This window comes from Blastomonas sp. SL216 (genome assembly GCA_026625625.1).
In the GTDB taxonomy this organism is placed as follows: Bacteria; Pseudomonadota; Alphaproteobacteria; order Sphingomonadales; family Sphingomonadaceae; genus Blastomonas.
Genome location: CP113055.1, coordinates 3,750,992 through 3,863,332 on the forward strand (window position 1 = coordinate 3,750,992; position 112,341 = coordinate 3,863,332).

The window sequence follows — 112,341 nt, forward strand, 5'->3', positions numbered from 1 at the left end:
TTTGAAATCTACAAGGACAAGGCCGGCGAGTTTCGCGTGCGGTTCAAGTACAATTCGGAAGTGATGTTCTCGACCGAAGGCTATTCGAGCAAGGCATCGGCCAAGAACGCGATCGAATCGATCAAGAAGAATGGCCCCGAAGCGCCGATCGTGGACACCACGACCGAGGGCTGAGAGCTGATGCCAGGTCCGCCCTCCCCATAAGGGGAGGGTGCGACCCTTGAGCGCTCGCCTGGCGCCCCATCACTTCGGGGGCATCGACCCGCTGGCCGGCGGGTTTGGATCCGGCCTGATTTCGCCTTTCACGGTGAAGACCACCGATGGTTCGGTCCCCGCATTGCTGGCGATCGTCATCGTCTTGCGGAACACACCGGGCCGCTTCGTATCATATTTGAACCTGATCTCGCCTGTAGCCCCTGGGGCGAGCGGGGCCTTGGGGATTTCTGCCGTCAGGCACCCGCAACTGGACTGGATCGAGGTGATGACGAGCGGACGTTTGCCGGTATTCCTGAACTTCACCATGCGCGAACCAGAGGCTCCGAAATCGAGCACGCCGTAGTTGAACTCGCTCGCCTCCATCATGATTTGCGCCGCACCGGGGTCCTGCATCTGTGCCTGGGCAACGGATGGCCCGATGGACAGAATAGCGGCGAACAGGGCGGCTGAGGCGCGAAGGGTCATGGAAGCAAACTCCTAACCGATAGGGTGCCAAGGCTGGTGGTCCTGATGATCCCAACATTGGCTCCAGCGCCGGCCGAAATGGGGATGCAAATGTCACAATCCAACCACTAAGGGGGTAAGAGGCTGGAACGAACTGGCCAGATGTACAGTTCTGCGTGCCTCGCACCGCAGCATCGTTTACCGAGCCTGAAACTTTTCGAGGCTAAGCGGAGGGCGAAATGGCGGCTGAAACTGGCAAGGGTCGCGATCAGGCAAGGGGGCTCGGCAAGATGGGCAAGGTTGCTGCAGGATTTCGCGTGGCGGCGGTGCTGGCCCTGGTCGTATCGGCCAGCGGAGCCCTGGCGCAGAGCGTGCCGTTATCACCTCAGGCAGCGAATACGATCGGCGATGACCCGATCTGCACCGACCGCCCGACCAAGGCGAACAATGCGTGCAGCGTGCCCAAAGGCGTGGTGCAGATCGAGGCGGAGGCGCTGAACTGGTCGCGGCTGAATGCGGGCGGCGCGCGCAGCGATGTGTTCGCCTATGCCAGCCCGACGATCAAGCTGGGCCTCAGCGACAGCAGCGACGTGCAGCTCACGCTCACTCCGCTGGTCGAACTGCGCAACCGCGTTGCCGGACGCACCGCCAGCCATACCGGCTTCGGCGACATGTTCCTGCGCTACAAGCAGCGCATCACGGCGAAGGACGCGCGGTTCGAGCTCGCCCTCATCCCCTATATCAAGGCACCGACCGCGAAGACCGGCATCGGCAATGGCGAATGGGAAGGCGGGATCAGCGTGCCGGTCCAATATGCGCTGACCGATCGCTGGTCGCTGACCGTGAACCCGCAGCTCAGCCTGCTCGCGGGCGCGGCCGATCCCGACGAGCGCCATCTGGAGCTGCAGACCGTGCTCAACCTGGGCTATCAGCTGACGACACGCACCAGTTTCGCCGCGGAAGTGTGGACCTCGCAGAACTGGGACCCCTCCGGCACCGTCCGCCAATATTCCGCAGACCTCGCCATCGCGCACCTGCTCGGCGACGAGTTGCAACTCGACGGCGGCGTGAATTTCGGGCTTAATCAGGCGACGGCTGATGTGCAGGTGTACGCGGGGGTGTCGGCGCGGTTTTGAGGGGGGCAAATTTAGCTTCATGTTCTCGGAACTCGATGACCTACGCCGCCTCGGCAGCGGCCCCGCGACTCGCTGAGTGCAGCGAACCGGGAGAAGGCCGAGGCCGAGTTCGACGAGCGCAAGATGCTGGAACGATACGCCGCGCTGTATGGGCGAGCGATGGGGCGGCCGGAGTTTGGGCGGTAAGACTCTATCCCAATAAAATTCTGATACAGGCATGTTAGTCTAAGGATTTAACCGCCGACGAAATTGATAGCCAATGCTGGAAATTGGGATTTTGCATTATATCAAATTACGTTCGTAGTCAGGGTGTTCGGCACACATTCATCATTGACTGCTGTTAGGGATATCAGCATCGTTCATAAGGAAAGCTATGGGGGGCGTGCATGCCGCAGACTAACTTAACAAAAGGAAATAGGGCCCTTGAGAGTCTTGCGGGTGAAGCCGTGGCTTTGCCAAATGATCTTCCTTTTGATCTTTTGCTCCGCCCCGGGAATAAGACAACACGTTTGGTCGCCAATTCAGGGGTTGGAGATCCAATAAAAAGTCAAAGCCGATGGTACGACTTTGAATTCTCTAGTTTTGTATTTTTGAACAGATTAGAAATCTCGGTAAAAGAATTTCCAAATTCAAGTGAATTTGAAATTAAATTCATCACGGTTGATGGTAAAGAAATTTTTATTAAATCTACTGTTTTAGATGGTTTAGTAGTCAGGTCAATTAATTTTGCAATTAAATCAGTTTCCTTCAAGCCGCCTTCGAGCTGGTTGGTCGATAGGTGGCTGAATTCAATTAGATTGATCGGCTTCACTAATTCAGACGTTGATAATTTTATTGGTGCAGTAGAAAGAATTGACTCGTATCGCGATGTTGCATTGTCGACTGCGCAAGCAGCTTTGGAAAATGCTCAAGCGGAAAATGATCGCTACATCGGCCTTCAGTCGTTGATCGAGAATTCAAATCATGAAATTGCTAAAATTAAATCAGATATATCTACAAAAAAATCCGAGAGTACGAGGATTTCCGAAAAAATAAACAGTCTGAAGCTAGAAAAATCGAACATTGAAAATTCAATTAAATCCTCTAGAAATAATCTTTCAACAATTGAGTCTGAAATCGAAACGGCTACTTCTACGCGAAATACTATAAATAGTGAAATTGCAGAAAGGGAAGCAAAGCTTAAATCGCTAAAAGAAGATGTCAACATGTTCCCATCGGAAATCTCGGAATTTTTTGGTCAGGGTACGAGAACGATGTGGCTTTACGCGGGATTGTCATTTGTTCCATTGTCTATAATTATAACAATGTTTGCCTTGCTCGTTGCCGGTGCGGCAGACTTGACAACAGTATTGAAAGAAATGCCTAAGGCATCGATTTATTCAATATTTTTGACAAGAATACCATATGTCGTAATTTCTGGTACAATAATTGCAGCGAGCTACAAACTATGTCGTCTTTTGCTTAGCGAAGTTATTAAAATAAACCAGCAGAAACTGAATTTAACAAAAATCAGCATAATTGCTAAAGATGTTTCGTTCTCTGCTGAGCACGATCTGGACATTGAGGACGAAGAAATTTATCAACTTCGCACAAAACTAAAGATGGAGCTGCTTAGGGAGCACTTGAAAGAGTATCTTTCGAAAGATTTTAATCTGTCTTTGACGAAATTTAATCGTAACGATAATGCTGACCTTGATAAATCTGAGGCATCAGCCAAGTATCAGGGTAACATAGACGGAGACGAGAATTTCGGGGGCGCGATAGGTAATTCCTAGCCCCCATCCCCCCAAACCCCACCAATCCTTCCCCGCAAAACCCCGCGCACCCGCTCCACGCACGCCTCCGGCACCGCCCCCTCCTTGCGCACCAGCAGGCCCAGCGTGCGTACATGCGCGAAATCCTCCATCGGCACGCGCGCCACGCCCGGCGCGGTGAAGCAATCCGGCATCACCGTCACGCCCACGCCTGCCGCGACCAGCGCCAGGATGCGGTCGTCGCTTCTTGAGCGGGCGGCGAAGAAGGGGCGGACGCCGCGTGCGGTGAAGTGCTGGCTGGTTGCGGCGAGCAATTCGCAATGGCGACGGACCAGCATCACATTGTCGGCGAGCTCCTGCGCGGCGATGCTCTGGCGCTGGGCGAGGGGGTGCGCGGCGGGCAGGGCGAGCGCATAGCCTTCGCTCGCCACCGGCTCGAACTGCGCGCGGTGGCGGCCCTGCGGCTCCATCGTCACAGCGAGGTCGATCCGCGCCGCGTCCAGGCGGTCGATCAGCTCGCTCGCGCGGCCCTCGACGAACTCGGTGCGCAGGCCATCGATCTCGGCCAGCGCCTCGGCCATCGCCGCGACGATCGCCGTGGGCAGCGTCGAGAGCACGCCCAGCCGCACGATCGCATCGGGCCGGTGCTGCTTCATCGCCTCTTCGGCCAGGTTGAACTGCGCCTCGATCCGCCGCGCATGTTCGGCGAACTGTGCGCCCGTCGGTGTCAGGTCGACCCGCCGGTTGGAGCGGTGGAATAGCCGTTGCCCCACGCTCTCCTCCAGCCGCGCGATGCCCACCGACAGCGTCGGCTGGGTGACGTTGCAGCTTTCCGCCGCACGGGTGAAATTGCCATGTTCGACCACGGCGAGGAAGTAGCGCAGCAGATAGCGTTCGATCATAGACGACGTCTAGGATAAACCCCTTTCAATATCAATTTTCCTTTGTTGACTTGGAGGCCTAGAACCGGCGGATTAAGAGCTCCAGGAGAGGATGCCTTCATGTCCATGATGCCCGATTTCGACTTCGCCCTGGGCGAAGCCGCCGAGATGATCCGCGACACCACGCGGCGCTTTGCCACCGACAAGATCGCGCCGATCGCCGCCAGAATCGATGCCGAGGACTGGTTCCCGATCGATCTGTGGCCGCAGATGGGCGAGCTCGGGCTGCACGGCATCACGGTGAGCGAAGAAGATGGCGGGCTGGGCCTCGGCTATCTGGAACATGTCATAGCGATGGAAGAGGTGAGCCGCGCGAGCGCCTCGCTGGGCCTCAGCTATGGCGCGCACTCCAACCTGTGCGTCAACCAGCTGCGCCGCTGGGGCAATGCCGAGCAGAAGGCGAAATACCTGCCCGGCCTGATCTCGGGCGAGCATGTCGGGTCGCTGGCGATGTCCGAAGTCGGCGCGGGGTCGGACGTGGTCTCGATGAAGCTCAAGGCCGACGCGGTCTCGGGTGGATACCGGCTCAACGGCACCAAGTTCTGGATCACCAACTCGGCTTATGCTGAGACGCTGATCGTCTATGCCAAGACGGGTGAGGGGTCGGGCGGGATCACCGCGTTCATCATCGAAAAGGACATGCCGTGTTTCAGCATCGGCCAGAAGATCCAGAAGATGGGGATGCGCGGCAGCCCCACGGCGGAGCTGGTGTTCAACGATTGCTTCGTGCCTGACGAAAATGTCATGGGGCCGCTGAACGGCGGCGTCGGGGTGCTGATGAGCGGGCTGGATTACGAGCGCGCGGTGCTGGCCGCAGGGCCGCTGGGCATCATGCAGGCCTGCCTCGACGTGGTGCTCCCCTATGTGCGCGAGCGCAAGCAGTTCGGCCAGCCGATCGGGGCGTTCCAGATGGTGCAGGCCAAGGTGGCGGACATGTATGTCGCGCTCAACAGCGCGCGCGCCTATGTCTATGCGGTGGCGCGGGCGTGCGATGCGGGCAAGACGACGCGCTTTGATGCTGCGGGTGCTATCCTGCTGGCGAGCGAGAATGCGGTGAAATGCTCGCTCGAGGCTATCCAGGCGCTGGGCGGGGCGGGCTACACCACCGACTGGCCGGTCGAACGCTTCCTGCGCGATGCCAAGCTGTACGATATCGGCGCAGGCACCAACGAGATCCGCCGCTTCCTGATCGCGCGCGAACTGATCGGAACGCGGTGATGACCGCGCCCACGCTCGACACCAAGATCGACACCGGCTCGGACAGCTTCCGCGCCACGCATGCCCATAATGTCGCGCTGCGCGATGAGCTTTGGGCCAAGGTCGCCGAGGCGGCGCTGGGCGGCAATGCCAAGTCGCGTGAGCGGCATACGTCGCGGGGCAAGCTGCTGCCGCGCGATCGTGTCGAACGGCTGCTCGATCCGGGATCGCCGTTCCTCGAGATCGGCCAGCTTGCGGCCAACGACCTGTACGATGGCGAAATCCCCGGCGCGGGGATGATCGCGGGCATCGGCCGAGTCTCGGGCCGCCAGTGCATGATCGTGTGCAACGACGCCACGGTAAAGGGCGGCACCTATTATCCGATGACGGTGAAGAAGCACTTGCGCGCGCAGGAGATTGCCGAGGCCAACCGGCTGCCGTGCATCTACCTTGTCGACAGCGGCGGCGCGAACCTGCCGCACCAGGCCGAGGTCTTTCCCGATCGCGAGCATTTCGGCCGCATCTTCTTCAACCAGGCGAACATGAGCGCCAAGGGCATTCCGCAGATCGCCTGTGTGATGGGCAGTTGCACCGCGGGTGGCGCCTATGTCCCCGCCATGTCGGACGAGACGGTGATCGTGCGCAACCAGGGCACGATCTTCCTCGCAGGCCCGCCGCTGGTGAAAGCGGCAACCGGCGAGGAGATCAGCGCCGAGGATCTGGGCGGCGGCGATCTGCATGGGCGGAAATCCGGCGTGGTCGATCATGTCGCGGAGAATGACGAGCACGCGCTGACCATCGTGCGCGATATCGTCTCGCACCTCGGGCCGATCCCCAAGCCGAACATCGACCTGCGCGATCCGCGCCCGCCGAAATTCGACGCGGAAGAGCTGTACGGCATCATCCCGTCGGATGTCCGCGCGCCCTATGACGTGCACGAGGTGATCGCGCGGCTGGTCGATGGCAGCGAGTTTCACGAGTTCAAGGCGCTGTACGGCAGCTCATTGGTGTGCGGTTTCGCGCGTATCTGGGGGATGCCGGTTGCGATCCTGGCGAACAATGGCGTGCTGTTCAGCGAGAGCGCGGTCAAGGGCGCGCATTTCATCGAGCTCGCCTGCCAGCGGCGCATCCCGCTGCTTTTCCTGCAGAATATCAGCGGCTTCATGGTCGGCGGCAAGTATGAGGCGGAGGGCATCGCCAAGCATGGCGCCAAGCTGGTGACGGCGGTGGCGACGGCGAGCGTGCCCAAGGTCACCGTGCTGATCGGCGGCAGCTTCGGTGCGGGCAATTACGGCATGTGTGGGCGGGCCTATGCGCCCCGCTTCCTGTTCAGCTGGCCGAACAGCCGTATCAGCGTGATGGGCGGCGAGCAGGCGGCATCGGTGCTGGCGACGGTCCACCGCGACGCCGACAAATGGGACGAGCGCGAGGCCGAAGCCTTCAAGGCCCCGATCCGCCAGAAATACGAGGACGAGGGCAACCCCTATTACGCGACGTCGCGGCTGTGGGACGATGGCATCATCGACCCCGCGCAGACGCGCGACGTGCTGGGCCTGGCCTTCGCGGCATGTCTCAATGCGCCGGTGGAGGAGGCACCCCGGTTCGGGGTGTTCCGGATGTGAGGGGGGGCAACACCCAACCCCGTCACCCTGAACTTGTTTCAGGGCCCATTGCGCCTGCCGCGCGCTGGGACGGGATCGAAGCCAAGCGGAACCGCCAGGTCCACCCAATGCGGGTTGTTGCTCTCGATCAGGTTGATCTTCCATTGCCGGTGCCAGCGCTTGAGCTGCTTTTCCCGCTCGATCGCGCCTTCCATGGTGTCGAACGGCTCGTAACGCATCAGACGATAGACCTGATATTGCGACGTGAAGCCTTTGATAGTTCCGCTGCGATGCTCGCCAAGGCGCGCAATCAGGTCGGAAGTGACGCCGATGTACAGCGTACCATAAGCGGCGCTGGCAAGGATATAGACGCACGGCTGGCGGTCGATCATCGTTCGAAAAATGCCGCGAAATGGGCCCTGAAACAAGTTCAGGGTGACGAAGAAAGAGACGCCGCATGATCAGCTCCCTCCTCATCGCCAACCGGGGCGAAATTGCCTGCCGGATCATCCGCACCGCGCGGGCCATGGGTATCCGCACGGTTGCGGTCTACTCCGACGCCGACGCCAAGGCGCTGCATGTGCGCTCTGCCGATGAGGCGGTGCATATCGGGCCGTCGCCGTCGCGCGAGAGCTATCTGGTGGGCGAAAAGATCATCGCCGCGGCCAAGGCGACCGGCGCGGAGGCGATCCATCCGGGCTATGGGTTCCTGTCCGAAAACGCCGAATTCGCTGAGGCCGTGATTGATGCCGGGCTGATCTGGGTGGGCCCCAAGCCGGATTCGATCCGCGCCATGGGCCTCAAGGACGCGGCGAAGAAGCTGATGGACGCGGCGGGCGTGCCCACCACGCCGGGCTATCTGGGGGACAATCAGGACCCCGATTTCCTCGCCGAGCAGGCTGCCACTATCGGCTATCCGGTGCTGATCAAGGCGGTCGCGGGCGGCGGCGGCAAGGGGATGCGCAAGGTCGATGCGGCGGCGGATTTTGCCGATGCGCTCATCAGCTGCAAGCGCGAGGCGGCGGCGAGCTTTGGCAATGATGTCGTGCTGCTCGAAAAGTGGATCGAAAGCCCGCGCCATATCGAGGTGCAGGTGTTCGGCGATGCCCTTGGCAATGTCGTGCACCTGTTCGAGCGCGATTGCTCGCTGCAACGCCGCCACCAGAAGGTGATCGAGGAAGCGCCCGCGCCCGGCATGGACGAAGCGACGCGCGAGGCGGTGTGCGGGGCTGCGGTGCGCGCGGCCAAGGCGGTGGATTATCAGGGCGCAGGCACCATCGAGTTCATCGCTGACGGCTCGGAAGGCCTGCGCGCGGACCGCATCTGGTTCATGGAAATGAACACGCGGTTGCAGGTCGAGCATCCGGTGACCGAGGAGATTACCGGGGTCGATCTGGTCGAATGGCAGCTGCGCGTGGCGAGCGGCGAGCCGATCCCGCTCAAGCAGGAGGAGCTCAGCATCAACGGTTGGGCGATGGAAGCGCGGTTGTATGCGGAGGATCCGGCGAAGGGGTTCTTGCCGAGCCCTGGTTTGGTTGAGCACCTTTTGTTTGATTACGATGCCCGAATAGACAGTGCAGTGGTTGAGGGCGATCGGGTCAGCACCTTCTATGACCCGATGATTGCTAAGCTCATTGCCAGGGGCGACACCCGCGAAGAAGCCCGTCAGTCATTGATGGATACACTGAATAGCGGATATGTTGGAAGGCTGCGAACCAACAAAGGCTTTCTGTTCCGATGTTTGGCTCTCGATGCTTTTGCATCAGGAGAGATTGACACAGGTTTGATCGGGCGATGTGGCGAAGAACTGGCGGCACGCCCTGTACCAAACGATCTGGTGCTTCAGACAGCCGGAAGGCGTTTTCGCCAGGAGCAGCTTGAGTGGTACAACTTCGTCGATTCAACCCATAATGAGGAAAACTTTGGTTTCCGGCTGAACGCTCCAGCCCAAAACACGCTCTCCTTTTATGAAGATGGTGTCCGATACGATTGCCTCGCGAAGAACGCGGATACGAGCACAGGTTTATCATCTAATCTTAAAGGTGATCTGGTGATCGTCACCGATCAAGGAGAAAGCTATTTCTTCTCGCAGCGCTCTACAGTTGGGGCAGGGGCAGGCGCCGCCTCTTCCGGCTCCATCCTCTCCCCCATGCCGGGCAAGGTGATCGCGGTGGATGTGGCGGCAGGTCAGGCGGTGACCAAGGGGCAGAAATTGCTGACGCTCGAGGCGATGAAGATGGAGCATTCGCTCGTCGCGCCGTTCGATGGCGTGGTGGCGGAGCTGAACGCCAGCGAGGGCGCGCAGGTGCAGGTCGAGGCGCTGCTGGTGCGGATCGAGGCGGCGGAATGATGCAGAAATGCCTTCTCCCTTGATGGGAGAAGGATACGAAGCCTTGCTGACGCAGTCAGCTAGCCGCAGTTGGATGAGGGTGATGGGGCGGGGCGCACGAACGTCAACGTTGCTGCCCCCTCTCCCAGCTTCGACTAATTCGCTTCGCTCATAAGTCTTCGCAACCCTCTCCCTCGGAGGGGAGAGGGGTAAGGTGGCGCAGCCCTTTCCCATCGAGGGAGAGGGGTATTTAGGGACAACACGATGGCAGGACGATATTTCGACGAGTGGAACATCGGCGACCGGATCGAGCATGAGATTCGCCGCACGGTGACCGAGACCGACAATCTGCTGTTCAGCACGATGACGCACAATCCGCAGCCGCTGCACCTTGATGTCGAGGCGGCGAAGGCGAGCGAGTTCGGGCAGATCCTCGTCAACGGCACCTTCACCTTCAGCCTGATGGTCGGGCTGTCGGTGGGCGACACGACGCTTGGCACGCTGGTGGCGAACCTGGGCTATGACAAGCTGGTCATGCCCAAGCCGGTGTTCATCGGCGACACGATGCGCGCGACCAGCGAGGTGACCGAGCTGAAAGAATCGAAATCGCGGCCCAATGCGGGGATCGTCACCTTCACGCACGAACTGATCAACCAGCGCGATGAGGTCGTCTGCCGGTGTTTGCGATCGGCCCTTTTGAAGAAGCGGGATGCCTGACCGTTCTCCGGCGAAAGCCGGAGCCCAGGAGTCAGATCGTGCTGCATCGCTCTGGACTCCGGCTTTCGCCGGAGAACGGCAATGGCCATGAATTTCAATCGCCTGCCGCATTTCGTATACTGACAACTTGACCTGCCGGACCGCCCAAAGTCTAATGCCGTGCATTCCAGTCCGGCTGTCCAAGGGGGCCAATTCATGCGCGCAACCGTTTTCCTCGCATCGTTGCTGTTCGGCGCGGCAAGCGTCCCCGCCATGGCGCAGGATGCCGCACCCGTCGCCCCCGCCGCCAAGCCCTCCGCAGGCCCAATGGATGCCAGGCTGCGCGCGCTCTATGATGCCGAATGGGACTGGCGGCAGAAGGAATATGCGCAGGTCAAGGAGGGCGGCCGCTGGGTGCAGGGCGATCGTTTCTCGGACGAGACAGCAGAGGCACAGGCGCGGCGGCTGGCCTATTGGAAGGACGTGCTGAAACAGCTGGATGCCATCCCGATGGACCAGCTCTCGCCCGAGGAGCAGGTCAACGCCGCCGTGTTCCGCCAGTCGGTCTGGGAAAATGCCAACAGCCTCGAATACAAGACCTATGAAGCGCCGTTCAACAGCGACACCTTTTTCTGGGGTGGGCTGAACCCGCGCCAGGGCTTTGGCAATGTCACCGGCTACAAGCGCTATCTGGGGCGGATGCGGGATATTCCGCGCTTCTTCGACGAGAATATCGTCAACATGCGCGCCGGGCTGGCACGCGGCTATACCGTGCCGCGCGTCGGCATCGAGGGGCGCGACAAGACGATCGAGGCCTATACGGTCGCGGGCGAGGCCAATCCGTTCTACGACGCGTTCCGCGTAATGCCGCAGAGCATATCGCCCGCCGAACAGGCCGCGCTGCGCGCCGAGGCGCTCAAGGCGATCGAGACTTCGGTGGTGCCGGCTTATGCCAGGCTGCTCAGCTTCATGCGGGCTGAATACATGCCCAAGGCGCGCACGCGGATCGACGCCTATGCGCTGCCCGATGGCAAACGCTTCTATCAGGACCAGATCAGGATCTACGCCACGCTCGACCTGACGCCGGAGGAGATCCACGAGATCGGCCTGAAGGAAGTCGCGCGGATCGATGCCGATATGCAGAAGACGATGCGCGAGACCGGGTTCAAGGGCACGTTCCCCGAATTCCTGACGTTCCTGCGCACCGATCCGCAATTCTATGCCAAGACCCCGCGCGAGCTGCTGGGGGCGGCGGCCTATACGGTCAAGAAGATGGACGGGAAGCTGAAAGACACGTTCAATTTCCTGCCGCGCTATCGCTTCACCGTGCTGCCGGTGCCCGATGTCATCGCGCCGATCTACACCTCGGGGCGCGGCGGGCTCGATGCGTGCCTGTTCAACACCTATGACCTGCCGCAGAGGCCGCTGTACAATATCCCCGCGCTGGCGCTGCACGAGTGCAATCCGGGGCACAGCTTTCAGGCGGCGGTCGCGCTGGAAGCGCCCGACCGGCCCGAATTCCGCCGCCAGACCTATTTCTCCGGCTATGGCGAGGGCTGGGGGCTGTACACCGAATGGCTGGGCTCCAAGATCGGCATCTACGAAACCCCCTATGAGGAATTCGGCCGCCAGACCTTCGAAATGTGGCGCGCGGTGCGGCTGGTGATCGATACCGGCATCCATACCAAGGGCTGGACCCGGCAACAGGCGATCGATTATCTCGCCAGCCATACCGCACTGGCCCCGCGCGATATCGAGACCGAGGTGGACCGCTATATCTCCTGGCCCGCCCAAGCGCTGGCGTACAAGCTGGGTGAACTGAGCTTGCGCAAGATGCGCGCCAAGGCCGAAGCCGAGCTGGGATCGGCCTTCGACCAGCGGCCGTTCCACGACACCTTCCTGATGCTGGGTTCGGTGCCGCTGCCCGTGATGGAGCAGAAGATGGAAGAGTTCATCGCTGCGGAAAAGGCAAAGCTCGCCAAGGCGGGCAAGTGAGTTTCCGCGCTCTCCCCAATTCCGTCACCCCCGCGAAGGCGGGGGTCCCGCTTCCGGTTCTAAGTTTCGCGCACAAGCGGGATTCCCGCGTTCGCGGGAATGACGGGGGAGGGCGATTTTCGTTATTCGCGGCATTTGCGCTCTGCTTGGCCGCCGCGCCCGTGCATGCCGAGACGCCGGCACCCGAAGCGGAAATCCGCGCCGTCATCGCCGATATGGAGGCGGCCTGGAATCGCGGGGATTTTGAAGGCTATATGCGCGGCTTCCTCAATCCCGGCGTGGTGTTTGTCTCGCGCGGGCGGTTCCAGCAGGGGTGGCAGGGCACGCTCGACCATTATGTCCGCGATTATGGCGGCGCACCGGAAAAGCGCGGCACCCTGCATTTCTACGATATCAAGGTGGAAATGCTGGCCGACGATGCTGCGCAGCTGATCAGCCGCTATCATCTCGACCGGGCAGAAAGCCCGCAATATGGCATCAACACCCGGTTGATGCGCAAAGTGGAAGGGCGCTGGGTGATCGCGCTCAACCATGTGTCATCGGTGGAAACCCCCGATCCGAACGATCCGGAGCTCCGGGCCAAATAAAAACCCTCCCTGCGCATGCACAGGGAGGGTTTTTATTGTTCAGCATAAGCTTACGCCTTGCGGGTGCCGCTCATCGCCATGGTGCCGAAGGCGCCTGCCTTGATCTGGCCGGTGATGGTGTCGCCATCGACGGTGGCGGTGCCTTCCAGCTTCATCGGCATCGGCACCTTCATGTCCATCGTCCAGGTCAGCGTGTTGCCGTCGACCTTGCCGTCGGTGATGTCGAGCGAGCCCATCTGGCCGGCGTTCGATCCGGTCCAGCTGTCGCCATCGACCGTGACGGTCAGCACCGACTTCTGGTCGCCCATCGGCGACTTGGTCACGCAATCATATTGTCCAGCAACTGACATATTATTCGTCCTCTCTTTGGTGGTGGGTTGAACGTTAACGGACTTATTTGTCTCCGGCGGCAGGTGCCGCACGGCGAACCTCGATGGGCATGCCCAAAGGCTTGAGCTGCTCTTCAACCTTGGCGGCATCGCCGACGATGACCCAGGTCAGCGTCTTGGGGTTGAGCGCGCTGCGCATCGCCCCGTTGAGCTTCTCGGCATCCATGCTGCGATATTGCGCGGCCAGGCTTTCGGCATAGTTGGTCGGGCGGCCATAAAGCGCGTCCGACTGCATCTGCGACAGCACCGCGGCAGAGCGCTCATAGGTGCCCGCCAGCTCCAGGCTGTTGCCCTTGACAGTGCGGTCCAGCTCTTCCGGCGTCACGCCCTTGGTGCCGATGAAATCGTCCATCTGCTGGATGATCGCGGCGACCGAGGGGCCGGTCTGGTTGGTCTGCACCGGTGCAAAGGCCAGGAACGGCACGTCGTTCTTGGGCCGCTGGATCAGCGTGCGGGTGCCGTAGGACCAGCCCTTGGTCTCGCGCAGGTCCATGTTGATGCGCGAGAGGAAATCGCCGCCAAGGATGTCGTTGGCGGTTTCCAGCGCCAGCAGATTGTCGGTGCCCTTGGCCTTCAGCACCTGACCCGCCAGGATCAGCGACTGCGGCGAGTTGGGTCGGTCGATCAGGATGATGCGACCCTGGCCCTGGGGAATCGCCGCGCTGAAATCCTTTTCCATCAGCGCCATGCGGTTCGACGGCCATTTGCCGAAACGCTCCTCCAGCATCGGCATGATGTCCTTCAGGCTGGTGTCGCCGACGACGAAGATCGAGGCGCGCTCGGGCCGCATCCACTGGCTGTGATAGGCAGCGATCTGGTCGCGGCTGAGCTTGGCGACCACGGCCGGATCACCGGTGCCGGTCAGCGGCACGCCATAGGGGTGCGCCGGTCCGTAGAGCAGCGGCGGCAGGTTGCGCAGCGCGATGCCCTGGGGCTGGGTGAACTCGGCCTGGATGCGGGTAAGCTGCTGCACGCGCACGCGCTCCAGCTCCTTGGCATCAAAGGCGGGGGCGCGGATGACATCGGCCAGCAGGTCGAGCGATGCGCCGAGGTTCGGCTTCATCGCGCTCATCGAGACGATGGTGCGGTCGAGATCGGACGACGCGCTGACACTGGTGCCCAGACGCTCCTGCGCTTCGGCGAGCTGCACCGAATTGAGCTTCTGCGTGCCTTCCTGCAGCAGCGCGATCATCAGGCTGTTGGTGCCGAGCGCGTCCTTGGGATCGCTGGCATAGCCGGCATCAAAGCTGACCGCGACGCGCACCACCGGAACCGCGGTCCGCTTGGCAAAGCGCACCTTGATGCCGTTCGACAGCGTCGCTTCCTCGACATCGGGGAAGTCGAGATCGGGCACTGCGCCGGCTTCGGGGAAGGTCGAACGATCGACGGCGGCAAGCGGCTGCTTGCTGGCAGCACCTGCGGCCATCGCATCTTCGGCCATGCTCGAATAGAATGCCGGTGCAGCGAGCACGCCGGTACGCATGGCCGGACCGCTGCCGGTCACCTGACCGGTGCCGCCTGCGACTTCCTGATAGGCATCGCGCTCACCGGGCAGCACGTGCAGCTTGGCGACGGGACGCGTCAGCCATTTCTGCATCGCAGCGGTCACCTTGGCAGGCGTCATCGCGGCCAGCATGTCGAGCTGCTTCTTGTAGAAGGCCGGATCGTCGGAATAGAGCGCACCTTCCGCCAGCGTCACCGCCTTGCCGGAAAAGCCGCCAACCTGTTCCAGGCCGTTGATGCGCTGCGCAGCTTCGCGCGTGGCGACGCGCTGCACCTCGTCGGCGGTCGGACCCTTGGCGATGAAATCGGCCAGGATCTCGTCGAGCCGCTTGGACACGGCGGCAACATCTGCGCCGGGCTTCACATCGACATAGGCTTCGAACACGCTGCCATGCACGAAAGGCTGGGCCGATGCGGTGACCGCGACGGCGGTCTGTTCGTCACGGACCAGGATGTTGTCGAGCCGCGAACTGGCAAGCCCGCCCAGCACCGTGGCTGCGACGTCGAGCGCGGCATAATCGGGATCGTTGAGGCCCGGCACGCTCCAGAAGCGATAGAGGCGCGCGGTCGGCACCTTGTCCTTCATCTCCGCGACCTTCTCCTTGTCCAGGGTCGGCAGCGGCGGGTTCAGCTTGGCGACTTCAGGCCCCTTGGCGATATCGCCGAAATATTTCTCCACCAGCGGCTTGGCTTCGGCGACATTGATGTCACCGGCGAGCACCAGGATCGCGTTGTTCGGGCCGTAATGGTCGGTGAACCACTTCTTCATGTCGGCAAGCGAGGCGGCCTGCAAGTCCTCCATCGATCCGATGGTCGAATGGCCATAGGGATGCTCGGGCGGGGTCAGCATCTCGATCTGCTTGTATTCGACCAGGCCATAAGGCTGGTTGTCGCCCTGGCGCTTTTCATTCTGCACCACGCCGATCTGGTTGGTCAGCTTTTCCTGCGTGATGCCGTTGAGCAGATGGCCCATGCGGTCGCTTTCCAGGAACAGCGCGCCTTCCAGGCCTGCCTTGGGCACGGTCTGGAAATAGTTGGTGCGGTCAAACCAGGTGGTGCCGTTATAGTCGGTCGCGCCCAGCTTCTTCAGATATTCGAAATAGTCGCCAGTCGCGTTTTCCGAACCGTTGAACATGATGTGTTCGAACAGGTGCGCATAGCCGGTCTTGCCCTTGGGCTCGTGCTTGGAACCGACATCATACCAGATCGAAACCGCGACGATCGGGGCCTTGCGGTCCTCGTGCACGATCACGGTCAGGCCATTGGCCAGCGTGAACTGCTGATAGGGGATGTTCACCGTCTTGACGAGATCGGCGACCGGTGCGGCCTGCTGTGCCTGGGCGGGGGAAAGCGCCACGGCCAGCGCCAGCGAGGATACGGCGATAAGCGAACGGAAGGGCTTGATCATGGATATTGAGCCTCTCTTGGGAGCGTGTCTGTCTGTTCTGTCGGGTGTCACCGGCCTGTCGCAAAAGCGCCGGTGCCGCCTCGGGTTGCTGATTGAAACCATAAGCCTTGCCGATCCGGTTTCAAGCGCAATCAGGGGCGATAGCGGCGCTTGGCATGCAGCATCAGCTGTTCGCGGGTGAAATAGACGGGCTTCGTCTTGTGTTCGACGAACAGCTTGGCCTGATCGGTATAATGCGGGCTTTCTGGCCGCGTCGTCGCCGCGCCGAAGGGCTGGATCGAGCGGGAGGTCAGCTTGCCATCCGCATCCCATTCGACGAACTGGATGAAGCTGTCGCCATGGCGCACGGCAAAGCGGCCATCCTTCTCGTCGACATCCCACAGCGTCGCTGCGCGCAGCGTGTCCGATCCGCCGTCCATCGGCAGATCGACCTTGCCCTGGCGCAGCCGCAGCACGGTGCCCAGCTTGGGGTCGAGCGTCTTGAAATGCTTTTCGAGATGGTCGATCGCGGCCACCAGTTCCTCGCGCGCATCGGGCAGGGCCAGGCGGCGATAGCTCTGCCGCATCGCCGGACGCATCAGCATCAGCGCGAGAGCATCGCCCTTGCCCTTGCCGTCCATCTGCCAGTCCCAGGCGCGCAGCAGCGCCTGCGCCTCGGATATGCGCTTGTCGCCATCGGGCTTGACCGCCAGCAGCGCATTGATCCAGCCGGTGGCGTAATCGGACTTGTCATAGGCGACATCATATTTGATCCGGTCCAGCGTCGCGGCATCGATCTGCCCCGCTGCCTCGAACAGCTTGATCGCCTGCCGCGCGCGGTTGGTCATGTCGTCCTCGATGCCCATCAGCGGGGAGAAGCTGGCGCGATCCAGCTCGTCCCCAGGGCCTGCGGCGACATAGGGCGTGTTGTTGGCGTTCATGATATAGCCCGAAGCCGGATTGACCAGCAGCGGCACGCGATCCCAGGGCAGGTGCTCCTGCCAGATCAGGTCGCTGCGGTTGCCCGGCAGCACGCCGCGCCAGTTCGCGCCCGGCTTGCGCGCCGGGAACAGCGCATTGTACGCCATCGCGATATTGCCCTTGGCATCGGCATAGATGAAGTTGGTTGCCGGCACGCCCTGGATCGCCATCGCCTTTTGCCACTCGGCAAAATCGCGCGCCTTGTTGATCCGGAAATATTGTTCCAGCATCTTCAGCTCGTCTATCCCGGCATAGCGGATCGCGAACGCGCCCTTGGCGTTCATGATCACCGGGCCATGGACCGATCGATAGACGGTCTGGGGATAGGGCAGGGTGAACGGCCCCATCTTGACCTTCAGCCACACCCGCTTCGCTTCCAGATCGCGCCACTTTCCGTCGAGCCTGTACTGCGTCTTGTCGTCGTTGAGTTCGAGCGCATAGACGTCGATGAGGTCGGGCCGGTTGACCGTGTTGGTCCAGCCCAGCGTCTTGTTATGACCCAGGAACGGATAGGGCGATCCCGGGAAGGTCGCGCCCGCGAAATCCCAGCCTTCTTCCGAATGGACCACCAGTTCATACCAGGCGACACCGCCGCGCCAGGGCTGGTGCGAGTTCGAGATCAGCCGGGTGACATTGTCGGTCGAGCGCGCCGGGGCGACGGCAAAGGCATTCGATCCGTTCATGTCCGGCTCGGGGCCGATCGGGGTGACGCGCGCTTCCTGCTTGCCGGTGATCTTCGGTCCGCCCTCGATCGGCAGGTCCTTGCCCTCGACCAGCGCGCCGAGCACCGAATCGAGCCCGAAGAAGAAGGGCGAGCGCAGCACGAAACCGGCGGCGATATCGCGTCCGTCGAGCGGGAACAGGCCCGACAGGCGCACCTCTTCAGGGTGCTTGCCGGCATAATGGTTGAGACCCGCCGCATAGGCATCGAGCAGCGCGCGGATATCGGCGGGAAGGCTATCGTACTTGCGATCGACCGTGCCGCGAATGTCGAGCAGATGCGCGGCGAAATCGACCTTCGCACCATCCGCGCCCGTAAGCGCTCCGGTGCGTGCGCGCGTCATCGCGGCGACCTCCTGAATGGTCGAGAAATCGTCCTCGCTATGCGCATAGGCGACGCCATAGGCGACATCGGCATCGGTCTTGCCGAAGATGTGCGGCACGCCGAAATCGTCGCGCACGATCTCGACATCATATTTCCGCGCTGGCGGTGCCTTGCCCGATTCGGCAACCAGCGGCTCCCAGAAGGCGAGCGCGATGGCCGTAACGGCAACGAGGACGAGGAGGCTGAGCGCCAGACGTTTCAAGACACGCATGGCGCGCACCTTATCAAGCAATCGCCGCGCGTCTACTGACAATGCTGTAGGTAGCGCAGCGCTTTACCGCATCATCGTGCCAAGTCTGTGGCGCCCACGCTCGGCACGATCGGCAACCGACCGCCCAACGGTGCAAAGCGTTCCGGCACCACGCGCGCGACTTTCTCGAACTCGCTTGCCAGTTCCGGGCTCTTGGCCAGCAGGCGATAGGGCTCCTGATCGGTGACGGATGTGGGCTTGTCGCGCATATAGGCTGGCTGCAAGATCCCGATCATCGTCTTGCGCGAGCTTTCCTTGGCCAGGGCTTCGCGGGCCCAGGCGATCGCCAGATCGTCCCGGCCGGCACACATCGCATAACCGATCACCGCACTGGGCGCATCGGCCCGCAGCCCTTCCAGCACCGCAATCTGTTCCGGCACCTGATCGGCATGGCCAAGCTTGTTGTGCGAGCAGGCGCGCTGCCCGGCAACCAGGGCGCGCGCATAGGCCGATCCGTGCTCGTCAGCTACCTGTTGCGCGCGATCAAGCGCCTTGAGCGCGGCGGCATGCTGATTGTCCTCGCCCAGCGCAATCGCATGATTGATCACATAGTTGACCACCCAGCTATGAGCATCGGGGTCGACGGATGCCAGGCCCTCCAGCGCGGCGATGCCTTCCTTCTGACGCCCGGCGGCCCGCAGCGCGATGGCCATGTAATTGACGATCCAGGTCCCGTCTTCGGTGAGCTGGCTGTAATCGAAGTCCTTTTCGCGATAGCGGGCGGTCAGGTCGATCAGCTCGCTGATCTTGCCTGCCTGAAGCAGCGCATAGCCAAGGTTCGACAGGCGTCTGCCGTCATCCGGGCTGGCTTCATAGCGCTCGGTATTCAGCTTCACATCGGCGTCGATCAGCCTGGCCAGCCCATCGCCTGCGCGCTCCTCCATAAGGGGCCAGATGGCTGCATAACGCCGGTCTGCCAGCATGCCTGCATAGGCGCTGCTGTTGGTCAGCAGGTCGAGCAGCGCTGCGTCCGCAGGGGTAAGACTGGCCATCTCGGCCTTGACGCCGAGCAGATTGATCGCCGTCCCGCCGCGGACGTCAGGGTCCAGTTCCGGAAACACCGGCGAGGCCTTGATAGCCGACCACATGGCTTCGCGCAGATCGGCACGCTTGGCGCGCACAAGGCTGGAGTTCAACTGAAACAGCATGACCGGATCGGTCTCGGCCAGTGCCGCGCCTTGATCCTTTTGCGCGATCGCCCCGACCCGTGCCACCGCGAGGTCGAGCTCCTGAAGATGGGCGTGCAGCGCCAGCGCGAGTCTGTCAAAAAAGCTTTGCTGACCGAATTTGGCTTCGGTGCGGACGATCAGGCTTGATGCGTCCTCATAGCGCTCTTCCTCGATCGCGCACAGCACGTTGGTGTTGGCCGACATCAGCATCAGCCCTGCTGGCGGTGATTTCGATCGCTTGACGGCCTCGGCCCAGAGCGGTGCCAGTTCGGCGCAATAGCGCCGCTGCGGCCGGTTCGCTGCTTCTTCGATCGCCTTGGCGAGTTTCGGGTCGTCAATTCCGGGAAAATCGCCCGGCTCCGCGGTCGCTGGCGAAGCCAGGCCAAGGGCTGCCGTGATAACAAGCAACTTCGCGGTGCGCTTCATGAACATGACCTATAGTAATGCAAGAACTGCATTACTCATGCAGGTTGCGCCATCGCCAGGTCAAATGATCATGAGTATTAGCGCCAATATGGCGTAGAAAGTCTCTGCCTCGTTCACTCCGCCTCCGCCGCGATCGCCTGTTCGATCAGGCGGCGCGAGCGGACGCCGCCGGCGTCGATGTTGAGCAGCAGCAGGCGGCGGTCGGGATAGAGGTCCAGGTTCTTCTGCTGGCGCTCCAGCATCTCCATGTCCTCGGCAAAGATCTTGCCCTGGCCGTCGCGGATGGTGGTGGTAAGCTCGGTATCGTCCACCGCAAAGCGGCGTGCCATGCCCCAGAAATACCAGTGCGATCCTTCGGTCTCGGGGGTCATGAAATCGACCACCACCGAATAGGCCTTGCGCTCGATCGGTGCTTCATAGCCGCCTTCGCCGATCGGCGCGACGCCGACCTCGATCTCGACGCTGCTGGGCAGGTGGAAGTGGCACAGCTGCCAGCGATCAACCGGGCCGCTATCGGGCAGGCCCGCGCCGCGCAGCGCCATCGCCCAGAAGGGCGGCGGGTCGATCGCGTCCATGAACCGGCTGGTCACCACCTCGTCGCCGACAAGCCGCGTCTTGACCGGGGCTTCGTCAATCTCCTTCTGGCCGATGCTGGTCGAATGGACATAGGTCTCGTGCGTCAGGTCCATCAGATTGTCGATCATCAGCCGGTAGTCGCAGGCAATGTGGTACAGCCCGCCGCCATAGGCCCAGCCTTCATCCTCCGCCCATTCCAGATGGCGCAGCTTGGCAGGATCGGCCTGATCGGCATCGCCCGGCCAGACCCAGATGAAGCCATAGCGTTCGATCACCGGAAAGGTGCGGATCGGCGGAAAGCCGCCGACGCGCTGGCCGGGCATGCCAACGGTTTTGCCCTGACAGCCCATCGCCAGGCCGTGATAGCCGCAGACCAGATTGCCGTCGCGGACAAAGCCGAGCGACAGCGGCGCGCCGCGATGCGGGCAGAAATCCTCGAGCGCGGCCACCTTGCCTTCGGTGCCGCGAAAGAACACCATCGGCTCACCGCAAATCTTGCGGCCCAGCGGCTTGCCCTCGATCTCGTCGGGCGTGCAGGCGACATACCAGCTGTTGCGCGGCCAGGGCGCGGTGGCGCGGGCAGCGCTGCGCTCTTCCAGATCGGGGGCGGTGGCCATCGGTATCTCTCCCTGCATATTCGTTATTGGATCCAATAATGCAGTTTACGATGCCGCGCAAGCCGGATGAGGGGGCTTGCCGGGCGCGGTGCAAAAGCTATGACCATCACCGATGGACCAAGCGATGAAGCCCGGCCAGCGCGTGCTGTTTGCCCTGCGCAAGATGATCGTTTCCGGCGAGATCCCCGATGGGACCCGCATAGCGGAGATCGGCACGGCCGAGCGCTTCGGCGTCTCGCGCATGCCGGTGCGCACCGCGCTGCGCACGCTGGAGCAGGAAGGATTGGTGGCGAAGCTCGGGCGGCGCGGTTATGCGGCGCGTGGGCCGACGCCCAGCCAGATCGACGATGCCATCGAGGTGCGCGGTGTGCTCGAAGGGCTGGCGGTGCGGCTGATCGCGTCGCGGCCGATTGCGCCGAGTTTCGTGCGCAAGCTGAGAGCGGTGCTGGCCGAAGGCGACGCGCTATTCGCGGGCGATGGCTTTGCGCCCGAGGATGTCGACCGGTTCTACAGTTACAATCTGGCCTTTCACGACCTGTTGCTCGACGCCAGCGGCAACCGCGCGATCGGCGTGGCGCTGTCGCGCAACAACCATCTGCCGCTCGCCTCGGCCGCAGCGCTGGCGCTGGACTGGGACGATCTTGCCAATGTGCACAAGAACCTGAAGGCGGCGCACGAGGAGCATCTGGCGGTGGCCGACGCGATCCTTTCAGGCCGCGCCGACGAGGCCGAACAGCGCATGCGCCGCCACGCCCGCGCGGCGCTCAACCCCGGCCTGATTCCGCTGGTGGGGCCGGTTTGACGCGGTGTCATCATCTTGGCGACGCTGACCCCATCCGCTTGTTTCTGAAACAGGGTCAGGTCGGGCTCTGACCCGCAGACGGTATCGCGGGGCCTTCGGTAAGCCTTGACTGAGGCAAGGACGGCTTTCCGGCGGCACTGAAGAAAACTTGCCGTTCCGCAAGCGACCCCAAAGCGGACGATCGCCGAAACTCTTGTTCAGCACACTGAGCGATGGCTGTCGCCGCACAAGCCATGGTTGCCTAGTGTCTCGATTACTCGGCAGTCGGCAGCGAGACCACCTCGGCAGCGGCCTATCATTCGTACCAGCTCGTTGCGGAGTGTTACAAGCTGGGCGATTTTTTCGGTAACTTGCTCAAGGTGGCGCGATGCGATCTGGTCTGCGGCCCTGCAATCGCGCTCGGGGTGATCCGAGAGGTCGAGCAGTGAACGAACTTCCTCAATCTTAAATCCGAGTTCGCGCGAATGGCGGATGAAAGCGAGACGCTGAACCTCTGCCGGTCCATAGGACCGATAATTGCTGGTTGTGCGCGGCGGTGGCGGGAGGAGACCAATCCGTTCATAATAGCGGATAGTTTCGACCTTGGTGCCGACCGCCTTCGACAGCTCGCCAATCTTCATTGCTTGACCCTGTAGTTGCTACAGGGTCCATATACGGTGCCGACTCGCATTTATGGCAAGGAGTTTCGGCGATGGACGTTATCCGCACAGCTTACCTAGAAGAACTCGCGGCATTTCGCATGGCGCGTGCGGAGGGGAAGTACGCCTCTGCGTGGCGTGCCCTTGAACGGGGGCACATCCTCTCTCAGCGTCGGCTTTCACTTCACCTTCACTCACATGGGGTGATGCTGCGATACGCGCTGGCGCGGCGCGAGTGGGGCGAAGCGGTTGGTCAGGTAATCAGACTGGTGCTTGCCCCGTTCGGGACTATCACGGGGCGCATTCCACGCGGAAATACCGGCCGCTCAAATGTCAGTGCCTTCGAGCCGATGGCAGTGCCTCACGATATTGCGATTATCCTCGATGCTTAGGGGAACTGAGACCGCTGCCTGCTCTTAGGGAGTTGTAAGGCAGCTGACCACCCAAAGTCCGCCCTTCCCGCAGCCAGATCACTGGACTGAAAGCCGCCATTGCGCCAAAGAGTCAGCGATCCAGGTTAATTCAGGTCCGCTCGCGCCATCCACTCCAGCAGCGCCGCGCTGACGGCTTCCGGCGTCTCCATCGGTGCCATATGGCCTGCGGTTTCGAAGACGACCATCGTTGCGCCTGCAATGGCATCGGCAATGGGGACGTGCTGGTCGGGCGGGCTCCACAGGTCGAATTCGCCGACACCGACCAGCGTGGGGCAGGCGATCTGGCCGAGCAGCGGGGCGGCGTCGGGGCGGTTCACCAGCGCGGTGATCTGTTGCCGGTGGATGGCGGGCGTCATGCGCTCGACCATCGCATAAAGCGTCGCGCGCAGCGCCGGGTCGGTATCGAGCAGGCCGGGCCGCACCATCGGCGGCAGCCACGCATCGGCCAGCACGGTCATGCCTTGCCCCGCACTGATGTCGAGCATCGCCTGGCGCTTGGGCAGTTCCTCCGGCGGCGCGGCGTGGACCCCGGTATCGAGCAGCCCGATCCGCGCCACGCGCTGGGGCGCAAGGCGGAACACCTCCAGCGTGACACGCCCGCCCATCGAATGGCCGACGATCGAGAACCGCTCCGGTGCTGCGTCCAGAATGTGCGCGGCCATGCCCGCCAGCGAATCATGCCGGGTGAGGTCGGGAACGATGACATCGTAATGCTCACCCAGGGCGGCGCTCTGGTGCGTCCAGACATCGCTATCGCACAGCAGGCCGGGGACAAGGATGACGGTTTCGAGTATGCTCATGCGGTCAGGGCATTACATCGGCCAGGGGGCTTCCGTCCACTATCCTTGGTGCCGCCTCGATCAGCACGAAGGCGATGCGGCAGATCTCGGCGGCCGAGGGATTGCGCCACAGATGGATGGTACCGCGCTGCACGATGATGTCGCCCGCCATGGCTGTCGTCACCACGCCGTCGTCCAGTTCCAGCTCGACCTCGCCCGACAGCACGATGCCGTAATCGATGCTGCTGCTGCGATGGAATGGCGAGACACCGCCCGGCAGCATGTCGACGATGCGGATCACCGACCCCTTGTGCAGCGTCAGCCCGGCGTCGCGGGTGCGGCCGTCGGTCTCGTCATTATTGTCGGCAGGGACGGTCGCGGTGGTCCAGACCAGGCTGAACGCCGCATCGCCCGACGGGATGGGCGTGACCGGCAGCATGTCGTCGCTGCGGATGATCGCGCGGCCGGTTGCATCATGCCCGGTGACGATGCGGCGGACGGGTGGGGAGGCCATGGCGCTCATCCCTTGACCACCTTCTGGTCGATCGCGCCGAACAGCAGCCCGCCATCGGGCAGCCGCGCCTCCATCCGGACGGTATCGCCAAAGCGCATGAAGCCGGTACGCGCCTGCCCCTCATCGAGCATCTCGATGCCGCGCCGCTCGGCGATGCACGAGGAGCCGATCTCGCGGAAATTGCTGTTCGATACCGTGCCAGAACCGATGATCGTGCCCGCACAGAGCGAGCGCGTGCTGGCGGCATGCGCGACCAGCTGGTGAAAGCCGAATTCCATGGGGCCGCCCTCGGCATTGCCGAAGCGTTCACCGTTCCAGTCGACCGTCAGCGGCAGATGCACGCGGCCTTCGCGCCAGGCCTCGCCCAGCACATCGGGCGTGACAGCAAAGGGCGCAACCGAACAGGCCGGTTTGGCCTGGACCCAGCCGAACCCGGTCTTCATCTCGACAGGGGCGAGCGCGCGCAGCGACCAGTCGTTGATCTGCACCAGCAGCTTGATATGGCCAAGCGCCTGTTCGGGGGTGACGCCCATCGGCACGAAATCGGTGATCACGCCGAATTCGCCCTCGAAATCGATACCATCCTCTTCGCGCGGCAGCGGCACATCGGCGGTGGCGGACAGGAACTGGTGCGACAGGCCCTGGTACATCAGCGGCCGGCCCGGCGGCGGCGGTTCGGTGCCGAACAGCGTCTCCATCAGCTCGCCATGGCTGCGATAGGCTGAACCATCGAGCCACTGCCAAGCGCGCGGCAGAGGGGCGGCATAGACCAGGCCCTCGGTGCGCTCGCCTTCGCCCGCCGCGAGCCGCTCAGCGAGCGCGCGCAGGCCCGGTTCGGCGCTGTCCCAGCTCTCGATCGCGGCCTGCAGCGTGGCCGGGGCGGCAGGCAGATAGCGGCTGCCATCGGCGCTGACGATGGCCAGTGCGCCATCGGGCGTGCCGTTATCGATGGTGGCGAGTTTCATGGCATTTCCTTTCGTGGGTCACAGATCGGCCAGGGCATTGGCGACCAGCGCGGCGATGTCGCCATCATGCGCCAAGCCCAGCCGGTCTGCTGCAGGCGTGAAAAGCGGAGGTTGCGAACCGAACGCTGCCTCGATCGCCGGATCGGGGGCGTAGGTCGCCAGCGCAGGATTGGCCCCGGTCTGGCGCGCAACCTCGGCCACCAGATCGCCCATGCGCACGCGCAGCGCTGGCAGGTTGAGTCGGCTGGTCTCGGGATCGCTGGCCAGGTCGAGCGCGGTCACCAGCTGGCCCACCAGCGCGCGGCGCGAAAGCAGCCAGCATGTTGCATCGGCCGAGACGGGCAGCGTGATCGGCTCGCCCGCTTTCAATGCGTGGAACAGGTTGCTCAGGAATGCCGATTTCATCCCAGATGGGGCGAGCGGTCGTGCGATGATGCCGGGCAGGCGCAGCGACAGCCCGCGGAGCGCGCCGCGCCGGGTCAGCGTGGCGATCCATTCCTCGATCATCGCCTTGTGCGCGCCGTAAAACAGCATCGGACGAGCGGGCGTGGCGTCGTCGACATGGGGCGGCAGCGGATCGCCGAACACCGCAATGCTGCTGGCGAAGATCAGGCGCGGAGCGTTGCCGTGCGCGGCCAGGGCATCGAGCAGCGCCATGGGGGCTGCGACATTGATGCGCGCGGCGAGCGCGGGATCGCCCTCTGCCGCGCCGCCCGGGATGGTCGCGAGGTGGACGATCGCCCCCACTGGCGCTGCAGTCAGCTGCGCGACCAGTGCCGGATCGTCAATCTCGCCCGGCAGCGCGGTCACGCTCGGCAGATCGACGAAATCCAGCCCGGTGCGGTCGGTCGCGATGACCGAACGCGTGCCCGCGAGCGCGCGCACCAGCGCCTGGCCGACAAAGCCGCCCGCGCCGGTGATCAGGACGGGCTCAGCTGCCATCGGTGATCGATGTGCCGCCGTCGATGGCAATCTGCTGGCCGGTGATGAAGCTGCCGGCGTCCGAGGCGAGGAACAATGTGGCGGCGGCGACATCGTCGACCTCGCCAACGCGGCGCAGCGGAGTCATCTGCAACCGCCGCTCCATGAATTCTGCATTGGCCATCAATGGCTCGGACAACGGCGTGCGGATCAGCCCCGGCGCGATGGCATTGACGCGCACGTTGCTGGGCCCCCATTGTACCGCGAGGTTGCGCGCGAGTTGCGCGACGCCGGCCTTGGCCAGCGCATAGGCGTTGATGCTGCCATTGCCGCGCAGCGCAGACAGGCTGGACATCAGGACCACACTGCCGCCGCCCCGCGCGGCCATATGCGGCAGCGCAAGGCTGGTCAGTGCAACCATCGAGCGCAGGTTGATCGCCATCACCGTGTCGAAATCGTCGAGCGACCAGCTGCCCGCTGCGCCGGTGATCCCGGCATTGCACACCAGGATGTCGATGCCGCCAAAGGCCGAGATCGTGCCCTTGACCAGTCCGGTCAGCGCGGCGCTATCGGTGATGTCGCACGCAATGCCGCGCACCCGATAGCCTTGCCCCGCCAACACGGCTTCTATCTCCGCCACATCGCCCGCATCTTCGCTCGACACGACGACATTCGCGCCCGCTTCGGCAAACATCTCGGCGATGGCGAGCCCGATTCCGCGCGTCGATCCGGTGACGATGGCCGTGCGGCCCGCAAGATCAAACGCGCGGTCCAGCATCGGTCAGTCTTCGATGATCGCCACCGCACGCGTCCAGCCGGCTGACGCGCCGCGGATCTTGTGCGGGAAGCAGCTGACGGTGAAGCCGTGCGCGGGCAGGCTTTCGAGGTTGTGCAGCTTTTCGAGGTGGCAATAGCCGATGTCGCGCCCGGCCTTGTGGCCTTCCCAGATCAGCGAGGTATCGCCGGTCTCGGCGACCTTCTTGGCGGTATGGCTGAACGGTGCATCCCAGCTCCAGGCGTCGGTGCCGGTGACGCGGATGCCGCGCTCGAGCAGGTACATTGTCGCCTCATAGCCCATGCCGCAGCCGATATTGACGAATTCGGGATTACCCACCGCGCTGCCTGCTGCGGTGTTGACCAGCACGATCTCGAACGGCTGGAGCTCGTGGCCGATGCGCTTGAGTTCGGCTTCGACATCGGCAGCGGTGACGACATAGCCGTCCTCGAAATGCCGGAAGTCGAGCTTGACGCCGGGGTTGAAGCACCATTCCAGCGGCACCTCGTCGATTGTGATCGCGCGCTGGCCGCCATCCATCGTCGGGTGGAAGTGCCAGGGCGCATCGAGATGCGTGCCGTTGTGCGTGGTCAGCGTCACCCATTCGGCCGCGGCAAAGCCTGCGCCATCGGGAGTCTGCTCGGCAGTCACACCGGGGAAGAAATGCCCGAGCTCCGCAATCGTGTCGGCATGCTGCTGATAGGTGATCTTGGGCCGCATGAACGGCGGATCGGTGATGACGTCGTTTTCCAGATAGATCGACAGGTCGACGAAGGTGCGGGCCATGGTTATCCTCTCGGCAAGATTGCGCGCAATGCGATGGGGGTGATGATCAGCCCCAGCAGGCCACCATATCCGACTTTCAGCGCCAGCGCGCTGCCCCATGGCATGGTTTCGATGCCGCCCAGCCAAAGCAATGCGGTGACGGCTGCGGCGAGGGCGAGCGAAGCGACCGCCAGCCAGACCGCGCGCTTGGCGATCTGCAGGGGCAGGGGCGGCGCTCCGGCCAGGCTGCCGGCGGCCATTTTGGTGCGGGTCTGCAGGGCGGGCATCAGCGCTGCCATGAAGCCTGCCGCCAGGGTCTGGGGAATGAAATCGAGCGTCAGATTATCCGGTGCGAAGACGGAGATCACGGGCTTCAGACCGAACACGAGCAGGAAAAAGGCCGCGCTGATCGCCATCGAAATGCCGATGGAGATCAGCGTGCTGTTCCGCAGGTGCGCGGCTGCTGCGGATGTCATCCATCGACCCAGTTATAGGCGAGCGGCACCTCGCGGAACGCAAAGCGGTCGATATGCCGCTCCAGCGCGCCCTTCAGCCCGTCACGCTGGCCCTCGGCGCTGGCGTTGATCGTGCAGACGAGCGTGTCGTCCTCTGCATCGAGCGTAACCAGCGCATCGGCAGGCCATTCCGCCCCGCGCGCATCCCTGGCAAAGGTGATCTCTCCGTGCGCCTTGTCAAAGGTCACGGGCAGATTGTGCTCCCAGTGCTTGCAGACCTGTTGCAGATACTTGCTGGCGCTGGTGGTGGGGATGCGGGCGGTTGCGACAAAGCTCATGGTCATTCGGCTCCTGAAACATCGCCGCCGAGCGTTTCGGCGAACCAGTCGGCGATGTAATCGCAGCCATAGGCCATGTTGTCAGCCCCGACATGCTCGACCCCGCCTTCGCGCGGCGTGAAGATCTTCAGCTCGCGCTTGGGGCTGTTGGTCAGCTGGTCATAGCTCTGGTGCGCATATTCGACGCTGATCTGCCGGTCCTGCTCGCCGTGCGTGACCAGGAACGGTACCTTGATCCGTTCCATCACGCCATTGAGCGTCATGTCCTGCGACTTCTCATGGAACTCGTCCATGTCCTTGGCGCCGAACACCCACATCACGTGCGCCCAGTAATGCGGCACGGGGTTTTCGCCCTCGCGGCGCAGGCGCTTCTGCTGCACTTCGGCCCAATTGTGGTTCGCACCCCAGACCGCACCGCTGGCAAAGCGCGGCTCGAACGCGACTGCGCGCGGGGCGAAATGGCCGCCGAGCGAAATGCCGGTCATGCCGATGCGCTTGGGGTCGACATCGGGCTGCTTTTCCAGCCAGTCGACCGCAGGCGAGGCCCATTTTTCCGAATGCGGCGTGGCGGGCAGATTGTTGATGCGCAGCGCTTCGCCCGTGCCCGGCTGATCGACGCACAGCGTCGAAATGCCGCGCGCGGCCAGCGCCTGGGGCAGGTTGGACCAGTAGAGAAGCTCCTTGGAGCTATCGAGCCCGTTGCAATAGATCACCACCGGCTTGGGACCTTCGCCCGGCGCGCGGACGAACAGCGCCGGATATTCGCTGCCCTCATAGGGGATCATCACGCGCTCGACCGGGTGCTTGCCCAGCGTCATCGCCCTCGCAAACGTGTCCTGCGCCAGCGCAAAGGTGGCAACGCGCGCGGGATTGCCATGGCCCTGCATGCGTTCGCCGACCAGCAGATACAGCGCGGCGCGCTCCAGCTTCTTGGAGGCCGACAGGCTGCGGCCGCGTGCCTCGTCCTCGGCGGCCAGGCCGATCAGCTTTTCGCCCATCGCCACCCATTGCTGCAGGAACTCGCCGGTGCCGGCATCCTCGCCATTGGCCGCCGCGTCGCGGATCGGCTTGCACATGTCGATGATCTCGCCGATCTTGCCGCCGCTTTCCAGCGCGATCGAGACCGACAGGTTCCAGACATAATTGGGGAAATATTCAAACAGGGCCATAAGGATCAGACTCCGGCGGGCTGGAAGAGGCCGGCATCAGGCGCCGGGTGCGGCATGGTCTGCGGTCCGCCGATGCCGACGCCCCACTGGTCCATGACCATGGGGGCAGGAACGTGCACCTGTGCCTCCCAGGTGGCGTCGTCCACTTCCTCCAGCTCGGCCGTATATTCGACCGCGAAACCGGCAGGGGTGGTGAAATAGCTGAAGGTGTTGTTGCCCGCCGTGTGGCGGCCGGGGCCCCAGCGGATATCGGTGCCCTTCTGCTTCAGCCGATGGATGCCGCGCATCATGTCGTCGACGCCCAGCATGTCATAGGCGACATGGTTGAGACAGGCGGGTCCGGGCAGCAGCGCGATCCGGTGGTGCCACTGGTTGCAGCGCAGGAAGCACATGAAGTCGCCCAGCCAGTCGCTGACCTTGAAGCCCAGCACATCGGTGAAGAAGCGCACCATCTCCTGATGGTCGGGCGAATGCAGCACGATATGGCTGATCTTCTGCGGAATGCCTTCCCAGCGGGTCAGCTCGCGTGCGCTGCCGCGCGCCACGTCGCTCGAAATCTCGAACGGCAGACCGTCCTTGCTGAAGAAGCGGAAGCCATAGCCACCGCCCAGCGTGTCGAGCTCGCGCGGTGCGAACACGACCTGGCAGCCATAATCGGTCACCTTGGCGTGGAGCGCGTCGACATCGGCGCGGCTGTCTGCCGCCAGGGTGATGATGTCGATCCGCTGCGTGTCCGATGCACGCAGCCGCACGACGTAAAGCTCGTCATTGCCCTCCGCTGCAAAGTGCAGCATTCCGTCCTTCTCGCCGGCATCCTTCAGACCCCAGACGTCGCGATAGAATGCGGCTTCGGCGGCAAGATCGGTGACGGCATAGCCGACATGGCGAATTTCGCTGACACGTGCCATAAAGTAACTCCTTGATGTGAATGGAAAGGGGCGAGCGTCAAATCGGCTCTGCCACCTTCATGAACATGTCCTTGGTGGCCTCTGCATTGTCGATCAGCGGTCCCTTGCCGATCTGGCCGAAGCAGATGGCGCGCGAGGATTCGACGATATAGCGGCACCGTTCGAAGCGGCGGTTGCGATAGGCGGTGAGCGCCGGTTCGATCCCGTCAGCCGCGACCAGCTCGTCCGCGAGCACCAGAGCGTCCTCGATCGCCATGCCTGCACCCTGGCCCAGATGCGGGGTGGTGGCATGCACCGCATCGCCCAGCAGCACGACCCGGCCCTTGTGCCACGCACCTTCCAGGAACATCCATTCGAGCGGCTTGTAGACGACCTCGTCATCCTCGGTGATCTGACCGACCAGCGCCTGGATGGCGGGCGAGGGAACGCCGGCGATCTTGGAGCGCATCGTGCTCGCCAGTTCCTCCTTGGCGTACCAGGGATTGCCCGGCTCGGGCGTGGTGACATACATGTACATCAGCTCGTCCGAGAGCGGGACCAGGCCGATGCCCGTCTGGCCCTCATAAGCCTGCAGCGCGATCACATCGGGCGTGCGCCTGAAATTGTAGCGCCATACGGCCTGGCCGGTGAATTCGGGCGTTGGCGCATCGGGAAAGATCATCGTGCGGGTCTGCGAATAGAGGCCGTCGGCGCCGATCACCAGGTCATAGCGCCCGGTACTGCCATCGCTGAAAGTGACCGAGACGCCGTCGCCATCATCGTCCAGCGTGCTGACCGTGATGCCCAGCCGGATATTGGCACCAGCCTCCTTGCTGCGATCGCCCAGCACCTTGTGCAGCGCGCGCCGGCCGATGCCGACATTGCCCGGATAGCCTTCAACGAGGCGTGGGGTCGGAATGTCTGCAACGCACTGGCCGGTCGGGATATAGACCTGCACCCGGTCAAAGCCGAAGCCCGCGCTGATATAATCGTCGATCAGGCCCAGTTCGGTCATCGCGCGGACGACATTGCCCTGCTGGATGATACCGACGCCATAGACCGACCAGTCGGGATCGCGCTCGATCACCTCGATTTCAAAACCCTTGCGGCACAGCGCGATGGCAGACGTCAGTCCGCCAATTCCGCCGCCCACGATCAAGATTCGCATGTCCTTCATGCCGATATGCCTCTCCCCGCCCGGAATTGCGTAACCGGGCCTGTTCATCCCGGCCTAGATAAGGGGAGAGCGGTAAATCTGTAAATCTTATTGTATTGATCCATAGGTATCACTTCCATGGATCATCGGTGCTAATCGAGCGCGCTGTCACGGCGCAGCTGCTCGCGCAGCCAGGCAAGCCCCTCATCCGCGCTGCGGGCGTGGTTGAACTGCATCATCTCGCGCATCACCGGAAAGGGGAAGGGGATGGGCGCGATCGCCAGCGGAAACATCAGCGCCATGCACCGCGCCAGGCGCTCATGCATCAGCGCCAGCCGGTTGGTCTCTATGACCAGCCAGGGGACCACGGTGAAAGAGGAGGCCGTCATGTCCATCCGGCGGAAATGGCCCAGCTTCTCCATGATGCTGTCGGCAAAGGCACTGGTGCGCTGATTGCCCATCTGAATGCCGACATGCCCCGCCCGCAGCACCTCTTCCAGCGTCACTTCGCCCGAAAAGACCGGGTTGCCGTTCCAGCCGACAATGACATGGCGTTCCTCGAACAACAGCTCGGCGGGCTGGCCGGGGTTGATGAACTCCTCGGGCGTGATCAGCAGATCGAACGCGCCTTGCGCGATCAGATCGGCGCTGCCGTCCGATGGCAGCACCGCCTCCAGCCGGATGCCCGGCGCGACATGCGCCAGGCGGCGCGACAGCGGTGCAATGACGGCCGCAGTGATATAATCGGATGCGATCAGCCGGAACACGCGCTGCGACGTCGCAGGGTCGAAGCTGGTCGTTGTCGTGATCAGCGCATCGATCCGGCGCAGCGTATCCTGCACCATCGGTACCAGCGATTCGGCGTAAGGCGTCGGGAACATCCGCTTGCCCTGCAGCACCAGCAGGTCATCGCCGAAATAGTCGCGCAGCCGGCCTAGCGCCGCGCTCATCGCCGGTTGGCTGAGATTGAGCTGTTCCGCCGCGCGCGACACGCTGCGCGTTTCCATCAGCACGTTGAATGCCACCAGCAGATTGAGATCGAGGCCCTTGAACCGCATTGGCTTCACCTATCCGTGAGATGATTGGATTATCATTAAAACAAAAGATTTCACCAATGGCTAGCCTTTCTCGTAAATGTATCCCCGATACAGCCGGTGCCCGTGCAGGCACCGTGCATTTTTGGGGAGATGTATGATGAAGGCATTCTTGCTTGCGACGACCGTGCTGGCTGCACTGAGCATTCCTGCCACCGGTTTTGCACAAAGCACTTCCACCACCGAATCGAGCGAAGCGACCGAGGACCAGGGGCTGGGCGAGATCGTCGTGACTGCGCAGCGTCGCGAGGAGAGCCTGCAGCGCGCCGCTGTGGCGGTGACCGCAGTAACCGGCGATGATCTCACCAAGTCGGGCATCACCGAAACCGCCAATCTGGGCCGTCTGGTCCCCTCGCTGGTCGTTCAGCCCACCGGCGGAACCACCAGCTTCTTCCTGCGCGGCGTCGGCACCAACTCGCAGAACTCGTTCGCGGAAAACGCCGTCGCGTTCAACTTCAACGGCATCTATGTCGGCCGCCCGACCGCGCCTGCCGGTGTGTTCTACGATCTGGAACGCGTCGAGGTGGTCAAGGGCCCGCAGGGCACGCTCTATGGCCGCAACGCCACCGGCGGTGCGATCAACGTGATCCCCAAAAAGCCGGTGCTCGGCACGTTCAGCGGCGAGGGCCTGTTCGAATATGGCAATTACGACAGCAAGAAGGCCTCGCTTGCGCTGAACATTCCGATCGGCGAGACCGTGGCGCTGCGCCTGGCAGGGCAGATCGTCGATCGCGACGGCTTCATCTCGGACGGCTATGACGACGACAAGGGCGAAGCCTTCCGCGCGTCGCTGCTGATCGAGCCGTCGGATCGCTGGTCGATGACGTTGGTGGCGGACTATTACAACCAGCATGGCAAGGGTGCAGGCGCGGTGCTGCTGCCCGAGGCGCGCTATGCGGTGCCCGCGCTCGAAGATCGCGTCAGCATTTCCGACCCGCGCGCACAGACCGCGATCCGGCGGCTTGCATCGGGCATCTTCGCGCCGCCCTTCTGCGGCGGAGCGGGCAATTTCGTCAACAGCGGCTGCGTCGCACTCGCCGGGACCGACGGTTTCCTCGATAATGAATTCATCGGCGTCAGCGCCACGATCGTCGGCGACATGGGCTTCGGCACGCTGACCTTCGTGCCAGCCTATCGCCGCTCCGACGTCAATGTGCTGACCTATCTGCCGGGCTTTGCCGGAACGATCCGCGATGTCGCCGAGCAGTCCTCGCTCGAAGTCCGGCTGGCCTCGAACGAGGACCAGCGGCTGCGCTATGTGCTGGGCGTGTTCTATTTCGGCGAGAACCAGGTGACGGAGAACTTCTTCCGCCAGGGCAATATCTCGACCACCCGCTTCACCCCGCGGCTGAGCACCGAGAGCATCGCCGCCTTTGGGCAGCTTACCTTCGACATTACCGATACGCTACGTCTGGTGGCCGGTGGCCGCTATACACGGGAAGACAAGTCGCAGCTGACATCGGTGGCTGCGGGCGGCTTGCCCGGTCCTGTCAACCCGCCGCTCAGCGCGCCGTTCACCGGCGACCTGACCTTTGAAAAGTTCACCTGGAAGGCCGGGGTGGAATGGGACGCCGGGCCGCAGTCGCTGGTCTATGCCAATGTCGCTACCGGCTTCAAATCGGGTGGTTTCTTCGTCGCCCAGCCGCCGAACAACACCTTCGCGCCGGAGAACCTGACCGCCTATACCATCGGCGCCAAGAACCGGTTCTTCGACAACAAGCTGCAGCTGAACATCGAGGCGTTCTATTGGGACTATAAGGACCAGCAGATCACCTTTGTCGGAGGCGTCCGCACGGCTGGCGGCACCTTCGCGCAAGGCTCCACCACGGTCAACGCGGGCAAGTCGCGCATCTATGGTGCCGAGTTCGAAGCGCGCTTCGCGCCCAGCCGGAACGACCTTTTCAGCCTGAACGTCCAGTATCTCAACGGCAAATATGACAGCCTGACCACGGCCAATTTCTCGCCCACCGGCGCGCCGGTCACCACGGGATGCCGCACGCTCGGCAGCCGCCTGGCCAATCCCGGCGTCAACACCGCGCGCTTCTTCGATATCGACTGTTCGGGTCGTCCCACGGTCAACTCGCCCAAATGGGCGGTCAACCTGGGCTATGAGCGCACCTTCGAGCTGACCGGCGACCTGAACCTGATCTTCGGCGCGCGCGGCAATATCGAAAGCAGCCGCTTCCTCAATTCGAACTTCCGGCCCGAGGAACGCCAGGGCAGCTTCGCCATGGCCGATGCCTATGCGACGCTCGAAAGCGCCGGCGGCTGGAATGTCACCGCGTTCATCAACAACATCACAGATGAGGAGGTGCTGGCACGCGCCGGTACCCGTCCGATCCTCGACTTCCCGGTGGCAACGCTGCGCCCGCCGCGGACCTATGGCGTGCGGATCGGGTATAACTTCTGATGACCCGCTGGGCTATCGCGCCGGTGCTGGCAGCTCTTCTGGCCGCAGCACCGGTCGCGGCCCAGCCCGTGCCCAGCGCAGATGGATTCATCACGCTCGGCACGATGGGCGGGCCGGTGCCGTCGCCCAGCCGGTCGCAGCCGGCCAACGCGCTGGTGCATCAGGACAAGGTGTATCTGGTCGATGCCGGGGATGGCACGGTGCAACAGCTGGCGCGGGCCGGCATATTGCTGCCCCGGGTGCGGGCGGTGTTTCTCAGCCATTTGCATGCCGATCATACCGGCGGCTTGTCCGCCGTGCTGGCTCTGCGCAACCAGACCAACCAGCGCGATCCGATCACCGTCTATGGCCCGCCGGGAACGCGTGAGCTGGTCGCGGGGATGGTCGCATCGATGCAGCCGGCCGCGCGCGTCGGCTATGGCATTCCCGGCCAGCCCTGGGCACCGCCTGCCGATACGGTCACGGTAATCGAACTCGGTGATGGCGAGCGGACCTCGCTCGAAGGCTTCACCGTCACCGCCGCGCAGAATTCGCATTATGATTTTGCGCCCGGCAGCGTCGAGGATCGCAACTACAAGTCGCTGAGCTTCCGCTTCGATCTGCCCGGCCGGTCGATCGTCTATACCGGCGATACCGGCCCCAGCGCGGCGGTGGAAAAGCTCGCCAAGGGGGCAGACCTGCTGGTCAGCGAGATGATCGACATGGCCGGGACCATGGCGAATGTCGCGCGCAATTCGCCCGATATGCCGCCACAGGCCAAGCAGCAGCTCGAGCAGCATCTGTCCACCCATCACCTGACGCCGGAGGCGGTCGGCCAACTGGCATCACGCGCGGGCGTCAAGGCGCTGGTCATCACCCATTTCGCGGCAGGCACGCCCGATCCTGAACGCACCAAGGGCTATATCGCCGATATCGCCAGGCTCTATTCCGGCCCGGTGACGCTGGCGAACGATCTCGATCGCTTCTGACCCGCGGTCAATCCGCCCAGTAGAGCCGCATGGGGTTGGCGACGAGCAGCTTGTGCTGTAGCGCTTCGGTCGGCGCGATCTGCGGGATGGTGTCGACCAGATGGCCGTCATCGGGCAGCACCTTTTCCATGTTCGGATGCGGCCAGTCGGTCCCCCAGAGCACGCGGTCGGGATAGGCTTCAACCAGCGGGCGCACCGCGCGCACGAAATCGGCATAAGGCGGGCCAGCGGCGTCGAGCCGGTCGGCACAGGTTACCTTGGTCCAGATGTCGTCACGGCTGTCGAGCAGGCGGCGGAATGCGGTCATGTCCGGGCCTTCCGGTCCCTGGGTCACATCGGGGCGCCCCATATGGTCGATCACGATCGGAACCGGGATCGCGGCGAGAAACGGCAGCATTTCTTCCAGAATGTCCGCCTCGAAATAGACCACGACATGCCAGCCCAGCCGCTCGATCCGCTGCGCGACATCGAGGAACTTGTCCTTGGGCGCATCATCGACCAGCCGTTTCAGAAAGTTGAAGCGCACCCCGCGAATGCCGCCCGCGTGCAGCGCATCGAGTTCCGCGTCGCTGATCGCCGGATCGACCACGGCGACGCCGCGCGCCAGCCCGTTCGATTGGGCAATGGCGTTGAGTGTCGAGCGATTGTCCGTCCCGTGGCAACTCGCCTGCACGATGACATTGCGGGCAAAGCCCAGATGATCGCGCAGGGCGAACAAGGCATCCGGCCCGGCGTCCTGCGGCAGATATTTGGCCTTGGGGCTGAACGGAAAGTCCGCCTGCGGACCGAACACATGGCAATGCGCATCGACCGCGCCAGGGGGCAGGGCGAAGCGCGGCTTGCTGGGCGTCAGCGTCCAGCTGCGGATGCGGCCATCGGCGTCGGTGGTGCTCATGCGAAAACCTCTCCATCCATCAGCTTGCGCGCGGTGCGCAGCATGCCCGCCTCGACGGGCTGGCCCTGTTCATCGACGGTGACGACGCATTCGGTGACGCCCGTGGGATGCTCTACCCCCAGGGTCTTGGACGCGCCCTCGGGCACGCTGGCGACCTTTGCTGCGGGTGATCCCTCGATCAGGCAGGCGGTGGCGACGCTGACCGCGCCGAGCACCCCGATAGAGGCATGGACACGGTGCGGGATGAGCGAACGCACGGCAACCGCGCCGCCTTCGCGCGGGGGGGCTACCAGCATCATCTTGGGCACCGACTTGGCCGAGACATCGCCCAGGTTCATCAGCGGACCTGCCTGCAACCGGATCGCCTCGACCTTCGCCTTCATCGCGGCATCGGCATCGAGCGTGTCGCGGTCCTCGTAACCGTTGATGCCCATATCCTCGGCAGCGATGACCACGCACGGCATGCCATTGTCGATCAACGTCACCGCGACGCCGTCGATCAAATCGACCCCGTTTCCTGTCGGCAGCAGCGCGCCGCACGACGAGCCTGCGGTATCGCGAAAGGCGAGCGGGATCGCGGCCGCCGTGCCCGGCACGCCGCTGATCGCGGCATCGCCGTCATAGCGCACCACGCCGCCGGGCGTGGCGACGCTCGCGACCGCCACCTGGCCGGTATTTTCCATGAAGATGGCGACGCGTGTCACATCGCCGGTCGGGGCGACCAGCCCGCGCTCTATGGCGAACGGGCCGACACCGGCAAGGATGTTGCCGCAGTTCTGCGCGTCGGTGACGATCGCCTGATCGACGAACACCTGCAGGAACAGATAATCGACATCGACCCCGGGCCGGTCCGACTTGGCGACGACGGCCACCTTGCTGGTCAGCGGGTCCGCGCCGCCCATGCCGTCGATCTGGCGCGGGTCGGGCGACCCCATGACCCGCAGCAGAAATGCATCGCGCGCGGCACTGTCGGTCGGCAGGTCTGCCTTCAGGAAATAGCCGCCCTTGGACGTGCCACCGCGCATCCACATGCAGCGAATGCCGCTCATGAGCCCGTGCCCGTCAGGGGAGCGTCATGGGTTACGCCCATTCCGGGCGGAAAACCGGTTCCCACTTTTCCTGAATGGGCTTGGTCAGACATATTTCAGGCCCATTTCGGCAAGCCGGGGCCGCATGTTGTAGATGTCGAGGCCGAGTTCGCCCGCTGCCAGCCGCTGGCGCTTGGCCTCCTCGGCCGCTTCGCGCGCCTGCGCCTTTTCCAGCACGGCGGCGGCATCGGCGCGCTTGACGACGCATACGCCATCGTCATCGGCGACGATCACATCGCCCGGCTCGATTGCGGCACCGGCGCAGACGATCGGCACGTTGACGCTGCCCAGAGTGTTCTTGACCGTGCCCTGGGCGAAGACCGCCTTGGACCAGACGGGGAAGCCCATCTGCGTGAGATCGCGGACATCGCGCACGCCCGCATCGATCACCAGGCCCCGGCAACCGCGCGCCATCGCGCTGGTCGCCAGCAGGTCGCCGAAATAGCCGTCGACGCACGGGCTGGTCGGTGCGAGCACCAGAATGTCGCCCGCCTGCAGCTGCTCTATCGCGACATGGATCATCCAGTTGTCGCCCGGAGGCGCGGAGATGGTGACCGCATTGCCTGCGATGCGCGCGCCGGAATAGATCGGGCGCATATGGTGCGCCAGCAGGCCGATCCGCCCCTGCGCCTCATGCACCGTTGCGACCCCCGCGCTGCCAAGCCCATCCACCACTGCAAGATCGGTGCGCTCGATATTCTGGACGACAGTTCCCATGGCCATGCTCCTTGTTGTGCCGCCGTGCCCGCGAGGCTGCCATCCATGCCAATCCAACTTGTGGACGCGCAATAAGTTTTTGCTATGTATGCTGCCAATGATCGAGCCGTTCGACCTGAACCTCCGGCATCTGCGCGCGCTTGTCAGCGTCGTGGCGCTGCGCAGCCTCAACCGCGCGGCAGAGGCGGCGGGGCTCTCTCAACCGGCGTTGACGCAAGGCATGGCCAAGCTGGAGCGGCAACTGGGCGTGTTGCTCTTCGACCGGCATTCGGGCGGGGTCGAGCCGACCCTTGCGGGCGAAGCCCTGGCCGAACGCGTCGAGCGGGCCTTTGTCCATCTGGCCGCTGCGGTGCGCAGGCCGGGAAGGGCAGGTGCGCGTGGCTTTTCCCGCCCCGAACAGCTGATGACCGGTACCCAGCTACAGGCGTTCCTGCATTTTGCCGAAGCCCAGGGTTTTGCCGGGGCCGCGCTGGCGAGCGGCCTGTCGCAGCCGGGCATCCACCGCGCGGTGCGCGAGCTGGAGCAGATCAGCGGGCATGCGCTGGCCGAGCGGCGCGGGCGCGGCATGGTGCTGACCCCGGCGGGCCGGGCGATGGCGCGCGGCGTGCGTCTGGCTGCGGGCGAGCTTTCCGCCGGGATCGCAGAGGCGCTGGGCGAGGCGCACCCTGCCACGCGCATCGCCATCGGCGCAATGCCGCTCAGCCGCGCGCTCGTCGTGCCGCGAGCCATCGCGCACTTCCTGCGCGATTGCCCCGGCACCGTGGTCGATGTCATCGAAGGATCGTGGCGCGAGCTGGTCGATCCGCTGCTCGACGGGGTCATCGACCTGATGGTCGGTGCGCTGCGCGATGCGCCGCCCGACGGGATCGAGCAGGTGCCGCTGTTCACCGATCGCCTGGCGGTGTTCGCGCGCAAGGGCCACCCGCTGGCCGGGCGGCGAGTGGCGCTGCCCGAACTGCAGGCGCAATCCTGGGTGGTCGGCCCCCAGGGCACGCCGCTGCGCGCGCACTGGCAGGCGCTGTTCAGCGGTGATCCGCCGCCGGTGCCGGTGGAATGCGGATCGGTGATGGTGATCCGCGGGCTGGTGATGCAGAGCGATCTGCTGACATTGCTGTCGCCCGACCAGATCGCGGTCGAGCTTGAAACGCAGATGCTGGTGCGGATCGATGTCGATCTGCCCGGCAGCGTGCGGACGATCGGCCTGACAACGCGGCGCGGTTGGCGGCCGACGGCAGCGCAGCAGCGGCTGGTCGATCTGATCCGCCAGGCCTCGCTGGAAACCAGACTTCACGAAAACCAATAGGTAGCCCGGCAATTGGATTGGTAGCGGTGACAAGTCCTCGCCTAGGCCGGAGTCATGACGTTCAACGCGACCTTTATTGGCTTTGGCGAGGCGGGCCAGGCATTTGCGCTGCCCGGTGCGCGCGCCTTTGATCGCAAGACCGACAGTCTGGGCGAACGCGACGCGATGCTGTCCGCCTATGCCGCAGCTGGCGTGCAGGGCGAGGATGACGTCGCCACCGCGCTGGCCGAGGCTGAGGTCGTGCTGTGCCTGGTGACCGCCGATCAGGCCGTGGTGGCTGCCGGGGCTTATGCCTCCATGCTCAGGCCCGGAACCCTGTGGCTCGACATGAACAGCGTCGCCCCGGCCTCCAAGGCTGAGGCCGCGACGATGGTGGAGGCAGCCGGCGGGCGCTATGCGGATGTCGCGGTGATGGCTCCGGTGCTGCCGCAGCGCCGCGCGGTTCCGCTGCTGGTCTCCGGACCGCATGCCAGCGCCGCTGCAGACGCGCTGGAGGCGCTCGACTTTACCCGGATTTCCATCGCCGGAGACGCGATCGGCCAGGCCTCGGCGATCAAGATGATCCGGTCGGTCATGGTCAAGGGGCTGGAAGCGCTGAGCGCCGAATGTGCGCTTGCCGCCTCGCGCGCGGGCGTGCTCGATGCGGTGACCGCCTCGCTCGATGCCAGCTGGAAGGAGCAGGGCTGGGCCGAGCGGTTCGACTATAATCTCGACCGGATGATGGCGCACGGGTTGCGCCGCGCCGCCGAGATGGAAGAGGTTGCAGCAACGCTGGCCGATCTGGACATCGACCCGCTGATGACGCGCGGCACGATTGCCCGCCAGCGGGCGATCGGCGCGCTCGGTCTCACCCCGCCCGATGGCCTCGACGCCAAGCTGACATCACTCGACACCCTCGTCTCGAAGAGAACTGCATGACCCTGATCATCGATTGCCACGGCCATTATACGGTCCTGCCCAAGGCGCATGACGCCTGGCGCGAGGAGCAGAAGGCCGCGTTCAAGGCTGGAACACCATGCCCGCCGTACCCCGAAATTTCCGATGACGATATCCGCGAGACGATCGAGGCCAACCAACTGCGCCTGATCAAGGAGCGCGGTGCGGACCTGACGATCTTTTCCCCTCGCGCCTCGGCCATGGCGCCGCATGTCGGCGACGAGGCGATGGCGCGCGAATGGGCGCGGCGCTGCAACGACCTGATCGCGCGCGTTGTCGGCCTGTTTCCGGAAACCTTTGTCGGCGTGTGCATGCTGCCGCAAAGCCCCAAGGCCGACATGGCGGGCTCGATCGAGGAACTCGAACGCTGCGTGACCGAACTCGGCTTTATCGGCTGCAACCTCAATCCCGATCCGGGCGGCGGCCATTTCCAGCATCCGCCGCTCACCGACCGCTTCTGGTACCCGTTCTACGAGAAGATGGTCGAGCTGAACGTTCCGGCGATGATCCATGTCTCGGGCAGCTGCAACCCGGCGATGCACGCCACCGGCGGCTATTATATCGCAGCCGATACCATCGCCTTCATGCAGCTGCTGGAAGGCGACCTGTTCGCCGACTTCCCGACGTTGCGCTTCATCATCCCGCATGGCGGCGGCGCGGTTCCCTATCACTGGGGGCGCTACCGGGGCCTTGCCGACATGCTGAAAAAGCCGGCGCTCGACACGCACCTGATGAACAACATCTTCTTCGACACCTGCGTCTATCACCAGCCAGGCATCGACCTGCTCGCCGATGTGATCGACAACAAGAACATCCTGTTCGGCAGCGAGATGGTCGGCGCGGTGCGCGGCATCGATCCCACCACCGGCCATTATTTCGACGATACCAAGCGCTATGTCGACGCGCTCGAGATCAGCGATGCCGAGCGGCACATGATCTTCGAAGGCAATGCCCGCCGCGTCTTCCCCCGGCTTGATGCCCTTTTGAAGGAGCGCGGATTGTGAGCCATCTCGACATTCACGCCTATCTGGCCGAGTTCGAGGATATTCCCGGCACGCGCGTGTTCACGGCCGCGCGCGCACGCCAGGGCTATCATCTCAACCAGTTCGCGATGAGCCTGATGAAGCCGGAGAACCGCGAGCGTTTCAAGGCCGATGAGCGCGCCTATCTGGACGAATGGGCGATATCGGAAGAGGCCAAGCAGGCGGTGCTGGCGCGCGATTACAACGCGCTGCTCGATATCGGCGGCAACATCTACTTCTTGTCCAAGCTGTTTTCCACCGACGGCATCGCCTTCGCGCAGGCGGTCAGCACGATGACCGACATGAGCTGGCCCGAATACCGCCAGATGATGCTCGACGGCGGCCGCTCTCCGCAAGGCGTACGCTCGATCAGGGAGGGACGATAGATGGCCCGGATTACCGCAGGTGTGGGCAGCAGCCATGTGCCGCTGCTGGGCGTGGCGCACGATCAGGGCAATGAGCGCGACGATTATTTCGGGCCCATCTTCGCAGGATATGACTGGACGCGCGACTGGGAGACGAAGGAAAAGCCCGATGTCGTGATCCTGGTCTATAACGATCACGCTTCCGCCTTCGACATGAAGTTCATCCCGACCTTCGCGATCGGCTGCGGAGAGCGTTACAAGCCGGCGGACGAAGGCTGGGGCCCGCGCAAGGTGCCCGATGTCATCGGTCATCCGGACCTCGCCTGGCATATCGCGCAGAGCCTGATCCTTGAAGAGTTCGACATGACCATCATCAACGAGATGGATGTCGACCATGGCCTGACCGTGCCCTTGAGCATGATGTTCGGCGCGTGCGAGGCCTGGCCGACGACGGTCATTCCGCTCGCGGTCAATGTCGTCACCTATCCGCCGCCCTCGGGCAACCGCTGCTGGGCGCTCGGCGAGGCGATTGCGCGCGCGGTGGAAAGCTTCCCCGAGGATCTGAACGTGCAGATATGGGGGACGGGCGGCATGAGCCACCAGCTCCAGGGCGCGCGCGCCGGGCTGATCAACCCCGAATGGGACAACCGCTTTCTCGACCTGCTCGAGGCGGACGATGATGCCGTCCGCCATATCCCGCATATCGAATATCTGCGCGAGACCGGATCCGAGGGCATCGAGATGGTGATGTGGCTGATCATGCGCGGCGCGCTCGGCGCACGCGTGAAGACGTTGCACCGCCATTATCACGTGCCCTGCAGCAACACCGCCATCGGACATATCGTATTGGCCCCAGATTAGGGATTTCTCAATGTCTGTAATTGACGCTCGCTCTCGGGGAAGTCCCCATTGTGCCGAAAGCCGAGGAGAGCGTCATGTCACAGCATTGCGTTTTAGTGGCTGTACTAAAGGAACTGGACCGTCTGTCATTCGAGCTTCGGTCTATTGTTGAACACCAGCCGGAGGACTGGAAAAAGAGCTACGCATCATATCGTCGGCAGCTCGGTTTATGCATAACCGAGATGGTTAATTTGGCAAACCATGATCTTGGACTGAGCAGGCGGGATGCCCGGGTGCTCAAGGCGACGGTCGAACTGTGCCGGGCCAAGCTTGCGAGGCATCAGGAACAGCACCCGATCGAAGGTCTGGTGCTCGATGGGCCCGATTTCATGGCTTCGTTTGACCGGGTTCACGGCTGTTTCATCGAATTCAAGACGGTGATGCAGGATCTGATCGAACGATATGAGGTGGATTGGAAAATTGCCGTTTGAGGTGCTCGGTCCGGGCACCGCATTGATGAACAGGAGTATCTCATGCGTATTGCCCTTGCCGGCGCCGGAGCGTTTGGCGAAAAGCATCTGGATGGTTTGAAGCTGATTGACGGGGTCGAGATTGTCTCGATCATCAGCCGCCGCCTCGAACAGGCTGAGGCGGTGGCCCGGAAATACGGCGCGATCCATGCCTCGACCGAGCTCGACGACGCGCTCGCCCGCGATGATGTCGATGCCGTGATCCTCTGCACGCCGACCCAGATGCACGCCGAACAGGCGATCGCCTGCATGAATGCGGGCAAGCATGTGCAGGTCGAAATCCCGCTGGCCGACAGCTGGGCGGATTCGCAGGCCGTGCTCGACAAGCAGAAGGAAACCGGCCTCACCTGCATGGTCGGCCATACCCGCCGCTTCAACCCCAGCCACCAATATGTCCATAACCGGATCAAGGCGGGTGAGTTCAACGTCCAGCAGATGGACGTGCAGACCTATTTCTTCCGCCGCAAGAACATGAACGCCAAGGGCGAGCCGCGCAGCTGGACCGACCATCTGCTGTGGCACCACGCTGCGCACACGGTCGATCTGTTCGCCTATCAGGCGGGCCGCATCGTCAAGGCGAATGTGCTTGAAGGCCCGCACCATCCCGATCTGGGCATCGCGATGGACATGTCGATCCAGCTGAAGAGCGAGAGCGGCGCGATCTGCACGCTGTCGCTGAGCTTCAACAATGACGGGCCGCTTGGCACCTTCTTCCGCTATATCGGCGATACCGCGACCTATATCGCGCGCTACGACGATCTGGTGAACGGCAAGGAAGAGCCGATCGACGTCAGCCAGGTCGATGTGTCGATGAACGGCATCGAGCTGCAGGACCGCGAATTCATCGCCGCGATCCGCGAAGGCCGCGAGCCCAACAGCTCGGTCGCGCAGGTGCTCGATTGCTATCGTGTGCTCGGCGAACTCGAACAGCAGTTGCTGGCATGAGCGCGCGCCGCACACAGGTCGCTATCATCGGGTCGGGGCCTGCCGGACTGCTGCTCGGCCATCTGCTCAAGGCCGAGGGCATTGATTGCGTGCTGCTCGAACGCGCGAGCCGCGAGCATGTCGAAAGCCGCATCAGGGCAGGGGTGCTGGAAACGGTGACCACCGATCTGATGCACCGGCTCGGGCTGGACGACCGGATGAACCGCGAGGCGATGATCGAGGACGGCTTCAACCTCGCCGATGGCGACATGATGGTCCGCATCGACATCAAGGCGCTGACCGGCAAGACGGTGGTGGTCTATGGCCAGACCGAACTGACCCGCGATCTGATCGCCGCAGCGCCCCAGCGCGAGCTGGAGATCGTGTTCGAAGCCGAAGGCCTGGCGCTGCACGATGTCGATAGCGACCATCCCAGCGTCACCTATAGCAAGGACGGCGTCGCGGTGACGCTCGAGTGCGATTTCATCGCCGGATGCGACGGTTTCCACGGCCCCTCGCGCCGCGCGATCCCTCAGCATCTCGCGCGCGAGTACATCCACGAATATCCGTTCGGCTGGCTGGGCATTCTGGCCGATGTACCGCCCTGCCATGACGAGCTGATCTATGCCAACGGCCCGCGCGGCTTTGCGCTCGCCTCGATGCGATCGCCGACACGCAGCCGCTATTACATCCAGGTGCCGCTCACCGAAAAGATCGAGGACTGGCCCGAGGACCGGTTGTGGGACGAGTTGGAGGAGCGGTTCAACGGCATTTCCAAACATGGCGTGACGCGCGGTCCGGCGCTCGAAATGTCGATCGCGCCGCTCAGGTCCTATGTGTTCGAGACGATGCGCCACGGCCGCTTGTTCCTGGCGGGCGATGCCGCACATATCGTGCCGCCCACCGGGGCCAAGGGACTGAACCTGGCTGCATCCGACGTGCATTACCTGTCCGATGCGATCATCGCCCATTACCGCCGCCAGGATGAAACCGCGTTGCTCGGCTATCGCGACAAGGCGCTGGCGCGCATCTGGAAGGCCGAACGCTTCAGCTGGTCGCTGACCAGGCTGATGCACAGCTTCCCGGAGCAGAATGCGTTCGAGCGGCGGATGCAGGTCGCCGAAATGGACTATCTGTCGCGCTCGCCCGCGATGCAGACCGCGATTGCCGAAAACTATGTCGGGCTTCCGGTATAGCCGACCTGTTTCTGATGGCTTTGGATTTTCCCTGATGCCCGGTCAGCGCCTGCTGGCCGGGCATTTTACATCTCTCCCCATATCGGCGCTAGTAACTTGCATTGACGAACCTTTATCATAGGTCTAGTATTGCAAGTGACCGGCGACAAGCGCTGGCGATGAGGGGAGGAACTGATTGATGCCAAAGCACAACCGTGTTGCGCGTTGCCGATTCAACCGTATTTCGATGACCGCGCTGGGCCTCGCGCTCATGGCAGCGGTTGCCACGCCCGCAGCCGCGCAGGACGCCGGTGAGCAGGCTGGGGGTGAGCAGGATTCTCAAGGGCCGCAGATTGCCGATATCGTCGTGACCGCGCAGCGGCGCGATTCGACGGTGCAGGATACGTCTGCCGCCATCTCGGCGTTCAGCGCGGAATCGATCGAGACCGCCCGAATCCTCAGCTTCGAGGATTTGGCCGGGCAGGCGACATCGCTGAGCTTTACCGCGCTGTCGCCGATTGACCAGGAATTCAACATCCGCGGCATCACCAATACCCGTCTCGACAGCCCCTCGGCTGACCAGTCGATCGGTATCTTTGTCGATGACGTCTATGTCGGCCGTTCTGGCCTGTTCAACTTCGACATGTACGATATCGAGCGGGTCGAAGTGGTGCGCGGACCGCAGGGCGTGCTGCTGGGCCGCAACGTCGTCGGCGGCGCGATCAGCATCTACAGCGCGCGGCCTCAGGCCGACACCGGCGGCAGCCTGGCTGTATCCTATGGCAATTATAACGAGAAGCTGGCGCGCGGGCACATTACCGGCACGATCAGCGGACCGCTGACCGGGCGGCTGAGCTTCCAGTATCGCAACCGCGACGGCTTCAATCAGGATCTGCTGCACGATGTCGATCTCGACGATGTCGACAGCATCCAGTTCCGCGGCCAGCTGATGGTCGAGCCCGACGACAGCGATTTCACCGCGCGGCTGGTGTTCGATTATACCAAGGACAAGTCGAACGGCTTCCATTCGGTCGCGATCGATGGTCCTGCAGCAGGCTCCGGTCCGTGGAGCGCGGCGCGCGCCGCGATCGGCACGATCCGCGGACGTCCGCTCAAGTTGCGCGAAGGTCTGCCCGAATGGCCGCGCTACAAGGGCGATACTGCCGATACGCCGCAGCAGCTCAACCGCGAGGCCTGGGGTCTGTCGCTGCGCATGGACCAGGGGCTCGGCGGTGTCGGCACGCTGTCGTCGATCACCGGCTATCGTAAGGGCGAGGCGTTCAACGTCTATGACCAGACCGGCATCGGCCCCGACAATGGCTTCGGCGTGATCTCGCCGACGCTGTTCACTTTCCCGGTCAATGAAGACGAGGACATCCGCCAGTTCAGCCAGGAATTGCGCGTCGTGTCCGAAGAGCAGTCGGATCGCGGGTTCGACTGGATTTTCGGTGCCTATTATCAGCACGACAAGGTCACCAAGCTCGACCGCTTCTGGGCCGAGGTGCCGTTGACGGTGCTGACCACACTGTCGGGTGAAAGCCGGTGGAACAACCGGGCGACCAACGAGAGCTACGCGTTCTTCGGCCAGCTGGGCTATCGCTTCTCGCCGAAGCTGCGCGTGGTGGCAGGTGTCCGCTATTCCAAGGACCGCAAGTCGGGCATCGTGACCGGTACCGCAGTCGAAGGCGGCGACAAGTTCAACCCCAACGACCAGGTCGCGCTGACCCCGCTCGCAGGCACGTTCCGCGAAGGGCAGAGCTTTACCGCGCGCTATTCGGACAGCTGGAGCGAGATCACGCCGCAGGCGACGATCGAGTTCAAGCCGAATGACGACATGCTGTTCTATGGTACCTTCTCGACCGGCTATAAGGGCGGCGGTTTCGAGGATGATCCGGCCAATGCGGCAGCAGCGGTATCGAGCTATGATCCCGAAACGGTGACCAGCTTCGAACTGGGCGGCAAGCTCGACCTGTTCGATCGCAGGCTGCGGCTCAACGTCGCGGTGTTCGACATGAAGTACAAGAACCTGCAGGTCACCCAGACCTCCGCAGCGTGCCTGTGCAACATCACCGACAACGCGGCGGATGCGAAGATCCAGGGTGTCGAGGCCGAAGCGACCGTGGCGGTGGCCACCGGGCTGACGCTGTCGGGCGGCCTGACGCTGCTCGACACGAAGTACATCGCCTTCACCGATTCGCTGGGCAACAACAATTCGGGCAACTTCCTGCAGCGCACGCCCAAGGCGCAGTGGAACGTGGCGGCGGATTTCGTCACCGATATCGGCGACTGGTCGGATGCACTGCGCTTCAACGTCAATTACAGCCACCAGGCGCGGCTGTTCTGGGCACCAGACAACCTTCAGCGCGAAGGCGGCTATGGCCAGCTCGGCAGCCGTGTCTCGTTCACCCCGGGCAACGGCAACATCACCTTCTCGCTCTATGGCCGCAACCTCACCAACACCTTGTATCGTACCAACATCATCGCGTTCTTCGGCGATGAGGTCAGCCGTCTGGGCGCACCGCGCCAGTACGGCGCAGAGGTCTCGGTCAAGTTCTGACACAGCCTGGCAAACACAAGAAAAGGGGCAGTCGGCGCGAACCGGCTGCCCCTTTTTTCTGCTCGGGAAATTAAGGTCAGAAGCGGCTGTAGCTAAGGTCGCCCTTGCCCTTTTCGCCGATATGCATGCGCGGATCCTCCGGCTTGAACATGCCCAGGCACCATCCTTGCGCCATCGGCATGTCGCGGTTCCAGTCGAGCGTGATCTTGCGGTGCGCAATCCGCCATTCGCCGCCGCGCTTCTCGAACCGGTCGACGATCCGCCCCCCGGTCAGCGTGTCCCATTTCTCGCCCTGTTTGGCAAAGCGGGCGAAGGTCAGCACATAGCATTCGGCAAAGGCGAGGCTGTCGCTCTCGAACTCGACATGCAGGTTGCACAGATAGTGGCCCATCACGTCGCCGCCCTGCATCCGTTCGATCGCGCCGTCGATATAGGCGCGCGCCGGGCCTGAATAGCTGCTGCCATGCTCCTCGATACTGTCGTCGAAATAGCAGCTGTGCAGCAGCTCGCCATCGGCGCGGTCGACGCCGCGGGCATAGCGCGCCAGGCAGTCGGCAATGTCCTGCTTGGCCAGCATCGTTTCCAGTGTGTTGGCATATTTCATGTCAGCGCCTCCCGTCGTGCAGCGCCTTGGCCATCGCGCGCTTGAGCGTATAGGGATCGCGCGCCAGGAACGCGCGGACCGATTCCGCATGCGGGTCGGTGTCCAGTTCGTCGACCTTGCGCGCGGCGGCCATCAGCCCGGCCTTGCCGATATCGCGCGGGCTCGATTTGGCCTGCCAGGTGACATGCTCCGCCATGCGCGTATCGACCGACCCGACGATCAGCGCAGCAATATGCGTGCCCTGCGGCTCCAGCTCGGCGCGCAGGCAGTCGCTCGCGGCGCGCGCGGCGAACTTGCTGGGGCTGTAGCCGCCCATGTTCGGCACCGCGCAGATGCCGCCTGCGGACAGCACGTTGACGATGGCACCGCCCCCATTGGCTTTCAGCACCGGGGCAAAGGCGCGGACCATCGCCAGCATGCCGAAATAGTTGGTGTCCATCTCGTTGCGGGCGAAATCCATGTCGGGCGCTTCGAGCAGCGTCTGGCGATGGAAGGCGCCGGCATTGTTGACCACCAGATCGACATCGGTGCAGCGCGCAGCGGCGGCGGCAACCTCGTCATGCTTGGTGACATCGAGCTGGATAGGCACGACCCGAGCATCGCCTGTGCTCTTGGCGGCTTCCTCGGCATCGGTGAGCTTGCGCGAGGCGAGATAGACCCTGGCCGCGCCCTGATCGAGCAGTTCCTCGACAAAGCCGAAGCCGATGCCGCGATTGGCCCCGGTGACGATGGCGGTGCATCCCTGAATGTTCATGCCGCTGCCTCCGCCTTGCTGCGCTCGCGTGCCCATGCGCCGTACAGGATGTCATCGGGTTTTTTCGCCCCGCGCACCGCCTTGCTCATGTCGGGGATGATCATGCCGCGACCCCAGGTTTCGTTGAGCGGCATTTCGTGGTTCCATTCCCAGGCGAGGCGGCGATGCGCGATCTTCCACGCGCCGTCGCGGCGCTCGAACCGGTCGACGCAGCGCGCCATGGTCAGGCTGTCGAACGATCCGCTCTCCGCCTCGCGGCGCGAGAAGGTGAGGAAATAGCATTCGGTGACAGCAAGATCGGCCTCGACAAACTCGACCGAGATATTGGTGCACAGGTGCGACATCAGCGGCGCGGTGGGCAGGATCTTGGCCATCAGCGCGACATAATCCGCCGCCGGACCCACATAGACCCCGCCATGATCCTCGATCGCATCGGGATGATAGGCGGCACGGATCAGATCGACATCCGCCCGGTCCGCCCCGCGCGCATAGCCGATCAATATGTCCTCTATCTCCTGCCGGTCGAGCAGTTGTTCCACGGTCAGTCGCATCCTCATCCTCCGGTATTTGTCATGTCTATGGTTGCATAAAGATCGGCAAAGGCGGCCTCTGCGCCGCTGAACTCGCGTGCGCCGTCCATCGCCGCGATGCGGTCCAAATGGGCGGCGATCCAGGCGCTGCTGTCATCGGGGGCAGAGGCTCCGCGCCCTTCGACCATGCGCGCGCGGCGATAGCGGCGGCCGCCCGCCAGAAAGATCTGGCCGTTGGCGCTGCACGCCTCGCTGGCGAGAAAGGCCGCCATGCCCGCTGCATAAGCCGGGTCAAGGCGGGGATCGTCTGCCACTCCGTCCTGCGCGGTCATTGGGGTGGCGGCATAGGGGCACAGCACGTTGACCCGCAATGCCGTGCGCTTGAGCTCATCGGCCAGCGTCAGCGCCATCGCGTTGAGCGCGCCCTTGGACGCGGCATAGGGAATGCGCCCGCGCACCCCGTGCAGCCCGGCAGAGGAGGAGACGAACACCATCCGTCCTGAAGGGCTGGCCAGCAGGTGCGGCAGTGCTGCCTGGGCGAGCGCTGCCTGGGCCAGGAAATTGGTGTTCAGCACATCGCGCAGCGCGGCAATGTCCATGTCGGGCAGCTTTGCCGCCGGGCCGATGATCCCGGCATTGAAGATGATGGCATCGATCCGCCCGAAAGCGTCGAGCGCGGCCTTGACCAGGGCCTGTGCGGCGCCGGGGGCGGCGATATCCTGATAGTTGGCCAGAGCCCTGCCGCCCTGTGCGCGGATGGTGTCGGCGATCGCCCCGGCGCTGTCCGGCTGGTCCTGGCGCAGGCGGTTGTTGACCAGCACCGCTGCGCCTTCGGACGCCATCGCCAGCGCAAATGCGGCACCCAGGCCCTTGCCTGCACCGGTGACAATGACCGCGCGCTCAACGCTGGAATCCATGGCTTATTCTCTCCCGCTGATGCGAGGCTAGCCAGTTTGGTATGATAATGAAAGTGATAATTGCGGGTGCTGGATTGGATTGTCGCGGCAAAGGTTGAGGCACGTACTGACAACGCAGCATTTCGTCATTCCCGCGAAGGCGGGAATCCCGCTTTACCATTGCCACAAGTTTTAGGAGCGGGCCCCCCGCCTACGCGGGGGTGACGATGAAAGATGCTATGCTAGAGCCGGACAATCACGCTGGAACAGCCTGCTTTTCCTCGGCATCCTCGTCGCAAACCTCGATCAGCCGGAAGTCGACCTGATGCGCTTCGAGTGGCTCGCGGCAGTGCGAGCAGACCACCTGCGGCTCCAGCCTGTGGCCGCAATCGCGATGGGTGAGCAGCACCGGCGGACCATTGGGTGAGCAGAAATACTTGTCGCCCCACATCATCAGCATCAGCAGCGCGGGGTAATAATCCACGCCCTTGCGGCGCAGGCGATATTCGTAGCGCGGCGGGCTTTCGACATACTGGACCTGGCGGATGACGTCGATCGAGGTCAGCCATGCAAGCCGCTCGGCCAGGATGTTGGTGGCGATCGCGGTGTCGCGGCGGATGTCGTCGAAGCGGTTGATGTTGGTGAAGATCGACCGCATGATCAGGCTGGCCCAGCGGTCGCCCATGATGCGCGCGGCCTCGTCGAACAGCGTGGTCGCATCCTGTGTCGTCTCGCGCTGCTGGCGGCGACGCGAATAGACCGGTTCCATCATGCCGACACCGGGGCCGGGCTCCCATTCCATCTGCGTCGCATCGATCGTCTGATTGCACGCCTTGCACGCGGGTTCGGGCTCGAACACATGGCCGCAGGTCTTGTGGGTCAGCTCGACGCGCAGCTTGGTGCGGCCCGCGCCCCAGCGCTGCTCCCAGCGAAGCAGCATCAGCGAGGTCCAGTACAGATCACGGCCCTTTTGCGTCAGCACATATTCGTGCCGGTTGCCGCCATCGCTGCTCGCGCATTTCTCGATCATGCCATTGGCGATCAGCCGCTTCAGCCGGTCGCTGAGCAAGGCCTTGAGCAGCCCGGTGCGCTTGCGCAAGGCATCGAAGCGGCGGGTGCCCAGCCAGATTGCCTCGATCACCAGCACCGTGGGCGCATCGCCCACCACTTCCAATGCCCGCCAGATCGAGCAGGTACGAATTAATTGCGGTTCAACAGTCACAGGCATGATAATAAGCGCGCCGGAGCGCTACGTCGAGCCTTTCGCTCCGGCGCGCCATCCATCCCTGATGGGCTCTCAATGCGCCGCGGCGGGCGTGTGGAACTCTTCGGCTATGCCCATTTCGCGCAGCAGCTCTGCCCGGTCATAATATTCGCGCCACACCTTCACATGGTCGCCCTCGACCTCGAGAATGCCGACCACCGGCACCTTGCCGTGATGGCCCTTGTACACGAACTCGTCGGTCCGCTCGATCACCACCACATCGCCGATACGGCCGATATTGTGGATGTGCAGCGTGATGCTCTCAATGCCCGAACCCAGTGCGTTGATCCGCTCGGCAATCGCGGGGCGGCCCTTTACCGGCTCGATCATCATCGAATGCAGCACGCCGTCCTCGGCAAACAGATCGCCCACCAGCTTCCAGTCGCGGCGGTTCCAGGCATCGATCATCTTCTCGACAACGGCAATCTTGGGGTCGGTCATCTTGCTCTCCTGCTTGGGGGTGGCGGCTGCCATCGCGTCATTGGCCATGGCCGCGCCAGGCAGGGCCAGGCCCGTGGCTGCGGACAGGGCGACCAGCGCCAGCGCGGCGGTCCGGAATTTCGTCATGGCATCCTCCGTAGGTGTTGTTATGCGACCGGCGGACCCGGCCTGCGGTAACGGTGTATCGCAAAGAGACTTGCGTAACCAGACCATTCTGCTATCCGGTCTGCACAAGACGAAGAACACCATAGGGGGGTGAGGATATGGCCATGAAAATCGAGCGGCAGCCCGCAATCCGGACCAGTTTGCAGCCCAGCAATCACCCCTATCTGACCGGCGCCTGGACCCCGCAATATGAGGAGGTCAACGCCTTCGACCTCGAGGTGATCGAGGGCGCGATCCCCGAGGATCTGGACGGCATCTACCTTCGCAACACCGAAAACCAGGTGCACCAGCCGCTGGGCAAATATCACCCGTTCGATGGCGACGGCATGATCCACCAGATCGATTTCCGCCGCGGCAAGGCGCATTATCGCAACCGTTTCGTCCGCTCGCGCTGCTTTCAGGCAGAGCAGGAGGCGGGCGGATCGCTCTGGGGCGGCCTGCAGGACAAGCCCAGCCTGTCGCGCCGCCCCGGTTTCGGCGCGCATGGCAGCCTGAAGGACAGCGCATCGACCGACATCATCGTGCATGCGGGGCAGGCGATCGCCACCTTCTACCAGTGCGGCGAAGGCTATGTGATGGATCCCGAAACGCTGGAGCAGCTGGGCCCTGCGCCCTGGGTGCCGATCGACGGCATCTCCGCGCATCCCAAGGTCGATGAGCGCACCGGCGAGCTGCTGTTCTTCAACTATTCCAAGCACGCACCCTTCATGCATTATGGCGTGGTCGACGCCGAGGGCAGGCTGAAAAGCTATAGCCCGGTGCCGCTGCCGGGGCCGCGCCTGCCGCACGACATGGCGTTCAGCGAGAACTGGGCGATCCTCAACGACTTCCCGGTCTTCTGGGACGAGGAACTGCTCGAGCGCAACATCCACGCGGTGCGGCTCCACGATCTGCCGTCGCGCTTTGCGCTGGTGAACCGGCACGACCCCTCGGACATCCGCTGGTTCGATGCCGCGCCGACCTATGTGCTGCACTGGCTGAACGCCTGGGAAGAGGGCGAAGAGGTGGTGCTGGACGGCTATTTCCAGAACAACCCGACGCCCGATCCGCTGGAGCATGACGGCGGACTTGGCGCGATGATGGCGCATATCGACGAGAACAGCTTCAAGCCGACTCTTCACCGCTGGCGCTTCAACCTGCGCACCGGCGAGACGCGCGAGCAGTCGCTGGGCGACCAGCTGGTCGAGTTCGGCATGATCAACCAGCGCTATCTGGCGCAGCCCTATCGCTATGCCTATTCGACCACGACCCGGCCCGGCTGGTTCCTGTTCAACGGCTTCGTCAAGCATGACCTCGCCACCGGCAAATCGACCACGATCACGCTGCCCGAAGGTCGCTATGCCTCCGAAGCGCCGTTCGCCCCGCGCGTTGGCGCGCAGGACGAAGATGACGGCTATCTGGTGAGCTTCGTGATCGACGAGAACCAGGGCACGTCAGAGTGCATCATCATCGATTGCAAGCGCTTTGCAGAGGGTCCGATCTGCCGCATCGCGCTGCCGCACAAGATCAGCAGCGGCACCCATTCGCACTGGGTGGAGCGTGAAGTGCTGGAACGCGACAAGGCCGCGCGGCGCGACCGGATGATGGCGGCGGCGGCCTGAGCGCCCCCGCCTAACGCTCCATCGCCGCCAGCACGGCCGCGCGCAGATCGGCGCGCACCACCTTGTTCATCGCGTTGCGCGGCAGGGCGGGCAGCACCACCAGCCGCTCCGGGCGCTTGAACACGGCCACGCCCGCTGCAGCCAGATGCGCGCCGACGCCTGCGATGTCAGGCGGGGTGATGCCGTCATCGACCACCACCGCCACCGCGATCCGCTCGCCCAGATCGGCATCGGGGATGCCCACCGTCGCTGCCTCGCGCACGTTCGGCAGGCTCACCAGCAGTTCGTCGATCTCTGCCGGAGAGATGTTCACGCCGCCGCGCACGATGATCTCCTTCGATCGCCCGACAAAGCGGTAGAAGCGCGACAGGGGCCCTTCGCCCGCGATTTCGAACAGATCGCCGGTGCGGAACCATTCGCCGTCGAAGCTCGCGGCATTGAGCTCGGGCGAGCGCCAATAGCCTGAAATGACCGTGCCGCCCGCAATGTGCATTTCGCCGGGCATTCCCGGTTCGGTGATGATCGCGCCGCTCTCCGGATCGACCAGCCGTGTGCGCATCACGGCGGAGACCGGGCTGTCCCATTCGACCCCCTCCGCGCCGAAACGCGGAAAATAATGCGCGCGCTCGGCGCGGTCGGGCACGTCGCCGGGCGAGGACATCAGCGCCATGCCCTCGTTCGATCCGAAGATGTTGCAGATCTCGATCCCGTGCGATTGCGCCCAGCCTTCGATCAGCCAGGGGGTGAGCGGGGCCGATCCGCTGCCGATGGCACGCAGCGAGGAGAGGTCCACCGAGGCAGTGATCTGCGGCTGCTTGAGCAGGGCGGTGAGCACGGCCGGCGGCGCGATGGTATAGGTCACGCGCTCGGCCTCGATCTGTTTCAGGAACACGCCAAGATCGAACGGATGGTGCAGCACCATCGTGCCGCGCATTTCCAGCCAGGGCAGCATCAATCCGCCGATCGAGGCGATATTGACCAGCGGAAAGGGGTTCAGCAGCACGTCGCCCGGCAGCATGCCGGTGCCCCAGGCGACCACCTTGGCATTGAGCACCCAATGGTTGTGGTCGCGCGGCACGCCCTTGGGCCGGGCCTCGGTTCCGGACGTCCAGCAGATCGTCAATACCTCGCCTCCATCGACGGGATTTGCGGCACACCAGACGGGAACACCCGCGCGGTCGGCGGTGGCGGCGAGCGCCTTGAGGTCAGTGCCATGGGGGGCAGCACCGATGGTCAGCAGCATCATGCCGGGGCGCGTCTCGACCAGCCCTGCTGCCATGGCGGCATAGTCATGGCCATGGAATGCGGGCACGGTGACGAAGGCGCGGGCATCGGTGAGCGACAGGATATGGCCCAGCTCGTGCTCGCGATATTGCATCACGACAGGGCTGATGATCAGGCCCAGCCGCGCGGCGGCGAGGAACAGGATGACGGCATCGACCGTGTTGGGCAGCTGCGCGCAGATCACGTCGTCGCGCTTCAGCCCCAGGCCGATCAGCGCGGCGGCCTTGCCATCGACCCGCGCATCGAGCTCGGCCCAGTCCAGCCGCTCGGGCGCGCACCCGTCCAGCGCCGCGCGGTTCAGCGGATCGACCAGCGCCAGGCTGGTGCCGCGCTCTGCCACGGCCCTGCGGAACATGCTGTCGACGGTGATTCCCTCCCACCAGCCGCGCGCCTGATAGTCCGCAATCCGCTCTGCCGGGGTCAGAAACATCGCTCTCTCCTGTCTGTGCTTTACAGCTTTCATAAAGATACCTAAACCCAAGGCAAGCCAGAGCTGCGGCCCGGGGTACGATTATTCGGCGCTCTGAAGAGACGGCAAAAGGGGAGGGCGGGCATGGCCTGCAAAGTCATCCAATGGGCAACCGGCGCGATGGGCCGGACGGCGCTGCGCCGGATCATCGACGATCCCGCGCTGACGCTCGCGGGCGTGCATGTCTATTCGCAGGCCAAGGCCGGCAAGGATGCCGGAGAGATTGCGCGGCGGCCGCTAACCGGGGTGCTGGCCACGCATGAACTGGCCGAAACGCTGGCCACCAAGGCCGATGTCGTCATCCACACCCCCCGCATCACCCTGCCCTATGATGCGCTGGTGCCCGATGTCGAGGCGCTGCTGCGATCGGGCAAGAATGTCATTTCCACCGCCGGCTTCCACTGGCCTGCAGCCCAAGGGCCTGAATATGCCGACCGGCTGCATCGCGCAGGGCTGGAAGGCGGAGCGACGCTGGCGGGTGTCGGTGTCAGCCCCGGCATGATCGTCGAGCGGATTGCGCTGGCGGTCACGGCGATGTCGGTCGAGGTCGAGCACATCAAGGTCAGCGAAACGGTCGATGCCTCGGCCATGGCGAGCGCGGCGTTCGTGTTCGAGCTGATGGGGCTGGGCAGCGATCCTGCCGTCCGCGACATCCGCACCGGCCCGCTGGCCGAGCTGTACCGCGCGCTGTTCTCCGAAGTGCTGGTATTCGCCGGGTACCAGATGGGTACATCGGTCGAACGAATCGAACCGGATCATCAGCTCACGCTGGCCCCGGCGGATATCGTCATTCCGGCAGGGACCATCCCCAGGGGCACTGTCGCTGCCACCGAATGGCGCTGGACCGCGTATTACACCTGCGGCGCGCGCTTCACGCTGTCGATCCTGTGGACCGCCGATCCCGGGCTGCACGAGGGCGGACGCGGCCATTGGGATGTGCGGATCGAGGGGCGGCCGAACATTCACCTGACCATGGATATCACCGAGTCCGATCCCGGCGCGCCGCCCTCGCGCGCGCTCACCGACGCGACCGTGGCGGTGGCGATCAACGCCATCCCTGCCGTGATCGCTGCGCCGCCGGGGCTGTTCGCGTTCCAGCCGCCCAGCGCGTGGAGGGCGGCACCATGAGCGAGGCCTATCTCCACGTTGCGCTGCGCACTCCGCGCGGGCGTGCCCGCCCCGATGGCGGGCTGGCGCAGGAAACGCCGCACGGGCTGGTCGCGCATCTGGTCGATGCGATGGAGGCGCGCAGCGCTGATCCGCGCGGGCGGGCGGAACGAATGACCCTGGGCTGTGTCGGCCAGGTTGGCGCGCAAGGCGGACATATCGCGCTGGTCGCCAAGCTGAAGGCCGAACTGCCCGATGGCGTCGCGGTGCACACGCTCAACAATTTCTGTGCCTCGGGCCTGTCGGCCGTCGGCGCAGCAGCGGCAGCGGTCGCTTCGGGTCAGGCGCAATGGGCGCTGGGCGGCGGGGTGGAGATGCTGTCCAGGGTCGCGTTCATGGCCGACAAGGCGGATTATTATACCGCCGCAGAACTGCCGCCCGACCGGCGCTATATCCAGGTCGCGCTGGCGGCCGACCTGCTGGCGCAGAAGGAGTGTATCACCCGCGACGAGCTGGATTCCGTCGCTTTGGTTTCACAGGCGCGCGCAGCAGCAGCCGAGGACAGGCCCGCCTTGCTTGCCTCGCGCATTGCGGTGGCAGGGCTGGACCGCGAAGAGGCGGTGCGACCGATGACGCTCGACCGGCTGCAGGCGCTGCCCCCCGCCTTTCCGCCGCTGGCGGAAGGCTATCGCGACATTCTGGGCGACCGGCCCATCGATCATCGCCACACCGTCGCGCATGCCCCGCCGATGACCGATGGCGCGGCGCTGGCGCTGATCGGCCCGCGCGAGGGCGCAATCGCGCGCATCGTCGCGCATGTCGAAATCGGCGGCGACCCCTGGGATTCGCTCACCGCAGGCTTTGCCGCGATGGACAAGGCGCTGGCCAGGGCAGGGATGACGCTCGCCGACATGGACCGCATCGAGTTCATGGAAGCGTTCGCCGTGACGTACGCCAAGTTCCTGCGCGACCGCGCGCCCGATCCGGACAAGGTCAATGTCAGCGGCGGCCATGTCGCCAAGGGGCACCCGATGGGCGCGACCGGCGGCGTGCTGCTTTCGACACTGGTCGACGCGCTGGCAGAGGCAGGGGGCACGCTGGGTCTGGTCGTGGCGACCGGCGCGCAGGGCGTGGGCGTGGCAACCATCGTGGAGCGAATCTGAATGATGATCGAAAAATTGCGCCTGCCCGTGGTGGCCGCGCCGATGTTCCTGGTGTCGGGCCCCGAAATGGTGATCGCTGCGGCGCGCGCGGGCATTATCGGGGCTTTCCCCACGCCCAATTGCCGCACGGCGGCGGACCTCGACGCCTGGATGACGCGCATTTCCGCCGAGACCGCTGGCGCACCGGGTCTCTGGGCGGCGAATCTCGTTACGCACAGCAGCAACCAGCGGCTCGCCGATGACCTGGCGCTGATCGCCAAGCACAAGCCGCCGGTCGTCATCACCGCGCTGGGCAGCCCGGCTCCGGCGGTGGAGACGGTGCACAGCTATGGCGGCATCGTGCTCGCTGATGTCATCACCGTGGCTCTGGGGCGCAAGGCGGCTGCGGCGGGCGCGGACGGGCTGGTTTGCGTGTCGGCGGGCGCTGGCGGGCATACCGGTTTCCTGTCGCCCTTCGCGTTCATCACCGCGCTGCGCGCCGAGTTCGAAGGCATCATCTGCGTCGGCGGCGGCATTTCCGATGGCGCGGCCCTCGCCGGCGCAATCGCGGCGGGCGCGGACCTCGTGTACATGGGCACGCGCTTTCTCGCAGCAGAAGAGAGCATGGCGGTGCCCGGCTACAAGCAGATGGTGGTGGACAGCCATATCGAGGATCTGGTCGTCAGCCCTGCGATCACCGGCACGCCCGCGTCGTGGCTGATCCCGTCGCTGGTTGCGTGCGGCTATGATCCCAAGGACCTCGGCAAGCCCGCCACCCGCGATTATGGCGGCGATCCGCATGCCAAGTGGAAGGATCTCTGGGCGGCAGGCCAGGGGATCGGCACGGTGCAGGGTATCGAGCCGGTCAGCGTGATTGTCGACGAGATCGAGGCCGGTTTCCGCGAGGCGGCGAAGCGGCTGGATCAGCGGGCCGGAACCCGCTGACCCAGGCCGCGCTCAGCCGCGCTTCGGCGGCATAGGGATGAAGCCCGAGGTACGCGCGACATAATCGGCATAGCCCTCGCGCGTCTTGGCGAGCCGCTTTTCGACCGTTGGCGCGCCCGACCATTTCATCAGCGTCCAGGTGAGCAGCATGGGGCCAACCACGGCTGCAAGGCCCGTCGAAGTCTCGGCCGCGATCAGCCACAGCCCCCACCAGGTGGTAGCATCGCCAAAATAATTGGGGTGGCGGGTATAACGCCACAGGCCGCTGGTCATCAGCTTGCCCTGATTTTCCGGCTTGGCCTTGAACGCGACCAGCTGCGCATCGCCGATCGTCTCGAACGCAATGCCGAACAGCGCGATGCCAGCGCCGATCATGCCCAAAGTGCCGACCGGCGGCGTGGCGTCGATCTGGCCCAGCTGCACCGGCAGGCAGACGACGAACAGCAGCGGGGCTTGCGTCGCGAACACCAGCTGGCCCGAGGCGCGCGCGAAGCTCCAGCCCTTGTGCTGCTGCGCCTTGCCGAGCAGCGCCGAATAGCGCCGGTCCGGACCATGGCTGCGCCAGCGCCAGAGCATGAACGTGCCCAGCCGCGCTGCCCAGAGGCCCGATATCGCCAGTAGCATCAGCATGCGCGTGGGATCGCCATCGGCCTGGACAAATGTGGATATGGCCATGACCAGCATGCCCCAGGCCCAGAAGCTGTCCACCGGGGTCACATCGCGCGTCCCCAGACAGATCAGCCACAAGGCGACAAAGCACGCGGCCAGCACAGCCGCGTTGATCGCCAAAATCATCAGCATCCCGTTTTCTCCCGATTATTGCGTAGTTTCGGCGCGTCAGCCGGTGATCGCGACACCTTCGCCCGGCGGATCGGCAAACACCCGCTCCACTGCGGCGCGCCGTCCGTCGAGCACCGCCCGGCGATTGATCGTGCCCTTGTCGGACAGCTCGTGTGCCGCCGGATTGGGCGGCGTGTCGAACAGGGCGATGCGCTTGATCACCGCGCCGCCGCGCGCGCTGCGATTATAGCCGCGCACCGCCTCGGCCACCGTCTCCAGCGTCGCGCCGGGCTTGGGCCAGGCAAGCATGGCGAGATAGGGGCTGCCGTCATCGGCCAGCACCAGATCGGCGATCAGGCCATCGCAGGCCTTGAGCAGCTTTTCACGCACCGCGCCGCCATAGACCCAGTTGCCATTGGCGAGCTTGAACTCCTCGGCCAGCCGCCCGGCAAAGGCGAGGCCCTGGCCATGATCATCCTCGTCATGGAACACCGCGACATCGCCGGTGCGGTAAAAACCTTCCTCATCGAACGCTGCTGCCGTCTTGTCGGGATCGCCCAGATAGCCCTTCATGACGTTCGGCCCGGCGAGCCGAACCTCATAGCGTCCGTCACAGGGCACGAGCTTGAGCGAAAGGCCGGGCGCGGGCAGGCCGATACCGACCCGGGTAGCGGGGAAATGGATCGCCATGCAGCCGGACACCGTCTCGGTCATGCCATAGCCGGTGGTCATGTGGATGCGGTGGCCGGTTTCCGCGATCGCCAGCTCCTGCAGACGATCATAGACCGGCTGGGGTAGCCCGGCGCCGCCATAAAGCATCAGCCGCATCTTGGCGAAGAAGCGCGCGCGCAGCTCTGCGTCCTGCTCCATTGCATCGACCAGCATCGCATAGCCGGTGGGCACATTGTTGAAATAGGCGACCGAAATCTCGCGCAGATTGGCGAGGGTCTGGTCGAAAAGGCCGGGCAGCGGCTTGCCCGCATCGATATGCAGCGTGCCGCCTTCCAGCAGGCATGTGCGCATGACGGAGGCGCCCGCGGCATGATGCCAGGGCAGCCAGTCGAGCATCACATCGTCCCAGCCGGCCGCCTTGCCGATCATGTCCAGCCCTTGCGCCCCGCACGCGGCGAGCGCGGTCAGGCTGTGCGGCACGATCTTGGGCAGCCCGGTCGAGCCCGAAGTCAGCATGTAGATCGCCGCAGCATCGGGATCGACATTTGCGATGGCCTCAGCTGCCGTCGTGCCAGGATCGGTCGCGATGACATCGGCATAAGCCGTGGCGCCGGCAAAAGGCGCAGGATCGCTGCTGATGATGCGTGCGTCCGGCGCGGTCGCGGCGAGCGCGGCGGCGATGGCGGGGTGCGGTTCGGCCAGGATGGCCTCTGGCTGCGTCCGCGCGATCACGTGCCGCAGCCGCGCATGATCACCGCCCGCCAGACCATAAGCGATGCTCACCGGAACGATGATCATGCCCGCTGCCCAGGCGGCAAAGGTCATCACCGCGACCGGCAGGCTGTTTTCCGCGATGATCAGCAGCCTGGTGCCGCGCGGAAAATTCTCCGTGAGCCAGCGGGTCGCGCCGTCCATGTCGCGCTTGATCTCAGCGTAGCTGCGATAGGCCCATTGCCCGTCCGGCCCGCGCCAGCCGATCGCCGGGGCATCGCCCTTGAGCGCTGCGCGTGCGGCAAAGGCACGCGGGATATTGGCGTCAAAGTCGCGCAGGGGCACGCGGCTCTTGATGATGATCGTGCCATCATCGCGCCGCTCCACCGCGAGGTCGACCGGCATGAATTCGGCCTCACGGAACGGCGCTTCGGCAAGCATTGCGGTCGTCATGCGGCAGGCCGGTCGATCAGTTCCTTGACCTGCGCAGGGTAAGGCTTGCCCGCCTTGATCGCGTCGACCGTGCCGCGATCGAGATAATCGCGCCAGCCGATGATCTTGTCGCCCTTGTATTCGATGATCCCGGCATAGGGCGCGGCGACGCGGACGCCGTCTGTCGTCACATATTCGTCGACACCCTCGACGAACAGCCGGTCGGCGGTTTCGGCATGCGCGAAGATGCGCCAGTTGACTTGCGCAATGGTCGATCCGAACCGATCGATAAACGCGCGCGCCTCGGCCTTGCCGCGCGCAGGCGGGGCGATGGCGGCAGCATAATGCCAGACGACATCGTCGTGCAGCATGCCAAGCACGGCTTCGGCATCCTTGCGGGTCCAGGCGGCGATCAGTTGCTTGAACTGGTTGAAACGGGTGTCGCTCATGCTGCCTGCTCCACGATGAAGCTGACCGTGGTGGTGGTCGATCCGCCGATGTTGAGTGTCTGGACGCGGCGCGCGCCTTCGACCTGGTTGTCCGCCGCCTGGCCTGTCACCTGACGGTGCGCATCGAGCAGCATGCGCACGCCTGTTGCCCCCACCGGATGGCCGAGCCCGATCAGCCCGCCCGAGGGATTGATCGGCAGCTTGCCGCCGATCTCGATATCGCCAGCCTCGACCGCCTTCCACGCCTCACCGGGCGCGGTAAGGCCGAGATGGTCGATCGCCATATATTCGGTCATCGCAAAGCAGTCGTGCGTTTCCACCGCATCGATCGCCTCGATTCCCGAAACGCCTGCGCGCGCGCGGGCATCGTCAATGGCGCGCTTGACCTGCGGGAAGAGATAGGGACTGTCGCCCGCCATGCGCCTTTTGTCGCGATAGCCGAGCGCCGCCGAGCGGTGGCCCCAGCCGGCGATGCGCGACAGCGATTCCATTGGAATGCCGCGCTTGGCCGCATATTCGCGCGCGCGCTTTTCGGAGGCGAGGAACACCACCGCAGCGCCATCGGTCACCTGGCCGCAATCATTCTTGCGGGTACGGCCTTCGACGACCGGATTGGCCTCGTCATCCTCGGTAAAGCTCCTGGGGCCGAACTGCCATTGCCGGGTCTGCGCGGCGGGGTTGCGCCGGCCATTGGCAAAGTTGATCTCCGCAATGCGGCCGAGATGGTCGTAATCGAGGCCGTACAGCGCGTCATATTCTTCGGCCAGGTCGGAAAAGGCGCGCGGCCACACGAATTGCGCATCGCCGAACTCGCGGCCCTGATAGGCGGCAGCGCCCAGATTTTCGGCGGCTTTCTGCCCCGGCACGTTGCGCATCATCTCGATGCCGACGACGCAGGCCAGGTCATAGCGCCCGGATTCGATTTCCGCGGCTGCAGCGAGGACCGACACGCTGCCCGAGGCGCAGGCTGCTTCGTGGCGGGAGGTGGGAAGACCATCGAGCGCCGGATCGACATAGGCGAAGAAACCGCCGAGCAGGCCCTGGCCTGAAAACAGGTCGCCGACGAAATTGCCGACATGGCCGCTTTCGATTTCGGCCGCATCGAGGCGCGTCGCGTCGAGCCCCTGACGGACCGTTTCGACAAAGCCGTCGCCTATCGAAAGCCCCTCGCGCGCCCAGTTGCGCGCAAAATCCGTCTGGCACCCGCCGAGCACATATACCATCACGCCTCTCCTGCTTTTATGGTATGCTTATACAAGCTTGGGCCATCGTGCAACCGGGGCGTGAGGGTTTATGCGCAGAGGCGGAATTACGCCGACGGTTCAGCTCTCGTCGTCATGCTCCTCGTCGCCCGGGTACGGATTTGACTTAAGAAGTCCGGCCAGATGCGCGGTGTTCGCCGCGAGCATCCGCGCGGTTTCAAACGTAGCTTCCGGCGTCTCGTCGAGGTCCTGGAAGTCGGTGCTGCCCATCGCCTCGCCGACCCAATAGCAGGCCGCACCCGCCGGAATGGTGAAGCCGACATCGTTCAGGGCCTGGAACAGGTCGGCAGAGGTGCGGTGCGCGCCGTCTTCGTTGCCGACGATCGCCGCCACCGCGACCTTGGAGAAGCTGGGCATTCGGCCAAGCTCGTCGGTCTCGTCGAGGAATGCGTCCATCCGCTCGAGCACGCGCTTGGCGATGCTCGACATCTGGCCCATCCAGATCGGGGTGCCGAAAATCAGGATATCGGCGGCGAGGATGCGCTTGCGCAAATCGGGCCATTCATCGCCGTCGCCCTCGTCTGAGCTGACGCCCGGCAGCACGTTGTAATCGGCGATGCGGATCGTCTCGGTCAGCTCGACCTCGTGCTTGGACAGCTGCTGGGAAATCAGCTCGATCATGGCATCGGTCGAGGAGCTTTCCTTGCCCGAACGCTTGAGCGTGCAGTTGATGGCGATGGCTTTGAGAGTCATGGGGGCTGCATCCTTGTGCGGGGGTTCGATGGGCTTACGAACCGGCCCGCATGAGGTTGCGCCGACAAGGCAGGATGGGCGACCGGGCGCAGCGCGATGCCGCGCCCGGGCTTGTGATCAGAAGAAGCCGAGCTTCTTCGGCTCGTAGGACACCAGCAGGTTCTTGGTCTGCTGGTAATGATCGAGCATCATCCGGTGCGTCTCGCGGCCGATGCCCGACTGCTTGTAGCCGCCGAACGCCGCGTGCGCGGGATAGGCGTGATAGCAATTGGTCCAGACGCGGCCAGCCTCGATCCCCCGGCCGAGGCGATAGCAGCGGTTGATGTCGCGGCTCCACACGCCCGCGCCCAGACCGAACATGGTGTCATTGGCGATGGCGAGCGCATCGTCCTCGTCGCGGAAGGTTGTGACCGATACGACGGGGCCGAAAATCTCCTCCTGGAACACGCGCATCTTGTTGTGCCCGCGCAGCACCGTGGGTTGGACATAATAGCCACCAGCAAGGTCTCCGCCCAACTGCGCGGCTGCTCCGCCCGCCAGGACCTCCGCCCCTTCGGCGCGGCCGATATCGATATAGCTCAGGATCTTGGCCTGCTGCTCGGCGCTGGCCTGCGCGCCGATCATGGTTTCGGGATCGAGCGGATTGGCCTGTTTCAGCGCGGCGACGCGCCGCAGCACGCGCTCCATGAACCGGTCGTAGATCGATTCCTGCACCAGCGCGCGCGACGGGCAGGTGCACACCTCGCCCTGGTTCAGCGCGAACATGACGAAGCCCTCGATCGCCTTGTCGAGATAATCGTCATCTTCGGCCATCACATCGGCGAAGAACAGGTTGGGCGACTTGCCGCCGAGTTCGAGCGTCACTGGGATCAGGTTCTCGCTGGCATATTGCATGATCAGCCGCCCGGTTGAGGTCTCGCCGGTGAACGCGATCTTGGCGATGCGCTTCGACGAGGCGAGCGGCTTGCCTGCCTCCAGCCCGAAGCCGTTGACGATATTGACGACGCCATCGGGCAGCAGGTCGCCGATAATGTCGATCAGCGCCATGATCGATGCAGGGGTCTGTTCGGCGGGCTTGAGCACCACGCAATTGCCCGCAGCCAGCGCCGGGGCGAGCTTCCAGCACGCCATCAGCAGCGGGAAGTTCCACGGGATGATCTGGCCGACCACGCCCAGCGGTTCCTGGAAATGATAGGCGATGGTGTTGCGGTCGATCTCAGAGATTCCGCCCTCCTGCGCGCGGATGCAGCCGGCGAAATAGCGGAAATGGTCGATGGCGAGCGGCAGGTCGGCGGCCATGGTCTCGCGGATCGGCTTGCCATTGTCCCAGGTTTCCGCCTCAGCGAGATGCGCTAGGTTTTCTTCCATCCGATCGGCGATGCGGGTGAGCACCAGTGCGCGTTCGGCGACGCTGGTCTGGCCCCAAGCGACCCTTGCGGCATGCGCGGCGTCGAGCGCGGCTTCGACGTCCTCGGGACCGGAGCGGGCGATGGTGCCGATGACCTTGCCGGTCAGCGGCGAGACATTGTCGAAGGTCGCACCGCTTTTCGCGGGTACCCAGCGGCCGCCGATCCAGTTGTCGTAATGCGCCTTGAGCGGCGGGCGCATCAGCAGCGCGGCAGGGGTGTGCATGTCCATGAATATTCTCCTCTCGCTTGGCGACTGGCCCGTGATGTGCCGGGACTCAGCGGTTCGCGAGGCACAGGCTGGCAGCGGCGCGGCGTGCGGGCGAGGGGAGGGGCGAAGGTTGCGCCATGCAACTGTCTCGCGATTGAGACAGGTGAGGCGATCAATCACTGGATTCCGGCGCGCTCCATGCGGCGGTAGAAGGTGGCGCGGCCGATCCTCAGGCTGCGGGCAGCCGCTGCGACATTACCGCCGCAGCGGGCGAGCGCCTGGCGCAGCACCTTGCGTTCGGCCGCCGCGATCGGGTCTTCCTCGCCCAGGCCGAACAGATCGGCAAGCGGAACGGGCGTGGCAGCGCTGACCCCTGCGAGCAGCGCATGATGGCGCGCGGCGCGGCTTGCGCCGATAACCAGATCGTCGCGATCGACCGCCACCATTGCGGCATGGCCGTGCGTCTGCTGGTCGAGCAGGACAATGCGACAATCGCTGAACGTGTCGGTGAACATCAGCCGCTCGACCGATGCCGCGGCCTCCTGCAGCGCGGCCATGACCAGGGCGGTGGTATCGAGATCATGGTCATACCGGTTGGTGGAAACGTCGAGCGCGGCGATGATGCGCCCATCCGCGCCATGGATCGGCACGCCCATGCAGCTGACATGGGTATTGCTGCTGAGGAAATGCTGGTCCTTGAGGATCGCGACCGGGCGGTCCTCGACCACGCAGGTGCCGATGCCGTTGGTGCCTTCCGCCGCTTCGGACCAGCATTCGCCGGGCACGAGCCGCGCACGGTCGAACATCGCGGCGTCGCCGTCGGTCATCCGGCCTTCTAGGATCAGGCTGTTGCTGTCGGTCAGCAGCAGGCAGCGCCCGGTGCGCACGATGCTGCGCGCCAAAGTGTCGAGCACGGGCCGCGCATGACGGAGCAACCGGGCATTGGCCTCGCGCGCCTCGGTCAGCTGCATTGCATCGAGACGGTCGGCGGCGGGGCCATGCGCCGGGTCGAGCCCATGGCGCAGCGCCGATCGGCACCAGGATGCCGCCAGCAAGGATTGCGCCGCCGCAGCGGGGGAGGCGATGGCCGACCGGATGACGGCGGCGTGCTGTTCGGCCTCTGCCATGATGCTGTCAGGCTATCACGCCGCCCTTCGCGTCACAAGCGGACGCGAGGGCGGCGAGAGGTCAGAAGCGGTTGACCAGATTCTCGCAATATTCCTGCCGTCCCGATCGCGGGGCAGGGGCGCTGTTCGATACCACCGCGCGGTCGGCGATCTGGGCGAGTGTCGTGCCCTCGGCATGGATCATCCGGCCCAGCTCGCCCTGCCAGCCGGCATAGCGTTCGGCGCGGAATGCCTCTAGCCGCCCATCCTCGATGATCGCGGCGGCGCGCAGCAGCGCCCGGGCAATCGTATCGACCCCGCCAATATGGCCGTGGAACAGATCGACGGCATCGATCGACTGGCGGCGCACCTTGGCGTCGAAGTTGAAGCCGCCATTGCCCAGGCCCCCGGCGCGCAGCACCTCCAGCATGGCCAGGGTGAGTTCCTCGACCGAATTGGGGAACTGGTCGGTATCCCAGCCATTTTGCGGATCGCCGCGATTGGCATCGATCGACCCCAGGATGCCGAGCGCGCGGGCCATTGCGATCTCGTGCTCGAAGGTATGGCCGGACAAGGTGGCGTGGTTCGCCTCGATATTGACCTTGACCTCGTTCTCCAGCCCGAAGCGCTTGAGGAACGCGTAGACGGTCTGCGTGTCGAAATCATATTGGTGCTTGGTCGGCTCGTGCGGCTTGGGCTCGATCAGTATGGTGCCGGTAAAGCCGATGCGGTGCTTGTGATCGACGACAAGCGACAGGAAACGCCCGAAATTCTCCTGCTCGGTACCGATCTCGGTGTTGAGGATCGAATCATAGCCCTCGCGTCCGCCCCACAGCACATAGTTGGCGCCGCCAAGCCGGTGTGTTGCCTCCAGCGCATCGCGCACCTGCGCGGCCGCCCAGGCATAGACTTCGGGATCGGGATTGGTCGCCGCGCCCGCCATATAGCGCGGGTGGCTGAACAGATTGGCCGTGCCCCAGAGCAGCTTGCGGCCATGCTGCGCCTGCAGTTGCTCGAGATGGTCGACGGCTTGCGCAAAACTGCTGCGAAAATCGCCGATGGTCTCGGCATCGGCCATCACGTCGACATCGTGGAAGCAATAGAAGGGCAGGTCGAGCTTCTCGACAAAGGCCAGCGCCGCCTCGCGCTTTGCGGCGGCGTTCGCAGCGTCCATCGGGCCCTGCAGCCAGGGGCGGTTGAAGGTGCCCGCGCCGAACACGTCGCTGCCAGGCCAGCAGAAGCTGTGCCACATGCAGACGGCAAAGCGCAGGTGATCCTCCATGCGCTGGCCCATCACCACGCGGTCCTTGTCATACCAGCGATAGGCAAGATCGTTGGAACTCTCCGGCCCTTCGAAGCGGACGGTGTCGAATGCGGCGAAATATTCGGCGGACATCGGTGTTTCCTCTCAGATCGTTCTTATGGCGGCATAGGCAGAGCGGAACCGGGCGAGCTTCGGGGCCAGGCGCTCGGCCAGCGCGGGATCGGGATTGATGCTCTCGCGGACCGGCGGACGGGTGCAGATGGTCGCCGGATCGGCGCCGGTGGCCGCGATCTGCGCCAGCCGTGCCGCGCCCAGCGCCGGGCCGACTTCGCCGCCGTCGAGATAATCGAGCCGTACGTTTAGCGCGGCCGCGATGATCCGGCCCCACCAGGTCGAGCGTGCGCCGCCACCGATGACAGACAGGCTCTCGATGCGGGTTCCGGCGGCCTGCAGCGCAGCGAGGCCATCGGCATGGGCAAAGGCGACGCCCTCCAGCACGGCTGCGGCCATGCGCCCCGCGCTGCTGTCATGGCTGAGCCCCAGAAATGCGCCGCGCACATGCGGGTCGTTATGCGGGGTGCGTTCGCCCGACAGATAGGGCAGGAACAGCTCGCTGCCCTGGCCAGCGCCCTCGGCCTCTGCCGCAGCGAGCATGCCGGGCACGCTGAGGTGCATCATCGCTGCCGCCCAATCGAGACAGACGGCGGCAGACAGGTGCACGCTCATCTGGTGCCAAAGCCCCGGCAGGCAGTGGCAAAAGGCGTGCACCGCGCCATCGGGATTGGCGCGCAGCGTGTCGGTGGCGACAAAGATCACCCCCGATGTGCCGAGCGACAGCAGCGCATCGCCATCGCGCACCACGCCGACGCCGACCGCACCCGCCGCATTGTCGCCCGCGCCGCCCGCAACGGGCACGCTGGCCATGCCCCAGCGCGCGGCGACCTCGGCGCGGAGCGTCCCGCCGATTTCGCTGCCCTCGACCAGACGCGGCATGTGCCCCCGCGTCAGCCCGGTCGCGGCGAGCAGTTCGTCCGACCAGTCGCGTCTGGCGACATCGAGCCAAAGCGTGCCCGCGCTGTCGGACATGTCGCTGACCCTGTCACCGGTCATCAGCAGCCGGATATAGTCCTTGGGCAGCAGCACATGCCGCGTGTCTGCGAAGATCTGAGGCTCGTGCGCGCGCACCCAGGCGAGCTTGGGCGCGGTAAAGCCGGGCATCGCGATATTGCCCGCGATGGCGCGCAAATCAGGCACGGCAGCCTCCAGCGCGGCGCATTCGGCATGGCTGCGGCCATCGTTCCACAGGATGGCGGGGCGCAATGGCCGGTCATCTGCGCCCAACAGCGTCGCGCCGTGCATCTGCCCGGCCAGGCCCACGCCGTCCACCTGCGCGCGCAGGCCGGCTGGCAGCGCGAGGACGGCCGTCTCGGTCGCGCGCCACCATTCTGCCGGGTCCTGTTCCGACCATAGCGGCTGCGGGCGCTGCACGTCGAGCGCGGCGCTCGCCTGGGCGGCGACATGACCATCCGGGTGCAGCAGAACCGCCTTGACCCCGGAGGTGCCGATGTCGATGCCCAGATACATCGCGTTATCCGCGCGCGTCTTCCAGGATCAGCTCGGAGGCGCGCTGCGCCAGAGCGATCGCAGGGCCGTTGGTGTTGCCCGAAACAGGGCTGGGCATGATCGAGCAATCGACCACGCGCAGCCCGGCCAGGCCATGCACCCGGCAGCGCGCATCGACCACGGACCCTGCGGGATCGGTGCCCATCGAACAGGTGCCGGTTCCGTGCAGCCCGCATTCGGTCATCTTGCGCACCTCGGCGACCAGTGCGTCTCCGTCCTTTACTGCGGCGCCAGGCATCCGCTCATCGCCGATGAACGGAGCGAGCGCGGGCATGCTGGCGAGCTTGCGGAACAGGTGGAACAGCTCCATCGCCTTTTGCTGGTCATACGGGTCGCTCCACATCTTCGGATCGACCACCGGCGCGTCGCGATGGCTGGGCGAGGTAAGGGTGACCGTCCCCCGGCTCTTCGGGCGAAGGTGATAGCCTGAAAAGGTGAGGCCGGGCCGGTCGGTCAGCGGGCTGCCGGGACGCTCAGCCATCTCGTTGATCGTGCGCATTGCAAAGGGTGCGGCGGCGACCTGGAATTCGGGCCAGTCGTCCAGGCCCTCGGTCGAGATCAGCCCGGTGATCGGCATGCCGACGCGCGCCAGCGGCCCGGTGCGGGTCAGGAAATAGCGGATCGCGTTGCGGTACAGCCGCCAGCCCAGAAACTCCCGATTGTTGCCGGGATTGTTGTGCAGGTCGAACGACACGCCCATTTTCTGGTGATCGGCGAAATTCTGGCCGACCGCGGCGAGGTCATGCGTCACCGGGATGCCCAGCCGCTGCAGCTCGGCACCCGGGCCGATACCCGACAGCTGGAGAAGCTGCGGCGAACCATATACGCCCGCGCTGACAATGACCTCGCCCGCCTGGTGTGCCTCTTCCACACCGTCGCGCTCACACACCACGCCGGTGACGCGGCCGTCCTGCACGGTCAGCCGCGAGACGGCGACAGGGTGGATGACGGTCAGGTTAGGGCGGCTGCGGATCGCCGCGACAAAGGCCTCATAGGTCGAATGGCGCTGGCCCGCGCGGTCGACGGTATATTGCGATCGGCCTGCGCCGGTGATGCCGGGGGCAGTGATATCGCTCACCCAGGGCATGCCGCCTTCCGCGAAGGCACCGGCCAGCGCATCGAAGACCGGGCCCTTGTAATCGGACGGGGTGATCTGCTGTTCGCCATCATGGCCGCGCCCCGGATGCGCGCCGGGCGCGCGGTAGCTTTCGACCTGCCGGATGCAGCGCGCCATCTCGTCCCAGCCCCAGCCGCTCAGCCCCATGGCTGCCCAGCCGTCATAATCACCGGGCATGCCGGGCAGATACCAGGTGCCGTTGATCGCCGAAGAGCCGCCCAGGCCGCGGCCATAGGCGTGCATTTCCTGCCGCCGTCCGGGCTGCTGCGCAACCGGATAGGCACGGAAATAGGCGGGGTTGCCCATGATCTTCACAAACCCGCCCGCCATCAGGATGAATGGATGGTCGTTGCGCCCGCCATCCTCGATCAGCAGCACCTGATGCCGCGGATCGGCGCTCAGCCGGTTGGCGAGCACGCAGCCCGATGAGCCTGCGCCCACAATGATATAGTCGAACCGGGCCAAGCCCCTCTCCCCTGGCTGCTCTGCTGAACGAGAGCGCTAAATCTAGAACTGTTGTTCTGATTTTTTCAACACCAGCCTTGACCCGCTGTCAAGCCACAATTAGAAACATCATTCTAATTAAGCGAGGAGAGAAGGATGCTTCCGGTTGAACGTATCATCGGAGAAGAGGGGCTGAGCGCCACGCCCGAAGGGCTGCGTCTGGCGATGCGGCTGCCCTGGTACCGCTCGCTGCCATTTTCCATCGTCGAGATCGACCAGGTCCGTATCGACGGCCAGCCAGTCGATCTGTCCGACGCCAGGGTCGAATTCGATGGCATGGTCTGGCCGCTCAGCGAACTGGGCGAGCAGACCAATGCCTTCTGGTTCGTGCGCGACAGCGCCTTTCTGCACCTTCCCGGCCAGACTGCAGCGCCCGGAAGCGAGCACGAGGTGGCGCTGAGCATGTTCATCAGCCCGCCCTACATCCCCGGAATGAAGCGCGCGAACACGCAGACGCAAACGCTCTGCGTCGCCTGAAGGAAGCCCTGATATGACCAGCACCAGCACCGGCCCGCAGACGGGCGTCACCCTCTATTCGTTCACCAATGCCTGGCTCAACCGCAAATATGAGCTCGACGGCCTGCTCCACGAGGTCGCCCGGCGCGGCATGGGCCCGAATATCGAGATCATCGGGTTCCAGAATTTCCGCGAATTTCCCGATGTGTCGGATGAATTCGCCGAAAAGTTCAAGGCGATGATGGCCGATGCGGGGCTCAACGCCACGTCCTGTGCGATCAATTCGGACCGTTTCCTGCGTCCCGGCGCACAGCCGATCGACGATGCGACGCTGGTCGAATATCACAAGCGCCAGCTGCGTTCCGCCAAGAAGATGGGGTTCGGCCTGGTGCGCTATCAGTTCGCGCTGCCGGTCGAGCTGCTGCCCCAGATCGCGCCTTATGCCGAAGAGCTCGACATCCGCATGGGCGTGGAAGTTCATGCGCCGATGTGGGCCGGGCACCCGGCTGTACAGGCCTATGGCGAGATGTATGACAGGCTCGACACGCCCTATCTCGGCTGGATCCCCGATTTCGGCGGCACGGCGAGCCGCATTCCCGAATCGATGCTCAACGCCGCGCGCGAGAAAGGCGCGAAGGAGAGCCTGCTCGACAAGCTGAAAGAGGTCTGGCTGGAGCCGGGCATGAGCCATGAAAAGGCCGGTCGACTGCGCGAATGGGCGCTGAAGGAAGGGCATGCGCCGGACCATATCCAGGCCGCCAGCCTCGCCTTTTTCATCCTGTCGAACCATGATCCCAAGAGCTGGGCCGCGCTGGTCGACCGGACCATCCATATCCATGGCAAATTCTACGGCATGGGCGATGATGGCCGCGAGGAAGCGATCGATTACGAGACCATCCTGCCGCTGTTCCGCGATGGCGGCTTTACCGGCACGCTGGTGAGCGAATGGGAAGGCCATGCATATCTGCCCGATGATGGCTTCGATCAGGTCGAAAAGCACCAGGCGATGTGCCGCCGCATCTTCGCAGGCCACTGATCCGGCGACAAAACGCAAAAGGGGCGCGGATCTGCAGGTCCGCGCCCCTTTTACGTGCCCGCATTCGGTGTGCGGCAGTTCAGAACATCGGATGCTTGTTGGCCGACTGGGCCGGGATCGGTTGCAGCACATCCCAGTGTTCCACGATCTTGCCATCCTTGAGCCGGTAGATATCGGCCACGGCAGCCCCCGGGGTAGCGGGATCACCGCGCCCGAACAGGTGGATCGCGGCCAGATCACCATCGACCAGGATGCGCTTGACCTCGAACCGGGCATCGGGGTTTGCGAACATCGGTGCCAGCGCCTCGATCGCGGCGTCGCGCCCGTCGGCAATGCCGGGATTATGCTGGATGTAATCGCGCGCGACGTGCTTTTCGAACGCCTGGCGGACATCGCGCTGTGCGTAGAACAGCCTGGCGAAATCCTCGACAATGGCGCGGTTGGCTTCAGTCGGGCTGGGTGGCGGTGCAGCGCTGCAGCCAGACATCAGCGCTGCGGCCATCGCGATTGTCATCCATTTCGTCTGCATCATGCTTCCTCCTGAGCCGCGCTGCGCAGCGCATCCACTTTGGTCCGGTCGATCCGCAAGGTGCTGACCAGCCAGGCCATTGCGCCGCCCGCCAGCGTTACCAGCGCCAGCACGAACCAGGCGAGCGCGTCGATCTTGTCCTGCGGCATCGCCTCCACTGACAGCCCGACGGGAAAGTCGATCAGTCCCAGGAAAGATCCCGCCAGCAGGGCCACCGCGCCGCTGCCCAGTTGCAGGCCGATGAACATGAAGCTCGCCACCAGCCCCTGGGCGGGGCGGCCGGTATCATAGGCGTGCTCGTCGCCGATCTCGTACGTCACGACGTTGAACGGCACGACATACAGGCCATAAGCCAGCCCACCCAGAAACCGCAGCCCCGCGATCAGCCCGCCGATCGCGGCGGTGCCTGCTGCCGGGGCGAGTCCGCCCAGCGGCAGCAATACCGCCAGCGCCTGCACCGCGAAAAAGCCGCAGAGCCCCAGCACCATCGCCTGGCGGGTGGAGAAAAGCCTGAGGAACAGCGGCGCCAGCACCATTGCCAGCAGCGAGCCTGCGGTCGCGGCCATCAGCAGCCGCGGCGTCCAGCTCTGGTCGAGCTGCCAGAAATAGGTGGCGAGGTGCAGCGACAACTGGTTGATCACCGAATTCACGAACAGCACCAGAAACGCGACCATCAGCAGCTTGCCGATATTTGGGGTGGTGCGCACCGCCTGCACCAGCCGCATCAGCACCGCGATCGGACCCGAAGCCTGCGCGCGGTCCGGCTCGAAGCTCTCCTGCGCCTCGATCTGGCGGGCACGGCGATAGGTACCCAGCGCGCCCAGCAGCATCAGTGTGCCGCCCAGCGCGGCGACGAACAGGCCGAAGCCCGGATAGGGTGCAGGGTTGAGCTGCGGCTTGGGAAAGCCCGGCGCGGCGACGAAGAACAGCTCGAACGCGACGGCGGGAACTGTGAGGATGACCAGCTGGTTGCCGACATTGCGCAGCACCGCGACCAGCCGCCGCTCGACCGTGTCGCTGGTCAGTTCACCGCCCAGCGCATAGGCCGGTACCGTCCAGAACGAGATGCCGCAGCGCGCCAGCAGGCCCCAGCCGAGCAGCCAGGCCAGGATCTGCATCTGGGCCATGCCGGCAGGGGGGGCGAAGACCATGGCGATCCCGATCGTGAAGGGCAGGATCGCGGCAAACATCAGCGTATGCCGCCTGCCCAGCCGGGTTCCGTGCAGCCGGTCCGAAAACGCGCCGATCCACGGATCGACCAGCGTATCGAACAGGATGATCACCGCGATGGCGACGCCGATCAGCCATCCGGACAAGCCCACGACCTGCGCGTAGAAGAACAGCACGAACGCGTCCCAGGCGAAGGACTTCACCAGTTCGGGCATCGCGCAGACCATCCAGGCCAGACGCTGCGGCCAGGACAGGCGCTGCGCGATCTTGGGGGCGGACGCCATGCCTCTTCTCCTGATTCCGGCGCAGCTTTCCCGCTACACCTTTATTAGAATCAGAACTCTAATTGAGAGGAGGGGTTTGTCAATCCGCGCGCAGATAGGCCAGGCACATCCGTGCCAGTTCGCGCTTCATCTGGTTCCAGTCATAGGCATGCGCGGCCTCGCCGCTCGACCCCAGGCTCAGCTGCCGGGCGAGGGTGGCAAAGATGACATGATAGCCCGATTGCGCCTTCACCTCGTGATCGGCTGGATCATCGCCGCCAAATTCATCGGCATGGGCCAGCATGGCTTTGGTCGCGTCCTCTTCGGCGCGAAAGGCATATTGCTTGCCAGGGGCGGCCACCAGCGGGTCATGTTCGGCGCGCATCATGGTCAGGCGCAGCAACGGGGCGTGCTTGCGCAGAACTTCGGCATAGCCTTCGACATATTCGAAGACGAAGCTCGCCAGGTCGGGGCATTCGGCGCTCAGCCGCTCGACCAGGGTCGATTCCTCGGCGGACTGCTCTTCCAGCGCCTCGGCGATGACACCGCGGACCAGATTGTCCTTGCTTTCGAAGCGCAGATAGATCGATCCGATCGAAACCTGTCCGCGTTCGCTCACTTCCTGCAGCGTGAATTCCTCGCTGCCGCGCTCCAGCATCAGCTCGCGCGCCGCTTCCAGCATGCGTTTTAGCGAGGCGAGCGAGCGGCCCTGTTGCGGCTTGCGGCTGACATCGGCCACCGCAAACCCCTTGGCCGCATCCTTCTTCTTCTTCACGCTGCCGGGCATGGGGCGACACTTTGCGTGGCTGGGAGGGAGGGCAGGGGTAGGTTTGGCATCAAGTTTTCCGTCATCGCACCTTTATGAGGCAACCGACATGCGGCGCATCAGAACTTTGTGCAACCGCGAAATGCCTGTCAAGGTTTGCGGTGCAGCATGCCGTTCACGTCAAGCCAGCGGTGAAAGCTGTAAATCCAGTCGGCGCTGCTGGTGCCAGCTCGGCCCAGGCCAAAGCCATGTCCGCCATTCTGCAGCAAGTGGAACTCGACCGGCGCGCCGGCCTTGCGCCACCCTTCGACCAGCGCAAAGCCCTCGCGCCCGAACAGCGGATCGTCGGCCGCGATCAGCGCGAACATTGGCGGGGCCTTGGCGGGCACCGGGCTCGGGGCCTGCCGGCCATAGATCGGGGCGACAAAGGCCGGACGCGCGTCGGGTGCATCGGCGGCCGTCACCGATAGCGCGAGAAAGGCTCCGGCAGAAAAGCCCATCATTCCGGTGCGCGCGGGATCGATGCCATAATCTGCGGCATGCGTCAGCACGTGGCGCAGCGCAGCCTGACCGTCGGCCAGCGCCTCTGCCGGCGTATCGGCAGGTGGCCGAAAGCTTGCCGGCCCCTTGCCGGTGCGCACGGCAACCAGCTCGCGCCGGAAGGTAAGGGGATCGGCCGGGGTAGGCAGCACCCGGTATTTCAGCACGAAGGCAGCGATGCCGTGATCGGCCAGCCAGCGTGCAACACGAAAGCCTTCATCCTCGATCGCCAGCCCCAGAAACCCGCCGCCCGGCGCGACGATTACCGCAGCGCCCGTGGCCGATTGCGGCCTGGGCAGGAAGGGCGTCAGCGTCGCCTCGGCGACATTGCGCACCTGCAGGGCGCCATCCTGGCGAAACCACTCCTCGCTCGGCTGGCCCGGACCCGTACCCAAGCGGATCACGCCGGGATAGTCGGCGGGCGCAGCGTCGCTGAAGCGGAATTCGGGCAGCGCCTGCGCGAACGCCGGGCACGCGAGCACGAGCGCAAGCGATGCGGCGACGGCACGGATCATGCGCGCACAGCCTGTGGCCGCGTGGCCATGCCGGTCAGCATCGCGGCGGCCGCCCCGCCCAATGCCACGCAGCCTGCCATCAGGAACGCGCCCTGCATCGAACCGACGCTGGCGTCGATCACATGCACCAGCCGCGGCGATTGCGACTGGCCCAGGAAGAAGGCCGCGGTCCACATGCCCATGCCGGTACCGCGATGGTGGAAATCGAATTTGGTCTGCGTCCAGGTGATCAGCGACGGCACGGCCATGCCTGCTGCAGTCTGCTGCACGATCAGCGCCGCCGCCATGATCGCGGGTGTCGTCGCGAGCCCCATCCCGGCCAGGCCCAGCCCCATCAGCGTCAGGAAGGTGCCAAGCTGCACCGTGTTCTTCTGGTTGGAGAGCAACTTGAACAGTCCGGCCCCGGCCAGGATGAAGAACTGCGGGATGAAGATGATCGCGGCATAGTTCTGGGGCTCGGTCACGCCCACTTCGCGGAACACCAGCGCGCCGTTGATGATGAACACATAGTAGAGCATCGAACAGAACAGGGTGACCGATGCAATCTGGACCAGGCTGATCCAGGGAAAGGGGGTCTTGGGCGTATCGGGCGCGGCGGCGATCCGCACGCCCTTGTCGGCGGCCTTTGTCGGCTCGAACAGCCAGACGAACATCGCCGCCCAGATGGGGAAGGCAACCAGATAGACCAGGAACACGCCGTTCCACTGCACCGTGGTGGCAAATCCGACGATCAAGGCCACGAACCCGGCCAGGAAGGGACCGAGCAGGCCTTGGAGGAACAGCCAGTTCTTGCGGCCCGCATCGTCCCAGTAATCGCCGATCAGCGTGTTGACGACGGTGAGGATGCCAGCCTCCGACACGCCGAGCAGCAGCCGCGAATAATAGATATGGTCAAGGTCATTGAGGAACAGCGGGGCCGATCCGAACACGCCATAAAGCGCGGTGCACAGCAGCAGCAGCGGGCGCCGACCATAGCGATCGACCAGCAGCCCGGCAAAGGGGGGCAGCAACGCCATGGCCAGGCCAGGCGCACCGATCATTGCGGGCACCTTGGCGCGCGCTTCGGGATCGTGCGCGAAATGCTGGATCATCGAAGGGACAGCCGGCCCCATGGCGACGATGGCGATGATCGGCAGAAATCCGGCGAGCACCACGATCACGCCCTGGGGCTTGAGGGTAAGGTCCCGGAAGAACTTGGCTATGGCCTGCACGCATCTCTCTCCCGCTGCTCATGGCAGCTTATTATTAGAATACGCATTCGAGTTTATGGCGTGGATGGCCTGTGGTCAAGCCCGTGCATGATGGCGTTTGCGACAGACTGACAAGCGGCTTGACGATCTGCAATCGAGCAAACTAGAATATGGATTATAAAATAACGGGCAGGAGCGGATCGACGATGCGGCGTTTGCGAATGGGATTGATCGGCGGTGGGCCGGGGTCGTTCATCGGCCCGATTCACCGGATCGCTGCGGAAATGGACCGCGAGATCGAACTGGTCGCGGGCTGTTTTTCCAGCGATGCCGGTCGCAGCCGCGAGGCGGGCGAAAGCTATCGCATCGATCCGGCCCGCGCCTATCCCTCGCTCGATGCGATGTTCGCCGCCGAAAAGGCACGCGAGGACGGGATCGATTTCGTCGCCGTGGTCAGTCCGAATCATCACCACCTGCCTGCCGCGCGCGCGGCGCTGGCAGCGGGCCTGCCGGTGATCAGCGACAAGCCTGCGACCGCCACCCTGGCCGAGGCGCGCGAACTGGCCGACTGCGTCAGCGCGGCGGGCCAGCCTTATGCGCTGACCCACACCTATTCCGGTTATCCGCTGGTGCGCGAGGCGCGGGCGCGCATTGCCGCCGGTGCACTGGGCAGCATCCGCAAGCTGGTGGTCGAATATCCGCAAGGCTGGCTGGCGGGCGATGCGATCGGCAAACAGGCCGAATGGCGCACCGATCCCGCACGTTCGGGCCCCGGCGGATGTATCGGCGATATCGGCACGCACGCTTTCCAGCTTGCCGAGTTCATCACCGGGCTAAAGGCGGTCGAACTGCTCGCCGATCTGGCCGCAGTGGTGCCGGGCCGTCCGGTCGACGACGATTGCACGGTGCTGCTGCGCTATGACAATGGCGCGCGCGGCGTGCTGCTCGCCAGCCAGATCGAGGTTGGCGAGATGAACGGCCTGCGCATCCGCGTCTATGGCGAAAAGGGCGGGCTGCTGTGGCGGCAGGAAGTGCCCAATACGCTGACGCTGCACAGCCTGGATGGCCGGACCGAGATCGTCCATGCCGGCGGTCCGCAGCTCGGCCCCGATGCCGCCAGCCGCACCCGCACGCCGACCGGCCATCCCGAGGGCTATCTGGAAGCGTTCGCCAATCTCTATCGCGATTTCGCTGCCGTGCTGCGCGGCGAGCCCGCGCCGCTGCTGCCCGGAATCGAGGATGCGCTGCGCGGCATGACCTTTGTCGACACTGCCGTCCGCGCCAGCCGGGAACGCTCCGGCTGGGTGCCGCTGACCGTTTGAAAGGACCAACCCCATGAAGACCATCAAGGGCCCTGCGATCTTCCTCGCCCAGTTCGCGGGCGACGCTGCACCGTTCAACAGCCTGGAGGCCATTGCCGACTATATGGCGGGCCTGGGCTACAAGGGCATCCAGATCCCCAGCTGGGACGAGCGGTTGTTCAACCTGACGCTCGCTGCCGAAAGCCAGACCTATTGTGACGAGATCAAGGGGATGCTGGCCGACAAGGGACTGGAGATTACCGAGCTGTCGACGCACCTTCAGGGTCAGCTGGTTGCGGTGCACCCGGCCTTTGACGCGCAGTTCGATGGCTTTGCCCCGCCCGAGGTCCACGGCAACCCCAAGGCGCGGCAGGAATGGGCAGTGCGCCAGGTCAAGAATGCTGCGATCGCCAGCCGCAAGCTGGGGCTGAATGCGCATGCGACCTTCTCCGGCGCGCTGGCCTGGCCCTATTTCTACCCCTGGCCCGCGCGGCCTGCCGGGCTGGTCGAGGATGCGTTCGACGAGCTCGCCCGCCGCTGGAAGCCGATCCTCGATGTATTCGACGAGAACGGCGTCGATGCGGCCTATGAGATCCATCCGGGCGAGGATCTGCATGACGGCGTGACCTTCGAGATGTTCCTCGAGCGCGTCGGCAACCATCCGCGCGCGAACATCCTCTACGACCCCAGCCATTTCGTGCTGCAGCAGCTCGACTATCTGGCCTATATCGACATCTATCACGAACGCATCAAATGCTTCCACGTCAAGGATGCCGAGTTCCGCCCCAATGGGCGCAGCGGCGTCTATGGCGGCTATCAGTCCTGGGTTGATCGCCCGGGACGCTTCCGCAGCCTGGGCGATGGCCAGGTCGATTTTCCGGCGATCTTCAGCAAGATGGCGGCGAATGACTTTGCCGGCTGGGCGGTGCTCGAATGGGAATGCGCGCTCAAGCATCCCGAACAGGGCGCGGCCGAGGGCGCACCGTTCATTGCCAAGCACATCATTCGCGTCACCGAACATGCGTTCGACGATTTCGCTGCCGGCGGCGCGGACCGCGCGCTCAACAGGCGGCTGATGGGGATCGACTGAGCGGCTTGGCATCGGGATACGAAAAGGCCTCTGAAATCGCGAGATTCCGGAGGCCTTTTCTGTATCAGTTTTCCCGGGATCAGGCGGCGAGCGCCAGCTCCTTGCTCGCGGTCATCGTCGGTACGAAGGGCAGGTACGAGATGCGCTTGCGGATCGCGACGGTAACCTTGTGCGGGCCGGGGGAGAGCTCTGCGCCCAGCACGCTGATCAGGGCCTTTTCGCCGAAATTCCAGCGATTGTCGTAACAGCTTTCCATTTCGTCGAGCGTGTAGGTCGTGTCGCGCACGGAAAAGCGCACGGCCTCGCGCGGATAGGTGGTACCGTCGACGGTGACGGCGACGTCCTCGACCATCGAAAGGCCAAGGCCCCGGTAATAAGGCAGCCGGGCTTCGAGCGCGAAACCGCCTTCAACAGCGACCAGGCTGCCGGCGACGATCATCTTGTGGTCCATCATATTTCGGGTCTCCTCAGGCGGCCAGGGGGGTCTTCAGGGCAGGGGTCTCGGTCTCGCCCAGCAGGCGGGCCAGCATCACCTGCTGGCGGCGGACCTGCTCGACCGAATTGGGCTCCTCGGCATCCTCGATCCAGCGATTGCCCTCATATTCGGAGCAGATATAGCCCTTGTAGCCGCCCTGTTTCAGCACGCGGACGATCTCGTCATAGGGGATGCTGGGCTCGACATAATCCTCGGTCATTTCGTAGAACTTGCCGTGGATATTGTGGATGCGGTGCATGAAGTCGAGCATGCGCTTGGGCTCGAACGCGGCATTGTGGCGCAGCGTTTCCGCCATCGCGATGGCAGGGCCGGTGCCGCCCATCTCGCGCACGTCCAGAATGACATATTCGGACAGCACGCGGTCCTCGTACGCCTTTTCGATATAGTCGGCGATGTTCTTCGGCACGCCGATGCGCATGAACTTTTCCTTCCACACGCGCGGGAACTTGAACAGGAACATGCCCATGTCGGGCAGGAAGCCCAGCGCGTCCGAGCCCGATTTTTCAAAGGCTTCGGCGTGGCGGATGATCCAGGGATGATCGAAATGCAGCGGAGCGTGCACCTCGATCAGGATCTTGATGCCCTTTTCCTCGGCATAGGGCGCAGCGGCGACCAGCACTTCGGGGGCGATCGAGACGAGGGCGCGGATGAACTTCATGCCCAGCAGCGCACCGAAGTCGATGTCCTTCTTCACGCTCGCGACCTGCTCTTCGAACGGCATCGGACGCCCCTTGTAACGCTTGTAATCGAGCATGAAGTCGTGGCTGACGCCGACCCCGCCATAGCGCTTCATGCTTTCGTGGAAGGCGGCGACATCGGCTTCGTTCACGCCGCATTCGGGCCAGCCCCAGAAGGACTGCTCGCCGATCACCTCGATGCCGTTCGCGCCCAGTTCGCACGAAATGCGGATGCAGTCGTCGCGGGTCAGCGTGCCGTCAAAGGTATCATTCTGATAGGAATAGAGGCTGACGCCCCGTTTGATCTCATAGCTCATTCTGGTTCCTCTCCTCGTCGGGATCGCACTGGTTGATTCGGGATGGGGCAAGGCCGCGCTGCGTCGGTTTTCCTGGCTTCTCCCTGGGGCCGAAGCCCTAATTAGAACCAATATTCGTATAAATTCGACCGCGCGTCAACCCCTGCAATCTGGCGGAATTCTGCGGAAATCGATGGATTGACAGAATTAGAATTATGATATTTATTTGGGTGAAAGAGAGCAGATTTGGGAGAGTCGAGTGCCTGTGCGGAGCCTGCTGACTGCTGCTGCGATTCCCGTCGCGCTGCTGCTTGCGGCGTTCTTCGCCTTTGTCGGCTATCACAAGGCTTTCGCGCCCCTGGCAGAGCTGGCGCAGCACCGGGTGTGGACTTTGGCGCTGCCCGAATGGCTGGGGCGCACGATCGGCTGGAGCGAGCTGCTGCTCGCCGCGATCCTGCTGTCGATCGCCGTGCCGCGTCTCCGCGCCTGGGCTGGCACGGCTGCAGCGCTGCTGGTCATCAACCAGATGGCGGCGGCGGCCGTCCACTGGTCACGGGCAGAGACCGATGCCCTGCCGCAAAATGCCGTTCTCGTCGCGCTGCTGGTTCTGGTCGGGCTGGCGGCGCGGCATCGCCAGAAAGCAGTGGGAGAGACTTCATGACCATTCGGACAATCTTGCTCGGCGCTGCCGCGACCGCGCTGGCAGTGGGCGCACTGACCGCCCCGGTGGCAAGCGCCGCCGAAAGCGCCGACCAGCGCATCGCCGCGCTGGAAAAGGAGCTGGCCGGGCTGCGCCAGGCCGCCTCCGCCACGCAGGATCGTGCCAGGATCGAAAACCTGTTCTCGCGCTACATGTATCTGCACAACGCGTTTCGCGACACGGACATCATTCCGCTCTGGGCGAATAAGGGCACGCCCGACGTCCGCGCGCAATATTCGAACCTTGGCGTCTATACCGACTGGGACAAGATCATCTCCTATCATCAGGGGCGCCCCGCGCCTCGCGGCAAGCTGGTCATGCACTTCGTCACCACGCCGATGATTGAGATTGCCGGTGACGGCCAGACCGCCAAGGGGCTGTGGATCGTCAACGGCGTCGAATCCGGACTGGTAGAGCCCGAGCATGCCAAGAACATGCCCGCCTGGATGTTCGAGAAGGAGATGGTGGGCGGCAAGAAGGTGTGGATGCACAATGTGTATCTCAAATACGGCATCGACTTCATCAAGCAGGATGGCGAGTGGAAGATCTGGCATTTCCACTGTTTCGAGGTCGCCCGCGCGCCTTATGGCATGGGCTGGATTCCGTTTGCCGCTGCTGCGCAAGATGACGCCTTCAATGTCGACCTGATGTATGTCGGCGAGGACGGCAAACCGGTGTTCATGCCGCCGGTCGATGGCCCCGCCACGGTGATGGGCAACATGTACCGCACCGACACGCCCCAGCGCCTCGAGGCGCGCCCGCCCGAACCCTATCGCACGTTCAGCGAAACCTTCGCGTACTGAAACCCATAAGGACGATTGATTCATGCCCTTCGAACTCAGCGTAAACCTGGAATATATGTTCCACGAGGCCGGCGACCGGCTGGAAGATCGGATGGCGGCTGCCGCCAGGGCGGGCTTCAAGAAGGTGGAGATTTTCACCACCGCCAATCGCGACGTGCCCAGCCTCAAGGCGGCTTTGGCCGAGACCGGCTGCGAACTGCTCGCCACGGTCACCGATCCGCGCATCGCGCTGGTGATGGCCGACCAGCATGATCGCTTCCGCGAGATGTTTGCCCAGGCCGCGGCCGAGGCGGCCGAGCTGGGTGCCACCCATATCGTCGTGCCTTCGGGTATTGCGGTGCCCTATATGAAGCGGCCAATGCAGCTCGACATCGTCGCGGGTGCCATTGCCAGCATCGTTCCGGTGGCCGAGGCGCACGGCCTCATCATCCTGCTCGAACCGGTGAATACCCGGGTCGATCATCCCGGCGTGCTGTTCGGCATGACCGAAGATGCCGTCGCAGTGATCGAGAAGGTCGGCAGCCCCAGCGTGAAGCTGCTCTACGACCTCTACCATTCGACCACCGAGCGCGAAAATCCTGCCGAGGTGCTGCCCAGGGTCGCGCATCTGATCGGGCATATCCAGATCGCGGATTCGCCGGGTCGCGGTGAGCCGGGATCGGGCCAGATCGACTGGCCAGCGATGCTCAAGCTGATCGAGAACACTGGATATGCTGGCCCGCTCGGCCTCGAGCTCAGCCCCACCGGCGGCGATACGGCAGCCGCGCTGGCCCATATCCGCGCGCTCGCCGCCTGACGCGCGGCGCCACAAACGAGCTTCCCACTCGGGGTGCCCCGGCCACGGGCACCCTTTTTTTTACAGTTTTTCGCTTCGTCCGGCTCGGGCAGCGTGACCTTGCCGGTTCCCGCCTATTCGATCCCGCCCAGGATCAGCGGCTGGACATGCAGGCTGAACTCGACATGCGCCGTGCCCGGCACCCGGATCTTCGCATCGGCGGCGATCAGCGATCAGCCCATCACGCCGCGCCCTCCAGTGCGAGCTGGCCATGCGATTCCTTCTGCGGCTGCCCGGCAGGCCAGGCCAGAATGATGCCCACCTGCGCCAGCAGCAGCGCGACCACCCCGCCATAATAGGTCCAGCGGATGGCCGTTCTGGCGCCGTCGGTGACGGCTGCAGGGTCATAGCCGGCGCCTGCCAGGATGAAGGCGATGCCTGCCGTGCCGAGCGCCATTCCGACCTTTGTGGCCAGGCTGACCCCCGCAGAGAGCAGTCCTTCATGCCGGCTGCCATAGAGCGCCTCGTGGTAATCGACCGTTTCGGCGATCATCGTGAAGGCGGCAGTGATGGTGATCGAATTGGCAAGGCAGGCGGCGATATATATCGCCAGAAACACCGGTGGCTGGCCCTCGACGAGCGGCAGAACCGCGAACAGCGCAGCAGCGATGCTCAGCACCGCGATGCATCCCTTGCGGATGCCGGTGCGCGCCAGGATCGGCGGGGCGAAAAAGGCCGACAGCAGCAGCATGCCCGCGACCGCCGGGAGCATCACGCCGATCATCCACGGCGCGCGCATCACATCAATCGCGAAATAGGCGGTGATTGCCATCATCCCGCCGAAGCGCACGAAATAGACGAGGCAGAACAGGAAGGAGACCATCCAGGCGCGGTTGCGCAGCATCTTGCCGATCTCGGGCAGGATGGGGAAGCGTGCGGGCGAATCGTCGACCACCCGTTCGCGGCAGTTGCGGAACAGCGCCAGGATGCACAGCATCGACAGGAGGCCAAAAACGGCGGCGGCGGCAACATAACCGCCCGGCTGCTTCTCGCCGCCATAAGCCGCAAGGATCGGCTGCACTGCTGCCGTGCCCAGGACGACGCCAACCGAGGTGCCGATCGATCGCATGCCGCCCAGCTTCAGCCGCTCGGCGCGGTCCGACGTCATCATCGGCATCAGCGCGGTATAGGGAATGGCGCCGAGGCTCATCAGGATGCCCAGCAGCTTGAAGGTGATAAAGGCATAAGCCAGCTGCGCGCCCTGGCTCCAGTCGCCAGGCACCGCGAAAATGGCGACCGAAACCAGCGCATAGGGAATGGCGGTGAAGAGGAAATAGGGCCGCGTCCGGCCCCAACGGCTGCGCGTGCGGTCAATCGCGATGCCGACGCCCATGTCGATCACCGCATCCATCAAGCGCGCAACGAGAAAGATGGTCCCGACAGCGGCGGCGGGCAGGCCCACAACGTTCACATAGTAAAGCAGCAGAAAGCCGCTGGCCATATTATAGGGCAGGCTATAGCCCATATCGCCAAAGCCATAGCTCAGCTTTTCCGCAAGCCGCAGACGTGTCCCGGACATGGTCTCTCTCCCATGTTGCGGCACCGATCGGCCTTGTGGCCTGGATCGCCTGGCGACCATGAGTGGCCGCTATTTATTAGAATTGTGATTCGTATAATGGCGCGGACCACCGCTTGGCAACGCATTTTTTGCATGACCTGTTGCAACCATATCAAGGGCCGGAGGCGGGCGATCGCTGGGCGTTTTCGAAAAAACCACATGATTTCAGCTGCTTGAAAATTCACCATTGATACAGTTGATGGATGACGATTTTTACAATCGATATGGCTAAAGCTTGACAGCGACGGGGCAATATATAAAATCATCATTCTAGTTTTAGTCATTCTAATCACACCGTCATAAGCGGGCCCACCCGCAGGCGGCATTTTGAGGGGAGGATTGCCGATATGCACTCACACGCAATTCGTGCTGCGCTGCTCATGGGGGTTGGCGCGATCGCGCTGGCAACGCCCGCGTTCGCCCAGGACAATACCGAAGCCGACAAGGAAATCGTCGTCACCGCACAGAACCGCGTGCAGAACGTCCAGGACGTTCCCATCGCGATCCAGGTGGTCAGCGGCGAGGATGTCGAAAAGGCGGGGATCAGCGATCTTACCGGCATTCAGCGCCTGGCTCCGGCGGTCCAGATCACCAACGATACGAACCTGACGCGCGTCACGCTGCGCGGCATCGGCACCAACGACAATGCCGAAACACAGGACGCCTCGATCGTCGTCAATATCGATGGCGAATATATCAACCGCCCGACCGTGATGAACGCCTCGCTGTTCGATCTGGAGCGCGTCGAGGTTCTGCGCGGTCCTCAGGGGACGCTGCAGGGGCGCAACGCCACGGGCGGCGCGGTCAACTTCATCACGCGCAAGCCGGGCGATGATTTCGGCTTCAACATGGCTGCCTCTTACGGCAATTTCGACCATGTGCTGGTCCAGGGTGGCGTCGATCTGCCGATCGGCGATATCGGCGGCATCCGTTTCTCGGGCACCTATTCGAAGCGCGACGGCTTTTTCAGCCATCCCAATGTCAATGTCCGCACGGGCAATGACAACAGCCGGGCAGGCCGCGTCAGCATTCGTCTGAACCCGATCGATCCGCTGACGCTCGACCTCGCGTTCGAGGTCAGCGCAGTCGACAACATCATTGCCGGCAATGCCTTTGTGAACTTCAACAACGGGCTGGCGTTCAATCCCGCGCTGGTCCCGGGACCCGGCTGCAATCAGAATGGCTGGAACCGCATCGGTGCCGATCCGCGTTTCGTGGTCTGCATCCCGCAGAACACCAACGGCCTGTCGACGATCAATCGCAAGAACTACCTGACGTCGGCGCGCGCACCCAGCCGTAACGAACAGGATTCGAAGGTTGTTCGCGGCAAGATCGCCTATGATTTCGAGGGCGCCACGCTGACCTATACCGGCGGCTATCGCCGCACCGTCGAAGCGTTCGACGCGGCACTGACCCCGGCATTCCTGTTCAAGAACTTCGCCAACAATGTCGAAAGCCAGAGCCACGAGCTGCGCCTCAACGGCGGCAGCGCTGGTGCCTTCGAATGGCAAGTCGGCGGCTTCTACTTCAAGGAAGACCTGTTCATCGAACGCGGCCTGTTCAACGGCCCGCCGTTCCTGCCGGCGTTCCTGACCGGCGCGAACGGCGCGTTTATCAACTATTTCCGCCGCGACGTGAACAGCCGCAGCTATTCCGCCTTCGGCCAGGTCGATATTCCGATCACCGACGAACTGTCGGTCACAGCAGGCGCCCGCTACACCGATGACAGCCGCACGGGCATCTTCCCCTTCTATCCGGGCGGCCTGGGCAATCCGACATCGCCGCTGTTCAACACAGGCGTGCGCCGCATCACCGCGCCGCCGCTGCGGACCGACATCCTGCGCGCCAAGGCAGACAGGCTGACCTGGCTGGTGGGCGTCAACTACAAGCCGGATACCGATACGCTGGTCTATGCCAAGGTCTCGACCGGCTTCAAGGCAGGCGGCTTCGATACGGTCGGCCAATATGCGCCGGAAACCAACACCGCCTATGAAGCCGGCATCAAGCGGAGCTTCGGTTCCAGCACCGTCAATTTCTCCGGCTTCTACTACGACTACAAGGACCTGCAGGCTGCGGTTCTGCTGGATCCGTCGATCGGCGGGCAGGTGTTCAATGCCGGTGGCGCGACCATCTGGGGTCTGGAACTCGATGCGTCGATCAAGGTGTTCGACTCGGGCCGTTTCACGGCGAGCATCAACTATCTGAGCTCGGAATATGATGACTTCCTGGCCTCGTTCCCGGTCTTCTGCGCCTCGGAAACGCACCCGACGCTTGGCTGCCTCACCGGCCTGGGTGACCTGGACAACGACATCACCACCAATCCGGTGACCCAGCCCAATCTGGCGGGCAACCGCACGCCGCTCGCCCCCAAATGGGTGATCGCGGCTGGCTATGAGCATGTGTTCGATCTGGGCAGTTCCGGTACGCTGACGCCCAGCATCTTCACCCGCTTCAAGTCGGCCTATTTCATGGATGTGTTCAACTTCCGGGATTCGCGCCAGAGCAGCTTCTTCCAGACCGACGCGACCCTCGAGTGGCGCGACGAGTCAGGCAAGTTCGGTATCCAGCTGTTTGCGCGCAATCTGGAAGACAACCAGCCGCTGACCTATGCCGCCTTCACGGCGGCGGGCAATGACGACATCTACAACTGGCAGTTCAGCGCGCCGCGCACCTACGGCGTGCGCATGCTGCTCGACTTCTGATCTGCATGAGGGACGGGGGCGTATGTGGTCGCCCCCAAGGGGATGCAGATGAAGAGAAGGGGTGGGTCCGGTGAGGCGGGGCCTGCCCCTTTTCTTTTGGTCAGACGCGATCAGGCGGCCGTGATGAAATCCGCCCCTGCGCCATAGAAGCGCACCAGCCCGTCGCGGTCTTCGGGCGCGGTGACCATCACGCACAGCTGCACGCCGAATTGCAGCGGCAGCGGCGCGGGCAGCACCATCTCGCTCAACTGCCGGTTGTTTTCCGGGCAATAGGGACGGAACGCGGGCTCGGGATCGAACGGAACCGGCACTGCGGTGGGCACCTGCAATCGCGGCGTCAGCTCGATCCGGTCCATGCCGCCATGCTGCAGCGTCACCCAGTTGAGCGCCGCGCCGTCGCTGGTCTCCCATAACAGGCTTGCCGAATGCAGCGCCATGCGCTGGCCATTGAGTTCGACAGGCGTCGGCAGCGGCCAGTGAAACCACACCGCCTTGCCCGCTCGGATGCAGAAGCTGGTGAAGAATCCGCGATAGAAGCCGCCTCCCTCTGACCAGTCGGCGCCATCGACCGTTCCCAGAAAATCGGGTCCCCGTTCCTGCGGCACGACGGCGGCGGCGGGGACCCAGTGTCTCGCCAGGATGGTCATAGCATCACCCCCAGGACGGGTTCTTGCCGGGCAGCCATTTGATCGAGCAGCCCGCGCTCGGCACCTGAGGCTGCGGCGCTGGCTGTCCTGCCAGCAGCGCATCGACCGCAGCGCGCATGTCCTCGCCGGTGACCGGCACATCGGTGCGCTGCGGCGGCGCGCCGGGCACCGGCGGATGCGGCAGCCTGGGCCGACTGGCGCAGAACTGTCCGGTATAGAACAGCGCGCGATCGGGGCCGTAGAGGAAGAAATCGGGGGTGCAGATGGCATTATAGGCCAGCGCCACGTTCTGGCTTTCATCGTGCAGATAGGGGAAGGGCAGGTCGTGCGCCTTCGCGAACAGCTTCATGTGTGGGTAATCGTCCTCGGGAAATTCCTCGGGCGAATTTGACGAGATGGCGACGACCTGCAGCCCCTTGGGGGCATAGTCGCGCGCGAACTGGCACAGCCCGTCCAGCACATGCAGCACCACCGGGCAATGGTTGCAGATAAAGGTGACGAGCAATGCGGGGGCGTCAAATTCCTCCAGCGTGCGCAGGCGCCCATCGGTATCGGGCAAGGCGAACGGCGCGGCATGTTTGCCATAGTCGAGCTGGCGGGACCATCGCAGCATCTTCTCTCTCCTTTATAAATAGAATTTGTATTCTGATACGTGATTTTCTAGAGTGGGACAAGACGCATAGGTGCGCAGGGAGAGGCGGGAATCATGGAGCAAGAGCAGCCCAAGGGCTGGAGCCGCAGGCGGTTTCTGGGTGGCGCAGCGATCCTGGCGGCGGTGGTCGGCGTGCCGCTCGCGGCCATCCGGCTGGACCTGTTTGCCGCCGAAGACGCACCCAGCGAACGCCAGCGCGACCTGATGCGCACGGTCAGCCAGATCGTCATTCCGGCCACCAACACCCCAGGCGCAGGCGATGTCGGTGCTGGCGATTTCGTGCTGCTGGGGCTGGCGCACGGCCTGGAAAAGGCGCGCATACCGCTGCCCAAGGACGCGCCGCAGGATCTTGTCCGCCACGCCCGCACGGATGGCTCGCTCGATCAGGCCGCATGGCTGGAGGCCGAGCTCGACCGCCGCACCGATGGCGATTTCCTCAACGCCGCGCCCGAGCGACAGGCGATGGTGCTCACGAAGCTCGATGGTGAAGCCTATGCCGAGGGCGTGCGCGAGCATCCCTGGCGGACGATCAAGGCGCTGATCCTGACCGGCTATTACACCAGCGAGTCCGGCGGGTCTCAGGAGCTCCAGTTCAACCTGGTGCCCGGCACCTATGCGCCAGATGTCGCCGTCACCCCGCAGACCCGCGCTTATTCGAGCGACTGGACTGCGGTGGATTTCGGTTGAGCGGGGGAAGGCAGGACCATGGATTTTGATGCAATCGTCGTGGGCTCCGGCATTACCGGAGGCCTTGCCGCCAAGGAGCTGACCGAGGCGGGCCTAAAGGTGCTGATGATCGAGCGCGGCCGCGAAATCCGCCATCAGCAGGATTATGCGACCGAAATGAAGACGCCGTGGGAGATGCCGTTCCGTGGCGCGGGCGATCAGGAACTCTACGCGCGCGAACACGCCGTCCAGATGCTCAACCGGCATTTCAACGAATATACCCAGGGGCATTTCGTCAATGACGCGCAGAACCCCTATGGCAAGGCGGAAGGCACCGATTTCAACTGGTTCCGATCGTACCAGCTGGGCGGTCGCTCGCTCACCTGGGGGCGTCAGTCCTATCGCTGGTCGGACTATGATTTCGAGGCGAACAAGCGTGACGGGCACGGCACCGACTGGCCGATCCGCTATGCCGATCTTGCTCCATGGTACGACAAGGTGGAGGAATTCATCGGCGTCTCCGGCGCGAAGGAGGGGCTGAAACAGCTGCCCGATGGCCGCTTCCAGCCACCCATGGCGCTGAATCCGGTCGAACAGCATGTGCGCGAAGTGATGAAGGCGAACTGGCCCGACCGCTGCCTGACCATCGGCCGCACCGCCAACCTCACCCAGGCCAAGGGCGAGCGCGGGGCATGCCAGAACCGCTCGATCTGCGCGCGCGGTTGCTCCTATGGTGCCTATTTCTCGACCCAGTCGAGCACATTGCCCGCCGCGATGGCAACCGGGCGGCTCACCGTCATTACCGATGCGGTGGTGGAAAAGCTGGACTATGATCCCGCGACCCGCCGCGTCACCGGGGTGCGTTATCTCGACCGCAAGACCAGGGAGCGCAAGACCGCGACGGCGCGGATGGTGTTCCTCAATGCCGGCGCTTTCAACTCGGTGCACGTGCTGCTCAATTCGGCCAGCGAAGCGATGCCCGGCGGCCTTGCCAATGCCAGCGGCGTGCTGGGCACGCACATCATGGATCATGCCAACACCCTCTCGGCCATCGCGCTGATGCCGGGGTTCGAGGGACGCACCAGCACCGGCAACCGCCCCACCGGCGTGGTCGTCGCGCGCTATCGCAACATGGATGCGATGGACGGCGAAGGGCATACGCGGGGCTATTCGTTTCAGGGCGGCGCGCTGCAGAGCACCTGGACTGCGGGCAAGCGCGATCCCGGGATCGGCCTGGCGTTGAAGGAAAAGCTGCAAAAGCCGGGCATGTGGCGGATGGTGCTCGTCGCATTTGCCGATTGCGTGCCGCGCGCGTCGAACAGGTTGACGCTCGACAGCAAGGCCGTGGATGCCGATGGCATCCCGCAGCTCAACATCGCCTTTGCCTTTGGCAAGGAAGAGCGCGCGGCGCTGGCCCAGGCCAAGGCCGATGCGGGTGAAATGCTGACCAGGGCCGGTGGCAAGGTGATCATGGGCTTTGATCAGCCGGGCGCTGGTGGAACCGCGATCCACGAAATGGGCGGTGCACGCATGGGGCATGATCCGGCAACGTCGGTGCTCAACAAATGGAGCCAGGCGCATGATGTGCCCAATCTGTTCGTTACCGATGGTGCGCAGATGAGCTCTTCGGCCTGCCAGAACCCGTCGCTCACCTATATGGCGCTGACCGCGCGCGCCTGTGACGCAGCCGCTTCGATGCTGCGCGAAGGCAAGATCTGAGCGTGAACGAACCTCTTCCCCTGACGCGTCGCCAGCAGAATCTGGCGCTCATGACGCTGATCGTCGCGGTGGTGCTTGAGATTGTCGACCTGACGATCGTCAACACCGCGCTGCCTGCGATCACGTCCGGCCTCGATGCCTCTGCCGAGGCGGTTCAATGGACCGTGGCAGGCTATGCCCTGAGCTTCGCGCTGCTGCTGATGGCGGGGGGCAGGCTGGGCGACAGCCTGGGCTATCGCCGCGTGTTCCTGTGGGGTGTGACGGGATTTACCCTCGCCTCGGTCGCCTGCGGCCTGGCCCAGACGCCCGAGCAACTGGTGCTGTCGCGCCTCGCCCAGGGGGCATGCGGCGCGATCATGTCGCCCCAGGCGCTGGCGCTGATGCAGGTGCTGTTCACCCCGCTGGAGCGAGTCTCCAAGCTGGCGCTGTTCGGCCTGATCGGCGGGCTCGCCGCGATCGCCGGGCCGATCCTGGGCGGGCTGCTGATCCAGCTCGACCTGTTCGGGCTGGGCTGGCGACTGATCTTCCTGATCAACCTGCCGGTGGGGCTGTTCGCTTTGGTGTCCGGCTGGTTCTTCCTGCCCGATCGCAAGTCCTCCCAGCCGGCAGGGTTCGACCTGCCGGGGGTGGTGCTGTTCGGGCTTGCCGTGTTCTGCCTGCTCTGGCCGCTGACCCGTGCAGAACGCGGCTGGGCCGGGCCCGAGATCGTGACGCTGCTGCTCGTCCCGCCCCTGCTGTTTGCTGTCTGGCGGCATGTGGCCGACCGGGTGCGCAGGCAGCAACCGGCGTTGTTCGATCCCTCCTTGCTGTCGATCCTGCCATTCCGTCTGGGCCTTGGCATCTCGATCGTCTTTGCCGCCGCCAATGCCGGGTTTCTGCTCACTTTTGCCTTCGCGCTGCAGAGCGAGCGTGGCGAGAGTGCGCTGACCACCGGGTTGCTGCACATGCCCTTTGGCCTGGGCGCGATGATCGGCATCGCCGTGCTGGGCCGCAATTTCCTGCCGCGCTACGGCAAATGGGTGCTCCTGCTGGGCGGCGCGACGATGCTGGTGGCAAGCGCGCTGGTGCTGGCCGGTATTGGCTGGCTGAACCTGTCCTGGCCGATGCTGGCGCCGGTGCTTGTGATCGCAGGGCTCGGCATGGGGTCGCTTTCGGGCTGCATCGCGCCGGTATCGGTGGCGCAGGTCGACCGCGACCATGCCGGCGCGGCGAGTGGCATGATGAAGACCGCGCAGCAGATCGGCGGCGCGTTGGGCATCGCTTTGGCAGGCAGCGTCTATTTCGCCTGGGGCAGGGGTGCGGGCGTGCCGCCTTCGACCGCAGCAATTGCCGTCATCGCCAGCCTGCTTGCGATCAGCGTGCTGCTGGCGAGCCGGCTGCCGGGCAACATCTTCCAGCCGCAGACGGCCCCCGTCGCGCGCTGACCGCAGCGTATCGGTGCGTCAGGGCTGAAAGGTCAGCGCGCCGCGCCGTTCGAGAAAGCGCCAGCCTTCATCCGTTGCCACGAACCGGTCGTGGAACGATCCGACCAGCGGCGTGCCGCTGCCGGTGAACAGCAGGATGGCGCTTTCGCCCCGCGCTGACCGTGCGTCCTCGACGTCGATCACGACATTGCTGCAGAAATGCCGCGTGGTGCGCGGTGGGCGCGATTGGAACGCCGCCAGGATCGCCTCGTGCCCGCGGATTTCGATATCCGGGGCGGTGGGGCGCGTCATCAACCCATCGGGATGATAGAGCGCCACCACCTCTTCCCAGCGATGCGCGTCGTTGAGATTGGCATAGAGCGCGATCAGCCGGGCGCATTCCCATTCGATCGCCTGGCGCTCGGCGGGGCTCATAGCCGCGCCGCAGCGATATCCGCCCCTTCGCGCAGGGCTTTCAACTTCTTGGCGGTGACCAGCGGGTCGATCTTGCCATAGCCGGCAAAGGTGCCGAAGCCGCAATCGGTGCTGCCGATGACGCGGTCTGCGCCGACGATGCCGGCAAAGCGCTCCAGCCGCTGCGCGATCAGCTCGGGATGCTCGACATAGTTGGAGCAGGTGTCGATGACGCCTGGTGCCAGCACCTTGCCATCGGGGATCGCGGCATCGCGCCACACCGTCCATTCATGCTCGTGCCGGGGATTGGCGCCTTCGAACAGGATCGTGCCCGGGCGCGCCGACAGCACAATGTCGATCACGCGCTCCAGAGGAATGTCGTGATCGTGCGGGCCTTCGTAATTGCCCCAGCAGATGTGCATCCGCATCCGTTCGGGCGGGATGTTCGCGGTGGCCGCGTTCAGCGCCTCGACATTGGCGGCAGCGACCTTGAGGAAATCGTCCTCGGACAGGTCCTGATAGCCGGTATGGCGCGACATCGCGAGGTCGGGGCAATCGAGCTGCAGGTCGAACCCTGCGTTCACGATGGTCTCATATTCCTCGCGCATCGCATCGGCGAGATCGGCCAGATAGGCTTCGTGGCTGGGATAGTGGCGGTTGACCTGGAAGGCGGTGATGAGGCCGGGCGAGGCGGCGTTCATGAAGCCGCGTGCGCCGTTGCCATGCGCGTCCATGGCGGCGCTAAAACGACGGATATCGTCGTGCAGCGGCTCCAGCGTCACCAGCTTGACCGGACCGATGCACGACGCGCGGACGAATTCCTGGCTGCCCATGATCGCGGACAGCTTTTTCGCCAGATCGGGGACTTCGGCAAGGTCCGCAGCCGCCTTGCGGTCGATATGGCCGCCAAAGCCGGACAGCCGCTCGATCATATAGGTCGAATAGCCGACCTTGCCCATTTCGCCATCGCTGACGATGTCGACCCCGCAATCGCGCTGAAAGGCGACCGAACGGTTGACCGCATCGGATACGGCAGCATCGAAAGCGGCGGCATCAAAGGGCTTGCCCGCATCGCGCGCCAGCAGCAGCTCAGTCAATTCCGGCCCGCGCGGCATAGATCCGACATGGGTTGTTGCGATTCTGGTCATCATTCCCTCCCGCTGGCAGCCATCCGATCCCGTGCCGGAGCCGCTTGATGCGTCCGTTTGGCATAGGCGAAACCGGTTTCCAATCAAAAATTGGATCCAATACCGGCAAGATTCTGGCGCGAGGCTTTGAGGCAGCCGGACGTTGCCGAGGTCTCGGGGTTGGCCTCAAGGCGGGCGACGCAGTGCGCCGGCCAGCCTTGAGGCACCAGGGTCGATCAGGCGCGGCTGATATCATAGGCGCCAAGGCCCGGCTTGAAGCTCTTCTCGTCGATGAACTGCCGGGTCGCTTCCTTGCGGCCCTCACCGTCGAAGGAATTGGCGGCTTCCTGCGCGCGGATCAGATAATCCTCGGCATTGTCATAGGTCATCTCGCGCACGCGGCGGATCGCCCATTTGGTGGCGCGCAGCGCGGTCGCGTTCTTGGCGAGGAGCACCTTGGCGACTTCCTCGACCCGCGCCTTCAACTGGTCGGCGGGCAGTGCCTCGTTGACCAGGCCCTTTTCCGCCGCCTGCTTGCCGGTCAGGTTCTCACCCATCATCGCGTGATACATGGCATCGCGGAACGACAGCAGCTCGGTCGCCACCTTGGAGGCACCACCGCCCGGCAGGATGCCCCAGTTGATCTCGGAAAGGCCGAACTGCGCATCTTCGGCTGCAAAGGCCAGGTCGCAGGCGAACAGCGGGCCATAAGCGCCGCCAAAGCACCAGCCATTGACCATCGCGATCGTCGGCTTTTCGAACCAGCGCAGCCGCGACCACCAACTATAGGCTTCGCGCTGCGCCTTGCGGGTGGCGTGCAGGCCCTTCTGCTCGTTCTCGCGGAAATATTCCTTGAGGTCCATGCCGGCCGACCAGGCGGTGCCTTCGCCGGTCAGCACGATCACGCCGACATCCTCGCGAAATTCGAGGCTTTCGAGCACCTCGAGCATCTTGCGGTTGAGCGTCGGGCTCATGCAGTTGCGCTTGTCGGGGCGGTTGAACTTCACCCAGGCGATGCGGTTCTCGATGGTAAAGGTGGCGGTCTCGTCAGTCATGTCGTGTTTTCCTTGGTTGGATGATGGGAAGAATGGCCGGGCAAAGCCGGACCTGTGGTTTCAGGGATAGGTGAGCAGGCTGGTGTCGGAGGCTTCAGGTGAAGCGGCAGGCGCGGCCTGAAGCTTGTGCAGCAGGTGGAGCAGCTGTTCCTGCTCCGCCTTGGTGAGGGCGGCAGTGGCTTCGCGGTCGCTGCGTTCCAGAACGTCGAGCGCCCTGGCCAGGAAATCCTCGCCGGCGGGCGTGACGTGCAGCCCGTTGCTGCGCAGGTCGCGGCCCTCGCGCCGTTCGACATGGCCGCGCGATTCCATCGTGTTCAGCAGCTTCATCACCGCCGACCGCCCGATGTTCAGAAATCGGCCCAGCGTCGTCTGGTCGCAGCCCGGATGGTCGAGAACGTAGAGCATCGCGGTGACCTTGGCAGGCGTGGTGGCCATCTCGGCGAGCGCAGCGCGCGCGGCCTGGCCGGTGCGCATGGTGGCAAGATGCAGCTGGAACCCGACCAGGCGGGGAAGCATGTTGCGGCCGCTCACGGTTTTCTGAGCCACCATCGTCAATCCCTCCCCAATTCCTGCGCTTGATTTTGTATCCCAGGCGGACTATCCGCTTGGTGTACAGATTGTCAAGCCGGTGAAACAGCCTCGAAGCGACCCGGCCTGGCGAAATCAACGCTGACAGCACCTTTTGAGGGAGAGGATTATGAGCAATTTCAGCCTTTTGATCGACGGCAAGGCGCATCCCGGTGCGGGCATATTCGATGTCATCAATCCTGCCACCGGCCAGGCCTTTGCCCAGTGTCCGCGCGCCGATTCGGCGCTGCTGGATAAGGCCGTGGCCGCTGCCAAGGCGGCATTCCCTGCATGGTCGCGTACCCCTGCCGAAGCGCGGGCCGCGCTGGTCAACGCGCTCGCCGATGCGCTGGAGCAGCGTTCCGACGAGTTCGCCCGGCTGCTGACCAGCGAGCAGGGCAAGCCGTTGCCCCAGGCCCAGTTCGAACTGATGGCGAGCGTCGGCACGCTGCGCACCTTTGCCGCGATGAAGATCGAACCGGTGACCCTGCGCGATGACGAACGCGGCACGGTGATCGAACATCGCAAGGCGCTGGGTGTCGTCGCGGCGATCACGCCGTGGAACTTCCCGGTGGTGCTGATGATGAACAAGGTTGGCCCGGCGCTGGTTGCGGGCAACACCATGGTGATCAAGCCCGCCCCCACGACGCCGCTGACCTCGCTGCTGTTCGGCGAGATCTGCCGCGAGCTGCTGCCGGCGGGCGTCATCAACATCATCTGCGACGAGAATGATCTGGGCGGTCAGCTGACCAGCCATCCCGATGTCGCCAAGGTTGCGTTCACCGGCTCCACTGCGACGGGCCGCAAGGTGATGCAGTCCGCTGGTGACGGCATCAAGCGGGTCACGCTCGAGCTGGGCGGCAATGATGCCGCCATCGTGCTCGACGATGTCGATGTGGCCGATGCGGCGGCCAAGGTGTTCCATGGCGCGATGCTCAACGCCGGGCAGATCTGCGTCGCGATCAAGCGCGCTTATGTGCCGTCATCGATCTACGACCAGTTCTGCACCGAGCTGGCCCGGATGGCGGAGGCGATGGTCGTTGATGATGGCGCGCGCCAGGGGGCGGAGATCGGCCCGGTGCAGAACCGCGCGCAATATGAGAAGGTGAAGGAATTTCTCGCCGATGCCGCCGCGCGCGGTGCGGTCATCGCGGGCGGCGCTGCGCTCGACCGGCCCGGCTATTTCATCGCGCCGACCATCGTGCGCGATGTCGACCGCGACGCCCGGATCGTGCGCGAGGAACAGTTCGGACCGGTGCTGCCGGTGCTGCCCTATGACGATGTCGATGCGCTGATCGATGAGGTGAATGATTCGCCGTATGGCCTCGCTGGAACCGTCTGGGGCAAGGATCGCCAGCGCGCGACCGAGATTGCCATGCAGATCGAATCCGGCACCGTCTGGGTCAACCAGCATCTGGCGATCGACCCTGAAATCCCGTTCCGCGGTGCCAAGCAATCGGGCCTGGGTGCAGAGCTTGGCCAGGCGGGCCTGCACGAATATACTCAGGCCCATATCGTCAACATAGCGGCCTGAACAACCGGCCCGAAAACACAGGCGATGGATGGCGGCAACGGCCGCAGGAGGGGGACAGGATGATCGAGATTTTCTCCACGGCCCAGGCGGAGAGCGAAAGCGGCATCGAATTCTGGAACACGCTACTGGGTGAAACCTATCGCGGGCTGATCGTCGATCCGGTGGGGCAGCGCTTTCATGCCGAACTGAAGCGCTGGTCGCTGGACGGCATGACGCTGACCTGGCCGCAATCCGCCGCCGCCCGCATTTCGCGGTCGCGCGCCATGCGATCGGACGATGCGCTGGTGCTGCACGTGCTGCATGCGGGACAATGCACGGTATCGCATCGCGGGCGCGAGGCGCATCTGGCACCCGGCGACATGGTGCTGTGTGCGGCACAAGAGGCTTATACCTTCGAGGCACCCGAACGGCACCAGATGCTGATCGTGGAATTCGACCAGGCGATGCTCGCCAGCCGGATGACCGATGTGGAGGCGCATCTGGCGCGGCCGGTCTCGGGCCAGTTCGCCTCCACCCGCATCCTGCGCAATTTCCTCCTGTCGCTGTGGCACGAGGCATCGGCCAATCTCGATGGGCCGACCAGCGCCGTGTACAGCGATACCATCCTGTCGCTGGTCGTCGCTGCGCTGCAGGCGGAACCATCGCAGGCAGTGGCCGGGGACGACCCATTGCTGGCGCGGATCAAGGGGATTGTCGAGGCGCGCCTGGGCGATGCGGGTCTGACGCCGTCGGCCATTGCCGACCAGATCGGCATGCCGCTGCGCACCATGCAGCTGGCGTGCTCGAAGCGCGGCATCACCTTGTCCAATTATATCGTCCGGCGGCGGCTGGAAAAGGCGCGCGAGCTGCTGGTCAACCGGCCTGGCGTGCCCGTTACCGCCATCGCCTATGAGCTGGGCTTCAACGACTGCGCCTATTTCGCGCGACGCTTTCACGCGGCGTTCGGCGTGTCGCCGACCGAGTTCCGCACCCGCCACTGACTTGCGCCCGAGTCCGGTTATTTTGCGCGATCGTTACAGCGGCCCCGTGCCCGCACTGCTACCCCCGATGCATAAAACAACTATTTCAGGGGATGGATATGCGGATTGCGCGCGTTTCGTGCAGTGTTCTGGCAATGGCTCTGGCGCTGGTCGCCGCTCCGGCCTGGGCGCAGGATGCCAGCACCGGCCAGGCTGAACAGCCGGCACAGGAAGAAGGGCTGCAAGAGATCGTCGTCACCGCGCAGCGTCGCGCGGAATCGCTGCAGGATGTGCCGATCGCCATCTCTGTCTTCAGCGCCGATGCGATCACCGAGCAGGGCGTGGGCAATCTCGCCGCGCTCTCGCGTCTCGCGCCCAACGTCAACCTTGACGCCGGTACCCCGTTCTCGGGATCGACCGCAGTCATTTCCGCGACCATTCGCGGCATCGGATCGGATGACTTTGCCTTCAACATCGATCCCGGCGTCGGCATCTATCTGGACGGCATCTATCTGGCCCGCACTGTCGGCGCCAATCTCGATCTGCCCGATGTCGCGCGGGTCGAGGTGCTCAAGGGGCCGCAGGGCACCCTGTTCGGGCGCAACACCATCGGCGGCGCGATTTCCATCGTGACGCGCGAGCCGGGGCGCGATTTCGGCATTACCGGCGATGTGACCACGGGGCGCTTCAACTATCTGCGCTTCCGCGGCACGGTCGATCTGCCGCTGGCAGACAATCTGCGCACCTCGCTCACCGTTTCCAGCTCCAACCGTGACGGCTTTCTGCGCCGGGTGCCGTTCACCGGAGCGGGCGCGCGCTTTGCGTCCAACTCGGACAGCTTCCTCAATTTCAACCATTCCAGCTACCGCACCGCAGAGCGCGAAGGCGGGGAGGGCAGCTTCAGCATGCGCGGCCGCGCGATCTGGGAGCCTTCGGACCGTTTTCGCGTCTCGTTCTCCGGCGATTATTCGCACAGCGACAATAGTGGCCAGGCGAGCAAGCTGCTGGGCACTTTTGAAAACCTGCCCGGGCCCTTTGCCGGCACCGCCAACCTGCCGGGCACCGCATTCAGCCCGACCAATACCGGTTTCCTGTTCGGCGGCCTCTACAATTTCTGCATCAACTCGACCCCGGCACAGATCGCCGCGCGCAACGCCCAGGCTTTGTGCGGTGCGCGCGGAACGCAGTTCCTTCCGAACCGCCGCCTGACATCCTTTGCCAGCGTCAATGTCGATGCGGACCCGACCAACGACCGCATCCCGTGGGACAGCCGGTTCCTCAACCCGAATATTGACGAAAGCTATTCGACTGGTCCCAGCTTTTCCAAGCTTACCGCCTGGGGCGTGGCGGGTACGCTGGAATATGACCTGACGCCCGATATCCAGATCAAGTCGATCACCGGCTATCGCAAGACCAACTGGAAGGCCGGCGGCGACTATGACGGCTCGCCGCTCAGCATTGTCGAGATCACCTTCGAGCAGAACCAGTGGCAGTTCAGCGAGGAGCTGCAGCTGCTGGGCTCTGCGCTCGACGACAAGCTGACCTTTGTCGGCGGTGCCTATTATTTCGAGGAAAAGGGCAACCTCCACGATTTCGTGACCTTCAACGAAGGTCTGGTGCAGGTCGATGGCCCCAACCGGTTCGACACCAGCAACTATGCGTTTTTCGGCCAGGTGGATTATCGCCCGATCGACCTGATCAGCTTCACCATCGGCGGCCGCTATACCAATGAAACCAAGCGGTTCGAGGGCAGCCAGCAAGAGCTGAACGGCTTCAACTACCGGTTGTTCGGATGCTCCGCGCCCGATGGTACGATCGCGCCGCTCGGCCAGTTCCCGCTCGCCCCTCCGGGCGTGCCCTGCTTTGCCGGGCTCAGCTTCCCGTCGGCGGCCGAACCGACCCGCGTCTATGTGCCGGGCGTCAACCGCGCCAAGTTCAACAATTTCTCCCCGCGCGTCGGTGTTCAGCTGCACCCGAGCGAGGATCTGCTGATCTTCGGTAGCTGGTCGCGGGGCTACAAGACCGGTGGCTGGACGACACGCCTCACCAATCCGCAAGGCAATGTCGCGCCCGATTTCGGTCCGGAAAAGGCCGAGACATTCGAGGCTGGCGTCAAGGCGACGCTGCTCGACCGTCGCCTGCAGGTCAATGCATCGGTGTTCACCACCGAGTATACCGGGGTGCAGCTCAACATCCAGATCGGCACCTCGCCGACCATCGACAATGCAGGCGATGCGCGGATCAAGGGCGCGGAACTGGAGATCGTGGCGCAGCCGCTGCGCGGCTTCACCATCACCGGCGCGCTCGGCTATCTGGACACCGCCTATACCGCGATTGCGGCAGCAGCGCTGGTCAATTCCTCGGCCATTCCCGGCATCCAGCGCGGCATCGCGATCGGCGCGCCGCTGCCCAAATCGGCGGAATGGAAGTTCAACCTCAGCCCGCGTTACGAGCACCGCCTGCCCGATGGCAGCGGGATCATCGCGCTGGCAGACTGGTCGCATGCCAGCAGCTTCCGCAACGATATTGCAGGCACCGAGCTGCTGTTCCGCCCGGCGACCGACATGTTCAATGCGTCGATCCAGTATGTCACGGCGGACGACAGCTGGTCGCTGACGCTGGGCGGCACCAACCTTTCCAACGAGCGTTTCGTCACGACAGGTGGCCTCAACCTCTCGGCGGGCACCGCCTTCGGCAGCTACAACCGTCCGCGCGAATGGTTTGCGCGGCTGGGCTTCAAGTTCTGATCGGGGCGGCAGGGGAGACGCGATCAATGGCCCATGCTGCCAGAGCCGCCGTGCTGCGCCAGCCCGGCGGCGTGCCGGGGATAGAGCCGGTCACGCTGGAAGAGCCACGGCCCGACGAGCTGCTGGTCGAGATCCGCGGGGTTGGCGTGTGCCACACCGATATGGTGATGCGCGACCAGCATCTGCCGGTGCCGCTGCCGGTGGTGCTGGGGCATGAAGGAGCGGGGATCGTCCGCGCGGTCGGCCGGGATGTGACTGACTTTGCCCCCGGCGATCCGGTGGTTTTGAGCTTCATGTCGTGCAGCCATTGCCCCTCGTGCGACGAGGACGCCCCGGCCTATTGCCACAACTGGTTTCCGCTCAATTTCTTCGGAGCCAGGGCGGATGGATCGACCGGCCTGGTCGATGCAGGCGGCAAGGCGGTGCACAGCCATATCTTCGGCCAGTCGTCCTTTGCCAGCCATGCACTGGTCAACCGGCGCAACGCCATCAAGGTGCCCGGCGACCTGCCGATCGAGCTGCTCGGGCCTTTGGGCTGCGGCATCCAGACGGGGGCAGGCGCGGTGCTCAACAGCTGCCGGGTGCGGCCGGGGTCCAGCGTTGCCGTGATCGGTGCAGGCGCTGTCGGCCTGTCGGCCATCATGGCAGCGCGGATCGCCGGGGCGGCGACCATTGTCGCGCTCGACATCAATCCGGCCCGTATCGAGCTGGCGCTGGACCTTGGTGCAACCCATGGCCTGCGCGCGGATGCGGACAGCTATCCGGGGCATGCCGCTGCTGCCGGATGCCCCGCAGGGTTCGACTATATCTTCGACACCACCGGCATCATCGGCGTGGTGAACGAGGCCATCACGGCGCTGGCACCGCGCGGCGAGATGGCGCTGGTCGGGGCCTATGCCCCGGGCACGCCGGTGGGCGCGGATCCGACGTTCATCATGAGCGGCGGACGCGTCATTCGCGGTATCGTGGAAGGCAGCGCCGATCCGCAGCGCTTCATCCCCGAGCTGATCGAACTCTACCGCGCGGGCCAGTTCCCGTTCGACCGCCTGATCGAGCGCTTTCCGTTCGATCAGATTGCCGACGCCATCGAGGCGGGCGAAAGCGGGCGCGTGGTCAAGCCGGTGCTGATCCTGCCCTGATCGGACGGGGGTCGATCTGATGCGGGCCAGCAAGAGGTTCGCGCATTTTGGTTGTGTTTTACTACCAAGTGCGCGAACCTCGCAAAATGAGTCGTTCGCACAATCAGCCTTGCCCCGTCGCCGCTTCGCTCAACCAGCTGGGCGACATGTGGACATTGCTGATCGTGCGCGAGGCGCTGAACGGCGCGACCCGTTTCGGCGATTTTCAGCGCAATACTGGTATAGCCAAGACCATGCTGTCCGACCGGCTGGACCAGATGGTGCGCGATGGCCTGCTCGAGCGGCATGATATCGGCCAGCGCGGCGTCCGGCACGAATATCGGCTGACCCGCAAGGGCCGCGCGCTGGTGCCGGTCATGGCCGCGATCAGCCAATGGGGCAATGCCTGGCTGTTCGGCGAGGGGCAGGAGCCGATTGCGCTGGTCCATCGCGAAACCGGTGAACCCATTGCCCCGCTGCGACCATCCGATGCGCAGGGCCAGTCGTTCGAATGGCGCGATGTCCGCATGGTGCCGGGGCCAGGAGCCGCGCCCGCGCTCAAGACCCGTTTTGCCTCCATTCCCCCCAATCAGGAGTGACCGATATGGCCAGCAGCCCCACGGATGCCTGGAAGCCCACCGCCTGCGGATTATGCTATGCCAATTGCGGGGTGCTGGTGCAGACCGGCGGCGAGGACGACCACCATATCCTGCGCGTCAAGGGCGACAAGGATCATCCGGCCTCGCGCGGCTATACCTGCAACAAGGCGCTGAAGCTCGATTATTATGTCAACGGTCGCGACCGGCTGACATCGCCGCTCCGCCGCCGCCCGGACGGCAGTTTCGAGGAAATCGACTGGGACACCGCGATCCGCGAGGTCGCGCAGAAGATGGCGGCGATCCGCGACACGCACGGCGGCGACAAGATCTTCCGCTATGGCGGCGGCGGGCAGGGCAATCATCTGGGCGGTGCCTATTTCTCCTCGGTCATCGCCGCGCTCGGCATCAGATACCGCACCAATGCGCTGGCCCAGGAAAAGACCGGCTTTGGCTGGATGATGAACCGCATGTTCGGCGGCGGCGTGCATGGCGATCTGGACCATGCGCAGACGCTGATGATCGTCGGCAAGAATCCGTGGCAGTCGAACGGCTTTCAGCGCGCGCGCATTCTGATGCGGCAGATTTCCAGGGACCCGGACCGCACGCTGATCGTCATCGACCCCAAGCGCACCGAGACGGCGGAGCTGGCGGATATCCACCTCGCTGTCCGGCCTGGCCGCGATGCCTGGGCGCTGTCTGCGATGATCGCGCATATCGTGCAGAATGACATGCTGCCGCACGACTGGCTGGCAGAGCATGCCACCGGGCTGGAGGCGGTGATCCAGCGGTTCCGGACGATCGATGTCGCTGCCTATAGCGAATTTGCCGGGCTGGATCCTGCCGATGTCATCGCGGCGGCAGAGGCGGTCGCCAAGGTCGAGGCGGCGGCGCTTTACGAGGATATCGGGCTGCAAATGGCCCCCAACTCGACGCTCGGAAGCTATCTCAACCTGTTGCTGATGGCGATATGCGGCCATTTCGGGCGTCCCGGGACGATGGCCATCACCTCCAACCTGCCCGGACCGTTTTTTGGCAAGTCCGATCAGGGCGTGGTGGGCGAGGACGAGCGCGAGACTGGCTGGCGCACATCGCCGGTCACGAACTCGCGCATCGTCAGCGGGCTTGTGCCCTGCAACGACGTGCCCGCCGCGATCCTGACCGATCACCCCGACCGCTATCGCGCGATGTTCATCGAAAGCGGCAATCCGGCACACAGCATGGCGGACAGCCAGAGCTGGCGCGAAGCCCTGCGGGCGCTGGACCTAGTGGTGGTGATCGACATCGCGATGACCGAAACTGCGCGCGAGGCGCATTATGTGCTGCCCGCGCCCAGCCAGTACGAGAAGTGGGAGGCGACCTTCTTCAACTTCGAGCATCCGGCCAATGTCCACCATCTGCGCGCGCCGGTGATCCCGCCGATCGGCAATGTGCTCTCCGAGCCGGAGATTCACAGCCGGCTGGTCGAGGCACTCGGCGTGATCGATCCTGCCAGTCTGGAGCCGCTCAAGGCCGCAGCGGCCAAGGGGTTGGATGCCTATGGCCCCGCATTCTTTGGCCATATGGCGCATAATCCCGGCCATATGCGGTATGCCCCGCATATCCTCTATCGCACTCTGGGGCCGCATCTGCCCGAAGGCGCGGCAGCAGCGGCGATCTATTGGGGCATGGTGCAGCGCTTTGTCGCCGGTCATGCCGAAGCCGTGAAGCGTGCTGGCCATGCGGGCGAGGGGCTGGCGCTGGGCAACGCGCTGTTCGAGGCGATCCTGCATGGGCGGTCGGGTACGGTGTTCGCTGTCGATGACTTTGCCGAGAGCTTTGACCGCATCGACTTTGCCGATCGCAAGATCCGCCTGCATGTCGGCGAGATGCTGGACGAGGTGGAGGGGCTTGCCGCGATGCAGGATGCAGTCGCGGCCGATCCCGATTTCCCCTTCATCCTGGCTGCAGGCGAGCGGCGGATGAACACCGCCAATTGCGCCATCCGCAATCCCGCCTGGATGGACAGCAACGATGCCACCTCGCTTGCGGTGCATCCCGACGATGCCCGGCGGATAGGCGTGGCGGACGGCGGCATGATCCGCGTCGTCACGCGCAATGGCGAAGCGACGGTCGATGTGCGGATCGACGACCGGCAGAAACCCGGCACACTGGCGCTGCCCAATGGCCTGGGCATGCTTTATCCCAATGCACAGGGCCATGCGGTGGGGATGGGCGTATCGGTGAACGAACTGACGGGGCTGGAGAACAAGGACCGCTTTGTCGGCACGCCCTATCACAAATATGTCCCCGCCCGGTTGGAACGGGTGGCCTGAGGGCCATCCTTCAGCGCAAGAAATGTCAAATTCCGCGCCACGCTGGGCTAAAGCCAGGCGCGGTGGTCGCAGATAGACATCATCCCTGCACAAAGGCCCGAAAAAGGGTCGGCTTGATAGGGAGCAGGATGATGAAGAGCCTCAACTGGGCGCGGCCGATGGTGCTCGCGCTGACCATCTCGACATCGACGATCGCCTGGGCGCAGGAAGCCCCGGCCAGCGATGACGCCGCCGCCAATACCGGCGAGATCATCGTTACCGCGCAAAGGCGCGAACAATCGCTGCTGGAAGTGCCCGTGGCGGTGACCGCGCTCGGCGGCGATGCGCTGGCGCAGCGCGGCATCAGCAATTCGGCGCAGCTGGGCGAGGCGGTGCCCAATCTGCAGATCAACAGCCCCTATGGCAGCACGCAGCCCAATTTCTCGCTGCGCGGCATCGGCGTCGCCAATGAATATAACAGCAATCAGGCATCGCCCGTCGGGGTGTACCTGGATGATGTCTATCTCGCCCCGCGCACCAGCCACGGCATGGGCCTGTTCGACCTCGACCGGATCGAGGTGCTGCGCGGGCCGCAGGGCACCCTTTTCGGCCGCAACACCACCGGCGGCGCGATCAACTTCATCACCCGCAAGCCCGATCTTTCGGGCACCAATGGCTATGTCCAGTTGGGCTATGCCAATTTCGACACCTTCACCGCTCAGGGTGCGGCAGAAGCAACCCTGGCCGAGGATGTCGCTGGGCTGCGTCTGGCGGTCAACTATGCCAAGGGCGATGGGCAGATAGAGAATGTGCTGCCCGGCGGGCGCGACGCAGCATCGGTCGATACGCTGCAGGGCCGTCTGTCGCTGCGGGTAAAGCCCAGCGAAACGCTCGACATCGTGCTGCGCGCCTATGGCGGGCGCGATCGCGGCACCCAGGCGGCGGTGCACGGCCTTGGCGCCTTCCGCACCGGGCTTGGCTTTTTCCAGACCAGCGAGAACCGCATCGGCAACAACAATACCGACGCTTGGGGCTTTTCCGCCAATATCGCGCTCGAGCTATCGGACCAGTGGAGCCTTGCCTCGATCACCAGCTATGACGGTGGCAAGCAGAACCTGCAACAGGCGGCGGACGGCTCGCCGCTCGACCTGCTCGATATCAACTGGCGCTCGCGCTACCGCCAGTTCAGCCAGGAACTGCGGACCAACTATAGCGGCAATGGCGTCGATTTCGTCGGTGGGCTGTTCTACGGCTGGGACCGCAACATCACCGACAACACGTTCAACCTGCCGCTTCCACCTGCAGGCGGTTTCTTCCAGCACTATCGCCAGGTCCGCAAATCCTATGCGATTTTCGGCCAGGCCGATGTCACGCTGGCCGAGCGCTTGGTGCTGACCCTTGGGGCACGCTACACGCGCGACCGCTCGCGCTATGACGATGCCTTTGCCTTTCTGTTCGTGGGGGCAGTGGGTGCGCCTCAAACGCCGCTGGCGACGACCGTGCCCTGCGCAGGCGTGGCCGGGACTTGCCCGTTCAATCCGGCGGCGCGCTTTGCCCTGGCCGATACCAACAAGGCGCTGACCGGGCGGATCGCGCTCAGCTATACATTCGACAATGGCCCGCTCGTCTATGCCAGCTACAATCGCGGCTATCGCGCAGGCGCGGTCAATGGCGGCGGCTATACCTCGTCTGCGGGCATCGGCTATATCGAGCCCGAGCGGGTCAACGCCTATGAGCTGGGCATCAAGGGGCGCACCGATGACCGGGTGTTCACCTATGCCGCGTCCGCCTTTTACTATGATTATTCGAACCAGCAGCTGCAGGATACGCGCGCCGGGCCGGTGTCCTTCCTGGTCAACGCGCCCGCATCCGAAGTCTATGGCGTGGAGCTGGAAACGACCATCCAGCCGACCGATGGCGTGCGGATCAACGCGGCGCTGGGCTGGCTCAAGTCACGCTACAAGACGCTGACGCTGCAGGGGGCGAACTTGTCGGGCAACGACCTGCCGTTCGCGCCAGAGCTGACCGGCCAGCTCGGCCTGGAATGGGACATGGCCGAGGTTGCGGGCGGCACCATCACCTTCGCGCCCAATGTCGTCTATTCCAGCCGCCAGTTCTTCTCGCCGTTCAACACCGACAATGCGCCGGGGACGCTGCAGCTCAATTCCGAACTGCAACAGGGCGCCAATGCCAAGGTCAACGGCACATTGAGCTGGTCGGATGACCGCATCACCGTGCGGCTGTTCGCCAACAATCTGCTCAACCGCAAGACCTATGGCTATGGCCTCGACCTGAGGGGTGCGGGCTTCCCGTACAATTTCCTCGTCCCCAATGCGCCGCGCACCTTCGGGGTCAGCGTCCGGTTCGGCTTCTGACCATGGCCATGATCGACCTCAAGGACCCGGACCTGTATGTGCAGGGCATGCCCTATGCTGCACTGGCGCAATTGCGCGCAGCCGGGCCGGTCCACTGGAATCCGGAAGGTGATGGCCCCGGCTTCTGGGCAGTGCTGGGCTTTGACGCGATCATCGAGGTGTCGCGCCAGGCTGACCTGTTCTCTTCCGCCTATGACAATGGCGGGCACCGAATCTTCAACGAGAACGAGATCGGTCTGGCCGGAACCGGGGAATCGCCGATCGGCATTCCCTTCATCTCGCGCGATCCGCCGGTCCACACGCAATATCGCAAGTTCGTGATGCCCGCTCTGTCGCCGGCACGGCTGGACGGAATCGAAAAGCGGATCGAAGAGCGGGTCGAGCGCCTGTTTGCCGACGTGCCGCTCGACACGCCTGCCGATATCCTGCCGCTCTTTTCGGTGCCGCTGCCGCTGCTAACGCTGGCCGAGCTGCTGGGTGTGCCTGCCGATCGCTGGCATGACCTGCACCGCTGGACCGACGCGTTTGTCGGTGAGGACGATCCGGAACTGCGCCAATCGGCCGAGGCTATGCAGGCTGTGCTGGGCGAATTCATCGGCTTTGCCACCGAACTGTTCGAACGTCGCCGCGCCGAGCCTGGGCCGGACCTGGCCTCTCTGCTGGCAAACAGCGAGATCCACGGGCAGGCCGTGACATTGCCCGATTTCATCGGCAATCTGGTGCTGGCGTTGGTCGGCGGCAACGAGACCACGCGCAATTCGATCAATCACAGCCTGATCGCCTTTGCCGACCATCCCGATCAGTGGGAGAGGCTCCGCGCCGACCCGGCGCTGATCCCCCAGGCGGTCAAGGAGATGGTGCGCTTTGCCAGCCCGGTCATCCATATGCGCCGCACCGCCATGCGCGATACCGAACTTGGCGGGCAGGCGATCCGCAAGGGCGACAAGGTAGTGATGTGGTACCCCAGCGGCAATCGCGACGAACGGATATTCGCCGATCCCGACCGGTTCGACATAGCAAGGCCGATCCGCCAGCATCTCGCCTTTGGCAGCGGCACGCATGTCTGCGTCGGATCGCGGCTCGCGGAGATGCAGTTGCGTCTGGCCTTTTCGTGCCTGGCTCGCCATGTTCGGCGGATAGAGATTGCCGCGCCCCCACGCCGGGTGCGATCCAATTTCATCAACGGCTTCAAGCAGCTGGAGGTCAGGCTGGTTACATGACGATGCGCCAGGCACAGCCCAGTCTCCAGCCGGCCAATGATCGGTGGCAGAACAAGGACATCATCTGCGATGTGCTGGGCCGGGCGCCCGATGTCGAAATGGGGTCGATCGGTGAAGGCTGGTCGCTGTGCCGCTGGCGCCAGTTCGTGGGCAGTTACACGCTGCCCGCGCTGCCCCAGCCGATCTTTACCGTGCATGTCGCGGGCAAGCCGCAGGTCAAGACCTGGGATCGGGGCGGCTGGACCGAGACCAGCTCGATCCCCGGCTGCGCCACCATCGTGCCTGCGGGCATGCCGACCGGCTGGCTGGTCGATGGCGAGCTTGATGTGGTGACGCTGTCGGTGTCGTCCGAGGTGCTTGCCGGCCAGCCGCATGCCGAACAGTTCAACAAGATGCGCTTTGCCTTTGCCGATCCGTTGGGCGTGGCGCTTACCCGGCAGATTCTGGCAGAGCTCTATGCACCCCAGGCAGAGGAGCGCACCGCCTATGTCGCGGCGATGGTCGGCGCGCTCAAGGCGCATATCCTGTCCGGCCCGCCGGTCCAGTCCCATGCCACCGACATTCCGGTGTCCGATTTTTCCGCCTATCGCCTGCACAAGATCATGAACGCGGTGCTCGCGCATCCCGAGGATGAGCACAGCCTGGAGGCGATGGCCGCAGTGGCCGGCGTGACGCCATCGCATTTCTGCCGCCTGTTCAAAAAGGCGACCGGCATCTCGCCCCACCAATATGTGATGAAGGCCAGGCTCGACCGCGCGCAGCAGATGCTGGTGCAGACCGATCTCAGCCTCGCCGCCTTGTCCGAGGCGACCGGCTTTGCCAGCCAGAGCCATTTCAGCCGTGCTTTTCGCAACTGGTTCGGCATGGCGCCCAGCGAATATCGCCAGCAGGAATTGAAGCTGCTGGACCTGAACAAGGAGTAGGTGATGATCGAAGCGCTTGCCGCACTGGCGCACGAACCGGGCGGGGATTTCACTGTCGAGCCGATCATGGTGGAAGAACCCCGGGCAGGCGAGGTGCGCATCGCGGTCAAGGGCGTCGGGCTGTGTCATACCGACCTGATCTTCCGCGACCAGATCGCTCCGTTCGCATTGCCCGGCGTGCTGGGGCATGAGGGCGCGGGCGTCATCGACGCGGTGGGCGAGGGCGTCGAGGGGCTTGCCATAGGCGATGAGGTGGTGATCGGCTTTTCGAGCTGCGGCGCATGCCCGCGCTGCGCCGAACATCTGCCCAGCTATTGCCAGAGCTTCGTGCCGCTCAATTATGCGGGCATGCGGCTGGAGGATGGCAGCAGCGCCTATTCGCAGGATGGCCAGCGGCTGACCTCGCACTTTTTCGGCCAATCGTCCTTCTCGACGCTCGCCATCACGCGGGCGCGCAATGTCGTGAAGGTAGATGCATCTAGGGTTCCGCTGGAACTGCTCGGTCCTCTGGGCTGCGGCTTCCAGACCGGGGCGGGCGGGGTGATGCGATCGCTGGGATGCCCCAAGGGTTCGAGTATCGCGATCTTCGGTGGGGGCCCGGTGGGCCTGGCTGCGGTCATGGGTGCGGTGATCCAGGGATGCGCGACGATCATTCTGGTCGAACCCATTGCGGCGCGGCGCAAAATTGCGCTCGAACTGGGGGCGAGCCATGTCATCGATCCGGCGGACGCACCCGATCTGGCAGCGGCGCTGCGGGCCATCGTGCCGGCAGGGCTCGATTTCGCCTTCGATTCGAGCGGAGTCGTTTCGGTCATAGAGGCTGGTCTCGCATCGTTGGGCAGCCATGGCGCGATTGGATTGGTCGGCGTGCCGTCGAAGGCCGATGCGGCGATCAGCGTCAACATCGCCGCGCTCATGACGCCGGGGCACCGTATCATCGGCATCATCGAGGGGGACAGCGATCCGCAGCAGTTCATTCCCGAACTGATTGCCCATCATGCTGCAGGGCGCTTTCCGTTCGACCGGCTGATCACCACCTTTCCGTTGGCGCAGATCAACGATGCAATCGCTGCCCAGGCGCGCGGGGAGTGCATCAAGGTGGTGCTGGTGCCGTGACAGGATTGTGCGGTGACCAGAGCGAGGGATCGCAAGGCCGAGCCGGACGTTGAAAAGAATCTGCAAAAAAAGGTTTGACTCGAATCAGGCGAGTGCATAGATGCCGCTTCACCGATGGGGACGCGCAGTCGCT

102 protein-coding genes (1 of these 102 running past the window's edge) are annotated in these 112,341 nt (G+C 64.1%); 47 read left to right on the forward strand and 55 right to left on the reverse strand.

The window, feature by feature from the left end:
- Positions 1 to 174: the 3' portion of a YegP family protein gene (locus OU999_17635; GenBank protein WAC23525.1), read on the forward strand. The gene continues 12 nt to the left of window position 1, outside the view; 174 of the gene's 186 nt are visible here — the last part of the coding sequence; the start codon falls outside the window, past its left edge; it ends in the stop codon at positions 172 to 174.
- 69 nt (positions 175 to 243) lie between these two features.
- Here the strand turns inward: OU999_17635 and OU999_17640 are convergent, their stop codons facing one another.
- Positions 244 to 681, reverse strand: a complete 438-nt coding sequence (locus OU999_17640; GenBank protein WAC23526.1) for a DUF1573 domain-containing protein — start codon at positions 679 to 681, stop codon at positions 244 to 246.
- A gap of 218 nt (positions 682 to 899) precedes the next feature.
- Between OU999_17640 and OU999_17645 the strand changes: the two genes are divergently transcribed.
- Together OU999_17645 and OU999_17650 are read left to right on the forward strand one after the other, a co-directional pair.
- Positions 900 to 1,796 carry a transporter gene (locus OU999_17645; protein WAC23527.1) on the forward strand — a complete coding sequence of 299 codons (897 nt, stop codon included), beginning with the start codon at positions 900 to 902 and terminating at the stop codon, positions 1,794 to 1,796.
- Positions 1,797 to 2,182: 386 nt separating this feature from the next.
- Entirely contained in the window at positions 2,183 to 3,571 is a 1,389-nt protein-coding gene (locus OU999_17650) for a hypothetical protein (GenBank protein WAC23528.1), read from the forward strand.
- Here OU999_17650 and OU999_17655 read toward each other — a convergent pair.
- Positions 3,568 to 4,452, reverse strand: coding sequence for a LysR family transcriptional regulator (locus tag OU999_17655; protein WAC23529.1), 885 nt, complete (start codon positions 4,450 to 4,452; stop codon positions 3,568 to 3,570). The two genes, OU999_17650 and OU999_17655, sit on opposite strands and share 4 nt — an antisense overlap.
- A 105-nt stretch (positions 4,453 to 4,557) precedes the next feature.
- On the opposite strand from OU999_17655, the gene OU999_17660 reads away from it, so the two are divergent.
- A complete protein-coding gene (locus OU999_17660) occupies positions 4,558 to 5,709 on the forward strand; it encodes an isovaleryl-CoA dehydrogenase (GenBank protein ID WAC25471.1) in 1,152 nt (383 codons plus the stop codon).
- The gene (locus OU999_17665) at positions 5,709 to 7,310 is read left to right on the forward strand and encodes a methylcrotonoyl-CoA carboxylase (GenBank protein WAC23530.1); all 1,602 of its coding nucleotides are present in this window, start codon (positions 5,709 to 5,711) and stop codon (positions 7,308 to 7,310) included. The genes OU999_17660 and OU999_17665 overlap by 1 nt, the downstream gene beginning before the upstream one ends.
- 38 nt (positions 7,311 to 7,348) lie before the next feature.
- Here the strand turns inward: OU999_17665 and OU999_17670 are convergent, their stop codons facing one another.
- Positions 7,349 to 7,681, reverse strand: a complete 333-nt coding sequence (locus tag OU999_17670; GenBank protein WAC23531.1) for a GIY-YIG nuclease family protein — start codon at positions 7,679 to 7,681, stop codon at positions 7,349 to 7,351.
- 65 nt (positions 7,682 to 7,746) lie between these two features.
- Between OU999_17670 and OU999_17675 the strand changes: the two genes are divergently transcribed.
- The 4 genes from OU999_17675 (at position 7,747) to OU999_17690 (ending at position 12,896) form a co-directional block, all read left to right on the forward strand.
- Entirely contained in the window at positions 7,747 to 9,639 is a 1,893-nt protein-coding gene (locus OU999_17675; GenBank protein ID WAC23532.1) for an acetyl/propionyl/methylcrotonyl-CoA carboxylase subunit alpha, read from the forward strand.
- Between the two features lie 243 nt (positions 9,640 to 9,882).
- Positions 9,883 to 10,335: a MaoC family dehydratase gene (locus tag OU999_17680; GenBank protein WAC23533.1), complete on the forward strand. Its 453-nt coding sequence runs from the start codon at positions 9,883 to 9,885 to the stop codon at positions 10,333 to 10,335.
- Positions 10,336 to 10,587: 252 nt separating this feature from the next.
- Positions 10,588 to 12,309 (forward strand): DUF885 family protein, encoded by a 1,722-nt coding sequence (locus tag OU999_17685; protein WAC25472.1) that lies wholly within the window; start codon positions 10,588 to 10,590, stop codon positions 12,307 to 12,309.
- A gap of 146 nt (positions 12,310 to 12,455) precedes the next feature.
- On the forward strand, positions 12,456 to 12,896 hold the full coding sequence (locus tag OU999_17690) for a nuclear transport factor 2 family protein (protein ID WAC23534.1): 441 nt from the start codon (positions 12,456 to 12,458) through the stop codon (positions 12,894 to 12,896).
- Positions 12,897 to 12,946: 50 nt separating this feature from the next.
- On the opposite strand, the gene OU999_17695 is transcribed toward OU999_17690, so the two are convergent.
- From OU999_17695 to OU999_17715, 5 genes are all read right to left on the reverse strand, one after another.
- Positions 12,947 to 13,246: a hypothetical protein gene (locus tag OU999_17695; GenBank protein WAC23535.1), complete on the reverse strand. Its 300-nt coding sequence runs from the start codon at positions 13,244 to 13,246 to the stop codon at positions 12,947 to 12,949.
- Positions 13,247 to 13,289: 43 nt separating this feature from the next.
- Positions 13,290 to 16,196 (reverse strand): pitrilysin family protein, encoded by a 2,907-nt coding sequence (locus tag OU999_17700; protein ID WAC23536.1) that lies wholly within the window; start codon positions 16,194 to 16,196, stop codon positions 13,290 to 13,292.
- 131 nt (positions 16,197 to 16,327) lie between these two features.
- Positions 16,328 to 18,472 carry an acylase gene (locus OU999_17705; protein ID WAC23537.1) on the reverse strand — a complete coding sequence of 715 codons (2,145 nt, stop codon included), beginning with the start codon at positions 18,470 to 18,472 and terminating at the stop codon, positions 16,328 to 16,330.
- Positions 18,473 to 18,543: 71 nt separating this feature from the next.
- Complete coding sequence (locus OU999_17710; protein ID WAC23538.1) at positions 18,544 to 20,106, reverse strand: hypothetical protein; 1,563 nt, start codon at positions 20,104 to 20,106, stop codon at positions 18,544 to 18,546.
- Positions 20,107 to 20,219: 113 nt separating this feature from the next.
- Positions 20,220 to 21,299: an aromatic ring-hydroxylating dioxygenase subunit alpha gene (locus tag OU999_17715; protein ID WAC23539.1), complete on the reverse strand. Its 1,080-nt coding sequence runs from the start codon at positions 21,297 to 21,299 to the stop codon at positions 20,220 to 20,222.
- Between the two features lie 112 nt (positions 21,300 to 21,411).
- Between OU999_17715 and OU999_17720 the strand changes: the two genes are divergently transcribed.
- Positions 21,412 to 22,101, forward strand: a complete 690-nt coding sequence (locus OU999_17720) for a GntR family transcriptional regulator (protein ID WAC23540.1) — start codon at positions 21,412 to 21,414, stop codon at positions 22,099 to 22,101.
- A gap of 197 nt (positions 22,102 to 22,298) precedes the next feature.
- Here the strand turns inward: OU999_17720 and OU999_17725 are convergent, their stop codons facing one another.
- Complete coding sequence (locus tag OU999_17725; protein WAC23541.1) at positions 22,299 to 22,721, reverse strand: helix-turn-helix domain-containing protein; 423 nt, start codon at positions 22,719 to 22,721, stop codon at positions 22,299 to 22,301.
- A 71-nt stretch (positions 22,722 to 22,792) separates the two neighbouring features.
- On the opposite strand from OU999_17725, the gene OU999_17730 reads away from it, so the two are divergent.
- A complete protein-coding gene (locus OU999_17730) occupies positions 22,793 to 23,131 on the forward strand; it encodes a DUF3703 domain-containing protein (protein WAC23542.1) in 339 nt (112 codons plus the stop codon).
- Positions 23,132 to 23,256: 125 nt separating this feature from the next.
- Here OU999_17730 and OU999_17735 read toward each other — a convergent pair whose 3' ends face one another.
- From OU999_17735 to OU999_17790, 12 genes are all read right to left on the reverse strand, one after another.
- Positions 23,257 to 23,973, reverse strand: coding sequence for an alpha/beta fold hydrolase (locus tag OU999_17735; GenBank protein ID WAC23543.1), 717 nt, complete (start codon positions 23,971 to 23,973; stop codon positions 23,257 to 23,259).
- Between the two features lie 4 nt (positions 23,974 to 23,977).
- A complete protein-coding gene (locus tag OU999_17740) occupies positions 23,978 to 24,475 on the reverse strand; it encodes a cupin domain-containing protein (protein ID WAC23544.1) in 498 nt (165 codons plus the stop codon).
- The gene (locus tag OU999_17745) at positions 24,472 to 25,431 is read right to left on the reverse strand and encodes a fumarylacetoacetate hydrolase family protein (protein ID WAC23545.1); all 960 of its coding nucleotides are present in this window, start codon (positions 25,429 to 25,431) and stop codon (positions 24,472 to 24,474) included. Before OU999_17745 ends, OU999_17740 begins: the two co-directional genes overlap by 4 nt.
- An 18-nt stretch (positions 25,432 to 25,449) precedes the next feature.
- Entirely contained in the window at positions 25,450 to 26,373 is a 924-nt protein-coding gene (locus OU999_17750) for an NAD-dependent epimerase/dehydratase family protein (GenBank protein WAC23546.1), read from the reverse strand.
- Positions 26,363 to 27,130, reverse strand: coding sequence for an SDR family NAD(P)-dependent oxidoreductase (locus OU999_17755; GenBank protein ID WAC23547.1), 768 nt, complete (start codon positions 27,128 to 27,130; stop codon positions 26,363 to 26,365). Before OU999_17755 ends, OU999_17750 begins: the two co-directional genes overlap by 11 nt.
- A 3-nt stretch (positions 27,131 to 27,133) precedes the next feature.
- On the reverse strand, positions 27,134 to 27,913 hold the full coding sequence (locus OU999_17760) for a cyclase family protein (protein WAC23548.1): 780 nt from the start codon (positions 27,911 to 27,913) through the stop codon (positions 27,134 to 27,136).
- Between the two features lie 2 nt (positions 27,914 to 27,915).
- The gene (locus OU999_17765; protein ID WAC23549.1) at positions 27,916 to 28,368 is read right to left on the reverse strand and encodes a hypothetical protein; all 453 of its coding nucleotides are present in this window, start codon (positions 28,366 to 28,368) and stop codon (positions 27,916 to 27,918) included.
- The gene (locus OU999_17770) at positions 28,365 to 28,685 is read right to left on the reverse strand and encodes a DUF2218 domain-containing protein (GenBank protein ID WAC23550.1); all 321 of its coding nucleotides are present in this window, start codon (positions 28,683 to 28,685) and stop codon (positions 28,365 to 28,367) included. Before OU999_17770 ends, OU999_17765 begins: the two co-directional genes overlap by 4 nt.
- A gap of 2 nt (positions 28,686 to 28,687) precedes the next feature.
- Positions 28,688 to 29,854 (reverse strand): alpha/beta hydrolase, encoded by a 1,167-nt coding sequence (locus tag OU999_17775; protein ID WAC23551.1) that lies wholly within the window; start codon positions 29,852 to 29,854, stop codon positions 28,688 to 28,690.
- Between the two features lie 5 nt (positions 29,855 to 29,859).
- Entirely contained in the window at positions 29,860 to 30,762 is a 903-nt protein-coding gene (locus OU999_17780; GenBank protein ID WAC23552.1) for a VOC family protein, read from the reverse strand.
- Positions 30,763 to 30,799: 37 nt separating this feature from the next.
- Positions 30,800 to 31,918, reverse strand: a complete 1,119-nt coding sequence (locus OU999_17785; GenBank protein WAC23553.1) for an FAD-dependent oxidoreductase — start codon at positions 31,916 to 31,918, stop codon at positions 30,800 to 30,802.
- 131 nt (positions 31,919 to 32,049) lie between these two features.
- Positions 32,050 to 32,955, reverse strand: coding sequence for a LysR family transcriptional regulator (locus OU999_17790; protein ID WAC23554.1), 906 nt, complete (start codon positions 32,953 to 32,955; stop codon positions 32,050 to 32,052).
- A gap of 133 nt (positions 32,956 to 33,088) precedes the next feature.
- Here OU999_17790 and OU999_17795 point away from each other — a divergent pair, with 133 nt between their 5' ends.
- On the forward strand, positions 33,089 to 35,401 hold the full coding sequence (locus tag OU999_17795; protein WAC23555.1) for a TonB-dependent receptor: 2,313 nt from the start codon (positions 33,089 to 33,091) through the stop codon (positions 35,399 to 35,401).
- Complete coding sequence (locus OU999_17800; protein WAC23556.1) at positions 35,401 to 36,369, forward strand: MBL fold metallo-hydrolase; 969 nt, start codon at positions 35,401 to 35,403, stop codon at positions 36,367 to 36,369. The genes OU999_17795 and OU999_17800 overlap by 1 nt, the downstream gene beginning before the upstream one ends.
- Positions 36,370 to 36,376: 7 nt before the next feature.
- On the opposite strand, the gene OU999_17805 is transcribed toward OU999_17800, so the two are convergent.
- The 3 genes from OU999_17805 to ligK form a co-directional block, all read right to left on the reverse strand.
- Complete coding sequence (locus tag OU999_17805; protein ID WAC23557.1) at positions 36,377 to 37,264, reverse strand: amidohydrolase family protein; 888 nt, start codon at positions 37,262 to 37,264, stop codon at positions 36,377 to 36,379.
- Positions 37,261 to 38,313, reverse strand: coding sequence for a 4-oxalomesaconate tautomerase (locus tag OU999_17810; GenBank protein WAC23558.1), 1,053 nt, complete (start codon positions 38,311 to 38,313; stop codon positions 37,261 to 37,263). The genes OU999_17805 and OU999_17810 overlap by 4 nt, the downstream gene beginning before the upstream one ends.
- An 84-nt stretch (positions 38,314 to 38,397) precedes the next feature.
- Positions 38,398 to 39,069 (reverse strand): 4-carboxy-4-hydroxy-2-oxoadipate aldolase/oxaloacetate decarboxylase, encoded by a 672-nt coding sequence (gene ligK, locus OU999_17815; GenBank protein ID WAC23559.1) that lies wholly within the window; start codon positions 39,067 to 39,069, stop codon positions 38,398 to 38,400.
- A 97-nt stretch (positions 39,070 to 39,166) separates the two neighbouring features.
- Between ligK and OU999_17820 the strand changes: the two genes are divergently transcribed.
- The 9 genes from OU999_17820 (at position 39,167) to OU999_17860 (ending at position 48,721) form a co-directional block, all read left to right on the forward strand.
- A complete protein-coding gene (locus tag OU999_17820; GenBank protein ID WAC23560.1) occupies positions 39,167 to 40,372 on the forward strand; it encodes a LysR family transcriptional regulator in 1,206 nt (401 codons plus the stop codon).
- A 54-nt stretch (positions 40,373 to 40,426) separates the two neighbouring features.
- A complete protein-coding gene (locus tag OU999_17825) occupies positions 40,427 to 41,290 on the forward strand; it encodes a DUF1932 domain-containing protein (GenBank protein WAC23561.1) in 864 nt (287 codons plus the stop codon).
- Positions 41,287 to 42,312, forward strand: a complete 1,026-nt coding sequence (locus OU999_17830) for an amidohydrolase family protein (GenBank protein WAC23562.1) — start codon at positions 41,287 to 41,289, stop codon at positions 42,310 to 42,312. Before OU999_17825 ends, OU999_17830 begins: the two co-directional genes overlap by 4 nt.
- Positions 42,306 to 42,716, forward strand: a complete 411-nt coding sequence (gene ligA / locus OU999_17835; protein WAC25473.1) for a protocatechuate 4,5-dioxygenase subunit alpha — start codon at positions 42,306 to 42,308, stop codon at positions 42,714 to 42,716. Before OU999_17830 ends, ligA begins: the two co-directional genes overlap by 7 nt.
- On the forward strand, positions 42,717 to 43,556 hold the full coding sequence (locus OU999_17840) for a class III extradiol dioxygenase subunit beta (protein WAC23563.1): 840 nt from the start codon (positions 42,717 to 42,719) through the stop codon (positions 43,554 to 43,556).
- Positions 43,557 to 43,630: 74 nt separating this feature from the next.
- Entirely contained in the window at positions 43,631 to 44,026 is a 396-nt protein-coding gene (locus tag OU999_17845) for a hypothetical protein (GenBank protein ID WAC23564.1), read from the forward strand.
- 42 nt (positions 44,027 to 44,068) lie between these two features.
- Positions 44,069 to 45,010: a Gfo/Idh/MocA family oxidoreductase gene (locus OU999_17850; protein ID WAC23565.1), complete on the forward strand. Its 942-nt coding sequence runs from the start codon at positions 44,069 to 44,071 to the stop codon at positions 45,008 to 45,010.
- A complete protein-coding gene (gene pobA, locus OU999_17855) occupies positions 45,007 to 46,185 on the forward strand; it encodes a 4-hydroxybenzoate 3-monooxygenase (GenBank protein ID WAC23566.1) in 1,179 nt (392 codons plus the stop codon). Before OU999_17850 ends, pobA begins: the two co-directional genes overlap by 4 nt.
- A gap of 226 nt (positions 46,186 to 46,411) precedes the next feature.
- Positions 46,412 to 48,721 carry a TonB-dependent receptor gene (locus tag OU999_17860; protein WAC23567.1) on the forward strand — a complete coding sequence of 770 codons (2,310 nt, stop codon included), beginning with the start codon at positions 46,412 to 46,414 and terminating at the stop codon, positions 48,719 to 48,721.
- Between the two features lie 76 nt (positions 48,722 to 48,797).
- Here the strand turns inward: OU999_17860 and OU999_17865 are convergent, their stop codons facing one another.
- From OU999_17865 to OU999_17890, 6 genes are all read right to left on the reverse strand, one after another.
- The gene (locus OU999_17865; GenBank protein ID WAC23568.1) at positions 48,798 to 49,325 is read right to left on the reverse strand and encodes a nuclear transport factor 2 family protein; all 528 of its coding nucleotides are present in this window, start codon (positions 49,323 to 49,325) and stop codon (positions 48,798 to 48,800) included.
- 1 nt (position 49,326) lies between these two features.
- Positions 49,327 to 50,079: an SDR family oxidoreductase gene (locus OU999_17870; protein ID WAC23569.1), complete on the reverse strand. Its 753-nt coding sequence runs from the start codon at positions 50,077 to 50,079 to the stop codon at positions 49,327 to 49,329.
- Positions 50,076 to 50,630 carry a nuclear transport factor 2 family protein gene (locus OU999_17875; GenBank protein ID WAC23570.1) on the reverse strand — a complete coding sequence of 185 codons (555 nt, stop codon included), beginning with the start codon at positions 50,628 to 50,630 and terminating at the stop codon, positions 50,076 to 50,078. Before OU999_17875 ends, OU999_17870 begins: the two co-directional genes overlap by 4 nt.
- Before the next feature lie 2 nt (positions 50,631 to 50,632).
- On the reverse strand, positions 50,633 to 51,526 hold the full coding sequence (locus tag OU999_17880) for an SDR family NAD(P)-dependent oxidoreductase (GenBank protein WAC23571.1): 894 nt from the start codon (positions 51,524 to 51,526) through the stop codon (positions 50,633 to 50,635).
- A 235-nt stretch (positions 51,527 to 51,761) separates the two neighbouring features.
- Positions 51,762 to 52,733, reverse strand: coding sequence for a helix-turn-helix domain-containing protein (locus OU999_17885; GenBank protein ID WAC23572.1), 972 nt, complete (start codon positions 52,731 to 52,733; stop codon positions 51,762 to 51,764).
- Positions 52,734 to 52,802: 69 nt separating this feature from the next.
- Positions 52,803 to 53,336, reverse strand: a complete 534-nt coding sequence (locus tag OU999_17890; GenBank protein ID WAC23573.1) for a nuclear transport factor 2 family protein — start codon at positions 53,334 to 53,336, stop codon at positions 52,803 to 52,805.
- Positions 53,337 to 53,473: 137 nt separating this feature from the next.
- Here OU999_17890 and OU999_17895 point away from each other — a divergent pair, with 137 nt between their 5' ends.
- The gene (locus OU999_17895) at positions 53,474 to 54,976 is read left to right on the forward strand and encodes a carotenoid oxygenase family protein (protein ID WAC23574.1); all 1,503 of its coding nucleotides are present in this window, start codon (positions 53,474 to 53,476) and stop codon (positions 54,974 to 54,976) included.
- Positions 54,977 to 54,986: 10 nt separating this feature from the next.
- Here the strand turns inward: OU999_17895 and OU999_17900 are convergent, their stop codons facing one another.
- On the reverse strand, positions 54,987 to 56,690 hold the full coding sequence (locus OU999_17900) for a class I adenylate-forming enzyme family protein (protein ID WAC23575.1): 1,704 nt from the start codon (positions 56,688 to 56,690) through the stop codon (positions 54,987 to 54,989).
- A gap of 123 nt (positions 56,691 to 56,813) precedes the next feature.
- Here OU999_17900 and OU999_17905 point away from each other — a divergent pair, with 123 nt between their 5' ends.
- From OU999_17905 to OU999_17915, 3 genes are read left to right on the forward strand one after another with little or no spacing between them, the layout of a single operon-like run.
- Entirely contained in the window at positions 56,814 to 57,857 is a 1,044-nt protein-coding gene (locus tag OU999_17905) for a hypothetical protein (protein WAC23576.1), read from the forward strand.
- Complete coding sequence (locus OU999_17910) at positions 57,854 to 58,999, forward strand: acyl-CoA thiolase (GenBank protein WAC23577.1); 1,146 nt, start codon at positions 57,854 to 57,856, stop codon at positions 58,997 to 58,999. The genes OU999_17905 and OU999_17910 overlap by 4 nt, the downstream gene beginning before the upstream one ends.
- Positions 59,000 to 59,923 (forward strand): nitronate monooxygenase, encoded by a 924-nt coding sequence (locus OU999_17915; protein WAC23578.1) that lies wholly within the window; start codon positions 59,000 to 59,002, stop codon positions 59,921 to 59,923.
- A gap of 12 nt (positions 59,924 to 59,935) precedes the next feature.
- On the opposite strand, the gene OU999_17920 is transcribed toward OU999_17915, so the two are convergent.
- From OU999_17920 to OU999_17965, 10 genes are all read right to left on the reverse strand, one after another.
- Positions 59,936 to 60,724, reverse strand: a complete 789-nt coding sequence (locus OU999_17920; protein WAC23579.1) for a DUF1295 domain-containing protein — start codon at positions 60,722 to 60,724, stop codon at positions 59,936 to 59,938.
- A gap of 36 nt (positions 60,725 to 60,760) precedes the next feature.
- On the reverse strand, positions 60,761 to 62,539 hold the full coding sequence (locus OU999_17925) for an AMP-binding protein (GenBank protein ID WAC23580.1): 1,779 nt from the start codon (positions 62,537 to 62,539) through the stop codon (positions 60,761 to 60,763).
- Positions 62,536 to 62,967, reverse strand: a complete 432-nt coding sequence (locus tag OU999_17930; protein ID WAC23581.1) for a nuclear transport factor 2 family protein — start codon at positions 62,965 to 62,967, stop codon at positions 62,536 to 62,538. Before OU999_17930 ends, OU999_17925 begins: the two co-directional genes overlap by 4 nt.
- Entirely contained in the window at positions 62,964 to 64,190 is a 1,227-nt protein-coding gene (locus OU999_17935) for an acetyl-CoA acetyltransferase (protein ID WAC23582.1), read from the reverse strand. The genes OU999_17930 and OU999_17935 overlap by 4 nt, the downstream gene beginning before the upstream one ends.
- A gap of 99 nt (positions 64,191 to 64,289) precedes the next feature.
- The gene (locus tag OU999_17940; GenBank protein ID WAC23583.1) at positions 64,290 to 64,922 is read right to left on the reverse strand and encodes a flavodoxin family protein; all 633 of its coding nucleotides are present in this window, start codon (positions 64,920 to 64,922) and stop codon (positions 64,290 to 64,292) included.
- A gap of 117 nt (positions 64,923 to 65,039) precedes the next feature.
- The gene (locus OU999_17945) at positions 65,040 to 66,560 is read right to left on the reverse strand and encodes an aldehyde dehydrogenase family protein (protein ID WAC23584.1); all 1,521 of its coding nucleotides are present in this window, start codon (positions 66,558 to 66,560) and stop codon (positions 65,040 to 65,042) included.
- Positions 66,561 to 66,715: 155 nt separating this feature from the next.
- Positions 66,716 to 67,666 carry a GAF domain-containing protein gene (locus OU999_17950; GenBank protein ID WAC23585.1) on the reverse strand — a complete coding sequence of 317 codons (951 nt, stop codon included), beginning with the start codon at positions 67,664 to 67,666 and terminating at the stop codon, positions 66,716 to 66,718.
- Between the two features lie 61 nt (positions 67,667 to 67,727).
- A complete protein-coding gene (xylA, locus tag OU999_17955) occupies positions 67,728 to 69,041 on the reverse strand; it encodes a xylose isomerase (GenBank protein WAC23586.1) in 1,314 nt (437 codons plus the stop codon).
- A 12-nt stretch (positions 69,042 to 69,053) separates the two neighbouring features.
- Positions 69,054 to 70,493 carry a xylulokinase gene (gene xylB, locus OU999_17960; protein ID WAC23587.1) on the reverse strand — a complete coding sequence of 480 codons (1,440 nt, stop codon included), beginning with the start codon at positions 70,491 to 70,493 and terminating at the stop codon, positions 69,054 to 69,056.
- Between the two features lie 4 nt (positions 70,494 to 70,497).
- Positions 70,498 to 72,114 (reverse strand): GMC family oxidoreductase N-terminal domain-containing protein, encoded by a 1,617-nt coding sequence (locus tag OU999_17965; GenBank protein ID WAC23588.1) that lies wholly within the window; start codon positions 72,112 to 72,114, stop codon positions 70,498 to 70,500.
- 135 nt (positions 72,115 to 72,249) lie between these two features.
- Between OU999_17965 and OU999_17970 the strand changes: the two genes are divergently transcribed.
- The gene (locus OU999_17970) at positions 72,250 to 72,630 is read left to right on the forward strand and encodes a DUF6379 domain-containing protein (GenBank protein ID WAC23589.1); all 381 of its coding nucleotides are present in this window, start codon (positions 72,250 to 72,252) and stop codon (positions 72,628 to 72,630) included.
- A 13-nt stretch (positions 72,631 to 72,643) separates the two neighbouring features.
- Complete coding sequence (locus OU999_17975; protein WAC23590.1) at positions 72,644 to 73,645, forward strand: sugar phosphate isomerase/epimerase; 1,002 nt, start codon at positions 72,644 to 72,646, stop codon at positions 73,643 to 73,645.
- Positions 73,646 to 73,724: 79 nt separating this feature from the next.
- Here the strand turns inward: OU999_17975 and OU999_17980 are convergent, their stop codons facing one another.
- The 5 genes from OU999_17980 to OU999_18000 form a co-directional block, all read right to left on the reverse strand.
- Positions 73,725 to 74,177 carry a nuclear transport factor 2 family protein gene (locus OU999_17980; GenBank protein WAC23591.1) on the reverse strand — a complete coding sequence of 151 codons (453 nt, stop codon included), beginning with the start codon at positions 74,175 to 74,177 and terminating at the stop codon, positions 73,725 to 73,727.
- On the reverse strand, positions 74,174 to 75,628 hold the full coding sequence (locus OU999_17985; GenBank protein WAC23592.1) for an MFS transporter: 1,455 nt from the start codon (positions 75,626 to 75,628) through the stop codon (positions 74,174 to 74,176). Before OU999_17985 ends, OU999_17980 begins: the two co-directional genes overlap by 4 nt.
- Before the next feature lie 79 nt (positions 75,629 to 75,707).
- Positions 75,708 to 76,394 carry a TetR/AcrR family transcriptional regulator gene (locus OU999_17990; protein ID WAC23593.1) on the reverse strand — a complete coding sequence of 229 codons (687 nt, stop codon included), beginning with the start codon at positions 76,392 to 76,394 and terminating at the stop codon, positions 75,708 to 75,710.
- A 128-nt stretch (positions 76,395 to 76,522) separates the two neighbouring features.
- Positions 76,523 to 77,428, reverse strand: coding sequence for an alpha/beta hydrolase (locus tag OU999_17995; protein ID WAC23594.1), 906 nt, complete (start codon positions 77,426 to 77,428; stop codon positions 76,523 to 76,525).
- A complete protein-coding gene (locus OU999_18000) occupies positions 77,425 to 78,639 on the reverse strand; it encodes an MFS transporter (protein ID WAC23595.1) in 1,215 nt (404 codons plus the stop codon). Before OU999_18000 ends, OU999_17995 begins: the two co-directional genes overlap by 4 nt.
- A 185-nt stretch (positions 78,640 to 78,824) precedes the next feature.
- Here OU999_18000 and OU999_18005 point away from each other — a divergent pair, with 185 nt between their 5' ends.
- Entirely contained in the window at positions 78,825 to 79,940 is a 1,116-nt protein-coding gene (locus OU999_18005) for a Gfo/Idh/MocA family oxidoreductase (GenBank protein WAC23596.1), read from the forward strand.
- Positions 79,941 to 79,953: 13 nt separating this feature from the next.
- A complete protein-coding gene (locus tag OU999_18010; protein WAC23597.1) occupies positions 79,954 to 81,009 on the forward strand; it encodes a sugar phosphate isomerase/epimerase in 1,056 nt (351 codons plus the stop codon).
- 79 nt (positions 81,010 to 81,088) lie between these two features.
- On the opposite strand, the gene OU999_18015 is transcribed toward OU999_18010, so the two are convergent.
- Both OU999_18015 and OU999_18020 read right to left on the reverse strand, forming a co-directional pair.
- Positions 81,089 to 81,463: a DUF6379 domain-containing protein gene (locus OU999_18015; GenBank protein WAC23598.1), complete on the reverse strand. Its 375-nt coding sequence runs from the start codon at positions 81,461 to 81,463 to the stop codon at positions 81,089 to 81,091.
- A gap of 13 nt (positions 81,464 to 81,476) precedes the next feature.
- A complete protein-coding gene (locus tag OU999_18020) occupies positions 81,477 to 82,499 on the reverse strand; it encodes a TIM barrel protein (protein ID WAC23599.1) in 1,023 nt (340 codons plus the stop codon).
- A 238-nt stretch (positions 82,500 to 82,737) separates the two neighbouring features.
- On the opposite strand from OU999_18020, the gene OU999_18025 reads away from it, so the two are divergent.
- The 3 genes from OU999_18025 to OU999_18035 are packed head-to-tail and all read left to right on the forward strand — an operon-like array spanning position 82,738 to position 84,777.
- Positions 82,738 to 83,139 carry a DoxX family protein gene (locus OU999_18025; GenBank protein WAC23600.1) on the forward strand — a complete coding sequence of 134 codons (402 nt, stop codon included), beginning with the start codon at positions 82,738 to 82,740 and terminating at the stop codon, positions 83,137 to 83,139.
- On the forward strand, positions 83,136 to 83,981 hold the full coding sequence (locus tag OU999_18030) for a nuclear transport factor 2 family protein (GenBank protein ID WAC23601.1): 846 nt from the start codon (positions 83,136 to 83,138) through the stop codon (positions 83,979 to 83,981). The genes OU999_18025 and OU999_18030 overlap by 4 nt, the downstream gene beginning before the upstream one ends.
- 22 nt (positions 83,982 to 84,003) lie before the next feature.
- Entirely contained in the window at positions 84,004 to 84,777 is a 774-nt protein-coding gene (locus OU999_18035; GenBank protein ID WAC23602.1) for a TIM barrel protein, read from the forward strand.
- 220 nt (positions 84,778 to 84,997) lie between these two features.
- On the opposite strand, the gene OU999_18040 is transcribed toward OU999_18035, so the two are convergent.
- Positions 84,998 to 86,335: a glycoside-pentoside-hexuronide (GPH):cation symporter gene (locus OU999_18040; protein WAC23603.1), complete on the reverse strand. Its 1,338-nt coding sequence runs from the start codon at positions 86,333 to 86,335 to the stop codon at positions 84,998 to 85,000.
- 386 nt (positions 86,336 to 86,721) lie between these two features.
- Here OU999_18040 and OU999_18045 point away from each other — a divergent pair, with 386 nt between their 5' ends.
- Positions 86,722 to 89,076: a TonB-dependent receptor gene (locus tag OU999_18045; GenBank protein ID WAC23604.1), complete on the forward strand. Its 2,355-nt coding sequence runs from the start codon at positions 86,722 to 86,724 to the stop codon at positions 89,074 to 89,076.
- Between the two features lie 110 nt (positions 89,077 to 89,186).
- Here OU999_18045 and OU999_18050 read toward each other — a convergent pair whose 3' ends face one another.
- Entirely contained in the window at positions 89,187 to 89,723 is a 537-nt protein-coding gene (locus OU999_18050; GenBank protein ID WAC23605.1) for a hypothetical protein, read from the reverse strand.
- Between the two features lie 4 nt (positions 89,724 to 89,727).
- A complete protein-coding gene (locus OU999_18055) occupies positions 89,728 to 90,336 on the reverse strand; it encodes a thioredoxin family protein (GenBank protein WAC23606.1) in 609 nt (202 codons plus the stop codon).
- Positions 90,337 to 90,429: 93 nt separating this feature from the next.
- Here OU999_18055 and OU999_18060 point away from each other — a divergent pair, with 93 nt between their 5' ends.
- Genes OU999_18060 through OU999_18070 form a run of 3 tightly spaced genes read left to right on the forward strand, consistent with a single transcriptional unit; the run spans position 90,430 to position 94,184 of the window.
- On the forward strand, positions 90,430 to 91,062 hold the full coding sequence (locus OU999_18060; protein ID WAC23607.1) for a gluconate 2-dehydrogenase subunit 3 family protein: 633 nt from the start codon (positions 90,430 to 90,432) through the stop codon (positions 91,060 to 91,062).
- Between the two features lie 18 nt (positions 91,063 to 91,080).
- The gene (locus OU999_18065; protein ID WAC23608.1) at positions 91,081 to 92,760 is read left to right on the forward strand and encodes a GMC family oxidoreductase; all 1,680 of its coding nucleotides are present in this window, start codon (positions 91,081 to 91,083) and stop codon (positions 92,758 to 92,760) included.
- A 2-nt stretch (positions 92,761 to 92,762) separates the two neighbouring features.
- Positions 92,763 to 94,184, forward strand: a complete 1,422-nt coding sequence (locus tag OU999_18070; GenBank protein WAC23609.1) for an MFS transporter — start codon at positions 92,763 to 92,765, stop codon at positions 94,182 to 94,184.
- An 18-nt stretch (positions 94,185 to 94,202) separates the two neighbouring features.
- Here the strand turns inward: OU999_18070 and OU999_18075 are convergent, their stop codons facing one another.
- From OU999_18075 to OU999_18090, 4 genes are all read right to left on the reverse strand, one after another.
- A complete protein-coding gene (locus OU999_18075; GenBank protein WAC23610.1) occupies positions 94,203 to 94,598 on the reverse strand; it encodes a nuclear transport factor 2 family protein in 396 nt (131 codons plus the stop codon).
- On the reverse strand, positions 94,595 to 95,725 hold the full coding sequence (locus tag OU999_18080; protein ID WAC25474.1) for a cobalamin-independent methionine synthase II family protein: 1,131 nt from the start codon (positions 95,723 to 95,725) through the stop codon (positions 94,595 to 94,597). The genes OU999_18075 and OU999_18080 overlap by 4 nt, the downstream gene beginning before the upstream one ends.
- A gap of 215 nt (positions 95,726 to 95,940) precedes the next feature.
- Positions 95,941 to 96,759, reverse strand: a complete 819-nt coding sequence (locus OU999_18085) for a p-hydroxycinnamoyl CoA hydratase/lyase (GenBank protein ID WAC23611.1) — start codon at positions 96,757 to 96,759, stop codon at positions 95,941 to 95,943.
- Between the two features lie 60 nt (positions 96,760 to 96,819).
- Entirely contained in the window at positions 96,820 to 97,308 is a 489-nt protein-coding gene (locus tag OU999_18090) for a MarR family winged helix-turn-helix transcriptional regulator (protein WAC23612.1), read from the reverse strand.
- A gap of 145 nt (positions 97,309 to 97,453) precedes the next feature.
- Between OU999_18090 and OU999_18095 the strand changes: the two genes are divergently transcribed.
- The 10 genes from OU999_18095 to OU999_18140 all read left to right on the forward strand — a co-directional run bounded on the left by OU999_18095 (position 97,454) and on the right by OU999_18140 (position 112,208).
- Entirely contained in the window at positions 97,454 to 98,860 is a 1,407-nt protein-coding gene (locus OU999_18095; protein WAC25475.1) for an aldehyde dehydrogenase family protein, read from the forward strand.
- 59 nt (positions 98,861 to 98,919) lie between these two features.
- Positions 98,920 to 99,840: a helix-turn-helix domain-containing protein gene (locus tag OU999_18100; GenBank protein WAC23613.1), complete on the forward strand. Its 921-nt coding sequence runs from the start codon at positions 98,920 to 98,922 to the stop codon at positions 99,838 to 99,840.
- 98 nt (positions 99,841 to 99,938) lie between these two features.
- Positions 99,939 to 102,566, forward strand: a complete 2,628-nt coding sequence (locus OU999_18105) for a TonB-dependent receptor (GenBank protein ID WAC23614.1) — start codon at positions 99,939 to 99,941, stop codon at positions 102,564 to 102,566.
- A 26-nt stretch (positions 102,567 to 102,592) separates the two neighbouring features.
- Positions 102,593 to 103,705: an NAD(P)-dependent alcohol dehydrogenase gene (locus OU999_18110; GenBank protein ID WAC23615.1), complete on the forward strand. Its 1,113-nt coding sequence runs from the start codon at positions 102,593 to 102,595 to the stop codon at positions 103,703 to 103,705.
- 86 nt (positions 103,706 to 103,791) lie between these two features.
- Entirely contained in the window at positions 103,792 to 104,283 is a 492-nt protein-coding gene (locus tag OU999_18115) for a helix-turn-helix domain-containing protein (GenBank protein ID WAC23616.1), read from the forward strand.
- A gap of 5 nt (positions 104,284 to 104,288) precedes the next feature.
- Positions 104,289 to 106,595, forward strand: a complete 2,307-nt coding sequence (locus tag OU999_18120) for a molybdopterin-dependent oxidoreductase (GenBank protein WAC23617.1) — start codon at positions 104,289 to 104,291, stop codon at positions 106,593 to 106,595.
- A gap of 128 nt (positions 106,596 to 106,723) precedes the next feature.
- On the forward strand, positions 106,724 to 108,949 hold the full coding sequence (locus tag OU999_18125) for a TonB-dependent receptor (GenBank protein WAC23618.1): 2,226 nt from the start codon (positions 106,724 to 106,726) through the stop codon (positions 108,947 to 108,949).
- Positions 108,950 to 108,951: 2 nt separating this feature from the next.
- Positions 108,952 to 110,169 carry a cytochrome P450 gene (locus OU999_18130; protein ID WAC23619.1) on the forward strand — a complete coding sequence of 406 codons (1,218 nt, stop codon included), beginning with the start codon at positions 108,952 to 108,954 and terminating at the stop codon, positions 110,167 to 110,169.
- The gene (locus OU999_18135; GenBank protein WAC23620.1) at positions 110,166 to 111,092 is read left to right on the forward strand and encodes an AraC family transcriptional regulator; all 927 of its coding nucleotides are present in this window, start codon (positions 110,166 to 110,168) and stop codon (positions 111,090 to 111,092) included. The genes OU999_18130 and OU999_18135 overlap by 4 nt, the downstream gene beginning before the upstream one ends.
- A gap of 3 nt (positions 111,093 to 111,095) precedes the next feature.
- On the forward strand, positions 111,096 to 112,208 hold the full coding sequence (locus tag OU999_18140; protein WAC23621.1) for an NAD(P)-dependent alcohol dehydrogenase: 1,113 nt from the start codon (positions 111,096 to 111,098) through the stop codon (positions 112,206 to 112,208).
- Positions 112,209 to 112,341 lie beyond the last annotated feature (133 nt).

Bases quoted from the DNA above. Each gene is read 5' to 3' on its own strand.
- OU999_17640 (WAC23526.1), bottom strand. From the start codon at position 681: ATGACCCTTCGCGCCTCAGCCGCCCTGTTCGCCGCTATTCTGTCCATC.
- OU999_17645 (WAC23527.1), top strand. From the start codon at position 900: ATGGCGGCTGAAACTGGCAAGGGTCGCGATCAGGCAAGGGGGCTCGGC.
- OU999_17650 (WAC23528.1), top strand. From the start codon at position 2,183: ATGCCGCAGACTAACTTAACAAAAGGAAATAGGGCCCTTGAGAGTCTT.
- OU999_17655 (WAC23529.1), bottom strand. From the start codon at position 4,452: ATGATCGAACGCTATCTGCTGCGCTACTTCCTCGCCGTGGTCGAACAT.
- OU999_17660 (WAC25471.1), top strand. From the start codon at position 4,558: ATGATGCCCGATTTCGACTTCGCCCTGGGCGAAGCCGCCGAGATGATC.
- OU999_17665 (WAC23530.1), top strand. From the start codon at position 5,709: ATGACCGCGCCCACGCTCGACACCAAGATCGACACCGGCTCGGACAGC.
- OU999_17670 (WAC23531.1), bottom strand. From the start codon at position 7,681: ATGATCGACCGCCAGCCGTGCGTCTATATCCTTGCCAGCGCCGCTTAT.
- OU999_17675 (WAC23532.1), top strand. From the start codon at position 7,747: ATGATCAGCTCCCTCCTCATCGCCAACCGGGGCGAAATTGCCTGCCGG.
- OU999_17680 (WAC23533.1), top strand. From the start codon at position 9,883: ATGGCAGGACGATATTTCGACGAGTGGAACATCGGCGACCGGATCGAG.
- OU999_17685 (WAC25472.1), top strand. From the start codon at position 10,588: ATGGCGCAGGATGCCGCACCCGTCGCCCCCGCCGCCAAGCCCTCCGCA.
- OU999_17695 (WAC23535.1), bottom strand. From the start codon at position 13,246: ATGTCAGTTGCTGGACAATATGATTGCGTGACCAAGTCGCCGATGGGC.
- OU999_17700 (WAC23536.1), bottom strand. From the start codon at position 16,196: ATGATCAAGCCCTTCCGTTCGCTTATCGCCGTATCCTCGCTGGCGCTG.
- OU999_17705 (WAC23537.1), bottom strand. From the start codon at position 18,472: ATGCGTGTCTTGAAACGTCTGGCGCTCAGCCTCCTCGTCCTCGTTGCC.
- OU999_17710 (WAC23538.1), bottom strand. From the start codon at position 20,106: ATGAAGCGCACCGCGAAGTTGCTTGTTATCACGGCAGCCCTTGGCCTG.
- OU999_17715 (WAC23539.1), bottom strand. From the start codon at position 21,299: ATGGCCACCGCCCCCGATCTGGAAGAGCGCAGCGCTGCCCGCGCCACC.
- OU999_17720 (WAC23540.1), top strand. From the start codon at position 21,412: ATGGACCAAGCGATGAAGCCCGGCCAGCGCGTGCTGTTTGCCCTGCGC.
- OU999_17725 (WAC23541.1), bottom strand. From the start codon at position 22,721: ATGAAGATTGGCGAGCTGTCGAAGGCGGTCGGCACCAAGGTCGAAACT.
- OU999_17730 (WAC23542.1), top strand. From the start codon at position 22,793: ATGGACGTTATCCGCACAGCTTACCTAGAAGAACTCGCGGCATTTCGC.
- OU999_17735 (WAC23543.1), bottom strand. From the start codon at position 23,973: ATGAGCATACTCGAAACCGTCATCCTTGTCCCCGGCCTGCTGTGCGAT.
- OU999_17740 (WAC23544.1), bottom strand. From the start codon at position 24,475: ATGAGCGCCATGGCCTCCCCACCCGTCCGCCGCATCGTCACCGGGCAT.
- OU999_17745 (WAC23545.1), bottom strand. From the start codon at position 25,431: ATGAAACTCGCCACCATCGATAACGGCACGCCCGATGGCGCACTGGCC.
- OU999_17750 (WAC23546.1), bottom strand. From the start codon at position 26,373: ATGGCAGCTGAGCCCGTCCTGATCACCGGCGCGGGCGGCTTTGTCGGC.
- OU999_17755 (WAC23547.1), bottom strand. From the start codon at position 27,130: ATGCTGGACCGCGCGTTTGATCTTGCGGGCCGCACGGCCATCGTCACC.
- OU999_17760 (WAC23548.1), bottom strand. From the start codon at position 27,913: ATGGCCCGCACCTTCGTCGACCTGTCGATCTATCTGGAAAACGACGTC.
- OU999_17765 (WAC23549.1), bottom strand. From the start codon at position 28,368: ATGACATCCGCAGCAGCCGCGCACCTGCGGAACAGCACGCTGATCTCC.
- OU999_17770 (WAC23550.1), bottom strand. From the start codon at position 28,685: ATGAGCTTTGTCGCAACCGCCCGCATCCCCACCACCAGCGCCAGCAAG.
- OU999_17775 (WAC23551.1), bottom strand. From the start codon at position 29,854: ATGGCCCTGTTTGAATATTTCCCCAATTATGTCTGGAACCTGTCGGTC.
- OU999_17780 (WAC23552.1), bottom strand. From the start codon at position 30,762: ATGGCACGTGTCAGCGAAATTCGCCATGTCGGCTATGCCGTCACCGAT.
- OU999_17785 (WAC23553.1), bottom strand. From the start codon at position 31,918: ATGAAGGACATGCGAATCTTGATCGTGGGCGGCGGAATTGGCGGACTG.
- OU999_17790 (WAC23554.1), bottom strand. From the start codon at position 32,955: ATGCGGTTCAAGGGCCTCGATCTCAATCTGCTGGTGGCATTCAACGTG.
- OU999_17795 (WAC23555.1), top strand. From the start codon at position 33,089: ATGATGAAGGCATTCTTGCTTGCGACGACCGTGCTGGCTGCACTGAGC.
- OU999_17800 (WAC23556.1), top strand. From the start codon at position 35,401: ATGACCCGCTGGGCTATCGCGCCGGTGCTGGCAGCTCTTCTGGCCGCA.
- OU999_17805 (WAC23557.1), bottom strand. From the start codon at position 37,264: ATGAGCACCACCGACGCCGATGGCCGCATCCGCAGCTGGACGCTGACG.
- OU999_17810 (WAC23558.1), bottom strand. From the start codon at position 38,313: ATGAGCGGCATTCGCTGCATGTGGATGCGCGGTGGCACGTCCAAGGGC.
- ligK (WAC23559.1), bottom strand. From the start codon at position 39,069: ATGGGAACTGTCGTCCAGAATATCGAGCGCACCGATCTTGCAGTGGTG.
- OU999_17820 (WAC23560.1), top strand. From the start codon at position 39,167: ATGATCGAGCCGTTCGACCTGAACCTCCGGCATCTGCGCGCGCTTGTC.
- OU999_17825 (WAC23561.1), top strand. From the start codon at position 40,427: ATGACGTTCAACGCGACCTTTATTGGCTTTGGCGAGGCGGGCCAGGCA.
- OU999_17830 (WAC23562.1), top strand. From the start codon at position 41,287: ATGACCCTGATCATCGATTGCCACGGCCATTATACGGTCCTGCCCAAG.
- OU999_17840 (WAC23563.1), top strand. From the start codon at position 42,717: ATGGCCCGGATTACCGCAGGTGTGGGCAGCAGCCATGTGCCGCTGCTG.
- OU999_17845 (WAC23564.1), top strand. From the start codon at position 43,631: ATGTCACAGCATTGCGTTTTAGTGGCTGTACTAAAGGAACTGGACCGT.
- OU999_17850 (WAC23565.1), top strand. From the start codon at position 44,069: ATGCGTATTGCCCTTGCCGGCGCCGGAGCGTTTGGCGAAAAGCATCTG.
- pobA (WAC23566.1), top strand. From the start codon at position 45,007: ATGAGCGCGCGCCGCACACAGGTCGCTATCATCGGGTCGGGGCCTGCC.
- OU999_17860 (WAC23567.1), top strand. From the start codon at position 46,412: ATGACCGCGCTGGGCCTCGCGCTCATGGCAGCGGTTGCCACGCCCGCA.
- OU999_17865 (WAC23568.1), bottom strand. From the start codon at position 49,325: ATGAAATATGCCAACACACTGGAAACGATGCTGGCCAAGCAGGACATT.
- OU999_17870 (WAC23569.1), bottom strand. From the start codon at position 50,079: ATGAACATTCAGGGATGCACCGCCATCGTCACCGGGGCCAATCGCGGC.
- OU999_17875 (WAC23570.1), bottom strand. From the start codon at position 50,630: ATGCGACTGACCGTGGAACAACTGCTCGACCGGCAGGAGATAGAGGAC.
- OU999_17880 (WAC23571.1), bottom strand. From the start codon at position 51,526: ATGGATTCCAGCGTTGAGCGCGCGGTCATTGTCACCGGTGCAGGCAAG.
- OU999_17885 (WAC23572.1), bottom strand. From the start codon at position 52,733: ATGCCTGTGACTGTTGAACCGCAATTAATTCGTACCTGCTCGATCTGG.
- OU999_17890 (WAC23573.1), bottom strand. From the start codon at position 53,336: ATGACGAAATTCCGGACCGCCGCGCTGGCGCTGGTCGCCCTGTCCGCA.
- OU999_17895 (WAC23574.1), top strand. From the start codon at position 53,474: ATGGCCATGAAAATCGAGCGGCAGCCCGCAATCCGGACCAGTTTGCAG.
- OU999_17900 (WAC23575.1), bottom strand. From the start codon at position 56,690: ATGTTTCTGACCCCGGCAGAGCGGATTGCGGACTATCAGGCGCGCGGC.
- OU999_17905 (WAC23576.1), top strand. From the start codon at position 56,814: ATGGCCTGCAAAGTCATCCAATGGGCAACCGGCGCGATGGGCCGGACG.
- OU999_17910 (WAC23577.1), top strand. From the start codon at position 57,854: ATGAGCGAGGCCTATCTCCACGTTGCGCTGCGCACTCCGCGCGGGCGT.
- OU999_17915 (WAC23578.1), top strand. From the start codon at position 59,000: ATGATGATCGAAAAATTGCGCCTGCCCGTGGTGGCCGCGCCGATGTTC.
- OU999_17920 (WAC23579.1), bottom strand. From the start codon at position 60,724: ATGCTGATGATTTTGGCGATCAACGCGGCTGTGCTGGCCGCGTGCTTT.
- OU999_17925 (WAC23580.1), bottom strand. From the start codon at position 62,539: ATGACGACCGCAATGCTTGCCGAAGCGCCGTTCCGTGAGGCCGAATTC.
- OU999_17930 (WAC23581.1), bottom strand. From the start codon at position 62,967: ATGAGCGACACCCGTTTCAACCAGTTCAAGCAACTGATCGCCGCCTGG.
- OU999_17935 (WAC23582.1), bottom strand. From the start codon at position 64,190: ATGGTATATGTGCTCGGCGGGTGCCAGACGGATTTTGCGCGCAACTGG.
- OU999_17940 (WAC23583.1), bottom strand. From the start codon at position 64,922: ATGACTCTCAAAGCCATCGCCATCAACTGCACGCTCAAGCGTTCGGGC.
- OU999_17945 (WAC23584.1), bottom strand. From the start codon at position 66,560: ATGGACATGCACACCCCTGCCGCGCTGCTGATGCGCCCGCCGCTCAAG.
- OU999_17950 (WAC23585.1), bottom strand. From the start codon at position 67,666: ATGGCAGAGGCCGAACAGCACGCCGCCGTCATCCGGTCGGCCATCGCC.
- xylA (WAC23586.1), bottom strand. From the start codon at position 69,041: ATGTCCGCCGAATATTTCGCCGCATTCGACACCGTCCGCTTCGAAGGG.
- xylB (WAC23587.1), bottom strand. From the start codon at position 70,493: ATGTATCTGGGCATCGACATCGGCACCTCCGGGGTCAAGGCGGTTCTG.
- OU999_17970 (WAC23589.1), top strand. From the start codon at position 72,250: ATGCTTCCGGTTGAACGTATCATCGGAGAAGAGGGGCTGAGCGCCACG.
- OU999_17975 (WAC23590.1), top strand. From the start codon at position 72,644: ATGACCAGCACCAGCACCGGCCCGCAGACGGGCGTCACCCTCTATTCG.
- OU999_17980 (WAC23591.1), bottom strand. From the start codon at position 74,177: ATGATGCAGACGAAATGGATGACAATCGCGATGGCCGCAGCGCTGATG.
- OU999_17985 (WAC23592.1), bottom strand. From the start codon at position 75,628: ATGGCGTCCGCCCCCAAGATCGCGCAGCGCCTGTCCTGGCCGCAGCGT.
- OU999_17990 (WAC23593.1), bottom strand. From the start codon at position 76,394: ATGCCCGGCAGCGTGAAGAAGAAGAAGGATGCGGCCAAGGGGTTTGCG.
- OU999_17995 (WAC23594.1), bottom strand. From the start codon at position 77,428: ATGATCCGTGCCGTCGCCGCATCGCTTGCGCTCGTGCTCGCGTGCCCG.
- OU999_18005 (WAC23596.1), top strand. From the start codon at position 78,825: ATGCGGCGTTTGCGAATGGGATTGATCGGCGGTGGGCCGGGGTCGTTC.
- OU999_18010 (WAC23597.1), top strand. From the start codon at position 79,954: ATGAAGACCATCAAGGGCCCTGCGATCTTCCTCGCCCAGTTCGCGGGC.
- OU999_18015 (WAC23598.1), bottom strand. From the start codon at position 81,463: ATGATGGACCACAAGATGATCGTCGCCGGCAGCCTGGTCGCTGTTGAA.
- OU999_18020 (WAC23599.1), bottom strand. From the start codon at position 82,499: ATGAGCTATGAGATCAAACGGGGCGTCAGCCTCTATTCCTATCAGAAT.
- OU999_18030 (WAC23601.1), top strand. From the start codon at position 83,136: ATGACCATTCGGACAATCTTGCTCGGCGCTGCCGCGACCGCGCTGGCA.
- OU999_18035 (WAC23602.1), top strand. From the start codon at position 84,004: ATGCCCTTCGAACTCAGCGTAAACCTGGAATATATGTTCCACGAGGCC.
- OU999_18040 (WAC23603.1), bottom strand. From the start codon at position 86,335: ATGTCCGGGACACGTCTGCGGCTTGCGGAAAAGCTGAGCTATGGCTTT.
- OU999_18045 (WAC23604.1), top strand. From the start codon at position 86,722: ATGCACTCACACGCAATTCGTGCTGCGCTGCTCATGGGGGTTGGCGCG.
- OU999_18050 (WAC23605.1), bottom strand. From the start codon at position 89,723: ATGACCATCCTGGCGAGACACTGGGTCCCCGCCGCCGCCGTCGTGCCG.
- OU999_18055 (WAC23606.1), bottom strand. From the start codon at position 90,336: ATGCTGCGATGGTCCCGCCAGCTCGACTATGGCAAACATGCCGCGCCG.
- OU999_18060 (WAC23607.1), top strand. From the start codon at position 90,430: ATGGAGCAAGAGCAGCCCAAGGGCTGGAGCCGCAGGCGGTTTCTGGGT.
- OU999_18065 (WAC23608.1), top strand. From the start codon at position 91,081: ATGGATTTTGATGCAATCGTCGTGGGCTCCGGCATTACCGGAGGCCTT.
- OU999_18075 (WAC23610.1), bottom strand. From the start codon at position 94,598: ATGAGCCCCGCCGAGCGCCAGGCGATCGAATGGGAATGCGCCCGGCTG.
- OU999_18080 (WAC25474.1), bottom strand. From the start codon at position 95,725: ATGACCAGAATCGCAACAACCCATGTCGGATCTATGCCGCGCGGGCCG.
- OU999_18085 (WAC23611.1), bottom strand. From the start codon at position 96,759: ATGACTGACGAGACCGCCACCTTTACCATCGAGAACCGCATCGCCTGG.
- OU999_18090 (WAC23612.1), bottom strand. From the start codon at position 97,308: ATGGTGGCTCAGAAAACCGTGAGCGGCCGCAACATGCTTCCCCGCCTG.
- OU999_18100 (WAC23613.1), top strand. From the start codon at position 98,920: ATGATCGAGATTTTCTCCACGGCCCAGGCGGAGAGCGAAAGCGGCATC.
- OU999_18105 (WAC23614.1), top strand. From the start codon at position 99,939: ATGCGGATTGCGCGCGTTTCGTGCAGTGTTCTGGCAATGGCTCTGGCG.
- OU999_18110 (WAC23615.1), top strand. From the start codon at position 102,593: ATGGCCCATGCTGCCAGAGCCGCCGTGCTGCGCCAGCCCGGCGGCGTG.
- OU999_18115 (WAC23616.1), top strand. From the start codon at position 103,792: ATGAGTCGTTCGCACAATCAGCCTTGCCCCGTCGCCGCTTCGCTCAAC.
- OU999_18120 (WAC23617.1), top strand. From the start codon at position 104,289: ATGGCCAGCAGCCCCACGGATGCCTGGAAGCCCACCGCCTGCGGATTA.
- OU999_18125 (WAC23618.1), top strand. From the start codon at position 106,724: ATGATGAAGAGCCTCAACTGGGCGCGGCCGATGGTGCTCGCGCTGACC.
- OU999_18130 (WAC23619.1), top strand. From the start codon at position 108,952: ATGGCCATGATCGACCTCAAGGACCCGGACCTGTATGTGCAGGGCATG.
- OU999_18135 (WAC23620.1), top strand. From the start codon at position 110,166: ATGACGATGCGCCAGGCACAGCCCAGTCTCCAGCCGGCCAATGATCGG.
- OU999_18140 (WAC23621.1), top strand. From the start codon at position 111,096: ATGATCGAAGCGCTTGCCGCACTGGCGCACGAACCGGGCGGGGATTTC.